105 protein-coding genes and 3 pseudogenes (1 of these 108 only partly in view) are annotated in these 113475 nt (G+C 74.2%); 49 read left to right on the top strand and 59 right to left on the bottom strand.

Annotated elements, in window-relative coordinates:
- Positions 1–3435, top strand: the 3' portion of a protein-coding gene (locus tag ACF068_RS28780) for a DUF5682 family protein (protein ID WP_392277213.1). It extends 498 nt beyond the left edge of the window; only the last 3435 of its 3933 coding nucleotides appear in the window; its start codon lies beyond the left edge, outside the window; it ends in the stop codon at positions 3433–3435.
- Positions 3432–5444, top strand: a complete 2013-nt coding sequence (locus tag ACF068_RS28775; RefSeq protein WP_392277212.1) for a hypothetical protein — start codon at positions 3432–3434, stop codon at positions 5442–5444. Before ACF068_RS28780 ends, ACF068_RS28775 begins: the two co-directional genes overlap by 4 nt.
- Positions 5445–5540: 96 nt before the next feature.
- Here ACF068_RS28775 and ACF068_RS28770 read toward each other — a convergent pair whose 3' ends face one another.
- The 6 genes and pseudogenes from ACF068_RS28770 to ACF068_RS28745 form a co-directional block, all read right to left on the bottom strand.
- Complete coding sequence (locus ACF068_RS28770; RefSeq protein ID WP_392277222.1) at positions 5541–6011, bottom strand: hypothetical protein; 471 nt, start codon at positions 6009–6011, stop codon at positions 5541–5543.
- A 123-nt stretch (positions 6012–6134) separates the two neighbouring features.
- A pseudogene (locus tag ACF068_RS28765) lies at positions 6135–6445 on the bottom strand (dienelactone hydrolase family protein); the annotation flags it as partial.
- A gap of 92 nt (positions 6446–6537) precedes the next feature.
- Positions 6538–6744 (bottom strand): hypothetical protein, encoded by a 207-nt coding sequence (locus ACF068_RS28760; protein WP_392277211.1) that lies wholly within the window; start codon positions 6742–6744, stop codon positions 6538–6540.
- A 277-nt stretch (positions 6745–7021) separates the two neighbouring features.
- Positions 7022–8440: a D-glucuronyl C5-epimerase family protein gene (locus ACF068_RS28755; RefSeq protein ID WP_392277210.1), complete on the bottom strand. Its 1419-nt coding sequence runs from the start codon at positions 8438–8440 to the stop codon at positions 7022–7024.
- Positions 8441–8728: 288 nt separating this feature from the next.
- Positions 8729–9583 carry a DMT family transporter gene (locus ACF068_RS28750; protein ID WP_392277209.1) on the bottom strand — a complete coding sequence of 285 codons (855 nt, stop codon included), beginning with the start codon at positions 9581–9583 and terminating at the stop codon, positions 8729–8731.
- 74 nt (positions 9584–9657) lie between these two features.
- Positions 9658–10356, bottom strand: coding sequence for a class I SAM-dependent methyltransferase (locus tag ACF068_RS28745; protein ID WP_392277208.1), 699 nt, complete (start codon positions 10354–10356; stop codon positions 9658–9660).
- 217 nt (positions 10357–10573) lie between these two features.
- Between ACF068_RS28745 and ACF068_RS28740 the strand changes: the two genes are divergently transcribed.
- The gene (locus ACF068_RS28740; protein ID WP_392277207.1) at positions 10574–11584 is read left to right on the top strand and encodes a ketopantoate reductase family protein; all 1011 of its coding nucleotides are present in this window, start codon (positions 10574–10576) and stop codon (positions 11582–11584) included.
- A gap of 485 nt (positions 11585–12069) precedes the next feature.
- A complete protein-coding gene (locus ACF068_RS28735) occupies positions 12070–13650 on the top strand; it encodes a M4 family metallopeptidase (RefSeq protein ID WP_392277221.1) in 1581 nt (526 codons plus the stop codon).
- Positions 13651–13788: 138 nt separating this feature from the next.
- Here ACF068_RS28735 and ACF068_RS28730 read toward each other — a convergent pair whose 3' ends face one another.
- Positions 13789–14679: an SDR family oxidoreductase gene (locus ACF068_RS28730; protein WP_392277206.1), complete on the bottom strand. Its 891-nt coding sequence runs from the start codon at positions 14677–14679 to the stop codon at positions 13789–13791.
- A 225-nt stretch (positions 14680–14904) separates the two neighbouring features.
- On the opposite strand from ACF068_RS28730, the gene ACF068_RS28725 reads away from it, so the two are divergent.
- Positions 14905–15954, top strand: coding sequence for an aldo/keto reductase (locus tag ACF068_RS28725; protein WP_392277205.1), 1050 nt, complete (start codon positions 14905–14907; stop codon positions 15952–15954).
- Positions 15955–15969: 15 nt separating this feature from the next.
- Here the strand turns inward: ACF068_RS28725 and ACF068_RS28720 are convergent, their stop codons facing one another.
- The 3 genes and pseudogenes from ACF068_RS28720 to ACF068_RS28710 all read right to left on the bottom strand — a co-directional run.
- On the bottom strand, positions 15970–16887 hold the full coding sequence (locus ACF068_RS28720; protein ID WP_392277204.1) for a hypothetical protein: 918 nt from the start codon (positions 16885–16887) through the stop codon (positions 15970–15972).
- A gap of 163 nt (positions 16888–17050) precedes the next feature.
- Positions 17051–17959, bottom strand: coding sequence for a ketopantoate reductase family protein (locus ACF068_RS28715; RefSeq protein ID WP_392277220.1), 909 nt, complete (start codon positions 17957–17959; stop codon positions 17051–17053).
- Positions 17960–18229: 270 nt separating this feature from the next.
- Positions 18230–18511: pseudogene (locus ACF068_RS28710) on the bottom strand (DUF6817 domain-containing protein); the annotation flags it as partial.
- A 448-nt stretch (positions 18512–18959) separates the two neighbouring features.
- Between ACF068_RS28710 and ACF068_RS28705 the strand changes: the two are divergent.
- The gene (locus ACF068_RS28705; RefSeq protein WP_392277203.1) at positions 18960–19193 is read left to right on the top strand and encodes a hypothetical protein; all 234 of its coding nucleotides are present in this window, start codon (positions 18960–18962) and stop codon (positions 19191–19193) included.
- Between the two features lie 94 nt (positions 19194–19287).
- Here the strand turns inward: ACF068_RS28705 and ACF068_RS28700 are convergent.
- From ACF068_RS28700 to ACF068_RS28690, 3 genes and pseudogenes are all read right to left on the bottom strand, one after another.
- Positions 19288–19584 (bottom strand): annotated as a pseudogene (locus tag ACF068_RS28700) (VOC family protein); the annotation flags it as partial.
- A 248-nt stretch (positions 19585–19832) separates the two neighbouring features.
- A complete protein-coding gene (locus ACF068_RS28695; RefSeq protein ID WP_392277202.1) occupies positions 19833–20471 on the bottom strand; it encodes a hypothetical protein in 639 nt (212 codons plus the stop codon).
- Between the two features lie 113 nt (positions 20472–20584).
- A complete protein-coding gene (locus ACF068_RS28690; RefSeq protein WP_392277201.1) occupies positions 20585–22648 on the bottom strand; it encodes an RICIN domain-containing protein in 2064 nt (687 codons plus the stop codon).
- A 454-nt stretch (positions 22649–23102) separates the two neighbouring features.
- Between ACF068_RS28690 and ACF068_RS28685 the strand changes: the two genes are divergently transcribed.
- The 4 genes from ACF068_RS28685 (at position 23103) to ACF068_RS28670 (ending at position 26788) form a co-directional block, all read left to right on the top strand.
- On the top strand, positions 23103–24059 hold the full coding sequence (locus ACF068_RS28685; RefSeq protein WP_392277200.1) for a zinc-binding alcohol dehydrogenase family protein: 957 nt from the start codon (positions 23103–23105) through the stop codon (positions 24057–24059).
- A 207-nt stretch (positions 24060–24266) separates the two neighbouring features.
- A complete protein-coding gene (locus tag ACF068_RS28680; RefSeq protein WP_392277199.1) occupies positions 24267–25070 on the top strand; it encodes an alpha/beta fold hydrolase in 804 nt (267 codons plus the stop codon).
- Complete coding sequence (locus tag ACF068_RS28675) at positions 25070–26323, top strand: PP2C family protein-serine/threonine phosphatase (RefSeq protein WP_392277198.1); 1254 nt, start codon at positions 25070–25072, stop codon at positions 26321–26323. The genes ACF068_RS28680 and ACF068_RS28675 overlap by 1 nt, the downstream gene beginning before the upstream one ends.
- 120 nt (positions 26324–26443) lie before the next feature.
- A complete protein-coding gene (locus ACF068_RS28670; RefSeq protein ID WP_392277197.1) occupies positions 26444–26788 on the top strand; it encodes an STAS domain-containing protein in 345 nt (114 codons plus the stop codon).
- Here ACF068_RS28670 and ACF068_RS28665 read toward each other — a convergent pair.
- Positions 26785–28887, bottom strand: coding sequence for an MMPL family transporter (locus ACF068_RS28665; RefSeq protein ID WP_392277196.1), 2103 nt, complete (start codon positions 28885–28887; stop codon positions 26785–26787). The two genes, ACF068_RS28670 and ACF068_RS28665, sit on opposite strands and share 4 nt — an antisense overlap.
- A gap of 143 nt (positions 28888–29030) precedes the next feature.
- Between ACF068_RS28665 and ACF068_RS28660 the strand changes: the two genes are divergently transcribed.
- Both ACF068_RS28660 and ACF068_RS28655 read left to right on the top strand, forming a co-directional pair.
- Positions 29031–29471: a MarR family winged helix-turn-helix transcriptional regulator gene (locus ACF068_RS28660; protein WP_392277219.1), complete on the top strand. Its 441-nt coding sequence runs from the start codon at positions 29031–29033 to the stop codon at positions 29469–29471.
- A 78-nt stretch (positions 29472–29549) separates the two neighbouring features.
- Entirely contained in the window at positions 29550–29810 is a 261-nt protein-coding gene (locus tag ACF068_RS28655) for a hypothetical protein (RefSeq protein WP_392277195.1), read from the top strand.
- Positions 29811–29855: 45 nt separating this feature from the next.
- Here the strand turns inward: ACF068_RS28655 and ACF068_RS28650 are convergent, their stop codons facing one another.
- From ACF068_RS28650 to ACF068_RS28640, 3 genes are all read right to left on the bottom strand, one after another.
- A complete protein-coding gene (locus ACF068_RS28650; RefSeq protein WP_392277194.1) occupies positions 29856–30734 on the bottom strand; it encodes a helix-turn-helix domain-containing protein in 879 nt (292 codons plus the stop codon).
- Positions 30735–31214: 480 nt separating this feature from the next.
- Positions 31215–32531: a PP2C family protein-serine/threonine phosphatase gene (locus ACF068_RS28645; RefSeq protein ID WP_392277193.1), complete on the bottom strand. Its 1317-nt coding sequence runs from the start codon at positions 32529–32531 to the stop codon at positions 31215–31217.
- 169 nt (positions 32532–32700) lie between these two features.
- Entirely contained in the window at positions 32701–33327 is a 627-nt protein-coding gene (locus tag ACF068_RS28640; RefSeq protein ID WP_392277192.1) for a TetR/AcrR family transcriptional regulator, read from the bottom strand.
- Positions 33328–33392: 65 nt separating this feature from the next.
- On the opposite strand from ACF068_RS28640, the gene ACF068_RS28635 reads away from it, so the two are divergent.
- Positions 33393–33815, top strand: a complete 423-nt coding sequence (locus ACF068_RS28635) for a hypothetical protein (RefSeq protein ID WP_392277191.1) — start codon at positions 33393–33395, stop codon at positions 33813–33815.
- Positions 33816–33934: 119 nt separating this feature from the next.
- Here the strand turns inward: ACF068_RS28635 and ACF068_RS28630 are convergent, their stop codons facing one another.
- Positions 33935–34357 carry a VOC family protein gene (locus ACF068_RS28630; protein ID WP_392277190.1) on the bottom strand — a complete coding sequence of 141 codons (423 nt, stop codon included), beginning with the start codon at positions 34355–34357 and terminating at the stop codon, positions 33935–33937.
- Between the two features lie 57 nt (positions 34358–34414).
- The gene (locus tag ACF068_RS28625) at positions 34415–35485 is read right to left on the bottom strand and encodes an alpha/beta hydrolase family protein (RefSeq protein WP_392277189.1); all 1071 of its coding nucleotides are present in this window, start codon (positions 35483–35485) and stop codon (positions 34415–34417) included.
- Between the two features lie 79 nt (positions 35486–35564).
- On the opposite strand from ACF068_RS28625, the gene ACF068_RS28620 reads away from it, so the two are divergent.
- Entirely contained in the window at positions 35565–36521 is a 957-nt protein-coding gene (locus tag ACF068_RS28620; protein ID WP_392277188.1) for an ArsR family transcriptional regulator, read from the top strand.
- Positions 36522–36655: 134 nt separating this feature from the next.
- On the opposite strand, the gene ACF068_RS28615 is transcribed toward ACF068_RS28620, so the two are convergent.
- On the bottom strand, positions 36656–37906 hold the full coding sequence (locus ACF068_RS28615; protein WP_392277187.1) for an epoxide hydrolase family protein: 1251 nt from the start codon (positions 37904–37906) through the stop codon (positions 36656–36658).
- A gap of 62 nt (positions 37907–37968) precedes the next feature.
- Here ACF068_RS28615 and ACF068_RS28610 point away from each other — a divergent pair, with 62 nt between their 5' ends.
- The 4 genes from ACF068_RS28610 (at position 37969) to ACF068_RS28595 (ending at position 41923) form a co-directional block, all read left to right on the top strand.
- A complete protein-coding gene (locus tag ACF068_RS28610; RefSeq protein WP_392277186.1) occupies positions 37969–38952 on the top strand; it encodes a helix-turn-helix transcriptional regulator in 984 nt (327 codons plus the stop codon).
- A gap of 207 nt (positions 38953–39159) precedes the next feature.
- A complete protein-coding gene (locus ACF068_RS28605) occupies positions 39160–39474 on the top strand; it encodes a hypothetical protein (protein ID WP_392277185.1) in 315 nt (104 codons plus the stop codon).
- Between the two features lie 171 nt (positions 39475–39645).
- The gene (gene sigJ, locus ACF068_RS28600; protein ID WP_392277184.1) at positions 39646–40590 is read left to right on the top strand and encodes an RNA polymerase sigma factor SigJ; all 945 of its coding nucleotides are present in this window, start codon (positions 39646–39648) and stop codon (positions 40588–40590) included.
- A 133-nt stretch (positions 40591–40723) separates the two neighbouring features.
- On the top strand, positions 40724–41923 hold the full coding sequence (locus ACF068_RS28595) for an NAD(P)/FAD-dependent oxidoreductase (RefSeq protein ID WP_392277183.1): 1200 nt from the start codon (positions 40724–40726) through the stop codon (positions 41921–41923).
- A 156-nt stretch (positions 41924–42079) separates the two neighbouring features.
- Here ACF068_RS28595 and ACF068_RS28590 read toward each other — a convergent pair whose 3' ends face one another.
- Positions 42080–42976 (bottom strand): hypothetical protein, encoded by an 897-nt coding sequence (locus ACF068_RS28590; protein WP_392277182.1) that lies wholly within the window; start codon positions 42974–42976, stop codon positions 42080–42082.
- Positions 42977–43106: 130 nt separating this feature from the next.
- Between ACF068_RS28590 and ACF068_RS28585 the strand changes: the two genes are divergently transcribed.
- A complete protein-coding gene (locus ACF068_RS28585) occupies positions 43107–44093 on the top strand; it encodes an aldo/keto reductase (RefSeq protein WP_392277181.1) in 987 nt (328 codons plus the stop codon).
- A gap of 28 nt (positions 44094–44121) precedes the next feature.
- Here ACF068_RS28585 and ACF068_RS28580 read toward each other — a convergent pair whose 3' ends face one another.
- Entirely contained in the window at positions 44122–44487 is a 366-nt protein-coding gene (locus ACF068_RS28580; RefSeq protein WP_392277180.1) for an STAS domain-containing protein, read from the bottom strand.
- 210 nt (positions 44488–44697) lie between these two features.
- Between ACF068_RS28580 and ACF068_RS28575 the strand changes: the two genes are divergently transcribed.
- Positions 44698–45138 (top strand): ATP-binding protein, encoded by a 441-nt coding sequence (locus ACF068_RS28575; RefSeq protein ID WP_392277179.1) that lies wholly within the window; start codon positions 44698–44700, stop codon positions 45136–45138.
- A gap of 296 nt (positions 45139–45434) precedes the next feature.
- On the top strand, positions 45435–45851 hold the full coding sequence (locus ACF068_RS28570) for a CBS domain-containing protein (protein ID WP_392277178.1): 417 nt from the start codon (positions 45435–45437) through the stop codon (positions 45849–45851).
- A 74-nt stretch (positions 45852–45925) separates the two neighbouring features.
- On the opposite strand, the gene ACF068_RS28565 is transcribed toward ACF068_RS28570, so the two are convergent.
- The 4 genes from ACF068_RS28565 to ACF068_RS28550 form a co-directional block, all read right to left on the bottom strand.
- Positions 45926–46102, bottom strand: coding sequence for a hypothetical protein (locus ACF068_RS28565; protein ID WP_392277177.1), 177 nt, complete (start codon positions 46100–46102; stop codon positions 45926–45928).
- Between the two features lie 215 nt (positions 46103–46317).
- Complete coding sequence (locus tag ACF068_RS28560) at positions 46318–46512, bottom strand: hypothetical protein (protein WP_392277176.1); 195 nt, start codon at positions 46510–46512, stop codon at positions 46318–46320.
- Between the two features lie 96 nt (positions 46513–46608).
- Entirely contained in the window at positions 46609–47118 is a 510-nt protein-coding gene (locus tag ACF068_RS28555) for a DinB family protein (RefSeq protein ID WP_392277175.1), read from the bottom strand.
- 208 nt (positions 47119–47326) lie between these two features.
- Positions 47327–48043 carry a TetR/AcrR family transcriptional regulator gene (locus ACF068_RS28550; protein WP_392277174.1) on the bottom strand — a complete coding sequence of 239 codons (717 nt, stop codon included), beginning with the start codon at positions 48041–48043 and terminating at the stop codon, positions 47327–47329.
- A gap of 107 nt (positions 48044–48150) precedes the next feature.
- Between ACF068_RS28550 and ACF068_RS28545 the strand changes: the two genes are divergently transcribed.
- The gene (locus tag ACF068_RS28545; RefSeq protein WP_392277173.1) at positions 48151–49341 is read left to right on the top strand and encodes an FAD-dependent monooxygenase; all 1191 of its coding nucleotides are present in this window, start codon (positions 48151–48153) and stop codon (positions 49339–49341) included.
- A gap of 31 nt (positions 49342–49372) precedes the next feature.
- The gene (locus ACF068_RS28540; RefSeq protein ID WP_392277172.1) at positions 49373–49558 is read left to right on the top strand and encodes a DUF1737 domain-containing protein; all 186 of its coding nucleotides are present in this window, start codon (positions 49373–49375) and stop codon (positions 49556–49558) included.
- Positions 49559–49715: 157 nt separating this feature from the next.
- On the opposite strand, the gene ACF068_RS28535 is transcribed toward ACF068_RS28540, so the two are convergent.
- Complete coding sequence (locus tag ACF068_RS28535; protein ID WP_392277171.1) at positions 49716–50210, bottom strand: hypothetical protein; 495 nt, start codon at positions 50208–50210, stop codon at positions 49716–49718.
- A gap of 384 nt (positions 50211–50594) precedes the next feature.
- On the opposite strand from ACF068_RS28535, the gene ACF068_RS28530 reads away from it, so the two are divergent.
- Positions 50595–51458, top strand: coding sequence for an alpha/beta fold hydrolase (locus ACF068_RS28530; protein WP_392277170.1), 864 nt, complete (start codon positions 50595–50597; stop codon positions 51456–51458).
- Between the two features lie 235 nt (positions 51459–51693).
- Here ACF068_RS28530 and ACF068_RS28525 read toward each other — a convergent pair whose 3' ends face one another.
- Complete coding sequence (locus ACF068_RS28525; protein WP_392277169.1) at positions 51694–52113, bottom strand: arsenate reductase ArsC; 420 nt, start codon at positions 52111–52113, stop codon at positions 51694–51696.
- Positions 52114–52338: 225 nt separating this feature from the next.
- On the opposite strand from ACF068_RS28525, the gene ACF068_RS28520 reads away from it, so the two are divergent.
- Genes ACF068_RS28520 through ACF068_RS28510 form a run of 3 tightly spaced genes read left to right on the top strand, consistent with a single transcriptional unit; the run spans position 52339 to position 54540 of the window.
- Positions 52339–52653 (top strand): ArsR/SmtB family transcription factor, encoded by a 315-nt coding sequence (locus tag ACF068_RS28520; protein ID WP_392277168.1) that lies wholly within the window; start codon positions 52339–52341, stop codon positions 52651–52653.
- A 37-nt stretch (positions 52654–52690) separates the two neighbouring features.
- Positions 52691–53485: an aquaporin gene (locus ACF068_RS28515; protein WP_392277167.1), complete on the top strand. Its 795-nt coding sequence runs from the start codon at positions 52691–52693 to the stop codon at positions 53483–53485.
- Positions 53482–54540: an ArsO family NAD(P)H-dependent flavin-containing monooxygenase gene (locus ACF068_RS28510; RefSeq protein ID WP_392277166.1), complete on the top strand. Its 1059-nt coding sequence runs from the start codon at positions 53482–53484 to the stop codon at positions 54538–54540. The genes ACF068_RS28515 and ACF068_RS28510 overlap by 4 nt, the downstream gene beginning before the upstream one ends.
- Before the next feature lie 81 nt (positions 54541–54621).
- Here ACF068_RS28510 and ACF068_RS28505 read toward each other — a convergent pair whose 3' ends face one another.
- Together ACF068_RS28505 and ACF068_RS28500 are read right to left on the bottom strand one after the other, a co-directional pair.
- Positions 54622–55116, bottom strand: a complete 495-nt coding sequence (locus ACF068_RS28505; RefSeq protein ID WP_392277165.1) for a GNAT family N-acetyltransferase — start codon at positions 55114–55116, stop codon at positions 54622–54624.
- Positions 55113–55478: an ArsR/SmtB family transcription factor gene (locus ACF068_RS28500; RefSeq protein WP_392277164.1), complete on the bottom strand. Its 366-nt coding sequence runs from the start codon at positions 55476–55478 to the stop codon at positions 55113–55115. The genes ACF068_RS28505 and ACF068_RS28500 overlap by 4 nt, the downstream gene beginning before the upstream one ends.
- Before the next feature lie 46 nt (positions 55479–55524).
- On the opposite strand from ACF068_RS28500, the gene ACF068_RS28495 reads away from it, so the two are divergent.
- The 4 genes from ACF068_RS28495 (at position 55525) to ACF068_RS28480 (ending at position 59266) form a co-directional block, all read left to right on the top strand.
- Positions 55525–55737 (top strand): hypothetical protein, encoded by a 213-nt coding sequence (locus ACF068_RS28495; RefSeq protein ID WP_392277163.1) that lies wholly within the window; start codon positions 55525–55527, stop codon positions 55735–55737.
- 183 nt (positions 55738–55920) lie between these two features.
- Positions 55921–57288 (top strand): NAD(P)-binding domain-containing protein, encoded by a 1368-nt coding sequence (locus ACF068_RS28490; protein ID WP_392277162.1) that lies wholly within the window; start codon positions 55921–55923, stop codon positions 57286–57288.
- 5 nt (positions 57289–57293) lie between these two features.
- On the top strand, positions 57294–58544 hold the full coding sequence (locus ACF068_RS28485) for an MFS transporter (RefSeq protein WP_392277161.1): 1251 nt from the start codon (positions 57294–57296) through the stop codon (positions 58542–58544).
- A gap of 518 nt (positions 58545–59062) precedes the next feature.
- On the top strand, positions 59063–59266 hold the full coding sequence (locus ACF068_RS28480; RefSeq protein WP_392277160.1) for a cold-shock protein: 204 nt from the start codon (positions 59063–59065) through the stop codon (positions 59264–59266).
- 632 nt (positions 59267–59898) lie between these two features.
- Here ACF068_RS28480 and ACF068_RS28475 read toward each other — a convergent pair.
- Complete coding sequence (locus ACF068_RS28475; RefSeq protein ID WP_392277159.1) at positions 59899–60774, bottom strand: PhzF family phenazine biosynthesis isomerase; 876 nt, start codon at positions 60772–60774, stop codon at positions 59899–59901.
- A gap of 95 nt (positions 60775–60869) precedes the next feature.
- Here ACF068_RS28475 and ACF068_RS28470 point away from each other — a divergent pair, with 95 nt between their 5' ends.
- Positions 60870–61178, top strand: coding sequence for a hypothetical protein (locus ACF068_RS28470; protein WP_392277158.1), 309 nt, complete (start codon positions 60870–60872; stop codon positions 61176–61178).
- A 359-nt stretch (positions 61179–61537) separates the two neighbouring features.
- On the opposite strand, the gene ACF068_RS28465 is transcribed toward ACF068_RS28470, so the two are convergent.
- Positions 61538–61990: a PRC-barrel domain-containing protein gene (locus tag ACF068_RS28465; RefSeq protein WP_392277157.1), complete on the bottom strand. Its 453-nt coding sequence runs from the start codon at positions 61988–61990 to the stop codon at positions 61538–61540.
- Positions 61991–62239: 249 nt separating this feature from the next.
- On the opposite strand from ACF068_RS28465, the gene ACF068_RS28460 reads away from it, so the two are divergent.
- From ACF068_RS28460 to ACF068_RS28440, 5 genes are all read left to right on the top strand, one after another.
- Positions 62240–63019 (top strand): phosphatase PAP2 family protein, encoded by a 780-nt coding sequence (locus tag ACF068_RS28460; protein WP_392277156.1) that lies wholly within the window; start codon positions 62240–62242, stop codon positions 63017–63019.
- A gap of 208 nt (positions 63020–63227) precedes the next feature.
- A complete protein-coding gene (locus ACF068_RS28455) occupies positions 63228–66806 on the top strand; it encodes a DUF4132 domain-containing protein (RefSeq protein WP_392277155.1) in 3579 nt (1192 codons plus the stop codon).
- Positions 66807–67269: 463 nt separating this feature from the next.
- A complete protein-coding gene (locus ACF068_RS28450) occupies positions 67270–67986 on the top strand; it encodes a S1 family peptidase (RefSeq protein ID WP_392277154.1) in 717 nt (238 codons plus the stop codon).
- A gap of 155 nt (positions 67987–68141) precedes the next feature.
- A complete protein-coding gene (locus ACF068_RS28445; protein WP_392277153.1) occupies positions 68142–68702 on the top strand; it encodes a GNAT family N-acetyltransferase in 561 nt (186 codons plus the stop codon).
- Positions 68703–68796: 94 nt separating this feature from the next.
- Positions 68797–69369, top strand: a complete 573-nt coding sequence (locus ACF068_RS28440; protein ID WP_392277152.1) for a GNAT family N-acetyltransferase — start codon at positions 68797–68799, stop codon at positions 69367–69369.
- Positions 69370–69440: 71 nt separating this feature from the next.
- On the opposite strand, the gene ACF068_RS28435 is transcribed toward ACF068_RS28440, so the two are convergent.
- The 9 genes from ACF068_RS28435 to ACF068_RS28395 all read right to left on the bottom strand — a co-directional run bounded on the left by ACF068_RS28435 (position 69441) and on the right by ACF068_RS28395 (position 81572).
- Positions 69441–70226, bottom strand: coding sequence for an inositol monophosphatase family protein (locus ACF068_RS28435; protein ID WP_392277218.1), 786 nt, complete (start codon positions 70224–70226; stop codon positions 69441–69443).
- A 137-nt stretch (positions 70227–70363) separates the two neighbouring features.
- Positions 70364–74758 carry an SAV_2336 N-terminal domain-related protein gene (locus tag ACF068_RS28430; RefSeq protein WP_392277151.1) on the bottom strand — a complete coding sequence of 1465 codons (4395 nt, stop codon included), beginning with the start codon at positions 74756–74758 and terminating at the stop codon, positions 70364–70366.
- 6 nt (positions 74759–74764) lie between these two features.
- A complete protein-coding gene (locus ACF068_RS28425) occupies positions 74765–75865 on the bottom strand; it encodes an AAA family ATPase (RefSeq protein ID WP_392277150.1) in 1101 nt (366 codons plus the stop codon).
- On the bottom strand, positions 75865–77931 hold the full coding sequence (locus tag ACF068_RS28420) for a hypothetical protein (protein ID WP_392277149.1): 2067 nt from the start codon (positions 77929–77931) through the stop codon (positions 75865–75867). Before ACF068_RS28420 ends, ACF068_RS28425 begins: the two co-directional genes overlap by 1 nt.
- 19 nt (positions 77932–77950) lie before the next feature.
- Positions 77951–78382 (bottom strand): CU044_2847 family protein, encoded by a 432-nt coding sequence (locus tag ACF068_RS28415; RefSeq protein ID WP_392277148.1) that lies wholly within the window; start codon positions 78380–78382, stop codon positions 77951–77953.
- Positions 78383–78569: 187 nt separating this feature from the next.
- Positions 78570–79730, bottom strand: coding sequence for an oxygenase MpaB family protein (locus ACF068_RS28410; protein WP_392277147.1), 1161 nt, complete (start codon positions 79728–79730; stop codon positions 78570–78572).
- Positions 79731–79821: 91 nt separating this feature from the next.
- A complete protein-coding gene (locus ACF068_RS28405; protein ID WP_392277146.1) occupies positions 79822–80877 on the bottom strand; it encodes a polyprenyl synthetase family protein in 1056 nt (351 codons plus the stop codon).
- Positions 80867–81148 carry a polyprenyl synthetase gene (locus ACF068_RS28400; protein ID WP_392277145.1) on the bottom strand — a complete coding sequence of 94 codons (282 nt, stop codon included), beginning with the start codon at positions 81146–81148 and terminating at the stop codon, positions 80867–80869. The genes ACF068_RS28405 and ACF068_RS28400 overlap by 11 nt, the downstream gene beginning before the upstream one ends.
- Positions 81149–81314: 166 nt before the next feature.
- Entirely contained in the window at positions 81315–81572 is a 258-nt protein-coding gene (locus ACF068_RS28395) for a hypothetical protein (protein ID WP_392277144.1), read from the bottom strand.
- Positions 81573–81817: 245 nt separating this feature from the next.
- Between ACF068_RS28395 and ACF068_RS28390 the strand changes: the two genes are divergently transcribed.
- Together ACF068_RS28390 and ACF068_RS28385 are read left to right on the top strand one after the other, a co-directional pair.
- Positions 81818–82225 carry a hypothetical protein gene (locus ACF068_RS28390; RefSeq protein WP_392277143.1) on the top strand — a complete coding sequence of 136 codons (408 nt, stop codon included), beginning with the start codon at positions 81818–81820 and terminating at the stop codon, positions 82223–82225.
- A 20-nt stretch (positions 82226–82245) separates the two neighbouring features.
- The gene (locus ACF068_RS28385) at positions 82246–83079 is read left to right on the top strand and encodes a class II glutamine amidotransferase (RefSeq protein WP_392277142.1); all 834 of its coding nucleotides are present in this window, start codon (positions 82246–82248) and stop codon (positions 83077–83079) included.
- A 172-nt stretch (positions 83080–83251) separates the two neighbouring features.
- Here the strand turns inward: ACF068_RS28385 and ACF068_RS28380 are convergent, their stop codons facing one another.
- The 6 genes from ACF068_RS28380 to ACF068_RS28355 form a co-directional block, all read right to left on the bottom strand.
- Entirely contained in the window at positions 83252–84613 is a 1362-nt protein-coding gene (locus ACF068_RS28380) for a diacylglycerol/lipid kinase family protein (protein ID WP_392277217.1), read from the bottom strand.
- Positions 84613–85026 carry a hypothetical protein gene (locus ACF068_RS28375; protein ID WP_392277141.1) on the bottom strand — a complete coding sequence of 138 codons (414 nt, stop codon included), beginning with the start codon at positions 85024–85026 and terminating at the stop codon, positions 84613–84615. Before ACF068_RS28375 ends, ACF068_RS28380 begins: the two co-directional genes overlap by 1 nt.
- 64 nt (positions 85027–85090) lie before the next feature.
- On the bottom strand, positions 85091–85570 hold the full coding sequence (locus ACF068_RS28370; RefSeq protein ID WP_392277140.1) for an SHOCT domain-containing protein: 480 nt from the start codon (positions 85568–85570) through the stop codon (positions 85091–85093).
- A 128-nt stretch (positions 85571–85698) separates the two neighbouring features.
- A complete protein-coding gene (locus ACF068_RS28365; RefSeq protein ID WP_392277139.1) occupies positions 85699–86559 on the bottom strand; it encodes a ribonuclease BN in 861 nt (286 codons plus the stop codon).
- Between the two features lie 16 nt (positions 86560–86575).
- The gene (locus ACF068_RS28360; RefSeq protein WP_392277138.1) at positions 86576–87943 is read right to left on the bottom strand and encodes a hypothetical protein; all 1368 of its coding nucleotides are present in this window, start codon (positions 87941–87943) and stop codon (positions 86576–86578) included.
- Positions 87944–87973: 30 nt separating this feature from the next.
- On the bottom strand, positions 87974–88639 hold the full coding sequence (locus ACF068_RS28355; RefSeq protein WP_392277137.1) for an HdeD family acid-resistance protein: 666 nt from the start codon (positions 88637–88639) through the stop codon (positions 87974–87976).
- Between the two features lie 192 nt (positions 88640–88831).
- Here ACF068_RS28355 and ACF068_RS28350 point away from each other — a divergent pair, with 192 nt between their 5' ends.
- Positions 88832–89395 carry a potassium channel family protein gene (locus ACF068_RS28350; RefSeq protein ID WP_392277136.1) on the top strand — a complete coding sequence of 188 codons (564 nt, stop codon included), beginning with the start codon at positions 88832–88834 and terminating at the stop codon, positions 89393–89395.
- Between the two features lie 44 nt (positions 89396–89439).
- Positions 89440–90858 (top strand): DUF2252 domain-containing protein, encoded by a 1419-nt coding sequence (locus ACF068_RS28345; protein ID WP_392277135.1) that lies wholly within the window; start codon positions 89440–89442, stop codon positions 90856–90858.
- Between the two features lie 25 nt (positions 90859–90883).
- On the opposite strand, the gene ACF068_RS28340 is transcribed toward ACF068_RS28345, so the two are convergent.
- From ACF068_RS28340 to ACF068_RS28325, 4 genes are all read right to left on the bottom strand, one after another.
- Positions 90884–91081, bottom strand: a complete 198-nt coding sequence (locus ACF068_RS28340) for a hypothetical protein (protein ID WP_392277134.1) — start codon at positions 91079–91081, stop codon at positions 90884–90886.
- Between the two features lie 150 nt (positions 91082–91231).
- The gene (locus ACF068_RS28335) at positions 91232–91753 is read right to left on the bottom strand and encodes a hypothetical protein (protein WP_392277133.1); all 522 of its coding nucleotides are present in this window, start codon (positions 91751–91753) and stop codon (positions 91232–91234) included.
- Between the two features lie 18 nt (positions 91754–91771).
- Entirely contained in the window at positions 91772–93457 is a 1686-nt protein-coding gene (locus ACF068_RS28330) for an MFS transporter (protein ID WP_392277132.1), read from the bottom strand.
- A 299-nt stretch (positions 93458–93756) separates the two neighbouring features.
- Positions 93757–96426 carry a LuxR C-terminal-related transcriptional regulator gene (locus tag ACF068_RS28325; RefSeq protein ID WP_392277131.1) on the bottom strand — a complete coding sequence of 890 codons (2670 nt, stop codon included), beginning with the start codon at positions 96424–96426 and terminating at the stop codon, positions 93757–93759.
- A 197-nt stretch (positions 96427–96623) separates the two neighbouring features.
- On the opposite strand from ACF068_RS28325, the gene ACF068_RS28320 reads away from it, so the two are divergent.
- The gene (locus tag ACF068_RS28320; protein ID WP_392277130.1) at positions 96624–97595 is read left to right on the top strand and encodes an immunity 49 family protein; all 972 of its coding nucleotides are present in this window, start codon (positions 96624–96626) and stop codon (positions 97593–97595) included.
- Positions 97596–97794: 199 nt separating this feature from the next.
- Here ACF068_RS28320 and ACF068_RS28315 read toward each other — a convergent pair whose 3' ends face one another.
- Positions 97795–97968 (bottom strand): hypothetical protein, encoded by a 174-nt coding sequence (locus tag ACF068_RS28315; protein WP_392277129.1) that lies wholly within the window; start codon positions 97966–97968, stop codon positions 97795–97797.
- 365 nt (positions 97969–98333) lie between these two features.
- Between ACF068_RS28315 and ACF068_RS28310 the strand changes: the two genes are divergently transcribed.
- From ACF068_RS28310 to ACF068_RS28300, 3 genes are all read left to right on the top strand, one after another.
- The gene (locus ACF068_RS28310; protein ID WP_392277128.1) at positions 98334–98882 is read left to right on the top strand and encodes a DUF1062 domain-containing protein; all 549 of its coding nucleotides are present in this window, start codon (positions 98334–98336) and stop codon (positions 98880–98882) included.
- Positions 98883–98954: 72 nt separating this feature from the next.
- Positions 98955–99548: a TetR/AcrR family transcriptional regulator gene (locus tag ACF068_RS28305; RefSeq protein ID WP_392277127.1), complete on the top strand. Its 594-nt coding sequence runs from the start codon at positions 98955–98957 to the stop codon at positions 99546–99548.
- On the top strand, positions 99545–100381 hold the full coding sequence (locus tag ACF068_RS28300; protein ID WP_392277126.1) for an alpha/beta fold hydrolase: 837 nt from the start codon (positions 99545–99547) through the stop codon (positions 100379–100381). Before ACF068_RS28305 ends, ACF068_RS28300 begins: the two co-directional genes overlap by 4 nt.
- An 81-nt stretch (positions 100382–100462) precedes the next feature.
- On the opposite strand, the gene ACF068_RS28295 is transcribed toward ACF068_RS28300, so the two are convergent.
- Positions 100463–101299, bottom strand: a complete 837-nt coding sequence (locus tag ACF068_RS28295; RefSeq protein ID WP_392277125.1) for a YhjD/YihY/BrkB family envelope integrity protein — start codon at positions 101297–101299, stop codon at positions 100463–100465.
- 135 nt (positions 101300–101434) lie between these two features.
- On the bottom strand, positions 101435–102190 hold the full coding sequence (locus ACF068_RS28290) for a hypothetical protein (protein WP_392277124.1): 756 nt from the start codon (positions 102188–102190) through the stop codon (positions 101435–101437).
- A 335-nt stretch (positions 102191–102525) separates the two neighbouring features.
- On the opposite strand from ACF068_RS28290, the gene ACF068_RS28285 reads away from it, so the two are divergent.
- Positions 102526–103173 carry a hypothetical protein gene (locus ACF068_RS28285; protein WP_392277123.1) on the top strand — a complete coding sequence of 216 codons (648 nt, stop codon included), beginning with the start codon at positions 102526–102528 and terminating at the stop codon, positions 103171–103173.
- Between the two features lie 332 nt (positions 103174–103505).
- On the top strand, positions 103506–104789 hold the full coding sequence (locus tag ACF068_RS28280; protein WP_392277122.1) for a M48 family metallopeptidase: 1284 nt from the start codon (positions 103506–103508) through the stop codon (positions 104787–104789).
- A 51-nt stretch (positions 104790–104840) separates the two neighbouring features.
- Here ACF068_RS28280 and ACF068_RS28275 read toward each other — a convergent pair whose 3' ends face one another.
- The 3 genes from ACF068_RS28275 to ACF068_RS28265 all read right to left on the bottom strand — a co-directional run bounded on the left by ACF068_RS28275 (position 104841) and on the right by ACF068_RS28265 (position 107253).
- Complete coding sequence (locus ACF068_RS28275) at positions 104841–105569, bottom strand: hypothetical protein (RefSeq protein ID WP_392277121.1); 729 nt, start codon at positions 105567–105569, stop codon at positions 104841–104843.
- 163 nt (positions 105570–105732) lie between these two features.
- The gene (gene thpR, locus ACF068_RS28270; RefSeq protein WP_392277120.1) at positions 105733–106359 is read right to left on the bottom strand and encodes an RNA 2',3'-cyclic phosphodiesterase; all 627 of its coding nucleotides are present in this window, start codon (positions 106357–106359) and stop codon (positions 105733–105735) included.
- Positions 106360–106638: 279 nt separating this feature from the next.
- A complete protein-coding gene (locus ACF068_RS28265) occupies positions 106639–107253 on the bottom strand; it encodes a dihydrofolate reductase family protein (RefSeq protein WP_392277119.1) in 615 nt (204 codons plus the stop codon).
- 577 nt (positions 107254–107830) lie between these two features.
- On the opposite strand from ACF068_RS28265, the gene ACF068_RS28260 reads away from it, so the two are divergent.
- Both ACF068_RS28260 and ACF068_RS28255 read left to right on the top strand, forming a co-directional pair.
- Entirely contained in the window at positions 107831–109570 is a 1740-nt protein-coding gene (locus ACF068_RS28260; RefSeq protein ID WP_392277118.1) for an NlpC/P60 family protein, read from the top strand.
- A gap of 101 nt (positions 109571–109671) precedes the next feature.
- Positions 109672–111786: a pectinesterase family protein gene (locus ACF068_RS28255; protein ID WP_392277117.1), complete on the top strand. Its 2115-nt coding sequence runs from the start codon at positions 109672–109674 to the stop codon at positions 111784–111786.
- A gap of 82 nt (positions 111787–111868) precedes the next feature.
- Here ACF068_RS28255 and ACF068_RS28250 read toward each other — a convergent pair whose 3' ends face one another.
- Positions 111869–112591 (bottom strand): VOC family protein, encoded by a 723-nt coding sequence (locus ACF068_RS28250; protein WP_392277116.1) that lies wholly within the window; start codon positions 112589–112591, stop codon positions 111869–111871.
- A 90-nt stretch (positions 112592–112681) separates the two neighbouring features.
- Positions 112682–113104 (bottom strand): MOSC domain-containing protein, encoded by a 423-nt coding sequence (locus ACF068_RS28245; protein WP_392277115.1) that lies wholly within the window; start codon positions 113102–113104, stop codon positions 112682–112684.
- Positions 113105–113475 lie beyond the last annotated feature (371 nt).

Raw genomic sequence — 113475 nt, 5'->3', positions numbered from 1 at the left:
GGCCGCGACGGTGACGACCTGTGGGACCGCGCCGTCGAGGTGCTGGCCCCGGGCTGCTCGCCCGAGGCGGTCCGCCGGGCCGCCCTCGGCGTCGGCTGGGCGCTCCGCCAGGACGCGGCCGCCCAGGGTGGGGTACCGGCCACCGACCTCGCCCGTGAGGCGCACATGCGCCGGGTCGTCGCCGAGGCCGCGGCCGGGGGCGGCACGGTCGCCGCCGTCATCGGCGCCTTCCACGCCCCCGCGCTGTCCGGCACCCCGGTGCCCGTGCCGGCGGATACGGACGCCCCGTCCCCGCCGAGCCGGGTCACCGACCCGGGCGACGGCCCGGTCACGGCCCCTGGCGGCGGCTCCCCTGTCGCCGACCGGGAGACCGCCCGGCTCACCGCCCCCGCCCCGGGAGACGCACCGGTCACCGACCCGGGCAGTGGCCCGATCGCCGCCCGGCCCGCCGACGCGCCCGCCGTCCTCGGCGGCGACCCGGCGACCGCCTCGCGCTCCGACGGCTCGGTCACCGACCCGGACGACGGCCCGACTCCGCCGGCCGCCCCCGTCACCGCCCCACGCACCGGCTCCCTCACCGCCCCGCCCGGCGCCCCCGCCGCCGGCCTCCCCGCCACCCCGCCGTCGGGCGACGGTGCGGTCACCTCGCTGGTTCCGTACTCGTACGACCTGCTCGACTCCCGCTCCGGCTACCCCGCCGGCATCCGGGACCCGTTGTGGCAGCAGGCCGTCCTGCGGGCCGGGGGTGATCCCGGCCGGCTGCACGCCGCGGTCGCGCGTGCCGTCACCGACGTGTGCCGTGAGCTGCGCGCCGCCGGGCACACCGCCGGAACCGGCGAGGCCGCCGAGACCCTGCGCCTCGCCTGCGACCTCGCCCGGCTGCGCGGGCTGCCCGCGCCCGGCCGGGGCGAGCTCCTCGAGGCCGTCACCACCGTGCTCGGTCACGGCGAACCGCTGGGCCGGGGCCGGGCCCTGGCCGCCGCGCTGGAGACGGTGCTCGTCGGCACCGGGCGCGGGGTGCTCTCCCCGCGCACCCCCCGGTCCGGCCTCGGCCCGAGCGTCGAGGCCGAGCTGGCGCGGCTGCGCCTGCCGTGCCCCGAGAACCCCGACCCCCGGGAGGTCCGCCTCGACCCCCTGCGCTCCGCACTCGACGGCCGCCGCGAAATCCTGCTCCAGCGTCTCGCCACGTGCGGTGCGGGCTACGGCACACCCCTCACGGTGGCGGCGACCGGCGACGGCACCGCGCTGGGCACCCGGTGGCGGCTGTCCTGGACGCCCGCCGTGCCGGCCCGTCTCGACCTGGCCGGCGTACGGGGGGTGACGGCGGCCATGGCCGCGGCCGGCACCCTGCGGGAGACCGCCCGCCGCGAGGCCGCCGGGGGCGGGGCGACCTGCGCCCAGATCCTCACCGGGCTGACCGCGGCGGCCCGCTGCGACCTGCCCGAACTGGTCGACGACCGGCTCGTCGAGGCCGCCGCCGTCCTGCCCGCCCTGGCGACCCTGCCCGAACTCCTCGAAGCCGTCGACCTGCTGGAGGCGCTGCACCGCGGGCACCTGCCCGGCACGCGGCCCGAGAGCCGGGCCACCGCGTCGGCACTCGCCGCCGAACTGCTCGAATCCGCCGTCGGCGCACTGCCGGGCCTCGCCGGAAGCGACGACGACGCCGACGCGGCCGCCCTGGTGGCGCTGGCGGACCGGGCGGCGGGCCGCTTCCTCGGCCTCCGCCTGGACGAGGCGCTGCGCGAGCTGGCCGCCACCGGCTCGCCGCTGATGCAGGCGGCGGCGCTGGCGGTACGGGTACTGCTCGACCTCGACCGGGCCGCCGAACTGGGCCGGCGTGCCGCGGGATGGCTCGACACCGCCACCGACGCGGACGGCAGGCGCCGGCTCATCCGGCGGCTGCGCGGGCTCCTGTCCGCCGCCGGACCGCTGATCGAGTCGTCCTCCGCCGCCCTGGACCCCCTGCTGGACCGGGTGGACGGCCTGCCCGACGGGGAGTTCCTGGACCGGCTGCCGGCGCTGCGCGGGGGGTTCGACTCGCTCGGCCCGGCCGCGCGCGACCGTCTGCTGCACACGGTCACCGCCCGCCTCGGTGACCGCGTCGACCTGTCGCTGGACGCCCCGCCGGCCCTCCTCGCCCTGTGGGCGGCCGCCGACGCGGCGGGGGCGACCGCCGTGGCCGCACTGCCGGCCGGCCTGCGCCCGACGGCCCCGGCGGGGACCGACGCGGCCGGGGAAGCGGACTCCGTACGACGCACCGATCAGGACGGTGGCACCGCGCCGGCGGAGAAGGACTCCGCACCCGCCGCCGCCGTGCGGCGGATCACCCCGGCCGACCGCTGGCGGCTGCTGCTCGGGCGGCAGCACGACCGGCTGCCGGCCGACGCCCGCCGCTACGCGCGCGCCCTCGACGAGCTGTACGGCGCGGGGCGCGGCGAGGGCGCGGACGAGATCGGCACCGGCGGTGGTGGTGGTGGGCTGGAGGCTTCCTTCCCCACGGCCCGCGAATGGTCCGAGGAACTGGAGGCGCTGTTCGGTGCCGACGTCCGCGAGGAGGTGTTCGCCGAGGCGGCGGACGCCGGCCGCACCGATGTGCTCACCCAACTGGACCCTGCCTCCGTGCGCCCGTCCGTGGAACTGCTGACCTCGGTGCTCTCCCTCGCCGGCGGCCTGCCCGAAAGCCGACTCCAGCGTCTGCGCCCGCTGGTGAAGCGGCTGGTCGAGGAGCTGTCGCGGGAGCTGGCGACCCGGTTGCGCCCGGCGCTCTCCGGACTGAGCACGCCCCGCCCGACCCGCCGCCCCGGCGGGCGGCTGGACCTGCCGCGTACCGTACGGGCCAACCTGGCCCACACCCGGCTGCGGGAGGACGGCACCCCGGTCGTCGTCCCCGAACGGCCCGTGTTCAGCACCCGGGTGAGCCGTGCGGCCGACTGGCGGCTGGTCCTCGTGGTCGACGTCTCCGGTTCGATGGAGGCCTCGGTCGTGTGGTCCGCGCTGACGGCCGCCGTGCTGGGCGGTGTGCCGACCCTGTCCACCCACTTCCTCGCCTTCTCCACCGAGGTGGTGGACCTCACCGACCGGGTCGACGACCCGCTCTCGCTGCTGCTCGACGTACGCGTCGGCGGCGGCACCCACATCGCGGCCGCCCTGGCGCACGCCCGCACGCTCATCACGGTGCCCAGCCGCACCCTGGTCGTCGTGGTCAGCGACTTCGAGGAAGGTGCCCCGCTCGGCGGGCTGCTCGCCGAGGTGCGCGCGCTGGCCGGCTCCGGCGCCCACCTGCTCGGGTGTGCCGCCCTCGACGACACGGGCACCCCGCGCTATTCGGTCCCCGTGGCCAAGCAGCTCGTCGCGGCCGGGATGCCGGTGGCCGCCCTCAGTCCCCTCGCCCTCGCCCGCTGGGTGGGCGACCGCCTCCGTGGAGAAGCCCGTTGAGCACCGACCGCACCTTCGACCCCGCCACCGGGCCGTTCCCGCCCGTGGCTCCCGAGGTCCTCGCGGAAGCCGTCGAGGGGCTCACCGGCCGGCTCCGCAAGAAGCTCGACGCGGCCGTCGAGAGCTGCGGCGAGCTGGCCCGGCCGGGCGCGGACGGCACCCTCACGGTCCGCTTCGGCGAGGACGCCGAGGTCACGGTGAACCCCGGCCCGCCGGGTGTCGTGACGCGCGCCGAACAGGTCGTGTGCACCTGCCTGCTGGCGCCCCGCTGCCTGCACCGCGCCGCGGTGCTCGGCGCCGCCCCGCTCGCCGGCCCCGAGGACCTGCCGCCCGCCGAACCGCACGGGGAGGACGGCCCCGACCAGGACCAGGACCAGGACCAGAGGCCGGACCAGGACCCCGCCCAGGGCGCCGACGCGACGCCCCGCCCCGGACCCGGCACGGGCCCCGGCACCGAAGCCGCCGCCGTGAACGACGACCCGGATCCCGGTCCGGCGCGGGGCACGGCATCCGGCGCGGCGGCCGTCCCCGGCCCGCCCCCGACCGCCGCGACCGTCCCCGCCGCGCCCCCGACCGCCGCGCAGTTGCGGGCGGCGAGCGCCCTGTGGCAGGCGGCCGCCGGAGCGCTCGCCGGCGGGGTGCCGGCCGCCGGAGCGGTGGTCCAGGCCGAGTTGCTGCGGGCCGCGCACGGTGCGCGGCTCGCCGGGCTTCCCCGCGCGGAGGCCGCCGCCCTCCGGGTGGTGCGGGGTCTGCGCAACACCCGGGACCGCCGCGCCGCCCTGCGGCTGTCCGCCCTCACGGAGTCCTTCCGCGAACTGCTCCACGTCACCGGGTCGGTCGCGGCCGGCACCGGCGGCCCGGCCCTCACCGGAACCACCCGGCGCGCCTACCGCGAGGGCGGCAGCCTCCGCACGTACGGCCTGTGCCGGGAGCCCGTGCTCTCCGCCACCGGGTACGGGGGCGTGGTGACCCACCTGATCACCCCGGACGGCACCCCGCTCCAGGTGTCCGACGTCCGGCCGGGCGGCCTGGCCCGGGCGCGCGGCGCCGGTTCCGCCTCGGTCGCGCTCGGCGGCGCCACGCTCGACCACGCCGGACTGGCCCGCGGTGGCCTGCTGGTGGTGGGCGCCACCGTCTCACCGGACGGCCGGCTGGGCAGCGGGCGGGGGGTCAAGGCCACCCCGCTGCGGGGCGTTCCGTGGACGGAGGAGCCCGCGGCGGCCCTCTTCGCCCACCCCGCGGCCCAGGTCGTCGCGGCCCGGACGGCGGACCCCGACGGCGCCCCCGAGGCGCTGCTCGGCTGCGACGTCGCCGTGGTGGCCGCCGTGGGCGACCACCTGCTGGTCCGAGAACTGGCCGAGGACGGTGCGGTACGGTCCGGCGCCCCGCTGCTGCGGCTGCTCCCCGGCCACCCGCACCCCGAGCTGGCCCACACGGAGAACCTGCGCCGGCTCCGTACGTGCCCCGGGCTGCGGTTGCGGGTGCTGGGCCGCCCGGACCTGTCCCGCGCGGCGACGCTGCGCGCGCTGGCGGTGGGCCCGGTGCCCGGCGCGGAGTACACGCTGCGCCTGCCGGAGGAGTGGCTCGGCCGGGCGGACCTCGGCTACGACCGGCTCCAGGGCGTCCACCTGCCGACCGGGGACCGCCGGCCGGCCGACGACCCGGCGGGACCCGCCGGCCCGGTCCCCGATCCGCTCGCCGACTCACCCCTGTGGCGGATGCGCGGGCTGCTGGAGACGGGACTGTCGGGCGGCCGGCGGGCGGTCGCCGAAGCGGCCCGCGACGGTGCGGTGGCCGGCAGCCTGGTGCCGCTGCGCCGCGCCGGGCTGACCGCCGCCGCCGAACGGGCCGGCGCGCTGGTCGCCGAGGCGGGCCGGCGGCCCCGTGACGCCTTCGGCCGCCTCACCGACCCGGGCACCGACGCCTACGCCCGTGCCTGGCTGGCCGTGGCCACCCACCTGGCGGCGGCGGAGCGTTCCCTGGTCGCCGCGTCCTGGTCGAGGCACTAGGTCGTGTCCGCGACGTCTCGCCCGGCGCAGCGCGTGCCCCAGGCCCCGCCGGCCGGCCTCCCGGGGAGGCCGGGGGCCGGTCGCGCGGCGCACCGGTCAGCTTCGGGACCGGCGGGCCGCCTCCCAGGCCTCCTCCTGCCAGTACAGCGCGAGGAACAGTGCCAGGAGGAGGTCGCCCGTCAGCGACTCGGCGCCGCCGCCCAGCCGTACGCGGATGGGGCGGCTGCCGAACCGGTCGTAGAGGACCTCGAGCGGGCCGACGCCGCACACCCGGCTGCCGAGCCGGTTGTACCGCAGCTCGTGCGGTCCGATGCGCAGCAGGCGCGCGCCGAACCTGCTGTGCTCGCAGGTCCACCCTCCGACCGTGAGCGGCTGGTTGCTCCACCTGCGGTAGGTGATCTCGGCGTCCCCCACGGCTCGCAGCCGGGAACCGAGCGAGTCGTACTCGAGGGTCCACGCGCCCAGGCCGCGGGGCCGGCTGTCCAGCCACGCCCGCCGGCCGTACGTGATGTCCACGTCGCCGATCCGGCGCCACAGCCCTCTGTGATAGGTGAGTTCGATGTCCATCCGACGACCCGCCTCGTCCGTGGGCTCATGTCCAGGTTCGCACGTCCGCCGCGCTCCCGCAGCCGGTCCGCACCACCCCGCCCGGGGGGTGCGCGGGCCGTCGTACGGGCCGGGGGCGTGGCCGGCCGCCCGGCCGAGGCCCCGCATCCGGTCGGGGCCGGCGAGCAGCGGGGTGACGTACGCCGGCATCTCCTGGGTCGGTGAACCAGCGCCTCCCGTTGGTGCCGAACGCCGGTACGGCGTAGCCCGGTTCGGCGAGGGCGTCGGCCCGGCGGCGCTGGAAGTCGTTCAGGCCGGGCCCCCTCGGGCCCGATCAGGACCGCCGGCCGGCGGTCCGCGCCGTCGGGGAGCGAGAGGTGCCCGACCATCGTCAGGCCGTCGGCCGGGTAGGTGACCGTGCGAGTGGTGACCGTGCGAGTGGTGACCGTGGTCATGCCGACGGACCGTTGTCGCCGCCGCACCCGCGCGGGCCGTTCTTCACCCTCGGCGGAACGGCTCGGTCACGCGTGAGCGGGGTGGGTGCGGGTCAGTGCCACGCGGAGTCGGGCGAGCGGGTTCCCGCCCGCCCGGGCGGACGCTCCTGGGCCGCCCAGCGCTCCGCGACCTCGCGCAAGGCCGGGTACCTCGCCAGGAGGTCCTCGTCGGTCAGGGGCCTTTCGGACACCGGCACCACGGTGCGGACGGCGCACCGGTCGGCGGGTGAGGGGGACCGGAAGCCGTACTCGTCGCTCATCAGCACCTCCACGTCGGGGCACACGCGCCTGGCCTCCCGTGGGGAGCCGGGAGGCGGCGCGGCCCCACCCATGGCTGCACCCCGGGCGGGGCCGTCGCACTGCCGTCCGGCGGGACGCCGGGCGGTCGCGCGACCCACAGCATGGCATCGGTTTCGGCCACGCAACAGGGTCACGACCGAAAAACGCTCAGGTGCTCGGCAAGGTCGCATCACGCGCCCCGGCCGACGGCCCTCCGCCTGTTCCGGCCGATCGCGCGCCCCGCCCGTTCCGGCCGTCTCAGCCGACGGCGGGCCGGGTGTCCGACGTGACGGACGCGGCCGGTACCCAGTGGCCGGTGCGGCCGCCGGCGGCGATCCGGAACATGGCCCGGCCGTTGACCACGGACCGCCGGTCGGCCTGCACCTGTACCGGCTCGGAGGAAGCGACCGTCTCGGTGGCCGCCACGGTGCCGTCGGCGGTGATCCGGTACGTCTCCACCGGTACGTCGCCGCCGGGGAAGGTCAGCGCGCGCGTGGGCCGGTACGGAGTGGGCAGCAGCTCGCCGAGCAGGTAGCTCTTCGGCCAGAACTCGCCGACCCACCAGCCGGCGTAGGATCCGGCGCCGATCAGGTAGTGGACGCCGCGCCCCCGGATCCGGCGCCGCATGGCGGCCGGCGCCCGGGTGTCGCGGGAGAACATGACCGTGCGCCGCTTGAGCTGGACGTCGTCCCCGCCCGACGTCCAGGCGCCGCCGGGCGCCGTGTCGAACCGCAGGAGCGTGTGCGTGCCCGCCCGGAACGCGATCGTGCCGCGCACACCGGGCGCCGGGAAGTCGTCCACGAGCCGGTCGACGTGCTCGGCGAAGTCGGGGCTGCCGGTCTGCCGGTGCAGCTGCTGGAACAGGTGGATGTGGTGCTGGTGGTAGGTGGGCGCGGGGATGCGGTGGGTCTGGCAGTAGTACGAGTACCAGCGCTTGTTCCGCAGCAGCGGGAAGTACCGGGCGATGGTCGTCGCGCACGCGTCGTACAGGTCGGCCGCGGGGCCGCTGCCTGTGGCGACGTGGTAGTCGTACAGCCCGAACATCGCGAAGATCATCCCGTTGTACGTGTAGTCCCCGGCGTCCGGCTGCGCGCCCGGGTACTCCTGGATCCACGCGTAGCCCGCGTTGTCGACGTTCACGGCCCACGGGACGCCGTCGTCGAGGACCTGGAGCGAGGGGAACGTGCGGTCCGCGGCCTGGCGGTACCGGTCCCGGTCGGCGGCGCCGAGGGTGTCCAGTTGGGCGAGCTGCACGAACAGGCTGAGCACCTCGCCCTGGGCCATGCCGGAGTACCAGGGGGCCCGGTAGTCGACCCCGGAGTGGACCTGGTGCGTGAAGTCGAAGCCGTAGGGGAACCACCAGGCGCCGCGCGCCTCCTTGCGCCGGGCGATGAGCCGGTCGGCCTGCGCCCGGGCCCGGGTGAGGAACAGGGCCTTGCGGGCGGGGTCGGGCTCGGTGCGGTGGCTTGCGACGCAGCCGAGTCCGAACTGCGCCTGACCGACGGGATGGTCGTGGCCGACGCTGCCGCCACCCGGGAAGTACCGGTACACACCGGCCGCGTCCAGCCGGTAGGGGCCGGTCGACGGTGAGACGTTGGCCCACTTGACCGGGCGGTCCCGCCAGGGACGCAAGCCGTCGGGCAGATCGGTGACGAGCCGGTAGCCGGCCTGTTTCATGGAGTCTCCGGACAGAGGAAGGCCCCGCCCATGGGGTTCATCGGGGCCGTCGTCGGCCATCGGGGCTGTGGGGGGAGCGGCCGCGGCCGGGTGTGGCAGAGCGGGAGCCGGAGCCGTGAGGGGAGGTGAGGGGAGGGGAGGGGAGGGGAGTACGGAGGCTCGCTCGGGGGGAGGGCCTCGCGCGGAATCGAGCGTATCCGCCCCCGTCGTACAGGTGTGGGACCTCCACGGTGGGCCCGGGCATCCGGGTGAAGCCGCGCACCCCCACCGCCCGCCCGGGCGGGGCGCTCAGGCGGCGGTGGCGCCGGCGCGGGCCAGGGCGAACACCCCGGCGACGATGAGCGCGACCGCGGCCAGTTCCGGCACGAGCCACCAGCCCGTGCGTACGTGTTCCTCGTACAGCAGCACGCCCAGGGTCAGGCTGACGGTCGCGTCCCCGAGGGTGAGCGCGGGCTGGGACGCCACGAGCGGCCCGCCTTGCAGGGCGTGTTCGAGGAGCAGGAGCGCGCAGATTCCGCAGAGCGCGAAGGCGTAGGTGTGCCAGGTGCTGAAGAACGCGCCCACGCCCTCGTCGTCGAGGATGTGCATCGAGGTCTTCATCAGCGTGGCCGTCAGGGCGTAGCACACCGCGGTGGCCGCCCCGAGGCAGGCGGCGCGCGCCACCCCCGGCGGCCTCCGCAGGGCGGCGGCCGTGAGGACCAGTACCACCACGGCGCAGACCGCCAGCGTGGGGATCCACCGGTCGAGCGGCACCCGTGTGCGGTTGCCGCTCGGCGAGGCCGCCAGCAGGGCGACCACCAGGCCCACGACCACGGCGGCCACGGCGCCCCACAGTCGGGGCGGGAGCCGCTGACGGTCCGCCAGGGAGCCGATGAGCAGGGCGAGCGGCAGTTCCATGATGAACAGCGGCTGCACCAGAGTCAGCGGACCGGTCGCCAGGGCGGCCGCCTGGCCGACGCCGGCGACGATGACGGCCAGGATGCCGGCCAGCCAGACGGGGCGTCGCAGCAGGTCGAGCAGCATCCGCGGGCGGAGGCCCTGTGCCTGGGGGACGGTCAGGGTGGCGCGCCGCTGGAGGACGGTGGCGACGGCGTTGGCGGCCGCCGCGCACAGCGCGAAGAGGGTGGGGAGGAGGACGCCCATCCACCGATCCTCGTCGGACGCGGGGCCCGCCGGCGGTCACGACACGGCCGGGCCCCGGCCGCGTCGCCGGAGGGTTACCCGGGACGCCGGGCGTGGACGTAGAGATGGGGTTCGGGTTCCGCGCCGGGACCGTGCGGCCGGTAGAGCGCGGTGTGGTGGTGGACGACCTCCAGCCCGGCCTCCCGCAGCACCCGCAGCTGGTCCTCGGTGGCGAGGCTGCTGACGGTGACCGGATGGCCCATCCACACGATGTCCAGGCCCCTGATGTCCCCGGGCACGGTGGCCATGGCGAACGCACCGCCCGGAACCACCCAGGACGCCATCCGCGCCAGGGACCGTTCCACCTCGGGCTGGTCCATCACCAGCAGGGGGAAGAACGCGCACACCGCGTCGTACCCGCCCTCCGGCGGCCGGTAGGCGCGCACGTCCGCCTGCTCGAAGGAGGCGGCCGGGACCCGCTCCCGGGCCAGCCGGACCATCTCCGCCGACACGTCGATCCCGGTGACCGCGAACCCCGCCCCGGCCAGGGTTTCGGCGACGGGCCGGCCGGTGCCGCTGCCCACGTCCAGGACGCGCGCGCCGGGCGGCAGGCAGCCGGCGAGCCAGTCCAGGGCGGCCAGTTGGCCCGGTACGCCGGCGAAGACCTCCTCGTAACGGGCGCCCACCGCGTCGAACACGTCGGCGGCGGACACCCTCGCGGACCGTGGCGCCTGGCCCTCCCCCACACGGTCGCCCTCGCCCTCGACCCGTCCCTGGCTTCGGCTCTCGCCCACCCGTCCTCCTCCGTGTCGCCCGGGTCCGGACCGGAACCGGACCGGGAACCGGACCCGGGGCCCGGGACCCGACGGTATCCGCGGTCCCCGCCACCGGCCAGGGTCCCCGCCGACCGCGCCGTGCGGCGGGGCGGTGCCAGGGCCCGGCGCGGGGCCGGGCGCGGGACCGGGGGAGTCGCGGCAGGACGTCGGCGGGCGGTGTGCGAGGCTCACCCCCATGCGGTACATCATCATCGGTGCGGGCGCGGTCGGCGCCACGGTCGGCGGCCGGCTCGTCCAGGCCGGCAAGGACGTCGTCCTGGTGGCGCGGGGCGCACAGGCGGAGGCCCTGCGGGCGGACGGGCTGCGGCTCACCACCGCGGACGGCACCCGTGTGCACCGGCCGCCGGTCGCGACCGGCCCCGCCGACCTGGGGGCTCTGCGGCGCGACGACGTACTCCTGCTCGCGGTGAAGACCCAGCACGCCCTCGACGCGCTCGACACGTGGGGCGAGGCTGAAGTGGCGGGCGGTGGCACGGCGGCCCAGCGGCTGCCGGTGTTCTGTCTCCAGAACGGCGTGGAGAGCGAACGGCTCGCGCTGCGGCGGTTCGCCCGGGTGTACGGGGTGTGCGTCTGGCTCCCGTCGACGTTCCTGCGGCCGGGCGCCGTGTCCGCCCTGTGCGCGCCCCTGACCGGCATCCTGCACGTCGGGCTCGCGGCCGGCGGCAGCGATCCGCTGGCGGGGCGGGTGGCGGACGACCTCGTCGCCGCCGGCTTCGGGGCGCCGGTCGTCGACGACGTGATGCGGTGGAAGTACGCCAAGCTGCTCGACAACCTGGGCAACGCGATCCAGGCCACCACCGGCCCGGAACCGGACCCGGCCAAAACGGCGCTGCTGCGGCGGGCCGTCGAGGAGGCCGAGGCGGCCTTCGCGGCGGCGGGCATCGCGTACGCCTCCCGGGAGGAGCAGTCCCGGGCGCGCGACGGCAGGGTGGACCAGCCGCCGGGTGTCCGGGGCGGCTCGTCCTGGCAGAGCCTGGCCCGCGGCACCGGCTCCATCGAGGCGGACTACCTGAACGGCGAGATCTCGCTGCTCGGCCGGCTGCACGGCGTACCGACCCCGGTGAACGACGTGCTGCGCCACGCCGCCAACATCTTCGCCCGCAAGGGTCTCCCGCCGGGCGCCATGTCCGTGCGGGACCTCACCGCCCTCGCCGACGAGGCGGCGGGCCGCGCCGCCACCAGCTGACCGCGTCACCGCCTCCCTCGACCGCGCCGCCACCACCTGACTCCGCCGCAGCCTCCCTCGACCGCGTGGTCCCCTCCTGACCGCGCCGTCTCCCCATCGGCCGCCCCGGACCGCTGCCGCCGTACGCGCCCGGCCCCGTGGCGGAGTTGGGGGAGTTGGGGAGTGAGAAGAGCACGCCTCGCCCGAGGACGGCCGGATCAGCCGTCACCATCGCAGAGGGCCGCAACCCGGACACCTGTGAGCGGTTGGGCGCAAACACGGGGAACACACCAACTCCTGTCCGCATAGCGAACGTTGGTCTGCGCCCTTAGGACAAGAGCTGGTCAAATACTTGATCAATATCTGTCAACCGATGGTCATCTCCTGGCACTCTCGCAGCCATCCCCACCACCCCCACGGACCGAGAGAAGGAGACCATCGTGTCCCCGTACTCCCGCACCTCCCGCGTTTCCATACGCGCCGCCGCCCTCGCCGCCTCCGCCGCCATGGTCGTCATCGGTGTCCAGGCGGGCACCGCCACCGCCTCCGTGGACCGCGAAGGGGGCGCCCCGGCCCCGGGCGCCGCCGCCCCGCTCAGCGCCTCCCAGCGGGTGGCCGCCCTCCAGCAGGCCCAGGCCGGCGCTCCCACCACCGCCCGGACCATCGGCCTGGACACCGCGGTCGAGAAGCTCGTCGTCCGCGACGTCGTCAAGGACGCCGACGGCACGGTGCACACCCGCTACGAGCGCACCTACGCCGGCCTGCCCGTGCTCGGCGGTGACCTCGTCGTCCACACCGCCAAGGACGGCAGGAACAAGGGCGTCACCAAGGCGACCGGCGCCCGTATCGCCGTCGCGAGCACCGACGCGGCCGTCACTCCGGCCGGCGCCCGCAAGGGCGCGCTGACCGCCGCCGCCGAGGACGCCCCGGCGGCGAAGGCCACCACCGACGCGCCCCGCAAGGTGGTGTGGGCTGCCACCGGCAAGCCCACCCTCGCCTACGAGACCGTCGTCCACGGGCTCCAGCACGACGGCACCCCGAGCGAACTGCACGTCATCACCGACGCCACCACGGGCAAGCGGCTGCACACCTACGAGGCGATCGAGACCGGTACGGGCACCAGCCAGTACAGCGGCACCGTCCCGCTCGGCACCACGCCCGGCACCTCCGGCTACACCCTCACCGACGGTGCCCGCGGCGGCCACAAGACGTACGACCTGAACGGCGGCACTACGGGCACCGGCACCCTGTTCACCGACGCCGACGACGTCTGGGGCAACGGCCTGGCCTCCAACCGCCAGACCGCCGCCGCCGACGCCCACTACGGCGCTGCCCTCACCTGGGACTTCTACAAGAACGAGCTGGGGCGCAACGGCATCGCCGGCGACGGCAAGGCCGCCTACTCCCGCGTCCACTACGGCAACGCGTACGTCAACGCCTTCTGGTCCGACCAGTGCTTCTGCATGACGTACGGGGACGGCGCCGGCAACAGCCGGCCGCTCACCTCCATCGACGTGGCCGGCCACGAGATGACCCACGGCCTGACCTCCCGCACCGCCGGCCTCCGCTACAGCGGCGAATCGGGCGGTCTCAACGAGGCGACCAGCGACATCATCGGCACCTCCGTCGAGTTCTTCGCCAACAACGCCAACGACACCGGCGACTACCTCATCGGCGAGAAGATCGACATCCGGGGCGACGGCACCCCGCTGCGCTACATGGACAAGCCGAGCAAGGACGGCAGCTCCGCCGACAACTGGTCGAAGTCCGTGGGCCGGCTCGACGTGCACCACTCGTCGGGTGTCGCCAACCACTTCTTCTACCTCCTGTCGGAGGGCAGCGGCGCCAAGACGATCAACGGCGTGAGCTACAACTCGCCCACCTACGACGGGGGCTCGGTCACCGGCATCGGCCGCGCCAAGGCCTACCACGTCTGGTACAAGGCCCTGACGACCTACATGACGTCCACCACGGGTTACGCCGGCGCCCGCACGGCCACGCTCCAGGCGGCGACGGACCTGTACGGCGCGAACAGCGCCGAGTACCAGGCCGTCAACCGCGCCTGGGCGGCCGTCAACGTGAAGTAACGGTTCACCGCCGGTTCGCCGACGGTCCACCGGGGTACGGCGGCACGGTCCCCGCGCCGCCGTACCCGTGGAGGACCACCTCGGTGTGACCCCGGTCGGCGGCGCACCGGCCCTGGCGCTCGCCGCGCGCCCGGGACGTCAGCGTCCGGGAGGGCGGGACGCCGAGGCGTCGGCCTCGCCGCCCGCGCCGAGGAGACCGGTGGCCTCGAACGGGTGCTCCCTGGCCAGCCGGGGCAGCTCCCGGCGCGACAGCGCCGTCACCACCGGCGGCATCGCGGCCCGCACGAGCTGCGTCGCGCGCAGCCAGGACGGTACGTAGACCGAGGGACGCCGCCGTTCGACCGCGCGGACCAGCCGCTCGGCGACGTAGGGCGCCGGGTACACCTTCCTGGCCGGGGGCGGCATGTGGCCGCGCAGCTCCCGCAGCACCGCGTGGGCGTCGACGTCCCGGATCATGTCCGTGTCCGTCCAGTTGATGTACGCGATGCCGACGGCCACACGGCGGTGGGCGACCTCGGCGCGCAGCGAGTGGCAGAACGACTCCACGCCCGCCTTGGAGGCGCAGTACGCGCTCATCATCGGCGAGGCACCGATGGAGGCCAGCGACGCGACCTGGAGGAAGTAGCCCCGGGTCTCGAACAGCGCCGGCAGGTGCACGCGCGCGGTGATGGCGCTGCCCACCAGGTTCACCTCGACGACCCGCCGCCAGACGGCGGGGTCCGAGCGGTGGAAGGGCCCTCCCTCCGCCAGTCCGGCGTTCGCCACGACCACGGACGGCGGTCCCAGCCGCTCCGTCACCTCCGCGGCGACCTCGGCCATCCGGGTGTCGTCCGTGATGTCGACCTCCCAGCACACCGACTCGGTCGGGAGGCGTTCGCGTACCGCCGCCAGGGTCCCTTCCTCACGCCCGAGCAGGGCCACCCGCGCCCCGCGCTCGGCCAGGCGCACCGCGATCGCCTCGCCCAGACCCCGGGCCGCCCCCGTCACGACCGCCGTACGGCCGTACAACGGGCTCTCCTGCGTTCCCATACGACGACTCCCGCTCCTCCATGTGATCCACCGGCCCACCGCCCACCGGCCCACCGGCTCCCAGCCTGACGGCCGGTCCCGGCGACCGCACCCGCAGCGCCGGGCGCCGTGTCCCCCGCGAGGCGGGGCTTGCCATGGAGCGGACTCCAACTCGTAGGGTCGCCGGCAGCCCCGAGGGACAGCCCCCGAGGGACAGCCACGAGGGACGATTCCAGGGAGAGTCGCATGCGCCACCGCGTACTGGGCGGGACCGGCATCACGGTCAGCCCCTACTGCCTCGGCACCATGATGTTCGGAGCCGTCGGCAACACCGACCACGACGAGTGCGTCCGGATCGTCCACGCCGCGCTGGACGCGGGCATCAACTTCGTCGACACCGCCGACATGTACTCGGCGGGGGAGTCCGAGACCATCGTCGGCAAGGCGCTCAAGGGCCGGCGCGACGACGTGGTGCTCGCCACCAAGGTGCACTTCCCCATGGGGGACGGGCCCGGCCGGGGCGGCAACTCACGGCGCTGGATCGTCCGGGAGGTGGAGGAGAGCCTGCGCCGGCTGGGAACGGACTGGATAGACCTGTACCAGGTGCACCGGCCGGACCACACCACCGACGTGGAGGAGACGCTCTCCGCCCTGACCGATCTGGTGCGCCAGGGGAAGATCAGGGCGTTCGGCTGCTCCACCTTCCCCGCGGACCAGATCGTCGAGGCGTACCACGTGGCCGACCGCCGCGGTCTCCAGCGGTTCCGCACCGAGCAGCCGCCCTACTCGCTGCTGGCGAGGGGCGTCGAGCGGCACGTACTGCCCGTGGCGCAGCGGCTGGGCATGGGCGTGCTCACGTGGAGCCCGCTGGCCTCGGGCTTCCTGACGGGCCGTTACCGCAAGGGCCGGGCCGTCGATATGAGCAGCGGACGCCCCACCCTGCACCCGGACCGCTTCGATCCGGCGGCACCACGCACCGCGGCCAAACTGGACGCCGTCGAGCGGCTCGTCGCCGTGGCCGAGGACCTGGGCTGCTCCCTGCCGCACCTGGCCGTCGCCTTCCCGCTCGCCCACCCCGCCGTCACCTCGGTGATCATCGGCCCGCGCACGATGGGGCAACTGCGCGACACCCTCGACGGAGCGTCCGTACGGCTGGACGACGCCGCCCTCGACAGGATCGACGCCATCGTCCCGCCCGGGACCGACGTCTACCCTCCGGACGGTGTCTGGGCCCCGCCGTCGCTCACCACGCCGGCGCTGCGGCGGCGCCCGGCCGGATCCAGGTCCGCCGTCTGAACCCGCCCCCGGGCGTCACGCGCGGCGGTCGGGCAGGCCGATCGGGTTGGGGAAGCGCAGCGCCGTCGCGCAGGCTTCCGAGAGCGGGGTGAGCGCGGCCAGGAGCCCCGTGGCCTCGTGCGGGGGCAGGGCGTGCCACGGACGGGCCGCCGCGCGGTCGGTCGCCGCCTCCACGGACGCGTGGGCGCGGCGGCCCGCGGCCGTGGCCCGCCCCGTGGCGGCGTCCAGCAGCCCGCGACCGGCCAGCCGCGCGGCCGCGGCCTCCCACTCCCCGTCCGTCCAGCCCCGGTACGGTTGCAGCTCGGCGCGCGGCAGGTCGGTTCCGGCCCGCAGCACCAGCGCCTCGCAACCGTCCAGGTCCGCCGCGACGAGCGCGGCCACATGGCCGTCACCCCGGTGCTCGCGCAGGACGGTCGCCGCGTGCCACAGCAGGGCGAGCGGGTCGTCCGGGCGGCGCAGTGCCGCGTTCACCGCGGCGAGCGGGCGGCCGGCGCAGTCCAGGCCGGTCACGTACCGGGCCAGCGAGGCGGCCGCGTGCTCCGCCTCCCGCTCCCGGCCCGCGAGCAGCCGGGTGAGCGCCGCCCGGGCACCTTCGGCCCGTATGTGCAGCGCCTTCTCCGGGGTGACGGTGTCCCAGACGGACGGCAGGGCCCGGGCCACCATGCCGGGCGCGAACGAGAAGAAGGCGGCGGTGACCGGCGCCGGCCCCACCGCGCCCAGCGGAGCCGCCCGGCCGGCGAAGTAGCCGCGCCAGAAGCCACGAAGCCCCGCCTCCTCGAACGCCGCGCGGCACTCCGGCGCGAAGTACGTGACCGCGTGCACCGGTTCGGCCAGCGTCCACAGCAGACGGGCGGTGCGCTCGGCCGGGGAGGCGGGGGCGGTGTCCGTGGCGAGGTCCGGGGAGGCGGGGGCGGTGTCCGTGGCGGGGTCCATGCCCCGCATTCTGTGCCGGGCGCCCGGCACCGCACCAGCGGTTCCCGGACAAGGTGCCCCGGGCCGCCGCCGGAACACGGTGCGGTGTGCCTGCTGATGAACGGACTCCTCACCAGCGTCCTTGACCAGTGATCCCCGGACCCCGGGCGGTGGGTACAGAAGGTCACGGATGGGGTGCCTTCGTGAGCTCGTCCACCAGCCGTGCCGTGACCGGCACGGCGACCGCGTGCCGCGCTGCTGCGCGCAGCAACGCCCCGCCGATCGCATCCAGTTCCAGCGGCCGGCCGGCCTCGGCGTCTCGCTGCATCGAAGACTTGCTGTCCGGCGGAAACGCGTCGTACCTCGTGAGGGTTTGGGCCGGGTCGACCGGTGCGCCGCTGGCAGAGCTGACGGCTGCGGCCTCCTCGACGAGAGCCACCAGTTCCTTGCGGTGCCGCGTCCGTACACCGCCGATGGTGAGTCCGTAGCGGGTGGTGAGCAGCGCGAAGGGGGCGAGGAAGGCGAACTTGCCCCAGAGAGTGGCACTCTCGTCCTCACTCACGCGGACGTGCACGCCGGCGGCTGTGAGCATCGTCGCCAGCGGAGCAAGGCGTGCCGCCGGTCCGGCGAGGTCGATCTCGGTGAACGGGCTGCCGTGCTCGATGCTCCCCGGAGCGACGCGGGTCGATTCGACGCGGATGGCGCCGGGGACGACCGGCTGTGCGCCGTAGCGCCGACGCAGCGCGGCCGTGTGCTCGATGCCGTTGAGCAATGGCAGCACAAGGCCATCCTGGACGAAACCGAGCGGTACCCGAACCAGTGCCTCTTCGAGGGCGGTCTGCTTGACGGTGACCAGGCACAGATCGACCGGCTCGCGCAGCTCGGTGTCCACCTCAACCTGGGCGTCGAAGTCACCGAACTGAGCGCTGCGCACGTGGAGGCCGTCCCGCCGCAGCGCATATGCCGTTGCCTCTCCCGCCAAGCAGATCACCCGGTGTCCGGCGCGGGACAGCAGCGCGGCCAGCAGGCCGCCGACGCCTCCCGGTCCGAGGACGGCCACGGTCCACGCGCGGGCTGAGACTTCCGTAACCAGCGGGGAGGGTGTGAGCACGGCGCGGCAATCCTTCCATGCGGATGCGGTCAGCAGTGGTCCGAAGCGCGTGAACAGGGTGAGGAGACCGGGCCCCCACTTCAGGCGGAAGTCAGGGTCGACATGGGCGATGTCCAGTTCGTTGGCTGCGGTCAGTTCGGCAAGGTCCCGCCTCAGCTCAAGGCTGGGGGTGAAGACGCGGCCGGTGAACCGGTCCCGGATCGGGGCATCGGTCTGGGCCAGGTTCGGGTAGGAGGCGTCCCGGTCGCAGCCGGCATAGGCGTAGACGAGCTCTTCGGCCTCGGTTCCGATCACCGCGGCCAGTTCACTTCGGCGGTCCGGTGGCAGCAACGCCGTGGGAAAGCCGTCGGTTCCGTAGAACGCGTGGCACAGGCCGGCCAGTTGCAGAGCGGGACGAGCGCCCCACGCGGCGAGTCGTTCCTGTACGCGTGTCAGGTGGGCGAGGAGGGTGCCGCCCGGGTGATCGAGATCTGCGGCACCGAGCTCGCGAAGGAGCGCGATGGCGTGGGCGAAGGCCGGGGGTGATGTGGACAAGGGAGGTGGTCCTCTCTGTGTGGGCGGGTCGGCACCCGCCTCCCCCCGCCTTCAGGTGCGATTCGTCGCGAAGGCGCGGAGGCGGGTTGCCGCCCTGGGCCGACCCCTTACTGATCATCGAGCGCCCCAACACCCCAGTCAATCCTAGGGTTTGCTTCTCCGGTCCTAAGTCTTGCCTTGGGTGTCCGCGGGATGGACGCCTACGTATGGTTGCCGAACGTCGCGCCTACCGGTCCCCACCCCTCCCCGAGGGCCGCTGCCCCCGGCTCCTGGCTGGGGCGGGGCCTCCGGCAGCGGAGGGCCGACCCGGCCGGTCCTGCCCCCCCTGTCGCCGCGGTCGCGCCATGCCGGGACCACGGCGCTCAGCATCAGTACGGCGCTGAGGGCGAACGCCAGGGGGTAGCCGGTCCGGTCCGCGAGCAGCGCGAAACCCACCGCGCCGAGGCCCATGCCCGCGTCGCGCCTGGCCGCCGGCTTCCACGCGATCGCGCATCTCAGCCCCCTGGCCGACGAGCAGGCCGTTGTCACCGCCGCGCGGGCCCGGTCCGTCGGCCTCTACGGCATGAGCCTGTACCGCTCGACGCACGCCACGACCCCCGCACAACTGGTGCTGGGCTTCGGCAACGTCGCCGATCGCGCCATCGCCTCCGGCATCACTGCGGTCCGCCACCTGCTTTCCTGACCGGCGCGGGCTCCGTGCGCCGCCCGACGAAGCGTCTCGACGACGCGCTTCGACCGGGTCAACGTGCGAGGGCGCGCCCCGGGTGCCCGGGTCCTCAACTGCCTTGGGCCGGCTCGCTCTCTTTGCCTTCGACCAGGCAGAAGGGATGACCAGCCGGATCTGTGAAGACCCTCCACCTCTCCTCACCCGGCTGGTGATCCGGCTTGCCGGCACCCAGCTCCAGCAGCCGGGCCTCGGCCTCGTCCAGGTCCTCGACCTCGAAGTCGAGGTGGAACTGCTGGGGAACGGCTTGGTCCGGCCAGCGCGGAGCCCGGTAGTCGTCGACCCGTTGAAAGCCGATGAAGAGTCCGTCCTCACCACTGAGACCGGCAAAACCGGCGTCTTTGCGGGGGCACGGTCGCCGTGAGCGGGCTCCGGACCCGGCTGGAAGAGTGGCGGGGCCAGTCGAGAGGACGGCAAGCGAATCCGTTCTGTGCCGTGCGTGAACCGGCTGGCAAGCCGCAGGTGGCCGGGCTGCCGCCGTCTCCGCCTTCGGACATCTGCGACCTGGCCCTGGCGACAAGTTTCATCGTCCCAGCTCGGAAGGCACTTTCGCCTTCCCGGCCAGCAACCGGCCGCACGCCGACCGAAACGGCGAGGCTACGTCCTGCCGCGCCGGCGCGCGTTGCGTACGGCGAGGAAGGCGGCCGCGCCGCCGGTCAGCAGGACGCCCGCCGCGGCGACCGGGACGAGGGGAGTCCCGCCCGGCACGCCGGAGTCCGCCGCCGACGTGGCCGCCGCCTCCGCGGTCGCCCTCGTGGTGGTGGGCGTCGTCCCGCCCGCGCTTTCGGCGGGTGCGGTCGGACCGGCGGCCCCCGCGGCTCCGCGCGCGGGCGCGGCGGGCGCGGGCGACGCCGGTGCGGCGGCGGGCACGGTGAGGTCCGCCGTGTCGCGGCCGAGGCCCGGGTGGCCCGCCTCCACCACCACGGTCCAGCGGCCGGGAGGCAACGCCTCGGCGGTGGTGAAACGCCCGTCGTCCACGGGGTCGGGTATCAGGAGCCACGGCCCGGCGGTGCGGCTGCCGTCGGCGCTGACGGCGTTGACGGTGGCGGCCACCCGCTCGTCCAGGGGGTCCGCGTCGTTCTCCCAGGTGACCCGGGCGGTCACGTGTCCCTGCCGGTGTCCGGCGATGTCGACCGCCAGGGTGCCGCCGTGGGCCCGGGCGGCACCGGTGGCGGCGGCGGTGGCGAGGACCGTCAGCACGGTCACCGCCAGGGCCCGGGCGGCAGCGGTGGTCACGGCCGCCGGTCGGTGCGCTTGCACAGTCGTCCTCCGAGGGGAGCGGGGCCGGCGGGCGGTCGGTTGCCGCCCGCCGGCCGTCGTTCAGGCCGGCCGGAGCCGGCGGGTGGGGGTCACGCGGCCTTCTCGACCGTCCAGACCTGCGCCGGTCCGGACACCGCGTGCTGGAGCTCGATCAGCCACGAGCCGTAGTACGGGCGGTTGCTGACGCCCAGCACGAAGCCGCTCGTCCCGGCGGTGATCGTCACACCGCCGCCGCCGGGGGCGATCCTCCACCGCTGCGCGGCGACGTCGCCGCACGGCTGCTGGGACACCCACATGCCGGGGCCGGCCGTACCGCCGGTCTGGAGGCACTTCCCCGTCGCGGCCGAGCGCAGACGGCTGAAACCGCTGCCCGCGTCGTCGACGTACCACTGCTGCTGGGCGTAGCCGTTGCGCTGCGATCCGACGAGGACGGTGCCGTCGGCGGTCCTGCCGCCCCACACCTCCGCGGCCGTACCGGTGGGGCCGTTGGTGAGCAGGTAGCGCGTGTTCGGCGCGGTACCGCCGCCGTTGCCCGCCGTGCGGAAGGACGTGGCCCTGCCGGGACCGCTGTCACGCCCGGATTTGTCCCGTACGGAGACGGCGAGGGTGTGGTCGGTGCCGGGCCGCAGGTTGTAGACGCGGGCGCTGGTGGTCTGCACCCACCCGATGGGCTTGCCGTCCAGGAAGATCTGGTACCAGGTGGCGCCGGTGACGGCCGGCCAGGTGGCCACCGCGGAGTCCGGCGCGATCTGTCCGACCGTGACCACGGGTGCCGTGGACGGCCCGGTCGTCGGCCCGCCCGTCGGTGTGGGGGTGGGCGTCGGTGCCGGATCGGGCCGGTCGGTGCCCCGGTTGCGCATCAGGAACTGGCTGTCGGCGATGTTCCAGTGCGTGGCCAGGTAGCTGCCGGGCCGGGGACTGGTGTGGAAGTAGTCGTCGTGGTTGCAGTCCAGCCGGTTCTCGTAGGCGCCGTCCTGGCAGACGGAACGCATCCGCGGGTAGTACGGGCTGTCCGAGTAGCACATCACGTCCCACTCGTCCGTGCAGTGCGCGCCGCGGCTGGTGTTGGGCGCGCTGTTGTTCACCGCGCCGAGGTTGTGGCCCAGTTCGTGGGCGGCGGTGTGACCGCCCCAGCAGCCCGTGTCCGTACGGCCGTAGGAGGGGCCGAAGTTGCTGAGGTTGTTCTGGGCGGGCCGCTCGTCACCCGCGAAGGTGCCGATGCCGCAGTACACCTGGGTGTCGGCGAAGACCATGTACTTGCGGTCCCGGCGGTCCAGGCCCCGGGCGGCCAGCGCCCGGTTCATGGCGCTGAACTCGCCCAGCGCGGAGGCGGGGAGCTCGATGTTCAGCACCGTCGGCACGCAGTCGGAACCGGTGACGTAACGGATGTGCCGCACTCCGCCGGTGTCCTTGGCGCTCTCGGAGAAGATCAGGTCGGCGTCGGCCGCCCACTTGCGGAACGACGCCAGGTACGTGGCGTACCGGTCCGTTCCGGGGGCGTGGGCGTAGACGACCTGCACCCGGTTGCCGGTCGTGCCGTCACCGTCGCACTGCACGGTCTGGCCGGCGGGGCCGTCGGCGGGCGCCTTGCGGGCGCCGGAGCCGGCCGCCGCGGGGGGTCCGCCCGCCTTGGGAGCGGTGGCGTCGAGCGCGGGGGTGGCGGTCCGGGGCAGTGCGGGACCGGCCGGCTCGTCGCCGGACGCGCCGCGCCCGGGCTCCGCGGGGTCCGCGGCGGGGGTGGTCGTCCGGACGGCGGGGGGCGTGTCCTTCTTGATGTCGACGCCCTTCGGCGGGGCGTCCGGGCCGTGCGTGCAGTGGCCGGTCGTGGTGCGGTAGACGCCGGCGCACGGATCCCCCTCGGGCGCGGGCGTCAGGCCTTCGTAGACCAGGCCGCGGTCGGGCTCGCTCTTCGGCTTCTTGGGGAGGGGCTCCGGTTCGTCGTCCCGGGTGGGTGCGGCGGCCGGTTCGGGGGCCGCGGCCGGGGTGCCGGCGGGCTGGGCCAGCGGCAGGGGGCGGTCGTCCGTCCCCCCGGCCGGCCGGGTGGTCTCGTACGCCACGCCTCCCATGACCGCCATGGCCGCGACGGCGGCCGTGACGAGTATGAGCCGTGGCCTCCTGCGGCGCTGCGGCTCGAGTCTTCGACGTCCTGACACGGGGCACCTCTTCCTTGATCGGGGAACGGTGCGCGGAAGCCTGCCAGAACGCCGGGGGAGGAAATTTCAGACATAGAGGGGCCGAAAGAATATGTGCGTTCCGTTACCTGATGGTTCGAATTGACGATGACTCAAAATCCGCTTCCAACAGGTCAGTTGGGTGCTCACGAGTGAATTGGTCCAGCCCATTCGGAAGTCCTCGTTATCCGATTGAGATAAGAGCGAGCGCTATTCGACGGCCTGTCAACGGAATCCCTCACTCCAAAGAAATCCCGCCCTTACGCATGGTGTGGCGGGTGAAACGGATACTTGGGGAATCCATAAGCCATCCGGAGCGGCGAGCGTGGCGCAGCTCACATACTGAGCAGTTGGTAATCTTCCCTGCCTGGTGGGACCGTGACGCCGTGGGCTCCACAGGAGCCCGCAGGACAGGCCAGGGAAGTGAGGAGCGACCGTGCGTGCGATACACGTCACCGAATTCGGCGGACCGGAAGTGCTGCGACCCGTGGAGGTGCCCGAGCCCCGGCCGGAGCCCGGCCGCCTGCTGATCGACGTCTCGGCGGCCGGCATCAACTACGCCGACACGCACGCGGTCGAGGACTCCTACCTGTCCCGTTCCGTCCTGCCGATGATCCCGGGCGGCGAGGTCGCCGGGCGTACCGAGGACGGGCGCCGGGTCGTCGCCCTCGCGGACAACTACGGCGGCTACGCCGAGAAGGCGTCCGTGCGCGAGGACCTGGCCATCGACATCCCCGAATCGGTGAGCGACGGCCAGGCCCTGGCCCTGATCGTGCAGGGCCTCACCGCCTGGCACCTGCTGCGCACCGCGGGGCGCGTCGCCCCGGGCGAGTCGGTCGTCGTGCACGCCGCCGCCGGCGGCACCGGCTCGCTCGCCGTCCAGCTCGCGAAGGAGTTCGGCGCCGGACGGGTCATCGCCACCGCCTCCACCCCGGAGAAGCGTGACCTCGCCCTGTCGCTCGGCGCGGACGTCGCCGTCGACTCCGGGGCGGAGGGACTCAAGGACCGGCTGACGGAGGCCAACGGGGGCAGGAAGGTCGACGTCGTCCTCGAGATGACCGGCGGCCCGGTCTTCGACGCCTCCCTCGCCGCGCTCGCGCCCTTCGGCCGGCTCGTGACGTACGGCATGGCCGGCCGCCAGGCACCCGAACCCGTCCACGCCGCGCACCTGATGGGCCGCTCGCGTGCGGTCGTCGGCTTCTGGCTGATGCACGCCGTCGGCCGCCCCGGCATGTACCGGGAGCCGATGGCCGAGCTGCTGGCCATGGTCGGTGACGGCCGCCTGGTGCCGCGGGTCGGCGGCGTCTACCCGCTGGCCGAGGCGGCCCGCGCCCACGAGGACCTCCGCGCCCGCCGTACCGTCGGCAAGCTGATCCTCGACACCTCCCGCTGAGCGTCCCCGGGCAGCCCCGCCGCGCGCGGCGGGGCGGGCACCCCGGCCGGGTGAGACCTTCGACACGCGTCCCGGTGGGATTGCCCACCGCGCGCCGGGGCACTCCCCCCTGATCCCCGCACGGATGACCCGAGCGGGGCGACAGGGGCCGCGCACGCGTCGAAACCGCACGTCGGGCAGGGCGCGGCGGGATGGGAGGATGCCCGCATGGACATACGCGGCAGAAACAACGTGACCGTGACCGGGCGCGAGAACGCTCCGGTGCTCATGCTGGCGCACGGCTTCGGCTGCGACCAGAACATGTGGCGCCTGGTGGTGCCGGAACTCGCGAAGGACCACCGGGTGGTGCTGTTCGACTACGTGGGTTCCGGGCGCTCCGACCTGTCGGCGTGGAGCGAGGACCGCTACGCCTCCCTCGACGGTTACGCCCGTGACGTCGTGGAGATCTGCGAGGAACTGGACCTCCGCGACGTGGTGTTCGTCGGGCACTCGGTCAGCGCCATGGTCGGCGTCCTCGCGGCCGCCGCCGCGCCCGGGCGCATCGGCTCCCTGGTGATGGTCGGCCCCTCGCCCTGCTACATCGACGACGCCGGCTACCGCGGCGGCTTCAGCGCCGCCGACATCGACGAGCTCCTGGAGTCGCTGGAGGCCAACTACCTGGGCTGGTCCGCGGCCATGGCACCGGTCATCATGGGCAATCCCGACCGCCCGGAACTCGGCGAGGAGCTGACGAACAGCTTCTGCGCCACCGACCCCGACATCGCCCGCGTCTTCGCCCGCACCACCTTCCTCTCCGACAGCCGCGGGGACCTGCGCGGCGTGACGGTGCCCACGCTGGTGCTGGAGTGCTCCCAGGACGCGATCGCGCCCCGCGAGGTGGGCGCCTACGTGCACGCCGCGATCGCCGGCAGCACGCTCGTCACCCTCGACGCGACCGGCCACTGCCCTCAGCTCAGCGCGCCCGAGGCCACCGCCGGGGCGATCCTCGCCTTCGTACGGACACTGAGGTGATGTGCCGGACGGCGCAGGGCCCCGAACAGCCGGAGAACCACGAGGCCGACGACGCGGCCTTCTCGGCCCTGCTGGAGGACAGCGCCGAGGAGCTGTACGAGTCGGCGCCCTGCGGCTACCTCTCCACCCTCATGGACGGCACCATCGCCAAGATCAACAGCACCCTGCTGGGCTGGCTGGGCCGGACCCGGGAAGAAGTGGTGGGCCGCGTCCGGTTCGCCGACCTCCTCACCGTCGGCGGCAAGATCTACTACGACACCCACTTCGGCCCGCTGCTGCGGATGCAGGGCCGTGTCAACGAGATCGCCCTGGAGCTCAAGTCCGCCGACGGCGGCCGGCACCCCGTACTGGTCACCTCCACCGTCAAGACCAGCGGCGACGGCGACCCCCTGCTGATCCGCACCACCGTCTTCGACGCCCGTGAACGACGCGCCTACGAGACGGAACTCCTCCGTGGCCGCAAGGCCGCCGAAGAGGCCCGCAGGCAGGCCGAGGCCGACCGCGAACAGCTCCGGGAAGCCCTCGCCGTGCTCCAGCAGAGCCTGCTGCCCGCCGCCCTCCCCGAGGTGCCGGGCGTACGCGCCGCCTGCTACTACCACACGGCATCGCCGGTCCGGCTCGGCGGAGACTTCTACGACCTGTTCCCCCTGGACGGCGACCGCTGGGCCTTCTTCCTCGGCGACGTCTGCGGCAAGGGCCCCCAGGCGGCCGCCGTCACCTCACTGACCCGCTACACCCTCCGTGCCGCCGCGCTGCACGACCCCGACCCGGTCGCCGTCCTCGCCACCCTCAACACGGTGCTGCACGAGCGCTACGCCGCCGGCGACCCCCGCTACTGCACCGCGGTATTCGGCACCGTGGAACCCCACGGTGACTCCGCCACGGTGCACCTCGCCTCCGGCGGCCACCCCCCGGCCCTCGCGCTGCGAGCCGACGGCCGGGCGGAATACCTCCCCACGCCCGGCGGGCTCCTGGTGGGCATCCTCCCCACGCCCCGGTTCACCCCCGCGACAACGGTGCTCGGACCGGGGGACACGCTCCTGCTCTACACCGACGGGCTGACCGAGGCCCGGGTCGGCGAGGAGCGCGCCCTCTACGGCGACGAGGCGCTGCTCGGCTTCGTCTCCGGCCTGGCACCGGCCAGAGCCCCCGAGGTGATCACCGCCCTCACCGGTCTGCTGGAGGGCTTCGGGGACGGCCTCGACGACGACACCGCCCTGCTCGCCCTCGGCGTGCCGGCCCGCGATCGATGAGTCACCGCCCGATGTCCCCCGACCCGGTGAGTCCCCGCCCCCCCCGTGTCCCGTCCCCCCGCGGCCCGAACCGATGTCCCCCGACCGCGTGAGCCCCCGTCCCGTGAGCCCGGAACCCGTATGACTCCGCTGACAGTAACCGCACGGGACACCGACGCCGGTCCCGTACTCGAGGTCGCGGGCGAGCTGGACTACGACACCGCGCCCCGCCTGCGCGAGGCCGTGGAGAGCCTGTCCCTCGAACCGGGCCGACGACTGGTCCTCGACCTGGGCCGCATGGACTTCTGCGACTCCAGCGGCATCACCGCCCTCATCGTCGCCCACCACCACGCGAACGCCGCCGGAGCGCGGCTCTCCCTGGTCGCCGTACCCGCCCGCACTCTGCGCACCCTGCGCATCGCCGGCCTCGACCAGGTCTTCACCATCAGCCCCGGCCCCGGCCAGGACCGGAAAGACACAACCTAGGTCCGGAAGGTGCGGTCGGGCCACCACACGGTCGGGCCGATGTGGCGCACCAGAGCCGGGACGAGGAGCGAACGGACGACGAGGGTGTCGAGCAGCACGCCGAAGGCGACGATGAAGGCGATCTGGGCCAGGAACGACAGCGGGATGACGACGAGGGCGGCGAAGGTGGCGGCCAGGACGACGCCGGCGGACGTGATGACGCCTCCGGTGGCGGTGAGGCCCCTGAGCACACCGGCGCGCGTGCCGTGGCGGCGGGCCTCCTCCCGTACCCGGGTCATCAGGAAGATGTTGTAGTCGACGCCCAGGGCCACGAGGAAGACGAAGCCGTACAGCGGTACGGAGGCGTCGGTGCCCGTGAAGCCGAGGGCATGGGTGAAGACGAGGGCCGAGACACCCAGGGTGGCCAGGTAGTTCAGGGCGACGGTGGCCACCAGGAGCACCGGCAGCAACAGGCACCTCAGCAAGCCGACGAGGATCAGCAGGATGATGCCGAGGACGACGGGAACGATGAGGGCGCGGTCGCGGGCGGCGGTCCGCTGGGTGTCGTACTGCTCGGCGGTGTAGCCGCCCACCAGCGCGTTCGCCCCGTCGACCCGGTGGACGGCCGCGCGCAGCCGGGGAACGGTGTCCTTCGCCGCCTCGCTGTCGGCGGCGGCGCTCAGCGTGACGTCGACGCGGACGCGCCCCTCGACCACCGCGGGCGTACCCCCGCCGGGCCGGCCGCCCTCGGAGACCGGGAGCGCCGAGGCGACGCCCGGGGTGGCGCGGGCGGCCTCGGTGACCTGCCGGACGTACCGGGCGTCGGCGACGACGACGGCCGGATTGCCGGACCCGCCCGGGAAGTGCTCCCCCAGAGCCTGCTGACCGGCCACCGAGGGGGCGTCGTTGACGAACGTCTCGTTCAGCGGCACACCCTGTGCCTTGAGCAGGGGCGAGAACGCCGCGCAGGCGACCAGCGCCAGAAGGGTGGCGGCCCAGACACGGCGCGGCCGGGCGTCGACCAGCGCGGCGATCCTGTCCCACAGGCCCCGCTTCCCCGGCTCCCCGCCGGACGGGTCCCCGGCGGCCCGGTCCCCGGCGGCCCGCGGGCGGGCGGGCCAGTAGGCGCCCCGGCCCAGGAGCACCAGCACGGCCGGCAGGAAGGTGAGGGCCGACACGACCGCGCAGACGACGCCGATGGCGCCGACGGGGCCGAGGGCCTGGTTGTTGGCCAGATCGCTGAGCAGCAGGGCCAGCAGGCCGAGGGCGACCGTGGCCGCGCTGGCGGTGATGGCGCCCAGCGAGCGGCGCCAGGCGGCGCGCATCGCGGTGAACCGCTCCCGGCCGGCCGCCAGTTCCTCGCGGAAGCGGGCCGTCAGCAGCAGCGCGTAGTCGGTGGCCGCGCCGATGACGAGGATGAACAGGATGCCCTGGACCTGCCCGTCGACCCGTACGACGTCATGGTCGGCCAGGACGTACACCACGGCCGAGGCGAGTGCCAGGGCGAACACGGCGCTGACGATCACGATCAGCGGCAGCAGCACGCTGCGGTAGACCACCAGCAGGATCAGCAGCACCATCGCCAGGGCCACGCCCAGCAGCAGCCCGTCGATCCCCGCGAAGGCCTCCGAGAGGTCGGCCTGGGTCGCCGCCGGTCCCGTCACGTACAGCCGGGTCCCCTCGACGCCCCCGGCGGCCCGGCGCACGGCGTCGACCGTCCGGTCCGCGTCCTCCCCGAGATCCGCCCTGAGCGGCACGACGCCCTGCACGGCCCTGCCGTCCTCGGACGGGAGCGCCGGCCCCGTCCGCCCGGTCGCCCCCTCCACGGCCGCGGCCTCCTTCAGAGCCGCCTGCGCCCCGGCGCGCTGCGCGGCGGTGACCTTTCCCTCCCCGGCGACCCAGACGAGGATCACGGGCACCGTTCTGTCCTTCTCGAACGACCGCCGGAGCTCGCCCACCCGGGTCGACTCCGCACCCTCCGGCAGGAAGGCGGCCCGGTCGTTGGTGGACACCTCCCCGAGCTTGCCGGCGTACGGGCCCAGCGCCGCGCCGGCCACGAGCCATACGAGAACGGCCAGAACGGGGGCGAGCCATCGCCAACGACCCGGTCGAGCTGCCATGAGAAGTCCTCCACCACAGGGATCCGCCGGTCCTGGGCCCGGCTACCCGTCTCGAGGCCCAAGAATCTCAATGATTGAGATTTCTGTAGGGTAAGGCTGTGGAGCCCACCGACCTGCAGACCTTCGCCGTCCTCCTGCGCCGGATGACGTCCGAGTTCGACCGGATCGCCCACGACTTCGCCCAGACCTACGGGCTGCACCCCACCGACGTCCAGGCGCTGATCCTCATCCTGGACGGAGCCGCCCCCGACCCGCTCGACGGCACCTCCGCACGGCCGCCCGTCACCCCCGGGGTGCTCCGCGAACACCTGCGGCTGACCTCCGGCGCCGTCACCGCCTGCCTCGACCGCCTGGAGAAGGCGGGCCACATCCGCCGGGTGCGCGAGGCCACCGACCGCCGCGTGGTCCACCTGCGCTACGAACCGCGCGGCCGGGAGGTGGCCCGCGCGTTCTTCGCCCCCCTGGCCCGGGCCACCGACGCCGCGCGCGGCAGGTTCAGCGACGAGGAGCTGCACACGGTGGTGCGCTTCCTCGCCGCCATGAACAGCGAACTCACCCGCGTCCGGGAGAGCGGCCCGCTCTAGCCCCGTTGTCAGACCCCCCTCGTACCGTCGAGGACGTGGGCGCGGAACGGCCGGGCCCCGGGAGGACAGGAGCGGGCCATGGGCGAGATCAGTGTGGAGAGGCAGCACCTGGACCGGCTGCTCGCCGACAGTGCCGGCGCCTCGTACGGCGCCCCCTACCAGCGGGCCTTCGCCGAGCTCGCCGACACCCACCGGGGCAGGCCCCCCGCCGACATCGTGCCCCTGCTGCGCCGCGCCGCCGACCGGGCGCTGCTGGAGTTCAGCCACGCCGACCTGCTCGAACAGGCCGAGGCGATCAGCACCGGCGAGCGGTACGTCCTGCGCGTCACGGTCACCTGAACCGGCCCCGCGGGCCGAACACGCGGCCCGGAACCGGCGACTCGGTCAGCCCGCCTCCCGCTCCACCGGCAGCCACAGCTCGGCTTCGGCCGACGCCCCGTCCGGGGAGGGGCGGACGCGCAGGATCTCCGGGCCGGGGCGACCGCGGTACGGGTTGGAGGGGAACCACTCCCCGAACACGTCCCGCCACAGCTCCTGGATGGCCCGGGGTGCCGGACCGGAGGTGGTGAACACCGCCCACGTGCCGGCCGGCACGGGCAGGGCCGTGGTGCCCCGGGGGCCGGGCGCGGAGGGGAGCGCCGAGGTGATCACCCCGTGGTAGTAGTCGAGCCCGGTGCCCTCGGCGCGGCTGGGGTCGAGGTCGTCGCAGACCGCCACGACGCCGCGCGGCTCCTGGTCGGACAGTTCCTCCAGCCGCTTGAGGGTCCCCGGGTCGATCCCCCGGACGAAGTCGATGATCGCCTGGTTGGGCCCGGCGTGCACCAGGGGCACCCGGGCCCTCGGGCCGACGACGGTGAAGGCCGGCCGGTCCACCACCCGGTAGCGCATGCTGCTGTTCCCCTCGACGGTGAGCCGGAACGACAGCCGGGGCTGGGAGACGAGCGCGGCACCGGTGCGCCGGGCCTCACCCGGGCCCACACCGTGCATGGCGCGGAACGCCCGCGCGAACGCCTCGCCCGACCCGTACCCGTACCGCACCGCGATGTCCAGCAGCGGCTCGCGCCCCGCGAGCACCTCGGCGCCCGCGACGGTGAGCCGCCGGCGCCGGACGTACTCCGACAGCGGCATGCCCGCGAGCGCGGAGAACATCCGGCGCAGGTGGTACTCCGACGTGGCGGCGACACGCGCCACCGCAGCCACGTCGAGCACCTGGTCCAGGCGGTCCTCGATGTGCCCCATGGCCTGGTTGAGCCGCTCCAGCACTCCCGGCCCTCCTTCCTCGGTGCCACCACGCCGGGCGGCACGTGTCCCATCGGACCCGGCATCCCGCGCCCGGTCGGGTCGGCTGCCGGTCCGCGGCGGGGCCCTCCCTCCGGGCCCGCACGACGATCCTGCCGGTGTCCCCGCCGCGCGGTGTGGCCGGGGGACGCAACGGAACGGAGGGCGGGGGCGGAAGGCGGGATGCGAGGCACGGCGGCGGAGCGGTACGGAGCGCCCCCGGCGGTCCCGGCCGGCTCTGAGGAGGGCGTGCCGCAACCGCCCAGGACACCGGTTGCGGCACTTCCCGCACCACGGGCACGGAGGAGTGGGCCGGCCCGCTGACACCGCGCCTGCCCGGCCCCTCCCGCGGCACACTGCGCCGACCGGGTGACGGCGCGGCAGGCGACGGCGTACGACGCCGGGCGTGCCGTTGCGGCATGAGCGTCCGGGCACGCGGATCCGGGCGGACGGCCGCACGAAGGGTCAGTCCGCTCGCGGGCGGAGCGGGTCCGGTGGCAGCCTGGCCGCCAGCAGGGCGACGTCGTCGGCGTGGTCGGCGGCCAGGCCGGCGAGCAGTTCGTCGCAGAAGGTGTGCACCGGCTGGCGGGCGAGCGCGGCGGCGTGCTGGCGCAGACGGGTCATGCCGTGGGTGAGGTCCTCGCCCCGGCGCTCGGTGAGGCCGTCCGTGTACAACAGGACGGTGGACCGGGCGGGCAGCCGCGCGGTGGCGTGCGGGCGCTCCACCCGGGGATCGACCCCCAGGAGCAGCCCCTGACCGTCCTTCAGGAAGCGGGTGTCGCCCTCGTAGGTGATCAGCAGCGGCGGCGGGTGCCCGGCGCTGGAGTACGAGAGCGTCCACCTCCCTTCGTCGTCCTGGTCCAGCAGCGAGTACAGGCAGGTGGCGGTCGAGTGCGGGTAGAGGCTGTGGTGCGCCATGTCCAGGCGCCGCAGGATGTGCCCGGGTGGCTCCTGACGGTCGCAGCCGATGCCGCGCAGCATGTTCCGTAGCTGGCTCATGGTGATCGCGGCCCGCAGGTCGTGGCCGGTGACATCCCCGATGATCATCGTGGTGCTGCCGTTGGGCAGGGGGAAGCTGTCGTACCAGTCACCGCCCACCTCGGCGGTCGTGGCGGCCGGCGCGTAACGGGCGGCAAGCTGGAGGGGGCCGGTCTTCGGCAGGGTCGGCAGCAGTGACCGCTGGAGCCGTTCGGCGATGTGCTGGGTCTCGCGGTACAGGCGGGCGTTGTCGACCCCGAGCGCCACGCGGTGGGTGAGGTCCTCGACGGTGGCGAGGTCCTCCAGGGTCAGCGGGGCGCGCTCGGCGGTACGGCCGATGGTCAGCGCGCCCAGCACCTGTCGGCGGGCGCGCACGGGGGCGACGACGGCGGTGTGCGCCCCCAACTGGTCGAACGGTTCGAGTTGCAGGGCGGGCGGCGTGTCGGCCGGCGTACCGGGGACGGGAAGGTCGTCGGCGGTCAGCAGCAGGGGACCCGCGCCGGCGAGGACACGGGCCAGCGGCCCCACGGGGGCCTCGGGGACCTCGGGCAGCGGCCCCGCCAGGCCCCCGACCGGCAGCATCTCCGGGTCGCGGTGGACCACGCTCACCCGGTGCGCCCGGCCGTCGTCCTCGAGCAGGTCGACGGCGCACCAGTCGGCCAGTTGCGGCACGACGATGCGGCACACCCGCTGCACTCCCTCGTAAGGGTCCAGAGTGCTGGTCATGGCGGTGGTGGTCTCCGCCAGCAGGGTGAGCCGGTCCAGTGCCTGCTGCACCACCTCGTCGACCTCGAAGCGATCCATGCCCCCATCCCTTCCCGGCACGGCCGGGCCCGCCTCGTTCCCGCGGGCAGATCCACCCCCCGGGTGGCGCCCGGACCGCCCGCCGACATCCTGCGGTTCGACCGCTGGGGCACCCGGGTCCGGCACAAGGCCCCAGGGGGCGGCTCGACTGCGAACCGACGCCGCCGCATCACCCAGGGACGTCGGCATCCTGATCGATGAGGGTCGCGCCGGACGCCAGGGCGCGGGCGGTGTCGGCGAAGTACTGCTCGTCGGCGTCCGGGGCGAGGCCGAGGATGACGCCCTGCGTGAGACCGACGAACAGGGCCCTGAGCGCGGTGACCAGACGTTGCGCCTGATGCGACGTCACCGCCTTCCCGTTGTGCGATCGACCGGTGAACAAGGCGATCAGGTGGCTCTCCTGCGTCCGGACGGACGCGGCGAGCCGGGCACCGAGTGCGGAATCGTGCAGGGCCATGTCCAGCAGGGTGATCTGCAACGACAGGGCGGAGGTCGCGGCCGAGGCGTCACAACTGCGCCGGTAGTACCGGGCGAGGGCGTCAACCGCTTCCAGGAGATCCATCCCGGGGGGAAGCGCCTGCTCGATCTCCTCGTAGTGCGGCCGCAGGTAGTCGGTGACCAGGGCGGCCACCAGGCCGCCCTTGCTGCCGAACAGTGAGTAGACGGCGCCGGTCGTGAGGCCGGCCTCCTCGGCGATCTCGTCAAGCCTGGCGCGGTGCCCATCCCGTGAGACGACGTGAAGGGCGGCATCCAGCAGGGCGCGGCGGTTGCGTTCCTTGGTCTCGGCTCTCGTCATTCTCATAATTCCATTATTCTAGTAATGAAGTTACGGGAGTTGGACCGGCGCAGGGAGGAACGCTCATGACTGAGGCCCAGGCCGTGACATCGTCAGCGACGCGTGGCTTGATGGGGGTCACCGCCGACGGTGTCTGCAAGGTGGTGCTCGGTGCCGCCTACGTGATGGGCGCTTCCTGGCTCGGCGATCTGCTGGGGGTGTCCACCTGGTTGATGGTCGTCTCCGGTGTCGCCCTGCTGATCGGCGGCGGGATCGAGATCACGTCAGTGCGCAGCCGCCCGATCCGCACCCACGTGCGGCTCATGGTCGCCTACGACGGTGGTTGGGTGCTGACGGCGCTCGTCGGCTTACTGATGGCATGGCGGGAGGGCGGTACTGGGGGCGAAGTGTGGATCGGGTACCAGGCAGCCGCCCCCCTGGTGTTCGCCGCGCTGCTGCTGGCCGCCGCCCCCGTGCCGCCGGCCTCGGACAACCACGCGAAGGACTGACCGCCGCGTCACCGCTGAGGTGGCCACGAGGTCTCCGGTGTCCGGTTCTTCCTGGTCGATGAACCCTTACCGGAGACCTCCACTCCTTCCCGATCAGGCCACGCGGCCGCTCAGCTCACTCACACCGTGCCTTGCTCACGCTGAGGCCAGATGAGGCCCTGATCGGTCCAGATGACACCCTTGTTGCGGCAGAGGCAGAAGGGGTGGCCGATGGGGTCGGCGTAGACGCGGAAGCCGTAGCCGTCGGGCTCGGTGCAGTCCCGCCGCAGGGTCGCGCCGAGAGCCAGGACGCGGCGCTGTTCGGCCTCGAGGTCGTCGACCTCGAAGTCGAGGTGGAACTGCTTGGGATGCTCGGGGTCGGGCCACTGCGGGGCGCGGTAGTCCTCCACCTGGATGAAAGCCAGTTCGATCTCGCCGAACCGGATGCCGGCCCAGTTCTCGTTACTGCCCTCCTTGACCGGGAGCCCCGTCACCTCGGAGTAGAAGCCTGCCAGCTTCATCGTGTCCGGGCAATCGATGATGAAGTCGGTTAGTCGAAGCATCTCGCGATCTTGCCACAAGATCGGATGAGCCGGACTTCGACGCAGGCCCTGGTTCCGTTACCGCAGGTGGTGGGCGAAGAAGGCCCCCACCCGGCTCCGTACATGAGCGAGTGTCACCGCCGGGTCGCCGGTGCCGATGAGCGCGGCTCGGGCTGCCGCTGTCACAAGACCGGCGGACCGGAGCCGTGCGACGAGGGAGCCGTAGTCGGTGAACGCCCAGTGGTTCGCGTGGGGGAGCAGCACGCGGCGGCCGGGGAGGCCCGTCCACGAGGCCTCGATACGGGCGGCGCCCTCGAAACCGTCGGTGCGGAACAGCAGCAGCGGCCGATCGATGCCGACCGGCGGGTACAGGTCGAGATAGCCCTCCAGGTTCGCCACCGCGCCGACCCGGCGGTCGCCACGGGCCGCGTACACCGCCGCCGTGCCGCCTGCGGAGTGCCCGTACAACCCGACCCGGCGGGAGTCCATGAACGGTGCGAGCGGCAGGTCGCCGAGCCGGTCCAGGACCAGGCGGAGGTCCGCGGTCCGGGTGTCCACCATCGTGCGGAAGGTCGCCGGGTCCGGCGGTCCGGTCAGCACGGTCGTCCGCATCCCGGTGGGCAGCTCCACCTGAGAAGCGTCACCGGGGTGGTCCACGAGGACGACCACGCGGCCGTGGCTCGCCAGGTCCTCGGCGAGGGTCGTGCCGAGCGTGCGGGAGTCACCGCCGCCGGGGGAGTACACCAGTACCGGTCGACGTCCGGGCAGCGGCGGCGCGCCCACGTACCCGTGGGTGAGGACCGCGCCCCAGTCCACCACTCCCGGCTCCGGCAGTCCCGGACGGACGCGCGGCGCGTACGCGGCGAACACCCCGGCCTCGTCCGGGGTGAGCTGCGGGGCCCGGGTGAAGCCGCGTACCGATCGGGCCGGGTACAGGACGGTCAGCATCAACTCCCGCACGCCGCCCATCCAAGGGTCGGTACGGGCCGGGTCCGTGAGATGGACCGTCCGCATGCCCACGGGGTGCGGGCCGGCGGGCGCGGGCAGGCGGAGGACCGAGCCGTCACCGGAGGCGGACGCAGCCGTGGGCAGCAGGACGGCGGCACTCCCGCATAGGGTGCCTTTCACAAGAGTGCGTCGAGAAATCATACGAACATCCTTGGGGCGGGAGCCGTCACGAGGCGAAGGTTCAGGCCCTGGCCAAAAGGCTGGACGAGGAGCTGTGAGGGTGCTGCAAATCCACTTCACCGCCGAGGACTTCGCCCGGATCCGCTTCGCACCCCGCCCGGCGCCGCTCCAGGAGCTCCACGCCGCTCTGACGACAGCCGTGGCCCAGCACGGCGGGCCGCTGTTCGCGCCGTGGCGCGGCCGCGTCCTGCGCTCCCTCCCGGCCTCGTCCGACCCGCTCGCCGACCTGGTTCCGGCGGGCCGCCCGCCCTCCTTCCTCGACGTCCTCGGCGACACCATGGCCAACAGCTTCGAACGGATCCGCGCCACCGGCCCCGGTCTGGTCCGCTCCGAGCTGGAGCGGGTCTACGGGACGATGCCCGCGCCTCGCTGGATCCGCGGCCTGCACGCGGGTGACGAGACGGCCTGGCGCACCCTGCGTCACGCTCAGCGTGCCGCGTACGAGACGGTCCTCGCCCCGGTCTGGTCCGTCGTACAGGACCTGCACCGTGCGGAGTTCACCCGTTACGCACTGACGGTCGCCGAGCACGGTGTGGCCGCCACGCTGACCGGCCTGGCCCCGGGCAGCCGGCTCCACGAGGGTGTGTGGGAATGGCCCGGCGCGGCGCCGGACCGCGACGTCCGCCTCGACGGGCGCGGCGTGGTTCTGCTGCCCACCTTCCACCACCCGGCGGGCCCGCTTCTTCAGGACACCCCGGGCCATCCCGCGGTCCTGACGTACCCGGCCGGTCCCGGGCTCCCGCTCATCGCGGGGCGCCCGGCCGTCCCCGCCGGGAGCCCGGCCGCCGTCCTGGGCCGCACCCGGCTGGAGGCCCTGCGCCTCCTCGCCGAGCCTCACACCACGACGTCCCTGGCCCGCGCCCTCCACGTCAGCACCGCGACGGCCTCGTCCCACGCGGCGGCGCTCAGATCGGCCGGCATGGTGACGACGACCCGCACGGGCCGCTCGGTCACTCACCGGCGCACCGCCCTCGGCGCGTTGGTCGCGGGCGCCTGACCGCCGGGGTCCGCCACGGGACGGAGCCGGCCCCGCCACGCCGGTGAAGTGCCTGACCGCGCTCGCGGAGGAGGTGCCTCGACCTACCGCGCTGCGACAGAGGATGAGCGTACGCGGCCCATGGGCATCCCCGCCTACCGCGATGGGGGCGTGGCGAAGAACGCGCGTACGTCGTCGATGAGCGAGTCCGGGGCTTCCATCGCCAGGAAGTGGCCCCCGCGGTCGAGTTCGGTCCACCGGACGATGTTGTGGTCCCGTTCGGCCCAGCGGCGGATGGTCACGTCCTGGGTGGAGAGCAGCACGGCGGTCGGCACTGTTCCGCGCTGACCGGCGGCCCAGCCGTCCTGTCCGTCGCCCCACCCGGAGTCGTGCGCGGTGTCTGCGGTGTCCGAACCGGTGCCCGGGTCGCCGGCCGCCCAATCACCCTCACCCCACGTGTTCGCGGCAATCTCCTCGTAGTAGATCTGGGCGGCCGAGGCGGCGGTGCCGGTCAGCCAGTACAGGGAGACCTCGGTCAGGACGCGGTCCCGGTCGACGCTGTCCTCGGGCAGCCCGTCCTCCGGATCGGTGAGCTCCTTGAACTTCTCCACCACCCAGGCCAGTTGACCGACCGGCGAGTCCGTGAGGGCGTAGGCCACCGTCTGCGGACGCTTGGAGTTGCACTGCAGATATCCGTCGTTGAAGTCCTGCATGGCCTGCCAGCGACGCTGTTCGGCCTCGGTGAGGCCGTCCGTCTCGCCCTCTTCCCCGACCGGGAACGTGATCATGGCGCTGACGTGGATCCCTATGACGTGCTCCGGGTCCTGCTCGCCCATCCGAGGGGCCACCCACGATCCGGTGTCGTAACCGTGAACGCCGTAACGCGTGTAGCCCAGACGGGACATCAACCGGGTGAGGACCGCTGCCATGCGGGCCGAGTCCATTCCCGGCCCCGCCAGCGGCGTGGAGAAGCCGAACCCCGGCAGTGAGGGAATGACCAGGTCGAAGGCGTCCGCGGGATCGCCGCCATGGGCCCGCGGATCGGACAGCGGGCCGATGACGTCGAGGAAGTCCGCCACCGACCCGGGCCAGCCGTGCAGCAGCATCAGTGGCGTGGCGCCCGGCTCGGGAGACCGTACATGCAGGAAGTGGACGTTCTGCCCGTCGATGGTGGTCAGGTACTGGGGGAACGCGTTGAGCGCTGCCTCGTGTGCCCGCCAGTCGTAAGCGGTCCGCCAGTACTCGGCCAGACCCTGGAGATAGGTCAGCGGGACGCCGCGGCTCCAGCCGACACCGGGCAGCTCGTCCGGCCAGCGGGTGGCGGCAAGGCGGGACCGGAGATCGTCGAGCTGGTCCTGCGGGACATCGATACGGAACGGTCGGAGATCAGGGGTCGTGTCGGTCATGGCGGTGACGCTACGGAATCCTTAGGTCACTTCCGTTCCTAAGGCTGCGGCACTCTGGGGCCATGATCGAAACCTCCGGGCGGCTGCTGAAACTGCTGTCCCTGCTGCAGTCCCCTCGCGAGTGGTCCGGGACCGAGCTCGCCCAGCGCCTCGGCGTCAGCCGGCGCACACTGCGCCGTGACGTCCAGCGTCTGCGCGACCTCGGCTACCCGGTCCACGCGACCCAGGGCACAGCCGGCTACCGGCTGGGCGCCGGGGCCAAGCTGCCACCGCTGTTGCTCGACGACCAGGAAGCCGTGGCCGTCGTCGTGTGTCTGCGTACCGGGGCCGACAGCTCGGTCGCGGGAATCGAGGAGCACGCCCTGCGTGCCCTGACGAAGCTGGAGCATGTGCTGCCCTCCCGGCTGCGGCACCGGGTCGGCACCCTGCATGCCGCCACGGTCCGGGCCGGCACGGCCCCCGCCCCCGGGGTCTCCGCGGACACCCTCATGGTGATCGCCGAGGCATGCCGCCGGCATGAGCGGTTGCGTTTCGACTACACCAGCCCGCATGCCGGACCCAGCATCCGCTCGGTCGAGCCCCACAGCCTGGTGATCTTCGACCGTCACTGGTACCTGGTCGCCTGGGACACCGACCGCGAGGACTGGCGCACCTTCCGCGTCGACCGGCTCGTCCCCCGCACTCCGCTCGGCCCGCGGTTCACCCCTCGCGAACTCCCCGGCAACGACGTGGCCGCCTACCTAACCCGCCGTCTGTCCGCGCAGGCATGGCCCTGCCAGGCGACTGTCATGCTGCACGAATCCGCCACCGAGGTCGCCGACCGCGTCTGGCCCGGCATGGGGGTCATCGAGCCGGTCGACGCCCGCAGTTGCTTGTTGCACCTGGAGGCCGACACCGCCCGCGACCTCGCCTGGATGATCACCTCGGTGGATACCGGCTTCACCCTTGTCGACGCCCCGGCCGAACTCGCCGAAGCCCTTCGCGCGCAGGCCACCCGCTGCCTCGATGCCGTACGACGGTCGACGGGCCCGAGGACGGGTTCCTGACCACCGGTCACAGGGCGGCCCGGGGCGAGGAGCGGTCAGGGTGGCGGAGTGTGCCCGTGCGACCACCGGCTCCGCGGTGCGGGAGCCCCGCGGACGTACGACCCGGGGCGCCGAAGGAGACCACGGAACGGCGGCCGAAGCCCCCTGCGGGCATGGCGGACCGTCCGGATCCCGCCGGCCGCCGCGGGCGCTGGCACAGTGGGAACGGTGACGCACGAACAGCCACCGCCCCGCACGCCCGACGGGCACCACGTCATCATCGGCGGACGCCGCTGGCGGGCCACCGACCCGGCGATCCCGGAGGACGCCGCCGCGCGGCTGCGCGCCCATCTGATGGCCGCCCGGCGTGCGGTCGGCGCGGCCAGGCGGGCCGGCGACCCGCGGGCGGAGGGCGCCGCCCGCAGCCGGGTGCACACCGCGAAGGTCGCGCTCGGGGAGCGCGGCGCACCGTGGTGGGAGCAGAGCGAGGCGGAGCGGCGCGCACGCTGGCGCGAGGGCCTGGCCGCGCTGGACGAGGACTGAACCCGCCCGGCCGGCACGATCCCCACCGGGACCGAGCCGCCCGGCCACGTCCCGGCGCGCCCCGGCGGCACGGACGCGCCCCACCGGAACCGTGGTGCCCCACCACGACCGCGCCCGGCCGGGACCCCGGCGGCCCGACCGTGTCCGGCCGCGCCCGGCTAGGATCCGGGCATGCCGCTGACCATGAAGGACGTGAACCGGTTCGAGGCCGCGAGGCCGCGTCTGGACGCCATCGCCTACCGCCTCCTCGGCTCGGCGAGCGAGGCCGAGGACGCCGTACAGGAAACGTTCCTGCGCTGGCAGGCCGCCGACGTCGGGCGCATCGAGGTGCCCGAGGCCTGGATGACCAAGGTCCTCACCAACCTGTGCCTGAACCAGCTCACTTCGGCCCGCGCGCGGCGCGAGAGCTACGTGGGCCAGTGGCTCCCCGAACCGCTGCTCGACGGCGACCCGATGCTCGGGCCGGCCGAGACCGCCGAACAGCGCGAGTCGGTCTCGTACGCGGTGCTCACCCTGATGGAACGGCTGTCGCCCAGCGAGCGGGCGGTGTATGTGCTGAGGGAGGCCTTCGACTACCCGCACCGGGAGATCGCCGCCATCCTCGACATCACCGAGACCTCCAGTCAGCAGCTGTACCACCGCGCCAAGAAGCACATCACCGACGGCAAGGCCCGCGCCGAGATCGACGAGGCCGCGGCCCGGCGGATCGTCGAGGAGTTCCTGACGGCCGCCACCACCGGCAGGACCGAACCGCTCGTGCGGCTGCTCACCGCCGACGTCATCGCGGTCGGGGACGGCGGCGGAAAGGTCCCGGCCCGCACCAAGGCGTTCGAAGGCGCGTCCGCCGTCGCGAAGTTCATGCGGGGGCTGTTCAAGCCCAGCAAGGCCAAGCGCGTCCTGGTCGGGGGGTCGCCCGCGATCCACCTCGCGCGCGCCAACGGCGCCCCCGCCGTCGTGGTGGTCCTCGACGGCCGGGTCATCGGCGTCCTGTGCCCGCAGGTCACCGCCGAGGGCATCGTCGCCTTCCGCAGCCAGGTCAACCCCGACAAGCTCGAACGCGCGACCGAGGTGTGGGCGTCCGCCGAACACGGAGAACCCCTTTTCCACGCCTTCTGACCGCCGCCCCGGACGCCGGCCGGCGGGTGTGAGGTGCTTCACATCGCGTTCCTGTCAGGAATCGGCGGGCTGCCCGGTTCAAGGGGCGACACCGCGCAAGACAAGGGGCGGACCCGCAGACAGGAGCAGGAACATGCAGCACCGCATCATCGTCCTCGGCGCCGGCTACACCGGAGCGACCGCCGCCGGCCGGCTCGCCAAGCGGCTCCACCGCGACGACGTCACCATCACCCTCGTCAACCCCGAGCCCGACTTCGTCGAGCGCGTCCGGCTGCACCAGCTCGCGGCCGGCCAGGACCTCACGCCCCGGCCGTTCGACGAGATGTTCGCGGGCACCGGCGTCCGGCTGCGGCTCGGGACGGTCACCGGGATCGACGTCGACCGCAAGGCCGTCTCCGTCGCCGGCGCGGACGGCGGTGCCGAGGAACTGGCGTACGACACCCTGGTCTACGCCCTCGGCAGCGGCTGGAACGACCAGGGCGTTCCCGGAGTCGTCGAGCACGCCCACGAGGTCGCGAGCCGGCCCGGGGCGCTCCGGCTGCGCGAGCGCCTGGCGGGGCTGGAGGCCGGACGGCCCGTGGTCGTCGTGGGCGGCGGACTCACCGGCCTGGAGGCCGCGACCGAGATCGCCGAGACCCGCCCCGACCTCGCCGTCTCCCTCGTCGCCCGCGGCGGACTCGGTGACTGGCTCTCGGACAAGGGCCGCGGGTACCTGCGCAAGGTCTTCGGCACGCTCGGCATCACCGTGCACGAGCACACGGACGTCACCGCCGTGGAGGCCGACCGGATCACCACCGCCGACGGCACGGCCGTCCCGGCCGACGTCACCGTGTGGACCACCGGCTTCGCCGTCCACCCCCTCGCGGGCGCCACCACCCTGGAGGCCGGCCCCACGGGCCAGATCGTGGTGGACAGGACCATGCGCTCGGTCTCGCACCCGGACGTGTACGCCGTCGGCGACGCCGCCCTCGTCATCGGCCCCGGCGACAAGCCCCTGCGCATGTCCTGCGCCTCGGGCGTCCCCACCGCCTGGCAGGCCGCCGACGCCATCGCGGCCCGCCTGACCGGCGGCAAGGTCCCGAGCATCCCGGTGCGCTACTTCAACCAGTGCATCTCGCTGGGCCGGCGGGAAGGGCTCATCCAGTACGTCACCGCCGACGACCGCGCCGTGAGCGCCGCCCTGACCGGGCGGTTCGCCGCCACGTACAAGGAGCTGGTCTGCAAGGGCGCGGCCTGGGGCGTCGCCCATCCGACGATGGGCCTGCCGAGCCGTCGCCGACGGGTGGTACGGGACGGTGCCCGGACGGGCGCGGCGGTGCGGGTCTCGGCTTGACGCACGCGGAGGCGCGGGTCCCGTCGGCCGGGGCGCCCGCGCCACACGAGCCCAGGGCCGGGCCGGCCCAGGGCCGGGCCGTCCGCGGACTCCACGGGGGCGGACTCCACGGAGATGGACTCCACCGGCGCGGACACGGGCAGTGGAGTGTGGCCGTCAGTCCCGGGCGGCGTCGAACACCGGCGTGGCGGCCGCCTCGTACGGCAGGGCGGCCACCGCGTCGGCGTGGCCTCGCTCCAGGGCCGCGCGCTGCCGCTCGTCCGGGTGGCGGGCGGCCTGGGCGGCCCACCGTTCCTCGTACGCCACGGCCAACTCCGCGTCCTCCCGCCGCCACTCCGCGTCGTCCGGCAGCCGCGCCAGTTCCACGCCCTCCGGCTCCGCACCCTCCGCCAGTGCCGCGGCGGCCCGGTCGTGGCCGTCGAGGACCACCCAGCCGTCGAGGAACGACACCCACCACAGCAGGACGGGTGCGAGGGTGCCCTCGCGGACGTGCTTGCGGTACGCCTTCACACGAGGTGCGTCGGGAGCGGACAGCGGCCGCAACGGCAGGACGCCGTGCCAGCCGCCCCCGCAGAACAGTTCGAGCGTGGCGTGCGGCCAGTCCCGGACCAGGTCCGAGGTCCAGACGCCCGGCGGGAAGACGCCGCGGCGAGTCAGCCCCCAGCGCCCGTCGGTGAGCGGCCCGTACGCCGATTCCTCCAGCCACCGCGCGTACCGGTGCGTCCAGTCGGTACGGGACCGCGACTCCTCGGCGCGCAGCGGCGGCAGCGGTGAACGATGACCGGGCAGCCGGCGCAGCCGCAGATGGCGGCAGCACCCTTCCCCCTCCAGCCGGCCGTCGAACAACGCACGCGCCCCTTGACGGAGCGTCAGCCGGTCCGCGGACGGGCGCTCGAAGCGCAACGGCGGCGGTACGGGCCCGCCTCCCGGCACGGCGAGGACGAGCCCGTTCCCCGCCGACGGCTCCCTGGTCGCCCTGGTCGCCCTGGTCGCCCAGGTGGCCGTCGTCGCCCTGGTCGCGCTGGTCGTCCTCGTCCTGGTCGTCCGCGTCATACGGCCAGTGTGCACCCGCCCGCGGTCGCCACCCCGGTCCGGGTGCCGGACCGGCGGCGTTGACATGGAGTGCGCTTCAACACCTAGCGTCCTGAGCACCGTTCAGGACACCGACACAGGAGGCAGCAGCATGACCGACGTCCCCACCCGGCGCCTCGGCGCTCTGGAGGTCTCCGCCCAGGGCCTGGGGTGCATGGGCATGAGCCACGGCTACGGCGCCACGGACGACGAGCAGTCGATCGCGACCCTGCGCCGCGCCCTCGAACTCGGGGTGACCCTGCTCGACACCGCCGACTTCTACGGCGCCGGCCACAACGAGGAACTGATCGGCCGGGCCGTCGCCGGACGCCGCGACGACGTGGTGCTCGCCACCAAGTTCGGCTTCGCCAACCGCCTCGGCGAGCCCACCCGCATCCGGGGCGACGCCGCCTATGTACGGCAGGCGTGCGAGGCGTCCCTGCGCCGGCTCGGGGTCGACCACATCGACCTCTACTACCAGCACCGGGTCGACCCACGGGTACCGATCGAGGAGACCGTCGGAGCCATGGCCGAGCTGGTACGGGAGGGTAAGGTCCGCCACCTCGGGCTGTCCGAGGCCGGCCCGGGCACAATCCGGCGGGCGCACGCGGTGCACCCTATCGCCGCGCTCCAGAGCGAATGGTCGCTGTGGACCCGCGATCTGGAGGCGGAGACCGTCCCGACCTGCCGCGAACTGGGCATCGGGCTGGTTCCGTTCTCCCCGCTCGGCCGAGGCTTCCTGACCGGCCGGTACACCTCGGTCGCGGGACTGGACGAGACCGACGTACGACGCACCCAGCCGCGCTTCGCCGACGGCAACATCGAACGGAACGCCGCCGTCATCGCCAGGCTGGACGGGCTCGCCGCCGCCAAGGGGGTCAGCGCCGGCCGGCTCGCCCTGGCCTGGTTGCAGCACCAGGGGGACGACGTCGTGCCGATCCCCGGTACGCGACGGCAGCGCTACCTGGAGGAGAACCTGGCGGCACTGACCGTCGAGCTCACCCCCGAGGACATCGCCGCCATCGAGGCCGCCGTCCCGCCGGGCCGGATCGCGGGCCCCCGTTACGACGCGGCCGGCCTCGCCTTCGTCGACGCCTGACCCCCAGGCGCCTGGCCTGGCCGGCTGGTCAGGCGTCCAGGGCGTGGCGCGTACTCGGGTAGCAGGGGATGACGGTGTTGATGCCGACCAGCTCCATGACACGGAGCACCGGACCCTGCGGGCCGACGAGGCGCAGCCAGCCCTCGGCCTTCGTGGCGGCCCGGTGGGCGGCGATCAGGACGTTGATGCCGCTCGAATCCATGAACGACACGTCACTGAGGTCGATGACCGTCCGGGGCCTCGCCGCGGGCTCGAACCGGATCAGCTCATGGGTGAGGGTGTCACGGACGGTGTGGTCGATCTCGCCGTGCACGGCCACGACCCGGACACCGTCGATATCACCGGCGTCGATCGACAGCCGACCGGGCTGGGCTGCTTCGGGGGTGTGTGTCACAGATTCCTCAACCGTGTTCGCTGGTCCGGACTCGGGTCATGACGTGCACCGATAGCCTGCCACGACGAGGTAAGGCATGCACCCACTGCGGGTGCCTACCCCGGAACGTGGTGGCGTATGTATGGGGGCCGCCTTCGCGGGTAGGAGCGCGGCGTGAATGGGGGAACGGTTGTGGACCCAGTGGAGTCAGCCGCGGACGGTGAAGGCGTGATGCCCGATATCCTCCGGGACGTCGTCGCGTTGGAAGGGGACGGCTCGTGCATCGCTGAGGCACGCCACCGTGCGGTGGCCTTCCTCACCCGCGTGCAGGCCGAGCACGGGCTGCCGGTGTCGGCCCGTGCCATGGACCTGACCCAGTTGGTCGTCAGCGAGCTGGTCACCAATGCCCGCAAGTACGCGCCAGGCCCGGTGCTGATGGAGCTGCGGATCGCGGGGGACCTGGTGGAGGTCGTCGTCTGGGACAGCGATCCGGTCCTGCCGGTGGCCCGCGCCGCCGACCCGGGCCGGGTCGGGCAGCACGGCCTGGAGATCGTCATGGCCATCGCTCAGGGCTTCGAGGTCCAGCGCGATCCGGTCGGCAAGCGCATCACCGCCCGGATCGCCCTGCCCGACGACCCCGGGGGCGCCCTCTCCGGACGCGGCCCCCAGTAACCGGCCCGGCGGACGGCCGATGTCCGCCCCTTCCGGGTGACCGGCCGCCCCCGCCCGGACCGGCCGGCCGGCCGGTGTCCGCCCCTCCCGGGCGCGTGACCGTACCGGTCCGTGCCGGTGGACGGCCGGTGTCCGCCACCTACCCCGGCGCGCTCCCGCCGGCGAGTGGATGACCGGTCGATGGTGTTACAAGCGATGCGCAGAGGGCACCTGTCTTGCGCCCGGGTCGCGTCGACCGGCCCGCCGGGCAACACCGGTAACACGACGGACCACCACTGCACCAGGGAGGATGCCGGATGACCACCGCTCGCGAAATCATGACCGAAGGCGCCGAATGCGTCGGCGCCGAGGAGACGGTGCTGGACGCCGCGAAGAAGATGGTCCGGCTCGGGGTCGGCGCCCTGCCGATCTGCGGCACGGACGACAAGCTCAAGGGCATGCTGACCGACCGGGACATCGTGGTGAAGGTCCTCGGCGTGGGCAAGGACCCCGGCACCGTCAAGGCGGGCGAGCTCGCCCAGGGCGAGGCGGTGACCATCGGGGCCGACGACGACGCCGAGGAGATCCTGCGGACGATGACCGAACACAAGGTCCGCCGCCTGCCCGTGATCGACGGCCACCGCCTGGTCGGCATCGTCGCCCAGGCCGACGTCGCCCGGGCCCTGCCCGACCCCAAGGTCGGCGACCTCCTCCAGGCCCTGTCCTCCGACTGAGCCGCGCGCCCGGTACGGGGCGGCGAGGGCGTTGCCCGCCGCCCCGGAGCCGGGGCCGCCCGCTCGGACGGCGACTACTCCGGCTGAGTGACCGTCGGCGCCCAGCGCGCGGTGTCGCCGGAAGCGTCGACGCCCACGGTGAACGACCCGGGACGTACGACACCGGGGTCCATGGTCACGGACCGGACGCCCACGGCCCCCTCCGGACAGTCCACGGCGAAGTCCGCCACCTCCGTCTCGGCGGACCGCATCACCACTCCGTGCCGTACGCCGTACGCCGTTCCCGGCACGCCGTACGGCCCCGCCGCTCGGGGAGCGACGGGGCCGGGTGGTGCTCGGCGACGGTCGGGGGATGGGTCGGCCGAGCTCGGGTCGAGGTTCTGGTTCCCCGGAACGCGTGAGGCATGCGGCGGCGCGGCATCGATGGCCGGAAAGCTCCGGCCTCCTCCCTCGGCCCGGACGGCCGTCATGGGCGGCCCGGCACTGGTGCGGCCGGCCCCACCGCCACCCCGCCGGTCTCCCGGCCGCCGGAGGGGGGCGGCTCCGCGGCCCTGTCGCGGAACCCGCCGGAGGACAGCGGGCCGGCGCAGTGCGAGCAGGGCCGGCCGTCGGCGTCGAGCCGGTAGGCGCCGTCCAGTACCACGTGGCTGAGAGGACTCATGCCTGCCGCAACACGACGACGGGGCCCCGGGCGATGCCACGGCCCCGTCCCGACGCACGATCGCCACCTTGCCGATACCGCCGGTATGACCGCCGCTCAGCCGCCGTGCGACGGACCCCCGAGCACCTGCTCGCGGAGGATGTCGGCATGACCGCAGTGCTGGGCGAGCTCACGCAGCGTGTGGAGGTACACCCACCGCAGCGGCAGCGGACCCCGCCGGTTGCCCCGCACAAGGTCGTCCAGCGTCAGCCCCTCCGTCCTCCGCCGCGATGCCTCGCACGCCTCCCGGTAGGCCCGCTGGATCGAGGCGATCGTGTCACTCTCGTCGAGGTCGAAGGACTCGTCGGGTGTCTCGGGGATGCCGATCTCGGCGCGGGACCGGCAGGTGACGGCCTCGTCGAACCACACCTTCTCGACGACCGTGGCGTGCTTGACCAGCCCCAACAGCGTGGTCTTCGACGCCACCAGCGACCGGCGCGCCTGTTCCTCGGTCAGCCCGTCCAGGCTGTCGTGCAGCGCGAGCCGGTGCTCATCGAGGAACGCCTCGAACTGATCGCGGAGAGCCGCGTGGAAGACGGCGGGTTCCGCCGACGGATGCACAACCATGCCGCCACGATAAGCCGCCCACCCCCCACCCCGGCACCCGGCACCGGAATGCCCGCCTCCCACGGGGACCGGCCAAGTGACATTCGGCCACGGGTCGTTGCGGCCACCGTGAGCGGAGCGCCGGCGTGTCCGGCCGGGCCGGGGGCCCTCGATCGTACGAGCCCGGGAGGCTTCGGGGCGGGGGTGCTCGCGGCCGCGGGCAGCGGTGTCAGTCCGACCTCTCGGTGATGAGGAGGCCCAGGCCGTCCAGGATGCGGTGCAGGCCGAACTCCAGCGCCTGGTCCTGGCCGCCGGATCGGGCGGCCGAGGCGAGGGCGGCGGTCAGAGCGGGGTAGCGCTCGCCGTGGGTGCGCATCAGTTGCCCGAGTGTGGCGGCGAATCGGGCTTCGGGGCTGCCCGCCGGGCCCGTGGCGCGGGCCTGTAGCGCGATGCCGCGCACATGCCCGGCGAGCAGGACGACGGCGTCCATGCGCTCGGCGCCGGTGAGGCCGGTGCCGTCCAGGGCGGCGAGGGCCTGCTCCATCCAGCCCAGCTCCCGTGGGCCCATGACCCTGGGGCCCACGGTGGCGTCGAGCAGCCAGGGGTGGCGGTGGAAGACGGTGGCCAGGTGACGGGCCCAGTCACCCAGGCGGTCCCGCCACTCCTGACGCGGTCCCTTGCCTGGCGGGGGCTCGTCGATCGCCGTCTCCACCATGACCGCGACCAGCTCGGCCTTGCCGGGCATGTAGCGGTAGAGGGCCATCTTGGTGACGCCGAGCAGCCCGGCCACCCGCTGCATGGACACCGCGGCCAGCCCTTCGGCGTCGGCGACCTCGATGCCGGCCCGCGCGATGCGGTCCAGGTCGAGAGCCGGCCGGGGGCCGCGTGAGGGCTTGGTGGGCGGGCCCCAGAGCAGTCGTACGGCCTCGCTCCGCTCGTCGCTCACCTGTCGCCGCTCCTCTGTCCGGTCTTGCGCGCTCCAAAAACTGCGTCTACCGTACACATCCATCATCAGTGTCCGACGGACACAGTTTTACGGGGGAGTGGTTCCTGATGGCGAAGAGCGTGCTCATCTCCGGTGCCGGGGTGGCCGGCCCGGCGCTCGCGTACTGGCTCGGTCGCTTCGGCTTCGAGCCCACGGTGGTCGAACTGGCGCCGGTCCTGCGCGACGGCGGCCAGGCCGTCGACTTCCGCGGAGAGACCCACCTGACCGTGCTGGCGCGCATGGGACTGCTCGCCGAGCTGCGCCGCATCGAGACCGGCGGCAGCCCGATGACGTTCGTCGACGAACGCGGGCGCGAACTGCTGCGCCTGCCGGCCGAGTTCGCCGGGGGAGACGTGGAGGTGCTCCGCGGCGACCTGGCCCGTCTGCTCCACCGGCACAGCCTCCCGTACGCCGAGTACGTGTTCGGCGACTCGGTCACCGGACTCACCGAGACCGGCGGGGGAGTGGAGGTCACGTTCCGGCACGGCGCGCCGCGCGCGTTCGACCTCGTGATCGGCGCGGACGGACTGCACTCCACCGTGCGCCGGCTCGCGTTCGGCCCGGAGGAAGGGTTCGTCCGCCACCTCGGCCACTACGCCGCCACCTGGCGGCTGCCCAACCACCTCGGCGCCGCCCCGGGTTCGGTCGGGTACAACGCCCCCGGCCGGCTCGCCGCCGTCGGGGGCGACCACCGGGACCCGGCGAAGGCCGGCGCCTTCTTCGTCTTCGCCGCGCCTCGGCTCACCTACGACCGCCAGGACGTGGCGCAGCAGAAGGCCCTGGTCGCCGATGCCTTCACCGGCCTCGGCTGGGAGGTGCCCCGGCTGCTCGACTCCCTCCGGGACGCCCCGGACCTGTACTTCGACTCGATCAGCCGGGTGGACGTGCCGACCTGGTCCACCGGACGGATCGGCCTCGTCGGAGACGCCGCCTGCGGTGCCACCATCGGAGGCATGGGCACCGGGACCGGAGTGGTGGCCGCCTATGTGCTGGCCGGTGAACTGGCCCTGTCCCGCGGCGACCACCGTACGGCCTTCGCCCGCTACGAGAACCGGCTCCGCCGCCACGCCCGGCGCTGCCAGAAGGGCGGCGACCGCACCGGCGCGTTCCTCGCCCCAGCGACCACGCGCGGTCTCCGCATCCGCAACGGCCTGCTGCGCCGGCGCTTCGTCATGGACCGGATGCTCAAAGAGGGTCAGAAGGTCAGCACCATCGCCCTGCCCGACTACGAGACCGAGCTCGGCCGGGTCGGCGCGTGACGGGACGAGCGCGTGTGCGATCCTGCCCGCCATGACCACACCCCCGGACGGACTCCCCCTCTACCGCGTGCTGACGGGCCCCGACGACGCCGACTTCTGCCGGCGCGTGAGCGAAGCGCTCGGTCTCGGCTACGAGTTGCACGGAAGCCCCGCCGTCACCTTCAACGGTGAGAGCGTCATCGTCGCGCAGGCCGTGATCTGGCCGGCCCGTCCCTAGGGATACCCGGAGGAGCCGCCGGTGCTGCCCTCGGGCCGCTGCTCCGCCGTGTCGCGTACGGCGGGCGGCCCGGCACCCCGAGGAGGGTGCCGGGCCGCCGCTTTCATGCGGTCGCTCGCGAGCCCGGGCGCCTACGGCCGGAGCCGCATGGCCGCCGCTAGCGGTAGTAGTAGGCCTTGGCCTCGACGGTGTGCGCCCGGCCCTTCAGGTAGATGCGCATGTAGTACGCGGTGCCGTTCGCCGCGGCGGTCTTGACGGTCATCCAGTTGCCGGAGCAGTACCCCCAGCCCCCCTTCTTGACGACCTTCTTGTCGCGGGTGCGGACGATGTCGATCTTGTACTTGGTGCCGTCGCCGCCGTTCCAGCAGCGCGCGTTCACCCCGAGCGTGCTGCTGCGCGGAACGAAGTCGGGCGTGGCCCAGTACTTGGTGGGCGCGTGGCTCTTCGGTCCCCAGATCAGGTGCCAGCTCGCCTTGGCCGCGGCGGCGTTGGCGGCGTTGGCGGCGTTGGCCGGGGCGGCCGCGGCGACGGCCCGCTCGGCGAGGACCGGCTGGTGCGCCGGTTCCGCCTGGGCGGCGGGTGCCGCCAGCGCGAGGCCGGAGCCCAGGGCCACCGTGGCCGTCGCGAGAGCGAGGCTCTTGCGTGCGTGCATGGTGTCTTCTTCCTTCCTGGACCACTGGCCGGGCCCCCCGTTGGGTACCCCGTGTCGACCCGTGGTCCGTGTGGCGCCGCGGTGGTCGGCCGGGCGCCGTGGTGCTGGTCAAGAAACTACGGACGCCCGGCCCCGGCGGCATCCGGCACCGGGTTGACCTCGTGCGCAACCCCGGGCCGTAGGCGGTCGGTTCCTGCAACTTCCGCGGTACCGCCGTGGTTGACCGCCCGCCCTCCGCGCGGCCGGTGGCGGCCTGGCCCCCGGCCCTCCGCCCGCTTCCCGGGGCGGCGGTACGCATGACCGTCGCCGACCGGGGAACAGGGAGAACCGGCTCCGCCGGCCGGCCGGAGCCGGTGCGCGGGGACGAGCCCGAGGGAGGCCGCGGTGTTCGAGGGCTTCGAGGAGACGAGGATCGACGTCGGAGAGGCGTCCGTCTTCGTCCGCTTCGGCGGGGAGGGGCCACCGGTGGTGCTCCTGCACGGCCATCCCCGTACGTCGGCGACGTGGCACCGGGTCGCGCCCCGCCTCGTCGCGGCCGGGCACACCGTCGTCTGCCCGGACCTGCGGGGTTACGGCCGCTCCCGAGGACCACGATTCACGGCCGACCACGCCGGATACTCCAAGCGCGCGGTCGCCGGGGACGTGGTGGCCGTGATGCGCCACCTCGGACACGAACGGTTCGCCGTCGCCGGGCACGACCGGGGCGGCAGCGTGGCGCTGCGCCTCACGCTCGACCACCCCGAGGCCGTCCCGCGGGCGGCCTTCGTGGACTGCCTGCCGCTGACGGAGCATCTGTCGCGGATCACCGTCGAGTTCGCCACCCAGTGGTGGCACTGGTTCTTCTTCGCCCAGCCGGACGTTCCCGAACGCGTCATCACCGCCGACCCGGACGGCTGGTACCACGGCGACCCCGACGTCATGGGGCCGGAGAACCACGACGAATGGCGCCGGGCCGTCCGCGACCCGGACGTGGTGCGGGCGATGCTGGAGGACTACCGTGCCGGCCTCACCGTCGACCGCCGCCACGAGGAGGCCGACCGCGAAGCCGGCCGGCGCATCACCTGTCCGACGCTGGTCCTCTGGTCGCTCCGGGACGACCTGGAGCAGTTGTACGGCGACCCCGTCACCATCTGGCGCCGCTGGGCTCCCGACGTACGCGGACACGGCATCGATTCCGGCCACCACGTCGCCGAAGAGGCACCCGAGGCCCTCGCCTCCGCCCTCGTCGACTTCCTCCAGGGCCGGTAGGCGCCGGCCCCCCCGCCGCAAGGAGCATCACGCCCTGCCGCCGCGGCCGCGCGCTGTCGGGACTCGGCAATGCCACCTTCGGTAACACGTGCCTCAATCGCCATGTCGGCAGCGCGGCCGGCGGGGGCACCGCCGGCACTGCGGGAGCGTTGGCCGCCACCGTCGGCCGCCCCCGGGTGCGGCCTTCGGCGTGCCAGGGGCACGCGACCGGCCGGCGAAAGGTACGTCAGGTGCCTCAGGCCTTCGGCTTGGCGTCGATCTCGGCGATCAGGCCCTCGACAAGGTTCTCGATCTCGTCGCGGATGGGGCGGACGGCTTCGACGCCCTGGCCGGCCGGGTCCTCGAGCTGCCAGTCGAGGTAGGTCTTGCCGGGGAAGTAGGGGCAGGCGTCGCCGCAGCCCATGGTGATGATGTAGTCCGACGCCTGGGCGGCCTCGGGGGTGAGGACCTTCGGCTTCTGGTCGGAGATGTCGATGCCCAGCTCGGCCATGGCGGCGACTGCGGAGGGGTTGATCTGCTCGCCGGGCATCGAGCCGGCGGAGCGGACCTCGACGCGGTCGCCGGCGAGGTGGCGCAGGAACCCGGCCGCCATCTGGGAGCGGCCCGCGTTGTGGATGCAGACGAACAGGACGGAGGCGGCAGGAGCGGAGGACATCTGTTCTTCCTTGAGGTGAGGCGACTGCGGTGGGGATGCGTGGGGCTGCTGGGGAGCGAGCTGCGGCCGCCACCTCGTCTGCGGGGCGGGCGCCCGCGGAGGAGACGGTGACGCGCTCGCCCGCTCCTTGGGCGAGGAGGGCGTGGGCATGGCGATCCCGTTCAAGGAACCGCACAGGTCAGTGCAGGCTGGTGTCAGCCTCGACTGATGTGACAGTATCAGCCCATGATGACGTCAGTCGACACTGATCTGATGCGGGTTCTGGCCGACCCCCTCAGGCTCCGGATCGTGACCCTGCTCGCCCGCGAGACGCTCTGCACCACCCACCTGGTGGAGGAGACGGGCGCGAAGCAGACGAACCTCTCCAACCACATGAGGGTGCTGCGGGAAGCGGGGGTCGTGGAGACGGAGCCATGCGGCCGGTACATCTACTACCGCCTGTGCCCGGAGGTCGTCGAAGCCCTCGCCGGTCAGTTCGCCGACCTCGCTCGGACCGCGCGGGCCACCGCGGAAGCGAACCTCAAGCGGGCCTGCCCCTAACCCGCATCCTGCCTCACCTGCCCGAGGAGAACCTGCCTTGACCGCCACCGTGCCCGCCGACACCGCCCCCGCCGCGGAGTCCGCCATATCCGCCGACGCTCCGCGCCCGGCGCCCGGCGCCACCCCGCCCAGAGCCCCGCTGGTCGCCCGCGCGGCCGCCGAGCTGGTCGGTACGGCCGCTCTCGTCGCGGTGGTGGTCGGCTCCGGCATCCAGGCCGCCGACCTCACCGACGACGTGGCGTTGCAGCTGCTGGCCAACTCCACCGCCACGGTCTTCGGGCTCGGCGTCCTCATCACGCTCCTCGGGCCGGTCTCCGGAGCGCACTTCAACCCGGCCGTCACCCTGGCCGAGTGGTGGACCGCCCGCCGTGGCGGCGCCGGCGTCACCGTCCGCGAGCTGGCCCTGTACGTGCCGTCGCAGATCGTCGGTGCGATCGCGGGCGCGATCGTGGCGGACGCGATGTTCGGTGAGCCGCTGGTCAAGTGGTCGACCCAGGACCGCTCCGCCGGGAACCTCCTCCTCGGCGAGGTCGTGGCGACGGCCGGGCTGATCCTGCTGATCTTCGGCCTGGCCCGCACCGACAGGCTCCGCTTCGCGCCCGTCGCCGTCGCCTCGTACATCGGCGCCGCCTACTGGTTCACCTCCTCCACCTCCTTCGCCAACCCGGCCGTCACCATCGGCCGCGCCTTCACCGACACCTTCGCGGGCATCGCCCCGGCCTCTGTGCCCGGCTTCATCGCCATGCAGCTCATCGGCGTCGCAGCGGGCCTGGCCCTGGTGGCGGTCATCTTCATGCGCGGCAAGACGGACAACGGAACGCCCTCGACATGACGCAGCGCACGGACGTGGTGGTGATCGGCGGCGGCCAGTCCGGGCTCGCCGCCGGTTACCACTTGCGCCGCCTGGGCATCGAGCAGGTCATCCTCGACGCCCGGACGGCGCCCGGCGGGGCGTGGCAGCACACCTGGGACTCCCTGCGCCTCTTCTCCCCGGCCCAGTATTCGTCCCTGCCCGGGCGGCTCATGCCGTCCCAACCGGGCGAGCTCTATCCGGACGCCGCCCACGTCGTCGACTACCTGGCCGACTACGAGAAGCGCTACGAACTGCCGGTCCAGCGGGGCGTGTCGGTCGACGCCGTCCACCGCGACGGCCCCTTTCTGCGGGTGGAGACCGATCGTGGCCCTTGGCGGGCCCGGGCGGTCATCAGCGCCACCGGTACCTGGACCCGTCCCTTCCTGCCCGCCGTGGCCGGCCGACGCGAGTACACCGGTCGCCAGCTGCACACCGTGCAGTACCGCAGTCCCGCCGAGTTCGCCGGGCAGCGGGTGATCGTGGTCGGCGGCGGCAACTCGGGCGCCCAGATCGCGGCCGACCTCGCGGGGACGGCGGAGTCGACCTGGGTCACCCAGCGCCCGCCCCGCTACCTCGCGGACGACATCGACGGCCGGGCGCTCTTCGACGCCGCGACGGCCCGCCGCCAGGCGCTGGACGCCGGCCGCACCGACACGGGCGGCGTGGCCTCCCTCGGCGACATCGTCGCCGTGCCTCCGGTCCGCGCGGCCCGGGACGCCGGTCTCCTGCACGCGAAGCCGATGTTCAGTCGCCTCACCGAAACCGGGGTGCAATGGGCCGACGGCACTACCGCGGACGCGGACGCGGTCATCTGGTGCACCGGCTTCCGCCCCGCCCTCGCCCCCTTCACCTCCATGCGCCTGCGCGGCACGCGCGGCCACATCGCCACCGCCGGAACCCGGTCCGTCGACGAACCGCGCCTGCACTTGCTCGGCTACGGCGACTGGACCGGCCCCGCCTCCGCCACCCTCATCGGTGTCGGCCGTCCCGCCCGCGACGCCGCCCGCGAGATCGCCTCGCTGCTCACGCCATGAGGGCCGTACTCAGTGGCGGCGCGTACATGATCACGGCCATGCCCGCGAGGCAGACCATGAATCCGAGCCGCTGGGGCCTCGTCAGTCGATGGCGGGGCTGCGGCGTTCCAGGAGTACGACATCTCGCCACACGCCGTGGTGGCGGCCGATGCGCTCGCGGGTGCCGATGACCCGGAAGCCGGCCCGCTGATGGAGGGCGAGGCTCGCGCGGTTCTCGGGGAAGATGCCGGACTGGATGGTCCAGATTCCCGCGGCCTCCGTCGAGCCGATCAGTGCCGTGAGGAGTTGCATGGCGACCCCTTGCCCACGGGCGGCGGGGTGGACGTAGACGGAGTGCTCGACCACGCCCGCATACGCACACCGGTCCGAGACCGCGCTCGCCGCGACCCAGCCCAGTACCTTGCCGTCGTCGTCGACGGCGGCGAAGCGGTGCTCGGGCAGCTTGCCCGCCTCGAACACCTGCCAGGTGGGGGCGCTGGTCTCGAAGGTGGCATTGCCCTCGTCGATCCCGGCCTGGTAGATCCCCAGGACCTGATCCGCGTGTGCTTCGGCCAGCGGCGCGATGGTGATGCTCATACGGCGGCCGCGCGGGTCAGGATCTGTCCCATGGCGGCGAGCACCGCGGGCTCGACCCGGTAGTAGACCCAGGTGCCGCGCCGCTCGGAGGACAGCAGCCCCGCCTCGCGCAGCTTCTTCAGGTGGTGGGAGACGGTGGGCTGGGAGACGCCGACGTCGGAGATGTCGCACACGCACGCCTCTCCGCCCTCGTGGGAGGCGACGGCGGAGAAGAGCCGCAGGCGCACCGGGTCGCCGAGGGCCTTGAACATGAGGGCGGTCCGCTCGGCTTCCTCGGCCGTCAACGGGCGCTCCGTCAGGGGTGGGCAGCACGGTGCGACGGTCTCGGACTCCAGCAGAGGCAGAACCTTCACGTTCGACATAGGTCTATGTTGACACATGTCGAAGCAGGGGGTCGAGGGTGCGGCGATGTCAGCGATACCGCAGGTGCGCCGCCGGCTGTCGGGCCGCCCGTTCCGCGTCCCGGCCCACGCCGCGCAGCGAATTCGAGGACAGGCTGCCCTGCCACTCCAGCCCGACGAAGTGCAGGCCGGGGTGGCGCTGGGTTCGCCCGCCGCGGTGGAGCGGCCGACGCTAGCGACCGTCGTCGAGGACGGGTCGGCCGGGCGCTCACCACCATGACGCGTTGCCCGGCGAACGGTGCGGGATCCCGGGCCCGACCGGCCCGCTCCGATGACCGCGACGTCGACGTGCTCCACAACAACCCCTCTATTTGATGAATGTCTATGTTGACGCACATCGAAGCAGGTGCCATGCTGGCACCACAAGCCATCGACGGATGTCGAAACAAAAGAGGAGCCCGCCGTGAACGCGTCTGCCACCACCGCCGACCTGCCCACCGTGGTCATCGGCGCCGGACCCGTCGGCCTGGCCGCCGCCGCCCACCTCACCGCCCGCGGCCTGACCCCGCTGGTCCTCGAAGCCGGCCCCCGCGCGGGCACCGCCACCCGGGACTGGGCCCACGTCCGCCTCTTCTCCACCTGGTCCGAAGTGGTCGACCCGGCGGCCGAGAAACTCCTCGCCCCCACCGGCTGGACCGCGCCCGACGGCGCGACCTACCCCTCCGGCGGCGACTGGGCCGAGCTCTACCTCCAGCCCCTCGCCGATGTCCTCGGCGACAACGTCCGCTACGGCGCCACCGTCACCGGCGTTTCCCGCGCCGGCCGCGACCGCGTCGTCGACGCCGACCGCGAGACCCAGCCCTTCACCGTCCGCGTCGTCAATGCCGACGGCAGCGAAGAGCGGATCCTGGCCCGCGCCGTCATCGATGCCTCCGGCACCTGGTCCACCCCCGGCCCGATCGGCGGCGACGGCCTCCCGGCCCTCGGTGAGCAGGCTGCCTCCGACCGGATCTCCTACCGCATCCCCGACCTCGAGGACCCGGCCGTCCGCGCCCGGTACGCCGGAAAGCGCACCGCCGTCATCGGCTCCGGCGCCTCCGCCTTCACCGCCCTCGCCTACCTCGCCGACCTCGCCAAGGCCGAAGACGGCATCGGCACGCACGCCACCTGGATCCTGCGCCGCGGCATCTCCGGCTCCACCTTCGGCGGCGGCAGCGCCGACCAGCTCCCCGCCCGCGGCGCCCTCGGCCTCGCCGCCAAGGCCGCGGTCGACGAGGGGTACGCCGACGCCGTCACCGGCTTCCGCACCGACGCCGTCGAACGCGACACCGACGGCCGTCTCGTCCTGGTCGCCGAGGACGGCCGACGCCTGGACCCGCTCGACGAGGTCATCGTCCTCACCGGCCTGCGCCCCGACCTCTCGTTCGTCAACGAGCTGCGACTGGGTCTGGACGAGCGCCTCCAGGCCCCCGTCGAGCTCGCTCCGCTGATCGACCCCAACCAGCACTCCTGCGGCACCGTCTACCCCCACGGAGTGAACGAGCTCTCCCACCCGGAGAAGGACGTCTACCTCGTCGGAATGAAGTCCTACGGCCGCGCCCCGACCTTTCTCGCCATGACCGGCTACGAGCAGGTCCGCTCGATCGCCGCCCACCTCGCCGGCGACCAGGAAGCCGCCGAGCGCGTCGAGCTCATCCTGCCCGAGACCGGAGTGTGCGGCGGCGCCGGACTCTTCGACCAGCCCCAGGCCGCCGAGGAAAGCGGCGGCGGCTGCTGCGCGGCCCCCGCCACCCTGACCATCGCTGGCGCGCCCGCTTCCGGCGGCTGCTGACCGAAGTGACCGAACCTCACGGCAGCGGGGCTGCGACCGGCGCAGGGGACCGGTCGCGGCCCCGCGCCGTCCTGCCCGCCCTCTGCCTCACCCAGATCACCGGCTGGGGCATCCTCTACTACGCCTTCCCCGTCCTGAACCCGTCCATCACCGCCGACACCGGCTGGGGCACCGGCACGACCACCGTCGCATTCTCCGCCGCCCTCGTCGTCTCCGCCCTCGCCGGAATCCACGTCGGCCGCATCCTGGACCGCCGTGGACCCCGCATCGCCATGACGATCGGATCCGTCCTTGGCACCCTGAGCCTGCTGCTCGTGGCCGCCGCCCCCAACCCGGCGGTCTTCCTCGCCGGATGGCTGCTCGCCGGCACAGCGATGGCCGCCACCTTCTACCAGCCCGCCTTCGCAGCCCTCACCCGCTGGTGGGCACCCGACCACATCCGCGCCCTGACCATCGTCACCCTCGCGGGCGGTCTCGCCTCCACCGTCTTCGCACCCCTGACCGCGGCCCTCGCCGCCCACCTGTCCTGGCGCGCCACCTATGTCGTGCTCGCGGGCATCCTCGCCGTCCTGACCGTTCCGACTCACGCCCTGGCCCTGAAGGCACCCTGGCCTCCAGCCCCTCCGAGCCCGCCGCACGTCACAGGGGGCAGTGGAGCAGTCGCGCGCAGCAGGGCGTTCTGGATGCTGGCCGCTGCGTTCACCCTGTCCTCGTTCGCGATGTACGCGGTCGTCATCGGCCTCGTACCCCTCCTGCTCGAACGCGGGTACACCACCACCCAGGCCGCATGGGCCCTCGGTCTCGGCGGCGCGGGCCAAACCCTCGGCCGCACCCTCTACGCGGCCCTCTCCCGGCGCTTCGGCGTGACCACCCGCACCGTCACCCTCATCGGACTCGGCGGACTGACCACCGCCGCCCTCGCCACCGCGGCCGGCCCCTACCCCCTTCTCGCCACCGTGTCCGTCATCGCCGGGGTGGTCCGAGGCAACCTCACCCTCTTGCAGGCCACCTCCGTCACCGACCGCTGGGGAACCACCCACTACGGCCGGCTCTCCGCACTCCTCGGCGCACCCGCACACGCCGCGGCAGCCCTCGCCCCCTTCGCCGGCGCCCTCCTGGCCGGACCCCTCGGCGGCCACTCCTCCGTGTTCGCACTGCTCGCCGTCCTCTCGGCCGCAGCCGCCGTCACCGCCCTCGGAGCACGCACGCTCCCTCAGTCGGGCCATGCGAGGAACCCTCCGACGATGGTGCCGTAGGCGAGATGTGCTGCGAGCGTGACGGTGGGTGTGCCACGGCCGTAGTTGAGCATGAGGGTCGGGCCGCCTCCCCGATCGCGCAGGCGGCGCTGATCAGGGCGAGGTGGGTGAGGCCCTGGGGAAGGTTGCCGAGGAAGATGCCGGTGGCCCGCAGGTCATGGCGACGTCGGCGCTGTTTTCGGCGTACCCGGTCCGGCTCGAGGCGGCGGCCGAGACGGGTCTCGTATCCGCCCGGCCCTCGGCGCGGCTGCCATGGCGGGGCCACGGGTGCCCCCTCCAGCCGGACCCGCCGCGTATTCGGCCAACTCGTTTAAACTGCGGGCATACGACCTGGGCCGTGGGGAGTTGCTCTCTGGTGATGCGCCTTCTCGCGGTGTAACGTCGCTGGCAGATGTCGTGGTTCGCAGTACCTGCCCACGCGACGGCGTGGGCTTTTTGCTGTGCAGTGCCTGAGGACCAGGGCGATCACCTCCGGGTCCGTGCGGTACGGGCCCGACCTCGACTGGGAAGGCACCGACATGGCCAGCGGAACCGTGAAGTGGTTCAACTCCGAAAAGGGCTTCGGTTTCATTCAGCAGGACGGCGGCGGACCGGACGTCTTCGCGCATTACTCCAACATCAACGCCAATGGCTACCGTGAGCTCACCGAAGGCCAGGCCGTCACCTTCGACGTGACCCAAGGTCAGAAGGGGCCGCAGGCGGAGAACATCACCCCCGCCTGACCCTCGACGCAAGGTGGACTCCCGGCCCTCGGAGCTTTTGCGCTCCGAAGGCCGGGAATCCTCCCGGATCGGTCCGTCGGTCCGGCTCGCGGCCCGACCGTGATGGGTCCATCGGCGCAGGCATGGCACACGTGTCGGCATCAGCGAAGGGCGCGTCGGTTGCTGTCCCCTCCGTCACGCGCATCCGCCAGCCAGGCGTCGAGGACTAGGTTGAGCCTGTCCATCTGCTGGCCGCTCCAGGGTCGTGTGTGGTCCTGACTTCCCTCGACCTCGCGGTAGTACAACCTTCCGTCCGGAACGAGGTACATGGCCTGGCCCTCGCGTCGTGAACCCTTGGCCAGGGAGTCGATGTACCCAGCGGCCGCCGTCCGCCGGCGGTATGCGCGCCGGCTCCCGGCCCCCTGAGCACGCCCGTCAGCGGCGATAAAGCCCTGTTCGACTTCGTCCTCCAGGCCATGGCCGCACAGATCATCGCCAAGACCCTGCCTGCACCGCTGCCTGCCCAGGCAGCCGGAAAGGCTGCCTAACTCAGGGGCCCGCCATCGCGCACGGTCTGCTGCCCGGCACCCTGACCGACCGTGGCAACGCCAAGCCGCTCGTACGCATCTACGCCGCCCTGACAGGGCGGGTGGTCAGCCGATGCGGGCGCCCGCGCCGGCGACGCGGACGCGGGGGTCGCCCGGGCGCAGGGTCACCGTGAGTTCGCCGGGGCGGCCCAGGTCTTCGCCCTGGTGCAGGGTGAGCACGGCGTCCTCGGGGACGAGGCCGAGCTCGCGGGCGTACGCGCCGAACGCGGCTGCCGCCGCTCCGGTCGCCGGGTCCTCGACGACACCGCCGACGGGGAAGGGGGCACGTACATGGAAGACGGTGGCCGATTCCCGCCACACCAGTTGCACGGTCGTGAGGTCCAGACGGTGCATCAGGGCCTCCAGGCGGGCGAAGTCGTACGCGAGGTCCGCGAGGCGGGCACGGGTCGCCGCAGCCAGGACCAGGTGGCGGGCGCCCGCGAACGCGATGCGGGGCGGGAAGGCCGGGTCGAGGTCGGCAGCCGGCCAGTCGAGCGCGGCCAGTGCCTCCGCGAGGTCGGCGCCGGAGATCTCCTCGACGGACGGCTCGACGCTGGTGAGCGTGGCCGTTACCGTGCCGCCCTCATCGGTCACCTCCACCGGCACCGTGCCGGCGCGCGTCGCGAACACCAGCTCCCCCGGGCCGATCCGTTCGGCCAGCGCGACGGCGGTCGCGACCGTGGCGTGCCCACAGAACGCCACCTCGGCCTTGGGGCTGAAGTACCGGATGGTGTACGCCCGCCCCTCCTGCCCGCCCAGGCCCTCGGGGGGCGCGGTCAGGAACGCGGACTCCGAATACCCGAGATCGGCGGCGATGGCCAGCATCTCGCCGTCGTCCAGGGCGCCGGCGTCCAGGACGACACCTGCCGGGTTGCCGCCGTCGGGGGAGCTGGAGAAGGCCGTGTAGCGCAGGACCGCGGGCCGCGGCGTATCGATCGTCATGCCCGTGGCAACGCGCGGCGCGACGGCGGCTATTCCGGGGTGCGGACCGTCCGGCCGGGGTACGGCCGAGCACGCCCGCGACCCGGTGCCGCTTCGTGTACGACCAGGTCACCACCACCATCAGCACCGGGACGGCCAACAACGGGGCGAAGGTCGCGCCCCAGACCGCCTGGGCCGTACCGCCCGACAGGTACGACCGGCTCTCCACGGTGAACGCGACCACCAGTTGCCACAGCGCCCCCAGGACCAGGACGGCCGAGGCGGTCCGGGCGAGCGCGGCGAGGGTCCGGGGCCGCAGCGGCCGCCACCGGGCGCTGACCAGCAGCAGCGGGAACAGGGCGGCCGACTCGGCGAGGACCGACAGACCGACGACGTACAGGACCCCCCACCCGGGGATGCCGTAGACGTCGCGCAGCACCTGCTCGCTGTAACCCACGGGGACACCGGCCGCCATGGCGACGCGCCACAGACCGGAGGGGACCGCGCACCACGCGATCGCGTGCGCGGCGCGCCGCGCCCACAACGGCGCGGGTGCCACGGTGGCGGGGAGGGAGGTCGTCTTCGTCGTCATGAGGCCATGCTGGCCGCGGCTCCGGCCGACGTGCGTCGTCCGCCGCGACGGACCGTCTCCGTCCCGTGGCGGAGCGGGCATCGTCCCGCAGGAGGGCGCGAACACGGGTGCGGAGCGCCGCCCACGCGCGGGAGCCGGGGCCCGGCCGGCCCCGGCTCCTCGAAGAACGCACGTCGGTGGCGACGGCCCGTCTCAGGCCCCGTCGTCCCCCAGGACGCGCAGTCGTGTCCGCGCCTCCTCCTGGCCCTCCGTGCCGGCCCGGATGCCGGCGGCCCGGTCCATCTCCGACCACCCGCTGCCCCGTTCCGCGTTCACCCGCTCACGGACGTCCCGGACGCCGTAACAGGCGAAGAGCCTGCTCTCGTCCGCCACCGACAGCACCTCCCGCCCCGGTACGTCCACCCGCGCGGCGGCCGCCACGACAGCCGCCGGGAACGGGACCTCGACGTGGTCACCCGCGAGGACGGCGTCACGCAGGGGGACGAAGACCTCGCCGGGGCCCGACGAGTCACCGCGTACGAGCGCCCATTCGGCCCGGCCCGTGGTGTCGTCCAGCAGGACGCGGACCACATCCCCGATCTTGTCGCCGTCCGCCGAGTGGACCGGCCGCCGCGTGAGGCTCGTGAGCTGCTCCTGGGGAATCACCGTTGCTCCATAACTGCCCTGTCGCGACCTGTCCCCGCCCTTCTTGCCCACCCCCGCACCCGCAAACACCACGAGGCGCGCCCCCTCACCCGTCCGCACGGGCGCGCGTACGCCCGTTCGCGCCGATCGGCCGCGGGCATCCTCACAGGGGGTGCGGGTAACAAGAGCCGAATGACGAGACCACCCAGCGCAGCCGCGGCCGGCCCCCGGCCCCGATGGCTCCTGCTCCTGCCCGTACAGGCAGGACTGATGACGCTCCTGGGGTTCCTGCTGACCGGCCCGTCGGCGACCGAGGGGCCGCTGAACGGGGAAGGGGGCGTCAACCGCGCGCTGGCCGCGCACCGCACCGCCGCCCTGACGACGGTCTCCAAGTGGCTGTCCGCGGTGGCCGGCACCGAAGGCGTGGTCGCGCTCACGGTCGTCTCCATGACCGCCCTGGTCGTGCTTCCGCGTACCGCACGGTGGCCCGAGGCGCTGTTCGTGGGCGGGGCGGTGGTGGTCCAGTCCGGGATCTTCCTCCTGATCACCCTGTGGGTGGAACGCCCCCGCCCCGATGTGCCCCACCTGGAACCCTCGCCGCCCACCTCCAGTTTCCCCTCGGGACATGTCGGCGCCGCCACGGCACTGTTCGGGGCGCTGGCCGTACTGGCTCTCACCCGCCTCCGTGGCCCCTGGCGTCACGCGCCTGCCCTCGTCCTCGCCGCCGTACCGGTCGCGGTGGCGGCATCGCGGCTGTACGCCGGCATGCACTACCCCACGGATGTCCTCGCGGGCCTGCTCAACGGGGCCGGCGCCCTCCTCGTCATGGCGCGCACCGTCCTTCCGGACCGCCCGCCCTCCCGCCACGTCGACGGGGCCGTGCCCCGCGGCAGCGGTGCCCTCGCCCACCGGCCCCGTACGGCCCGGGCCATGGCCGACGATGGCCGGTGCGAGGCAGGGGGATTCGGTGGATCCCGTGCGCCCGTAGGGGAGCGCCGGGCGGACATCGGGAAGGAAGACGATCGCCGCACTCCGTCCGGAGGCGGTTGATCGCGGACCGTCCTGACGCGCGGCTGGCGTACCGGGCGGGCCGGCAGGCCCCTGCCGGCCGGTCCGTGCCGCGGCCTCCCGCCCGGCCCCCGGGGGCGTTGTCAGTAGGCCGTCCTAGAGTGATCACATCGGTGCCGCTCCGCTGCGGGCGCCGGTGCGCGGCGGTGGGCGTTGCCGCTGGGGGGCTCGACGAACGGGGGACGCGGCGATGGAATGGACGGCGGTCGACGGCACGGAGGGCGACTCCGGGTGGGCGGAGTACGAGGTGGCACTGGACGCGTACGCGGAGCCCCGCCCCGCGCTGGTCTGCCGGAACGCCGCGGGGCGGGTGCTGAAGAACGTCCCGGCGCAGGTACGCCGGAGCGCGGAGGCGGAACTGCTGCTGGCGCTGGCCGACTGGCTCGCCGACCACGCGGCGCGGGCGGAGACCGAGGTGGAGCGGTGGATGACGCGTGCGCTGCCGCTCCCCGCGCGGTTGCTGCACGCCGTGTGGCCCGACCCGTACTGGCAGCGCGTGCTGCGCCACCTGGTGGTCGCGCCGTACCTGCCGGACGGTTCGGCGGACGTCGCCCGGGCCGGGCTGCTCGTCGAGGCCGGGCCCGGGGCCGGGGACGGGTTGCGCGTGGTCTCCCCCGACGGGGAGCTGCGCCTCGACGAGCACCTGGTGACGGTTCCTCATCCGGTGCTGCTGGACCCGCGGGGGCGGGGACTGCTGGACCGCTGGCGCTCCCTGCTCGACGCGTACGGGGGCGAGCAGGGCATCGAGCAATTGCACCGCACGGTGTGGTGGCGGCCCCGTGCCGCGCCCACCACACCGCACGCGTGGCGGGGCGTCGACGCCTTCGACGGGGCCGAGTTCGACAGCGGGGCGCGCTTCGAGCGCGCCCTGGCCCGGTTCGGCGGGCGCATCCGGGGAGAGACCGCGTACGTCGACGTGTACGCGGGCCGGACCCGCCATGCGATGCGCATCGACCTGCGCTGGCAGGGCCCCATGAGCGGCACGAGCATGAACGACGTGTACTGGGGGGAGCGCGGCGCCGGCCGGCAAGGCGCCGGCGCCTACGACCACATCCCCCTCGTCGCCTGGTCGGAGGGCATGCGGACGGCCGCCCACCTGTACGACGCCCGGGACGGCGGCTACCGCCAGGAGGAGCGGCCCGACGCGTCCACCGCGTACCGGGCGTTCCTGGCCCGGTGCGCGGAGAACGCCGGCCCGGCCGGCGGAGCCGCTGACGTCACCACGAGCACGGCCACGGGCGGCTGGGAGGATCAGGAACTGCTCGACGCGGGAGGCGTGGCCCCTGGCGCCCCGCCGGACGCCGCTGACGGGGAGGACGCGCTCGCCGTGTGCCGCTACGCGTGGGCAGCCCTGGACGAGGGGGCGTTCGTCGTGCGCCTGGTGCCCCGGCGCGCGGCCGACGCCGAGGACACGGTCGCCCGGGCGCTGGGCCTCGTACCGGTACCGGAGGGGAACGTACGGGAGGGGAACGCGGCGCGCGAGACCGTCGGCCGGGTCCGTTCGGTACCGCCGGGCTTCCTCGCCCGGGTGTGCCGGGCCGAACCGGCCGACGCCCGGAAGGCGATCGGACTGCTGAAGCAGCTCCGCGCGTGCGCCGCCACGGCCGCCGCCAAGCCCGGCCGCGCGGCCAAGGCACTGGAGGCCGCCCTCGCGCCGCTGGAGAAGCAGGCGCCGCGGCTGGTGACCGCCGCGCTGGAGGAGGGCGCCCGGATCATCGCCGACGCGGGCAGCCCCGCCATGGCCCAGCCGCTCTTCGCACGCGCCCGCGAGGTGGAGAACACCAGCGGGGCGGCCGTCGACGAGGACGCCCTGATCGAGTCGCTGGTGGAGTGCGCGGCCGTGGGCGCCGTCTCCCGGCGCGCCCTGGCCGACCACCGCGACGCCCTCGTCGCGCGGTTGCCCGCCGAGCGGGCGGCCCACCACCACCGCGCGCTCGTACGGGCCTGGCACCGGGCAGGGCTGCCGTCCCGGCCGGAGTTCGCGCGCGACCTCCTGGACCTCGGCGGGGGCACGGCCCCCGTGGACGAGGAGCACCGGGTGCTGCTGTGCGGCCTGCTGGCCCACGGCGGCATGGACGACGCCACGACGGACGTCTGGGACGGCTGGGCCCCGGTGCTGTCGGCGCTGCTCTCCGAGGGCCGGGTCGCTCCGGACGCCCTCCTCACCCTGACCGCCGCGCCCACCGGCGGCGGTCGGACGGCGCTCGCCGCGGCGGCGGCCGGCTGGGTGCGCCTGCTGCGCCGAACCGGTGCGGCCGCACTGCTCACCGGAGCGGGCGACGCGGACACGCCGGGCGGTACGCGGCCGGGCGCGGGCGCCACCGTGGACGTGACCGGCGTACACGCCTGGCTGAGCCGCTTCGCCACGCGCTACCGGGGCCTGAAGCCGCCGGTCGAAGGGCTCGCCGAACTGCTCGCGGACATCGCCGCGCGCCTGCGCGCCGAGGACGCCGCACCCTACCGGGCGCTGCCCGCGCTGCGGATGCCGGACACCCAGGCCTCGGCGCGCGACCGGTGCGTCGACCTCGGCCTGCTCGACGCGCTGCTGGCGGCCGGGATCCCGGTGGCGGACGACGCCACGGAGCCTCTCGGCTTCCTCGGCTGGCTCGGCAGGGCGAAGGGTGACGACCTGCCGCACGTCACGCGGGACGGCCGCTTCGCGCCCCGGCTCCTGGCCGCCCTCTCCGACCCGGCGGCCACCCTGTCCGTCGGCGCCCGCCCGCCGCACCCTCTGACGCGGGACCCGGGACGTGCCAGGACGCTCACCGCGCGACCGGCACTGCGGGCCTTCACCGCCGGTTTCCTCCGCGAGCACGGCCGCCTCTCCGCCGAGGGCGGTGTGCTGCCCCTGCACGCCGCCCTGTGCGACATGGAGCCGTTCGCCGCCCCGGCGGTCCGCCGGTACGTCGCCGACGAGGTGGAACGGTTGCTCGCCGTCGACCCGGCCGTCGCGCTGGCCCGCACCCTGCGTGCCGGACTCCCCGACGAGTTCGGCTTCCCCGACGGTGACGGTGACGGCGCGCAGTGGCGGAAGGGCGACTGGACGGAAGTACGGGACGGCGGGGACGCCCTGCTCCTGGTGGGACCCGGCCGGGCGGTCGCGGTGGACCACGCCGGGGTGCGGGCCCGCTGGGAGGACGAGGCGTACGACCACCGCAAGCCATGGCACACCGGCCTGCGCTGGGAGGACGGCACCTTCGTGACCGCCCCGTTCGACGGCGTCCGGCGGGTCCACGCCCAGGTGTCGCCGGCCCACGAGGAGACGGTGCTGTTCCCCGGCGACGACCGGCCCCGCACCGTGCACCGCACGGCCACGGCCGGCAAGGGACCGGAGTACGGCGAGCTGCGCGGCCCCGACGGCGATGTCCTCGCGGCATGGGCGCTGACGGGCGACGGCGTGTCCGGTCCCCGCAAGGGCCGGTGGACCGCCGGCTCGGCGTTCGTGCCGCCGCCCGGTTGGTGGCGGCTGCTGCGCCCGCGCGACGAGGCGGGCTCGGCCCGGCTGCGTACCGCCGACACCGCCACGGCGGAGGACCTGCTCGGCGCGGTGGGGGAGCGGACACGCGCCTCGATGGCGGAACTGATCGGTGCGCGTTCCTGGGCCAGGGGCGTGCATGACACCACCGAACGCGTCTGGGCCGAGCTCGGTGGAGTGGTGCGCCGCGGGCTGCCCGAGGTGACCGACGAGCGCCTGCTGGACGGCCTCGCCGGAGTGCTCTGGTCGGCCGTCGAATGCCAGGAACTGCGCAACCGCGTCCGCAACGCCTGACGGGGGAGAGCAGCGGATCCGACGGAGGACCACCGGCGAGGATTTCCGGTGTCCGATGACGGCCACCGGAGAATTTCGCTCGCACATGCTGGGAAACGCATATCTACACGGACAGTCAGAGCTTTCAACAAGCCGCGCTCAACAGCCTGTTGGCGACGCCCCCGCTCCTGATCCGGTAGCGGGGGCCGATGCGCCGAAGGGAAGCGATTGGCTCTCTTCTCCCCTCATCGTTCGGCGCGGAGCTGCGCAAACGCCTGTGAATCGAGCCCGGGAAAGCCCAGTTGGCAAACTTTCGCAACTCCACCCCTTGCGATGGCTGCTGCGTGTCTGTCAGATTCACCACTGCCGAAAATGGCATGCACTCGTCAGGCTTACCCCGGCTTGGACGAGTGCCCGCGCCGCATACCTATGCGGTCTCATGGTCCTCACCGAGGACGTTCACCCCCACACGATGGAGACGAACGTGCGAATAGCCAGACTGGCCCCCGCCCTCGCGATCGCCGCCCTGTCGGTCTTAGGGATCGCGCCCACCGCGTCGGCACAGGCCACGCCCGTCCCCGGCACCGACGTCCAGCCGATCATCGGCGGAGGGTACGCCACCAACGCCCCCTGGGCGGCCCGGCTCTTCTCCAACGGGCGGCAGACCTGTAGCGCGTCGATCATCGCCCCCACCTGGATCCTCACCGCGAAGCACTGCGTCAGCGGCGGCGGACTGTCGTTCCGCATCGGCAGCCTCGACCAGACCACCGGCGGCACCGTGGCCAACGGGATCAGCGTCCAGAGCCACCCCTCCTCGGACCTGTCGCTGGTCAGGATCGACCGTTCCGTCGGCGGCACCTACGCACGCCTCGGCCAGCCCGGCTCCGTATCGGTGAACCAGACCGTGCAGGTGTACGGCTGGGGCGCGACCTCCCAGTGCGGCTCGGAGGCCAACTGCCAGTCCAGGTACCTGAAGGTCGCCGACGTCATCGTCACCGGCGGCTGCCGGGACGCCTACAACGGCTCGGCCATCTGTGCCCGCCGCGGCAACGGCATCACGGCCGGCGGCGACTCGGGCGGCCCCATGGTGGCCAACGGCGCACAGGTGGGCGTCGCCTCCACGAGCGACCGCCAGACCACCACCGCCTACACCAACGTGACGGCGTACCGCTCCTGGATCCAGAGCATCGCCGGGGTGTGACACCCCACCGCCGGCCCCACCCCGGGCCCTGACCACGGCCCCCACCGCGCCCGCGGTGGGGGCCTCGCCCCTCCTCGCCCCCGCCGCGCACGGCTCACCGACCCCGCAGCCCCGGCCCCGTACCGCCGGCGCCGGGCCGCCCGTAGAGTGACGCGATGAGCGACGAGCCCGTGCTGCTGCGCCCCGTGGCCGAAGACGATCTGCCGCTGCTGCAACGCTTCCTGACGGACCCCGAGGCCACCGGGCCGTACCAGTGGCTGGGCTGGTCCGACCCGGGGCACTGGCGCCGGCGCTGGGCGGAGGACGGACTGCTCGGCGAGAACGGCGGCCACCTGATGGTGGTGAGCGGCACCGACCGGTGCGGCTTCGTGGCCTGGCGCAGGGCCGTCACCACGCGGAACTCCTCCTGCTGGAACATGGGAGCCCAACTGCTGCCGGAATCCCGGGGCCGCGGCATCGGCACCCGGGCCCAGCGCCTGCTGACGCGGTACCTCTTCGCCCACACGCCGGTCGTCAGGATAGAGGCGGACACCGAGACGGGGAACCTCGCCGAACAGCGCGCGCTGGAGAAGTCCGGCTTCACCCGCGAGGGCGTGCTCCGGAGCGTGTTGTTCCGGGACGGCGAGTGGCGGGACGTGGTGCGCTACAGCGTCCTCCGCGAGGACATCACCAGCACCCGGGAAGGGCCCGGCGCGGTCGGCGAGGCCCCGGCCTGACCACGACCATCCGCCCCCCTGCCGGCGACCCCGCCCGCGGCCCGACCGCCGAAAAGCCGTTGGTCCGCCGGGCGGGTGGGCCTAGGCTGCGCGTATGACCGGCCCACTCCGCCTCGAGAAGATCACCGCCGCCAATTTCGAGACGGCGATCGCCCTGAAAGTACGCCCGGACCAGGAGCACCTCGTGGCCCCGGTGGTCAGGTCCCTCGCCGAGGCGTACGTGCATCCGGACGTCGCCTGGCCCCGGCTCATCCTCGACGGGGACCGGCCCGTCGGATTCCTCATGGCCTTCTTCGACATCGACTTCGCCGACGACAGTACCGGTACCGGCACCGACTTGCGCTCGGGCCTGTGGCGGCTGAACATCGCGGCCGGAGAACAAGGCCGCGGCTACGGCCGCTTCGCGGTCCGGGCGGTGGCCGCCGAGATACGCCGCCGCGGCGGCACCCGCCTCACCGTCACGTGGCATCCCGGCGACGACGGTCCCGAAGCGTTCTACCTCGGGCTCGGCTTCCGGCCGACGGGCGAGATGAGCGGGAACCAACGCGTCGGCGAACTCGCTCTCGACGAAATCCGTTCCGACCGGCCCCCGACCACCGCCGCCACGGCCACCGTCGCCGCCACCGCCGCCACGGCCACGGCCACGGCCGGCGACGGTGCCGCGTGACTCACGAGCACGGAACCGAGCGCATGACCGCGTGAGGGAACGGCCCGCGCCATGGCCGGTGCGACGAGGCCTCACCCCCGCGTGGAGCGGGCGGGCCGGAGCGTCTTCCGGATCGTCGACATCAGCGACTCGTGCGTGTCCCCGTCGGCGGCGACGACCAGTCCCCGGCCCCCCTCGCCGACCGGAGCACCATCGATCCCGGTGACCACGCAGCCGGCGGCCCGGCACAGCGCGATGCCCGCGGCGAAGTGCACGCTCCCGGACAGGTCACCGCCGTCGGTGACGTACGCGGCCCGTTTGCCGGCGGCCACCCAGGCCAGCGCCAGCGTGGTGGACACGACCCGGGGCCGGAACCGTTCGACGAACTCGGGGTGCGCCAGCAGGTGCACGGCCCGGAACTCCGGCGCCCCGGGGAACGGCGGGTCCAGATTGACGTCCACGAGCCGGGTGGCCGGCGTCGGCACCAGCCGGGCGTCGGCGTCGGCGCCCTCGCACCGGACCCACGCGGCACTGCCGTCGGTGTGGAAGACCTCACCGCTGAACGGGTCGGCCACCGCCGCGGCGCCGCCGCGCAGGGCCACGTTGACGGCCACCAGCATGTTCCCGACGGCGTAGTTCAGCGTGCCGCACAGAGGGTCCACCAGCCACTGGCGGGTCGCCGCCGCGGCGCCCCGCCGCCCGCCCTCCTCTCCCAGGACGGTGTCGTCCGGGCGGGCGGCGCGGAGGACACCGACGATCGCCTCCTCGGCGGCGACGTCGGCCGCCGTCGCGAAGTCCCCGGCGCCCTTGTCGATACGGGCGAGCCGCCGGCCGTACAGGCCGCGGACGACGTCCGCGCCGGCCCGTGCCGCGGCCATCGCGACGGCGGCGTCGGTGTCGCCGGCGCCGGTGACGGTGGTGGTGGTGACGGTGCCGTCGGCGTCGTCGGGAGCCGTCCCCTTCGTAGTGATCATGCCGTGCAGCGTATCGGCGGTCGTCGGCGCGCGGGGCGGCGTCAGCCCACGGGCCGGAGTTCGATGAACACGGCGGTGTCGTCCATGGTGACCGCCACGAACCGCCCGGCGGCGGTCAGCGAACGGGCGGGCCGCGGCAGGACGACGGTCGTACGGTGACCGCCCGACAGGTCCCGGACGACCACGGAGCCGGGTTCCTCCGCGGTCACCGCGTACGGACGGCCGTCGATCACGGTCGTCGCGACGGCCGTGACGGCGCCGTCACCGCGGAACACCTCGCGGTGCGCGCCGGTCGCCGCGTTCCACCCGTACACGACCTGCGTGCCGTGCCCGTGCAGGACGTGCGGCTGCCCGTGCAGGACCACACCCGCCATGGCCGGCACCGGCCCCGCGCAGACGCGCCGGACGGTACCGGCGAAATCCCACACGTCGAGGGACCCGGCGGAAGCCAGCACGGCCACGGGACGGCCGGACGCGACGGTGCACACCAGCGAGGAGGAGCGCCACGGCAGGGGCGGCACCAGGGGGCGCCCGGCACTGTGGGCGAGGTCGATCACGGTGACCGCCCCTTCGGTGGCGATCACCGCGCAGGGGCGGCCGTCGACCACCGTGCAGGCCACCGCACGCACCGCAGCCCGGGGCGACTCGTACGCCTTGTACATCGACCGCAGCGCGCCCGTGGCCAGGTCGCAGACGCGGACCGTACCGTCGTCCCCGCCGGTCACCGTGTGCGGGCGGCCGTCGATCGCCACGCAGTCCAGGGCGCGCACCGGCCCCACGTGCCCCGTCAGCACATGGTCGCGCGTCCCGCCCGGCAACTGCCGCACCAGCACCGCCCCGTCGTCACCACCGACGAACAGGGTCGGCACCGGAGTGAGCGACGACGAGAAGACGTCCACCACCGACACGCCCACCACACCCGCCGACAGCGGACGCCACGGCAACGGCCGCGCGAAGGAACCGGTCAAGCGGCGGAAGTGGCGCCGGCTCGCGGCCTCGACGGCGAGGACCCCCCGGCGCTCCACGGGCCCCAGCGGGCCGAGGACGGGCGCCACCGCCCGGTAGACCTCGGCCACCTGCCGGCCGTGCTGCGTCGCGACCGGGTCCAGGGCGCGCAACAGGCGGCCCGGGTCCGCCTGCACCACGAACTCGCTGTCCTCCAGCAGGGTGTCGATGCTCCCGGCCGCCGCGGCATGAGTGGCCAGGTGCGTCCGTACGAAGCCGGGCGCCGCCCGCCAGTCCCGTCGGCCGTCCGCGCGCGAGCGGGGCACGAGGTCCAGCAGCGCCTCGGTGATCAGACCGTGCACGGAGGCCGGGTCGTCCCCGGCACGCAGGTAGTGGTCCACGGCACGGCACAGGCGGTACGTACCCGGTACGAACAGGTCGGCGGCCGCCCGCAGCACCCAGCCGCTGTCCCGGCGGCGCCCCGCACCGTCCGCGAGGGCGTCCGCCAGAACCGCCCACAGGTCCGGCGGAGGCGGGGAGCCCCCGTCCCCGGCGTACGCGAGCGGCAGCAGCCATCGCTCCACCTCCGGCCGGTCGTCGCCGAAGCGCCGCAGCCTGGCGTCCACCGCGGCCTCCGCCTCCGGGAGCCAGGCAGCCTCGGCCGAGCCGGCGGAGAGCCGGCCCTCCCTGACCGCGCCCGCCAGCGCGCGGGCGACGGCCACCGAGCCGCCCGCCCAGCCGGCGACGTGCGCGCCGAGCGCGGCGGCGGACGGGACGCCGTCCAGCAGGGCCCGCACGAAGTCCGCGGGCGCCGCCCGGTACGCCTCCTCGTCCAGGTCGAGGACCTCCACGTGCGGGCCGAGCAGCGGCAGCGCTTCCGGGCGCGTCGCCACGACGAGCCGGACATGGGGGAGCGCGGCCAGCGGCTGGACCAGGTCGTGCACCGACCGCGGGTCCCCGATGGCGTCGAGGTCGTCGATGAGCAGGGCGACCGGCTCGGCCCGGGTGGCCAGGCCGTGCAGCGACCGCGGGAAGACACTCGCCGCCGTCAGGGGGTACGCGGAGGGGACCAGCCGTGCCAGCCGGCGCAGGATCCGGCTCTTCCCCGAGCCGGCGGACCCTGTCACCACCCGCATCCGTCCGTCGTGCGGGCCGCCCCGCAGCCAGGACACCAGCGTGGCGAGCGCGGGGACCTGCAGCGGGTTGGGGAACAGCCGGGGCGCGCCGGGACCGGCGGGCGTGTGGAGCCGGCTCGTTCCCGGCCCCTCGCCGCCCTCCTCGACCAGGTCCCGGTAGGTGTCCACGACCTGGTTCAGCGTCCGTGCCGTGTCCAGGAACGCCTGCCCCTCGTCGGCCGTCGCCACCGCGAGCACCCGCGCCACGGCCTCCACGAGGGCGCTCCCCCTGGCGCCGTCCGGGCGCGAAGCCGCCTCCAGGACCGACAGCCGGCGCGAGAGGCTCCGGGAGGCGAGGTCCTCCGGGGACGTGATCCCGCCCGGCGGGCTCGGGCTCACGTCCAGCAGGAGCAGCACGTGTCCCACCTCCGTGGCCGCCAGCAGTTCGTGGAGCGCCAGGGGCCCCACCGCCGGACCGTCCCCGTGGGCCAGCAGCCGGTAGCCGTCCGGCGTCACGTCCGTGTGGCCCGCGTACACGACCACCGCGTCCGCCCGGCCGAGCCGGGCCCCGCCCGCCCAGTCGCCGACGGCCCGCAGCACCTCCTCGGCCCGGGTGGCCCCGGCCAGTTCGGGCAGGACGTGCTGGTAGCCGGCGTCCGTGAACACCGCGGCCATCCGGCCGACGTTGCGCACGCTGTGCACATGGTGCCCGTCCACCGCTCCGTGCGGATGCTCCGCGCCCAGCGTGATCAGGAACAACCGCCCCTCGGGCGTCCCGGGCAGCCCGGCCGCCCGAGGCCGTCCCTGCCGGCGCCGCACCAGGTCGCGCACCTCCGCCCAGTGGCGGGCGCCCGACGGCAGGGCGAGCGGGCCCGCCGGGGCGGGGACCGCGGCGGTGAAACGGGGGCCCGTCCCGGGGGCCCGCCCGTCGGCGTACGCCGAGACCGCCGCCACCACCTCGTCGGCCTCGTCGCGCCGGAGGGTACCCAACAGCCGCTCCCGGACGCCAGGGACGAACTCGTACGCGGCGTCCAGGCCGTCCCCGCCGCCGGGCACCCGGCGCAGCAGACCGCTGAACACGATCTCCGCGAGGTCGGACACCGGACTGTCCGGCAGCATCGTCGACTGCACCATCCGCATCACCGGCAGGTTCAGCGGCGCCGCCGCCAGACAGGCCGCCAGCCGGAAGACCCGCGGCTGCGCCGACGCCCGGAATTCCTCGAAACCCACCGCGCGCGGCGCCCCCGGGTCCGTCGGCTCCACCGCCCCGTCGGCGGGCAGCAGCACCGCCGCGCCGTCGAAGCAGCCGCCCCCCGCCACGGCCGCGGCCCACGGCCCCAGCCACTCGGGCGTCGCGGCGAGCACCGGCACGGCGACGTCCCCGGGCTCCGGCGCCCGGGCCCCCAGGCCGTACGGGACGTACCTCAGCCGGGCGCCGGGCACGCCCCTGCCCGTGCCGTGGAAGCGGACCGGCACCGGGGGCAGCGCCGTACGCGCCCAGAGGTGGTCGGGCAGCGGCTGGACGACCGCCGTCGGGCCCGCCGAGGCCCACTCCCGCAGCGCCGCGCGCAGTGCCCCGGACCGCCACTGGGGCGCCACACCGTCCGTCAGCACCAGCGTGACGGTCCGTCCGGTCGGGTCCACGGCCGTGCCCGGGGCGCGCGGCGAGGAGGCGGCGGACGACAGGGTCGGTGCCAGACCGGGCCGCCCATCGGCGCCCGGCCGGAGGCAGTACGTCCGTACGTCACGGAACGCGCCCGTCCGCCGCAGCAGGCCGTTCAGCGCGCGGCCCAGCGGAATCCAGAACGCGGCGCCGTCCCCGTACGTGTCCACGACCAGTGTCACGTCGAACCAGCGGTCCGCGGCCGGGGCCATGACCGGCAGCCAGTGCCGCCGCTCGGCCGCCCGCTCCGCCGTGGCGTCCTCGTCGAGGACAGTGCGGACCCGCGAGGGGGAACGCCGCTTCAACGGGCGCAGGGCGCGGGCCAGTTCCCGGGCGCCCGGAAGCGTGGCCGGGCCGGCGAGCCGTACCGGTACGGCGGACACCGTGGCGTCCGGCGCCTCCTCCCGCTCCCGCGCCCGCGGCAGGTACAGCCGCGTCCCCGGGCCCGCCGCTCCGGGGCCCTCCGTCCCGGGGGCGGTGTCCCCGGCGGGCGGTTCCGGGCGCGGCCGCGCGGGGTCCCGGTCCGGGTCCGCCACCGGTTCCGGGGATCCGCCCGGGGGCCCGGCGGGACCGGTCCCGTCACCGCCGCTCCCCGGCTCCGCCGGAGCGGGCAGGGCGCGCGCCAGCCAGACCAGTTCGGCGACCTCGCGGGGGAGCGGCGGATCGCCGGCCTCGCCGAGGGCGCCGAGCAGGGCGGAGAGGCGCTCGATCACCGCGCGTCACGCCCCGGCCGGCGGCACGGGCGGGGCCGGCGCGGTCCCCTCACCGGGCCCGGTCCGCCGGTCACCGCCCGGGGCCGGCCCACCGGTCGCCTCGGCCGGCACCGTCACGTTGAGGTGCTGGAACACCAGCCCGGCCAGCCGGTCGAGGTCCGGGGCGTCCTCGCCGCGCGTACGGCTCATCAGGTAGACCGCGTTGAGGAGCTGGTCGGTGGCCAGCTCCCCGGTCGCCGCATGCGCCAGGAACCGCTCCACGACCCCGTCCGCGTCCTCCACCGCCGTGGCCAGATGGGCGCGCACGATGGCGCGCAGCCGCTGCTCGTCGTCCACGGCCGGCAGATGCAGCCGTACGCACCGCCGCAGGAACGCGGGCGGGAACTCCCGCTCCCCGTTGCTGGTGAGGATGACGAACGGGAACGTCAGGCAGCGCACCGTGCCACCGCGCACGGTCACCGGCTCGCCGTCGTCGGCCGGCCGCACCCGTACGGTCGGCTGCTTGTCGGCCACCCGCGACAGTTCGGGGATCTCGAACATGCCCTCCTCGAACACGTCGAGGAGGTCGTTGGGCAGGTCGATGTCGCTCTTGTCGATCTCGTCGATCAGCAGGACGCGCGGCAGGGCGTACGGCGCCAGCGCCGTGCCCAGCGGTCCCAGCCGGACGAACCTGCCGAGATCCGTCGGCGGCGCCGGGTCGCCCGACTCGCGGGCCACGCCCGCCTCCTCCAGCCGGCCGAGCGAGTCGTACCGGTACAGCCCGTCCCGCAGCCCGGTCTTGCTGTTCACGGGCCACCGCAGCACCGGGCCCAGCCGCAGCTCGCGCGCCACCGCGTGCGCGAGCGTCGACTTGCCGGTGCCCGGATCGCCCGTCACCAGCAGCGGCCGGCGCAGGTACAGGGCGGTGTTGACCGCGTCGATCGTGCGCCCGTCCGCCCGGTAGGCGTCCGCGTGCGGCAGCCGGCGCCCGCCGTCCGCCTCCGCGTCACGGTCGAACGGCGTGGGTGCGACGTCCCGGCCGAAGTCCCGCCACGGCGGCGGAGCGGGCAACCGCTCGATGCCGTCGTGCGGCCGGCTCACGCCTTGGTAGATCCGCCACTCGCTCATCATGCAGGTCCTGTCGGTCCTTCCTCGGCCTCGGCCGTCGCCAAGGGGGGTGGTCGGGGGATCCGTCGCCGCGGGTCGTCCCACAACAGCACGATCCGTCCGCCGATGTGGTCCTCCTCCGCACCCGCCGACGCGACCGCCTCGTTGCGCAGCGAGCACACCTTCTCCGGCAGCTCGTCCCGTACCGTCCCGGCCAGCGCCGTCCGCACCTGGGCGAGGAACCGGTCGCCGGGGCACTCGTGCCGTCCCGGCACCCCGCACCGGCCGCCGTCCCGGCGCGTACAGGCCGCCGCCCCGCGACGCCACGTCATCATCGGGACGCCGGAGGCGACGGCGACCCGGTAGGCGTCGGACACCGGCGCCGATCGCGGCGAGCCGGCCAGCGCGAGCGCGGCCAGCGACGGGTCGGTGTCGAAGGACGCGCCCAGGGCCGCCTGGTCCTGGCCGTCCCGGCCGCACACGCACACCAGCGCCTCGCCGATGGGCTTGCCCGCCAGGTGTTCCCACCGGCGCTCCCAGGCGGCGTGCAGCGCCGGCGCCTCGTGCCGCTCCAGCGGACGGACCACCACGTGCTGCTTGCGGCCCAGCGCGAACCACGGGTACCGCGGCCACAGCAACCAGTCCGGGAAGCCCTCGTCCAGCGCCTCCTCGGGCAGAATCAGCTCGATCAGGCCCGGGTTCGTGACACCGCCCATGGCGTCGATCTGCTCGGGCAGCAGCTCCGCCAGGCGCTCCAGCGCCGCCCGCAGCGGCAGCGCCTCCGACTCCGCCGTCATCGGCACGACGTCACCGGGGGAGCGGTAGCGCCACACCCCCACGTGGTACAGCCGCCGGTCCCGCAGCGCGTGCCGCACCCGCCCGATGAGCGAGTGGCGCTCCCCGCCGCCGGGGCCGCCGGCCAGCCGCCGCTGCGCCTCGTCGCCGAGGCCGAGCCGGCCGGCGACGATCAGCACCCGGTCCCGCAGCCGCTGCACGGCGTCCTGGGCCCCGCAGCCCCGCCCCGCCAGATCCGCGGCGAAGGCCAGCTCGTAGGGCAGCCCCCCGTCGACCGGGGGCATCTGGGCGGCCAGGTCCGTGAAGACGTCCCGGTGGTCCAGCAGCGGGTAGTCCTCCGGCGGAGCCGCCCCGTCCGCCGCGGCCGCCAGGAACGCGGCGCGGTGTCCGCCCGCCGCCGGGAGGGCGGGCAAGGAGGCCATCAGGGCCAGCAGGTGACGGTGCTCGTCACCGGTCAGACCGCCGCCACCGGCCGGCCCACCGCCGTGCGCGGAACCGTACGCCGGGTGAGCCGGGTACCCCGGGTAGGAGGGAACCGGATACGCGGGGTACGGCGGCGGCGGATACGGGGCGTGCGCCGGGTGCGCGGTGCGGGGGTCGTACGCGCGGACGCCGTCCGCGGCCATCGGCCAGCGGCCGTCCACGCCGTGGAACCGGTCGTGTCCCCGCACCACCGCGCGGTACACCTCCGGGTCCAGCAGCCGCAGCGCGCCCACCGGTGTGGCGAGCCCGCCCATGTCGGTGCCCCTGAGCCGGGTGGCCTTGACGACCCCGCACACCCCGCCCGACGCGTGACTGAGCACCGCCCCGCCGGACAGGCCCTCGTTCACCTCGGCCCCGGCCAGCTCGATCATCCGGCCGCCGTGCAGGAACGTGCTCCCGCCCCGGCGCAGTTCGGCCGTGCGCGCCGCGGGCACACCGGGTTCGTAGGTGTCCGAGAAGCCCGCCGCGCTCAGTGCCGTACCCGCCGGGGGAAGCAGCCCGTCCAGCCAGACGCACGGGTGGCCCGCCGGCACACCGGGCACCTCCACCACCGCCAGGTCCGGGTACGGCCACAGGCCCCGCCCGGGCCGGGGCGGCGGCGCGGACGCGGCGCGCACGATGCCCTCGTACCGGGCGCCCCGCCACTCCACGGGCACCCGCGTGCCGGGCAGCGCGCCCGCGACGTGCGCGCAGGAGACCACGTACCCGGGCGCGACGAAGAAGCCCGCGCCCCTGGTGGTGCCGTCGACGCGGACGCGGCAGCCCTCCAGGAGCTCCAGGAGCAGCGACAGGGGAGTGGGCCGGTGCATGCGGGCTCGGTCCGGTCCCTCAGCCCTGCCGCTCCGGCGACGGCGAGGGCGGCGCCGGCGGCTGGGGCGGGACGGCGGGGGGTGCCGCCGGAACCGCCGGAACCGGCGGGGCGGGCGGGGCGGGCGGGGCGGGTACGGCGGGGACCGCGGCCGCCCCGCCCCACTTCAGCGTCACCTTGAACGCCGCCTTGCCGCTTCCGCCGACGAGCGCCGCCACGACGCCGTCCCCGCCCGCCGCGAGCTCCAGCCCGAACTCGATGCTCACCTCGTCCGGCCGGGCCGGCGCCAGGGCGGCGCGGGCGTTGTCCGCGACCGCCCGCAGCGACTGCTGGAACCCCTCCAGGCGCTCCACCAGCCGTTCGCCGATGCCCGAGTCGCTCGGCCCGGTCTCCTCGACGGCCGCCCAGACGATCTGACCGTCCGGCATCTCCAACCGCACCAGCCGTGACATGAGCCCCCCTCGGTCCGCCACCCGCTACGCGCTCCATGCTAGGAGCCGATCCCGCCCGCCGTGGAGTGATCAGGAGGACTGGGGGGAATCGAGCGCGTCGGCGGGGCGTCAGGGAGGCGTGGGGGCGGGGGAGTCCACCGACGGGCCGTCATGGGAGCGTGGGGGCGGGGGAGTCCACCGACGGGCGTCAGGGAAGCGTGGGAGGCGGGGGAGTCCACCGGCGGCTGCGCGGAACGCCGTCGTCGACGCCGTAGTCCTTCTTCAGGGAGTCGGGGATGGCGTAGTGCATGACCCGCCCGCGGGTGAGGGAGGACAGTTCGAGGACCGTGGTCAGGTGGCCCAGGCGGTCCAGCGCCCAGGCGCCGAGCGGTGACCGGTCCTCGATGGTCTCCAGGACGCCCAGGAGGTGGGGCACGGCCCTGACGGCGGTGTCCCACCGTGTGCGCGGCACCTGGAGCCAGTCGGCGCAGGTGTCACCAATGAGGTGGCGGACGAGAGCGGAGACGATCGGGTCGAAGAAGGTGCCGGGCACCACTTCCTCGTACAGGTCGATCAGTTGCCGCGTCAGCAGCGCGCCCTCGTCGGACGGCCCCATGTGCCGGACCATGTACAGGTCGAGGAACCTCCGGGCCTCGTCGAGGTCCTTGGGCACGGCGGCCTGGTCGACGCCGAGCATGGCACCGACGACGCGCCACGCGTAGTAGTACGCGTCCGCGCCTTCGGCCGACATGTGGATGCCCAGGCGGTCCAGGCTGTCCAGGACGAGCAGGGAGAAGAACATCTGCCCGCCGATCATGTCCTCCTGGCAGATCGGCGTTCCGAGGGCCGCGGTGTCCCAGAGGCCGTCGCGCTTCAGGTGGTGGCGGATGGAGGCGTGCAGGAGGCGGACCTTCTGGGCCGCCGGAACGAAGCGGCCGCCCGACTCGAACGCGTCGGGCTGCATCAGATACACGGTGAACTGGCCGGTCTCAGCCATGCGTTTGGAGGGGTACTTCAGTCCGTGGGTGGTCGCCAGGAGCTTCGCCACGTGGGGCACGACGTAACAGGCCGGCATGGACGCGAAGGACAGGGCGGTGGAGATGTGCACGTTGTTGTCGATGAAGAACAGCCGGGCCTTCTCCATCTCGGACCAGTCCACCCAGTCCGGCGGCACGCGGGTGGCCTCCAGGTACGCGCGCGCGACGTCGGGCAGCCCGTCCGGGAGGGGAGCGCCGGCCGTCGAGACGTAGCGCATCAGGGTGTTGAAGGTGCCCACCTCCCCGCGGGCGAAGAGGGTGGCGACGGTCGCGTCGGCGAGTTCGTCACCGGCCGACCGCAGGGCGTCCATCGATGCCTCGGTGTACGTCATGGCAGGGGGTCCTCGTCTTCGAAGGGCCGTCCGGGCGGCGGCGGCCGGCGGTGAGTGGGGCGGGGGAACGGCGGGCGGCGGGCGGCGGGGGTCAGAAGGGCCGGACCGCCGCCGAGTGCGCCAGCGCGGTCAGCGCGGCCTCGGCGCGCGCCGGCAGGGCGAGCCGGTGCAGGGCGTCGAGCGCCTCCTGGACACGTTCGCCGATCATGGCCTCGATGCGGTCGGGCGCCCGCAGCCTGCGCATCACCTCGCGCACCGCGTCCAGCCCTTCCCGCCCCGGATCCCCCCGGCCCAGCCGGGCGGTGAGCAGTTCCCGGTCGTCCGGACCGGCGAGGCGCCACGCTTCCGCCAGCAGCGCGGTGGGCCTGTGCCCGCGTACGTCGTCGGTGTCGGCCTTGCCGGTGCGTCGCGGGTCCCCGAACAGGCCGAGCAGGTCGTCCCGGAGCTGGAACGCCTCGCCCAGCGGCAGCCCGTACGCGCGGTAGCCGTCGCGCAGCCGACCGCCCGCCCCGGCCAGGGCGCCGCCGATCAGCAGGGGCTGTTCGACGGTGTACTTGGCGGTCTTGTAACGGATCACCTTCAGCGACGTCCCGAGGTCCGGGCCGTCCCCGGTGCGGAGGATCTCCAGGCACTCACCCGCGATCAGCTCGCGCGCCATGACCGTCCACCACGGGCGCGCCCGGGCCAGGTAGGCGGCGGGCAGACCACTGGTGGTGAACAGATGTCCCGCCAGGGCCATCAGCAGGTCTCCCACCAGCATCGCCAACGACCTCCCGGCGGCGCCGGCGCCCCGGCGGCCGCGTAGCGCGTCGCGCAGCGCGACGTGGGCGGTGGGCCGCCCGCGCCGCAGCGGACTGTCGTCGATGAGGTCGTCGTGCACGACCGCGGCGGCGTGCACGAGTTCCATGGACGCGGCCGCCCGCACGAGGGCGTCGGCGTCCGGCTGGCCGGCCGCGAGCCACCCCCAGTAGCAGAAGGCGGCCCGCAGCCTCTTGCCGTCGGCCACCGCCGCCTCCAGTTGCCCGGCCACCACGTCCAGGGCCGGGTCGACGTCCGCGAAACGGCCGGCCTCCTCGGCGACGAACCGGTGCAGCACCTCGTCGACGCGGGCCTTGAACGCGTCCGGGTCCCACCGGTCAGACGTCACGGGCGGCCGCGTCCCTCCGCGCGACGGCGTACCGGGCGAGGACCTCCAGGTGCGGCGGTGGCACGGCGGCGTACCGGTCCAGGACCAGACGGCCCCGCGCCACCAGGTCGCGCTCGGCCTCCCCGGCCAGCTCCGCCGCGTCCGAGCGGCGCAGCAGCCCCCGTACCGTTCCCAGGCCCTCGGCCAGGGTGCTCACCGCCAGATCGGCGAGCCCCGCCGCCAGCAGTACGGCCCGGCGCTCCGGGCCACTCCGTCCCGCGTGCTGCGTCACGATTCCTCCCCGTGTCCCACTTCCCGCGCCCCCGCCGCACCGGCCGGGTGCCCGCCGGCACCCCGGCCCCCCGAGCATGGCGTCACTCCTGGCGTCGCAGCGGGAGAACCCACGATCGAGTGATCACTTCGCGCGGCCGTACGGTCCGAGCGGCACGGCGCCGCCGTCAGCGGAGGAGGGCCAGGACGACCGCCGACCCGACGGTCACCGTGGACGTCAGCCAGGCGATCACGACCGCCCGCCCCCCGGAGGCCGGGTCGCTGCCGAGCAGCCCCTCCGCCCCGGGGCGGCCGGCGAACGGGCGCGCCCCCGCGTCGCCGCGCGGGCCGCCGGAAGAGGCCAGATCCATGCAGTACGAGCAGGGCGATCCGTCGGTCCCCGACCAGGAGGCGCCGTCCCCCACCGCGTCATGAGAGGTCCACATACCGACTCCAACAGCGCGACCGGGCCCCGGGCAATGCGGCGGCGCCCCCTCGACACCCAATCGCGACCTCGCCCATTCCCCGGGCATACCCACGTGCGCGCCGGCCGGTCGCGCACCTCACCCGGGCCGGGTGAGGCGGCCCGCCACCCGCAGGCGGCAGTCTCGGAATGGCCTGGGCGTCCCGTACCGACACGGGAGAGCGCACGGGCGACCGCCCCTGAGCGACAAGCGACAGGAGACAGGACATGACGACCACCCACGTCAAGAGCAAGCACAGCCGGGCCGTGGCCGGCGGCCTGGTGACGTTCGCCGCCGTACTGCTGATCGTCGCGGGCCTCCTCGACATCTTCCGCGGCATCATGGGCATCGCCGAGGACGACGTCTTCGTGGCCACGCCCGACTACATCTTCCAGTTCGACACCACGAGCTGGGGCTGGATCCACCTGCTCTTCGGAGGGCTGGCCGTACTGGTGGCCTTCGGACTCTTCAAGCCCACTCTCTGGGCACGGATGATCGGTGTGGTGCTGGCGTCCCTGCTGCTCATCGCCAACTTCCTGTCCATCCCCTACTACCCGCTGTGGTCGATCGTCGCCATCGCCATGTACGCCTTCATCATCTGGGCCCTGTGCGTCGTCCGTACCGAGAAGCGCTGACACGAGAGGGATGACGACCGATGTGCCGGTGGCTGGCGTACTCCGGAAGTCCCCTCCTGCTCGACACCATCCTGTACGAGCCCGCGCACTCGCTGATCGACCAGAGCCTGCACTCCCGCCTGGGCGTCGAGACGACCAACGGGGACGGCTTCGGCATCGGCTGGTACGCACCCGACGCCGACGACCGCACCCCCGCCGTCGTCCGCGACGTGGGGCCGGCGTGGAACAACCGCAATCTGCGGGAGATCTCCAGCCACGTCCGCTCGCCGCTCTTCTTCGCCCACATCCGGGCCTCGACGGGGACGGCGGTCCAGCAGACCAACTGCCACCCCTTCCGGCACGGCCACTGGATGTGGATGCACAACGGTGCCATCACCGGCTTCCCCGCGATGCGCCGGGAGCTGTGCATGGCCGTGGAACCCGCGCTGTTCACCGGCATGGAGGGGTCCACCGACTCGGAAGTGATGTTCTACCTGGCGCTCACCTTCGGCCTGCGGGACGACCCGCCGCTCGCGGTGGCCCGCATGGCCGGGTTCGTCGAGCGCACCGGTCGGGAACTCGGGGTCGCCGCACCGCTCCAGATGACCATCGCCACGACCGACGGCACCAGCGTCTGGGCGTTCCGCTACGCCAGCGAGGGCGACGCCCGGTCGCTGTACTACAGCAGCAGCGTCGCGTCGCTCCAGGCCCTCCACCCCGACATGGCGTTCCTCCGGGGCCTGTCCCCCGAGACGCGCCTGGTCGTGTCCGAGCCGCTGGGCGACCTCCCCGGAGCCTGGCACGAGGTTCCCGAACGCAGTTACGGCGTCGTCCGGGCGGGCGCCGACGAGCTGCGCCCGTTCGCGCCGGTGTAGCCGGAGCGCCGCTCCCGGGCCCCTGACCGGCCCGGCACGCGGGGGTCACGGCCCCCCGTGCCGGGCCGTGGTCCCGGGCCGAAGTCCGCGCCCGTGCCCGCGCCCGTGCCTGAGTCCACGCCTGCGCCCGTCCCCGAGTCCCCGAGTCCCCGCCCGCGCCCGTGCCGCGTCGTCAGGATCCGGCCCGTGCCGGGCGGCCCAGCGCCACCCGTGCGACGCGCGGCCAGTCGGCGGCCACCCGTTCCAGCGGGCGCCGCGGACGGCCGCGGGGAACGCGTACCCGCAGGGCCCCCGGGGCCGTCCGGCACACCACCGGGGTCGGCAGCAGCACATGCTCCCCGTCGATACCGGCCGGGACGGTGCCCGTGTCCGCCTCGACGACCACGCTCTCGGCGGTCAGCCGCAGCAGGCCCGCCGAACGGCTGCCGCGGACCATGCGCGCGGCCTGGGCCGTGTTGCCGACCCGCACGCCCAGGACGCCGAGCAGCCCGGAGTCCAGCCGCGCCCGGCGCCCGGGGTGGGCGGAATCCACCGCTCGCAGATACGGGTTGTTGCTGATGAGCAGCGCCTGGAGATCCTCCGCGCGGACGTCCCCGGCCCGCATCCGCAGGCGGGGCGCGTCGGGACCGGTGAGGAGCCAGGGGAGGCTGCGCAAGGTCGTGTGCACCTTCTCGCCGCGGTAGGCGGGGTCGCCGACGACGGCCGCGTACGTACCGAAGGAGGCGTTGTTGACGAACACCCGGCCGGCGGCGAACCCGAGGTCGACCCGGAGTTCGACGCCGTCGGTGAGGGCGTCGAGGGCCGCCGCCGGGTCGTCGCGGTCGAGACCGAGGTCGAGGGCGAAGTGGTTGCGGGTGCCGGCGGGGACCACCAGGAAGGGCAGGTCGTGCCGCGCCGCGACCTCGGCCACCAGCGCCTGGGTGCCGTCGCCGCCCGCCACGGCCAGCAGATCCGCCCCCTCGGCCACGGCCCGGCCGGCCAGTTCGGCGACGTCCTCGTGCTCCGGGCCGAGCAGCACGACACGGGCGCCGGCCTCCCGCGCCCGCGCCGCCAGGTGGAAGCGCTCCACCTTCCCGCCCCCGGAGCGCGGGTTCATGACGATCCAGGGGTGTCGCGGGGCCTCGGCGTCCACCGGATCCCGCGCGGAGGGGGTGTGCCCCGGCGCGGTGACGTGCTGGGCCGCCCGCACGGCCAGTACCCACAGGACGAGCGAGCCGAGGGCCGGCCCGAGCATGCCGGCCGCGGCGAAGACGGCCAGGACGGCGACCGGCGCGGCGACGCTCAGGAAGACCCCCGCCCACCGGACGGGGCCGGTGTGGGCGAGGGCCCACCAGACGCCCACGGCGGCGAGGGCCAGCCCGGCGAGACCGGCCACCAGCCACAGCACACTGCGCAGCCCGGCCGCCACGAGCGCCACGGCCGCGCTCGCCAGCAGCGCGAGCAGCGCCGCGCGGGCCCACCCCGCACGGCCGTCACCGGCGGCCGCCGTGAGGCGGCCACCGGGTCCGTTCGCCCCAGCGGTGTGCCGGCCGATCACATGTCGTCCGGTCGCACCACGCACAGGGCCCAGATGATGAAGGCCGAGGCGGCGATCATCACGATGGACCAGACCGGGTAGTACGGCAGGGAGAGGAAGTTGGCGATGATGACCAGTCCGCCGATGGCGACGCCCGCGACGCGGGCCCACATCGACGCCGCGAAGAGTCCGAGGCTGACGATGATGGCGACGGCGCCGAGCGTGAGGTGGATCCAGCCCCAGCTCGTGAGGTCGAACTCGAAGACGTAGTTGCTCGTCGTGACGAAGACGTCGTCCTCGGCGATCGCCATGATCCCGCGGCACACCCCCAGGACACCCGAAATCATGAGCATGACCGCCGCGAAGAGCGTCAGGCCACCGGCCCACGGGTGCCGCTCCGCCCTCGTCTGCGAAAACATCGTGTGCGTCATCCTGCTGGCTCCATTCGTCTCACGCGCTTCGTATCGGTAGCGGCTCGGTAGGACTCGGTACGGGTCAGGGCGCGGGCGCGGACGGGCCACCACCCGCTCGCGAGGAGCCCGCGCCGCTCAGGACCAGCTCCTTGGCCCTGCGGAACTCCTCGTCCGTGATGTCACCGCGCGAGCGGATGTCGGACAGCCTGGCGAGCTGGTCGACGCTGGTGGGACCGGCGGCTTGGGCGGGGCCCGCCTTGGCGGCGGTCTCGCGGACGTAGCTGTCGAACGCCTCCTGCTGCGCACGCGCCTGGGCGATCTCCCGGCGGCCCATGTTCTTGCCCCGGGCGATCAGATAGACGAAGACGCCCAGGAACGGCAGGACGAGCACCGTGACCAGCCAGCCGGTCTTGGCCCAGCCGCTCATGTCGTCGTCCCGGAAGATGTCGGTGACGATCCGGAAGAGCAGCACGAACCATGCGATCCACAGGAAGAACACGAGCATGGTCCAGAAGATGCTCAGCAGCGGAAAGTCGTACGCGAGGTACACAGGCCCACTCATCGCCACCTCCGTCGTCCCGGGCAAGCGCCCGGCAGCCGATCTGTGCCGTTACCAGGCTGGCCGCGGGGGAGGCCGATGGCTTCACCCGGTGCGGGTGAATCGGCCGCCGCGGCGGCCCGCCCTTCCGTTCACTCGCCGGCCTTGGCCCGGCGTGCGGCGAACGCCGTCCGGTACCAGCCGGACGCCGCCACCGCCTCGCCGAGGGCCAGACCCGAGACGGCCACCAGGAACACGGCGATCAGCCAGGACAGGAAGGTGAAGACGGGCCCGAGAAGACCGAAGTCGTCGAGACTGCGCTCCATGGCCGCCGGCACCAGCAGCCGGGCGGCCCAGCTCAGCACCACCGTGCCCGCCCCGGCCAGCACCGCCCCCGGTGCGAGTGCCCACCAGCCGACCCTGCCGCCCAGGAACAGGTGCTGGGTCCACCACCACAGCAGTGCCGCGGACAGCACCGAGAGCACCGCTCCGGTCACGCCGCCCCGGCCGAAACCGTCGCGCAGAGGCGCCTGGACCAACAACGCGCCCAGCCAGACGACCAGCCACAGCAGCCAGCGCCAGACCACGTCCCGCAGCGGCGCCCTGGGCAGGTGCCAGCACCGCTCGCACACCGCTTGCAGCGCACGGCTGAACGCCGTCGCCGACACCAGCGTCACCACCAGGCCGACCGCACCCACGGAGTTCCGCGTCGGCCCGTCCGCGGCGAGGGCGCGGCGCATCTCCTGGAGGGTGTCGCCGCGGACACCGAGCACCGCGCGCAACGAATCGCCCATCAGGTCCCGCACCCCCTCCGGCGCGAAGGCCGCCACCGTCATCAGCAGCGGCAGCACCGTGCAGAAGGCCTGCGCGGCGAGCCGCACCGCGCCTTCCACGATGTTGAGGACCGGCAGCCGGGTGAGGAGCCGGGCGGCGGGACCCGACCGCAGCCCCGCCCACAGCCGCTTCGCCCGGCCCCGGGCGGAGGACGAAGCTCCGGCGGGCCTCCTGGCCACGGGCGGGCCTCCTCTGTCACGGGCTCACAGGGCCGTGCGCCTCCGCATCCGCGGCGGGTGACGCCGGAGCGGGGCCCGCGGCGGCGAGGACGGCGAGGACGGCGAGGACGACCAGGACGAGGGCCACCACCAGAGCCACCGAGCCGACCGTGGGACCGTTCCAGAGCAGGAGTGCCAAGGCGCCCGCCCCGATCGTGACCCCGGTGGTCCAGGACTGGTGCGTCGCCAGCCACCGTCCCGTCCCGCCCGTGCGCAATCCGGCACGGTTCAGGCCCCGCCCCGTGCCCCCGGCGCCCCGCCGGGCCGCCGTCCGTACGGCCCGGGCCACCCGCCCGGGTCCGTACAGGAAGGCGGCCAGCGCCGTGATCACGGAGATGACGAGGAGGGTGCGGGTGCTCTCGCGCAGGAAGCGGACGAAGGTGTCGAAGATGGCGGCGGCGGCATCGGCCGGCAACTCGGCAGGCGGCACCGCGTCGAGGTACACCCGCCGCAGGACGGCCAGCGCGACCAGCAGCAGCGCCATCATCACGCCGACGCCGACCGCCGTGACCAGCAGCATCAGCCGGTGACCCGGGGCGACCCAGACGGCGAGAACGGCGAGGACGAAGGTCAGGACGGGCAGCCAGACACCGAGCACGTCCAGCAGCCGCATCGTGTCCTGCGCCTGGCTCAGGTGCTCGGTCTCGAACAGGGTGACCGTGCGGTCGGTGTCCGGTATGGCGGCGGCCTTCTCGAAGCCCGCGTCGACCAGACGCTGCTGCACCCGGTCGACGACCTCCCCGACGTCCAGCACCACCGTGTCGCCCGTGGCCCGCACGACCCCCGTCCGCTCACCGGTGAGCACGTTCATCACCGCGGCGTGCGCCTGGCGGTTCGCGGACTCCCACACCCGCTGGAACGTGTCACTGGTGACCACACCGTTGACGGTGCGGTGCACGACGTCCTCGACCGCGCCCCGCAGCGGGCCCGTGAGGGCCTCGGCCCCGTCCACCACGCGCGGCGGCGCCCCCGCGTCCGCCAGGGCCTTCGCCAGTGCGTCGGTCACCGCCTTCACGTCCACGTTGCCGGTCACGCGGTTCGTCAGCCGGTCGGTCACGACCTTCTGCACCGCCGGGTCCGACGACAGGGGCGACACGGTCTGCACGTACCGGTCCGTGTCCGAGACCGTGTCCTGCACCCAGGCGGCGACGACGGCCAGCGGGGCGAGCAGGAGGGTCAGCACCAGGAGGACGCAGGCGCCGATCCGCCGGACCCGGCGGTGCCGGACACCCGCCGCCCGGCGCAGCCGCTCGTAGTCGGAGCGCTCGGCGGCGGTCAGGCCATGACCGGCCCCCCCGGTCCCACCGGAGGCGGAGGCGGAGGCGGAGGACGAGCCGGAATCCATGGTCTTCTCCTCGGTCGTACGGGCCGGGGGTCAGCCCGGGCCGGCGGCGCCGGACCCCGGGCCGGTGGTGCGCGGCCCGTCGGACGCCGCTCGCGCGGCGAAGGCGACGGCCGCCTCGACGAGGCCGAGCAGCACGAGCCACAGACCGAGCAGACGCGTCAGCGCCAGCGCCGACTCCATCGGCAGGGCGAGCACCACGATGCCGGCGACCAGGCCGAGCAGTCCGGCGCCCAGGACGGCCCCGCGGTGCGGCAGGTTCCGGGCGGCGACGGCCGTGTAGAGGGTGAGGATGCCGGACGCGAGCCAGACGATCCCGGTGATCAGCGACAGGGCGGCGATGGTCTGCAGCGGATGCCGCAGGCACAGCACCCCGCCCAGCACGTACAGGACCGACAGGAGCAGCCCGGTGAGCCGTTCGCCGGCCTCCTCGCGGGCGAAGACCCCGACGAACCGGAGGGCACCGGCCACGATCAGGTGCAGGCCGATGAGAACCGCCAGGACGTGCAGCGTCTCGTCCGGCCAGACCAGAATCAGCACCCCCGGCACGAGGGAGGCGAGCGCCGCCGCCAGGATCCACGTCCAGGAGCGTTCGAGCTTCACCGACAACTCCACCGGAGCGCCCGGCGGCCCACCGGCCGGGCGCGGGGACGACCGGTCCGGTCCGCTGCCCGGCGCCGGTTCACGCGGCACGGTCATGGCTCCTCCTCGCGGCGTCGGGCCGGTGGTACGGGCCGCCCAGGGGATGCGGAGGCCCCACCGGGCCAGTGTCGTGCCCGCCGCCGGGCACGCGGGTCACCCGAGGCGGGTGATCCGGCCGCGCCGCCGGGGCGGTGAGGTGGAGACCGGGAGGGGTGCGCCGACGCCCCGCGGACGACGGAGGGACGCCACATGAACGAGCCGGCGGCATCCCCGGCCCAGCCGGGCGGCGAGTCACCCCGCCGCCGGCGGCGGGCCGCGCTGGTGGCCGGGGCCCGCGCCGTGGGCGTCACGGTGGGGCTGGTGACCGCGTACTACCTGCTGCCCCTGGAAGGGCGCAGGACGGGGGCCACCACCGCCTGGCTCACCCTCGGGCTGCTGGCGGTCGTCGTGGTGCTGGTGTGGGAGGCGCGGGCCATCGTGCGCTCGCCGCATCCCCGGCTGAGGGCCGTCGAGGCGCTGGGCGGCACGGTGGCGCTGTACCTGGTGCTCTTCGCGGGTACTTACTACCTGATGGAGCGCTCGTCCCCGGGCTCCTTCAGCGAGCCGCTGACCAGGACGGACTCCCTGTACTTCACGCTGACCACCTTCTCCACCGTGGGCTTCGGCGACATCACGGCGCGCTCGCAGACGGGCCGCGTGCTGACCATGGTGCAGATGGCCGGCGGGCTGCTGCTGGTGGGCGTCGTGGCGCGGATCCTGGCGGGCGCGGTGCAGGCGGGGCTGCGACGGCAGGGCCGTGAACCGCCGCAGTAGGAGGCTCCACGGCACGCGGACATCCGTCCAGGAGGTGTGAAGCCATGGCCGTACCGAGCACCACAACCCCGACCGCTCTCCCGACGACGTCCTCAGTGGCCGAGAGGGCCGCCCAGGGCCGGGGCGCCCGCCGGCACGCCTCCCGCTCATGCCACGGCTGGTTCGAGGCGGGCGCCGGCCGGTTCGACCCGGTGGCGGTGGTCGAGCGGCAGTCGGCCACGCGCCTGCCCGAGCTGGTGCCCCTCCGCTACGGCCGGATGCTGGAGTCCCCGTTCCGCTTCTACCGGGGTGCGGCGGCGATCATGGCGGCCGACCTCGGCCCCCTGCCCAGCACCGGTCTGACCGTGCAGCTCTGCGGCGACGCCCACCTCCTCAACTTCCGGTTGCTGGCCTCGCCCGAGCGCCACCTGGTCTTCGACATCAACGACTTCGACGAGACCCTGCCCGGGCCGTTCGAGTGGGACGTCAAACGGCTGGCGGCCAGCTTCGCCATCGCCGGCCGGGCCAACGGTTTCTCGGTCGGGGAGCAGAACGCCGTGGTGGCGGCGTGCGTACAGGCGTACCGCAGGCGGATCCGCGAGTTCGCCGCCATGCGCACCCTGGACGTCTGGTACGCGCAGGACGACGCCGACCGCATCCGCCGGCTCGCCGCCTCGATGGGCAAGGAGGCCACACGCCGCACCGCCACCGCCGCGGCGCGGGCCCGCAAGCGCACCGACCTCCAGGCCTTCGCGCAACTCACCCGGGTCACGGCCGAGGGCCGGCGGATCGCTCCCGATCCCCCGCTGATCGTCCCGCTGCGCGACCTGGCCGGCGAGCCCTCCGACGACGAGCGGCGGCAGCTCGCCACCCTCCTGGACAGCTACGGGCGGACCCTGTCGTCCGAGCGCCGCCACCTGCTGCACCGCTACCGGCTGGTCGACGTGGCCCGCAAGGTGGTGGGCGTCGGCAGCGTCGGGACCCGCTGCTGGATCCTGCTCCTGCTCGGCCGGGACGACGACGACCCCCTGCTCCTCCAGGCCAAGGAGGCCCAGCGGTCCGTACTCGCCGATCACACGGGCGGCGAGGACTTCGACAACCAGGGCCGCCGGGTCGTGGCGGGACAGCGGCTGATCCAGACGACCAGCGACATCTTCCTCGGCTGGACGCACGTCGTCGGCCTCGACGGACGCGGCCGGGACTTCTACGTGCGCCAGCTTCGGGACTGGAAGGGCATCGCCCGGCCGGAGACCATGAACCCCCAGCTGCTCGGCCGGTTCGCCCAGCTCTGCGGGGCCTGCCTCGCCCGGGCCCACGCCCGCTCCGGCGACCCCGTCGCCATCGGCGCCTACCTGGGCGGGAGCGGCCGCTTCGACCGCGCCCTCACCGGGTTCGCCCAGGCGTACGCCGACCTCAACGAACGGGACCACGAGGCGCTGGGCGCCGCGGCCCGTGCGGGCAGGATCACCGTCGAGACCCTCTGACCCCCGGGCGGCACCGCACCGCCGCTCATTCCGGCAGCGGCCGCATCTCGATGACACGCAGTCCCAGCGACCGGCAGCGGGCCAGCAGTCCGTACAGGTGCGCCTCGTCGACGACGTGCCCGAACAGCACGGTCTGGCCGGACATCACCACGTGCTCCAGCTCCGGAAAAGCTGTCGTCAGCGGCTCCGACATGTGTCCTTCGACGCGGATCTCGTAGCGCATGAGCTGCTCTCCCGCGGGCGAACCGGAACAGACGGATTTCGCGTTCCCCCCGATCGTCCCGTCGGTTGGCGGCCCCGGCTTCACCCCGCAGAGGTGACTGTGCGTCCGGGGCGGCGGCCCGGTGGGTCGATGGGGCAGTGCGTCAGTGCGTCAGTGCGTCAGGACGATCTTCAGCGTGATGATCAGCAGGCCGAGCACGAGGTTCGCCGAGGCCGTGAGGGCCACCAGGCGCCGGTGGGCACCCGCGCGGCGAGCCGCGGCCACCGACCACCCCACCTGCCCGGCCACGGCCACCGTCAGCGCGAACCACAGGGAACCCTGCACGTCGAGCCCCAGCAAGGGGCTCGCGGCCACGGCGACGGCCGGGGGGACGGCGGCCTTGACGATCGGCCACTCGTCACGGCACGCCTCCCACACGATCCGGCGGTCCGGCCGGTGCTGGGCCAGACGCGCGCCGAAGAGCTGGGCGTGGACATGGGCGATCCAGAAGACGAGGCCGGTGAGCAGGAGCAGCAGCACCACTTCCAGGCGGGGGAACGAGCCCAGGGTCCCGGCCCCGACGACCACGGACGCGGCGAGCATCGACCCGTAGACCCCGCCGGTGTAGTCGGCGTGCGCCCGTCGTACGGCGCGCCGAGCCGCCCGGTCCGAGGTCCTCTCCGTACGGGACAACCCGGTCTCCTTCCGGCCTCAGCGCGCCGCACCGGACGCGTCGTCCCCGGCACCGCCCTCCGCGTCCCCTTCCGGGTCGCCCTCGGCACCACCACCCGTGTCGCCCCCGGTGTCGCCGGGCGACCGGGCGGCGCCCGTCCCGCGCGCGGGCAGGTGGCGCGTGACGAGGAAGCCGGCGAGGGTGATCCCCCCGGTCGCGAGAACGGCCGCCTTGAGGCCGTCGAGCTGCGCCGACGCGTACGAGTCCACCAGCGCCTCCGTCTCGGCCGGCGGCAGCCCGGCCCGCTCGGCCGCCGAGCGGACCTCGTCGGTGGGGACGAAGCTGATCCCCGCTTCGAGGGCGATACCGGTCTGCTGCCGGGCCTCCTCCGACAGCCTCGGATCGTCCTCCACGTGCGAGGTGAAGGCATGGGCCAGCGCGCCGATCAGCAGCGATCCGATGAGGGCCGTCCCCAGCGCGGACCCCAGGTTCTGCGCCGTGAACTGGAGCCCGCCCACCTCGCTGCGCCGCTGCGCGCCGACGCTCGACTGCACCACGTTGCCCAGTTGTGAGGCGAGCAGGCCCATCCCCACGCCCAGCAGCGCCATCGCCCCGGCGAACTGGGCGTCGTCGATGACCGGGTCGATCGTGGCCAGCAGCCACACGATGGCCGCCGCCAGGGTCAGCAGTGCCAGCCGTACCATCCGGCGGGGTCCCGCCGCCCGTCCGAGCCGGGCGCCGAGCAGGGACGCGGCCAGCATGGTGGCCGAGACCGGCAGCAGCCGCAGCCCCGTCTCGAACGCGTCGAAGCCCTGTACCACCTGCAAGTACAGCGGGATGGTGAAGAACAGCCCGAGGAGGATGAGGTTCTGGCTCAGCAGTGCCATGAGCCCGGACCGCAGCGGCGGTACGTGCAGCAGGGACAGGTGCACCAGCGGATCGGCGCCCCGGGCGTCACGACGCCGCTGCCACCACGCGAAGACGGCCAGCACGGCCGCTCCCGCCCCGATGACGAACAGGGTCGGGGCGAAGCCCAGGACGGTGAAGGGCGGGTTGCGCGGGCGCAGCCAGCCCCAGCTACTGCTCTGGAGCACCCCGAAGACGCCCAGCGCGAGACCGGCCGCCGAGAGCGCGGCTCCGGCCCAGTCCAGCCTCGGTGGCGGCTCACGGCGCGGGGCTTCCTTGATCAGCCGCTGGCAGCACAGCACCGCCACGACGACCACGACCTCACCGGCGAAGATCAGCCGCCAGGTGAGGTAGGTCGTCACCCAGCCGCCCAGCAGCGGACCGACCGCGATCCCCGCCCCGGCGAGTCCCCCGATGACCCCGTAGGCGACCGCCCGGTCCCGTCCGCCGTACGTCTCGGCGACGAGGGCCGCCATGGCGGGCAGCACCATCGCGGCGCCGAGGCCCTCGATGACCGACCAGCCCACGGTGAGGACGCCGAGGGTCGGGGCGATGGAGGTGAGCGCCGACCCCACGCCGTAGACGACGAGGCCGGTGAAGAACAGGCGCCGCCGCCCGAAGACGTCCCCGAACTTCCCCCCGATGATCATGAAGGCCGCCATGACCAGGGCGTACAGCGTGATGACGGCCTGGACGGCCGTCACCTCGGTGTCGAAGTCCTCGACGAGCTGACTGATGGAGACGTTCATGACGGCCGTGTCCAGCACCATCAGGAACTGGGCCGTACCGAGGACGATCAAAGCCCGCCAGCGTTTCACGGTGTCCACCTCTCGGGGGCGGCCGGGGCCCGTCGGGGGAGGGAGCCGGACGACGGCAGGCGTGCGGCCGGCCGCCCTCCCCATCCCAGCCGATCCACGCGCCCGGCACCTCACCCCCTACGGGCGAGCCCCGGCGAGGGCGAGCCGCCCCGCCCCCGGCCACCGGCCGGACCGGTGACCGCCGCCCGGGACCGCCCCGCGCCCGGGCGGCCGCGGGGCGGCGGGCCGCACCGGCGACGGCCGGAGCGCCCCGTGCCCGTCCCCGCCCCGCGCACCCCGTGCCCGTCCCCGCCCGCACCTCACAGCAGCCGGTGCTCGCGGGCCCGGCGTACCGCGTCATTGCGCCGGTTGACGGCGAGCTTCCGGTAGACGCTCTTGAGGTGCGTCTTGACGGTGTTCACCGACACGTGCAGGTCGGCGGCGATGTCCTCCGTCGACATCATCTCGGCCAGCCGGCGCAGCACGTCCTGCTCACGTCCGCTCAGCTCCTCCAGGACCGGCGGCGGGGCATGGTCCCCCGCCCGGGACCGGCCGCCGTTCGGTGCGGGCCCGGGCCTGAGCCAGCCTTCGGTCAGCTCCCGCAACAGCACCGACGCCAGCAGCGGCCGGATCCATGGACCCGCCTCCAGGAACGGACGCCGCAGCCCCTCGCGGCGGGCCTCGCGCAGCGCCTGGGCCAGCACCCGGTGGGCCGTCGCCCGGTCGCCGTCCCGGTCCGCCGCCTGGGCCCGCACCAGCATGGCCGGGACGGCCAGCCCGGGGCCCGCGCGGCCGGCCGGCGGGAGGACGTCGAGCAGGTCGTCCACCGCCACGGACTCACCGAGGGCGAGCCGGGTCCGCGCGAGCTCCACCGCGCAGGCCGGCTGATCGTCCGGCGCCGCACGCAGCAGCCGGGCGGCCTCCTCCGGCCGGCCCTCCGCCAGGTGCGCGGCCGAGGCGACGAGCGCGGTGCCCCCCTCCGCCCAGGGCGAGGCGACATCGGCCGGTACCTCCTGTGCCGCCGCCTCGAGCGCGGCGCGCGGGTCGCCGCCGGCCAGGAGCAGCCGCCCCGTGGTGATCGCCCGGCCCGCCTCCGTCACCGGGTCCCGCGGCCCGCCCCTGGAGCCGCTCATCGCGTCGAGGAGGAGCCGCGCCCGGCCCAGCTCGTTGCGGTCGACGGCCACGGCCGCCAGCACCAGCCGCCCGATGTCGGACCCGGCGGCCCCCGACGGGGCGAGCCGCTCCGGGGCGGTCACGGCCGCCAGCGCCTTGCGTTCCGCCTTGCCGAGCCAGCCGTCGAGGTAGTCGATCAGCGCCAGGCTGCCCATCGAGTCCTCCCGCGGCAGTGCCGTCGCGGCCCCGCCCGGCACGCCGGCCGCCCGGGACAGCGCGGCCCGCGCGTCCCCGAAGCGCCCGGCCCACAGCCACGCCAGCCCCACATGGGTCAGCAGCAGGGCCGTCAGCTCCGGATGCTTGTCCAGCAGGTGGGCCGGGACCTCGTGCCTGAGCTTCCGGGCCGCCTCCGCGGCCGCCTCCGCCCTCCCCGGCGAACCGGTGGCCCGCGCGGCCAGCGCCTCCAGCAGGGCACAGCTCAGCCGGGCCGCCGACTCGTCGGAGGGCGCCGCGCCCAAGCCCTCCTCCGCGTGGCGCAAGTGGTCCAGCCCCCGGTCGACGTCCGGCCCCGACAGCTCCCGGGCCGCCCGTACGAGCTCGGTGGCGGGGCTCGTGGCCCCGGCGTCCATGCGGGAGAAGAGCGCGGCCAGGTCCCCGGAGCGCAGACCGGTGAAGAGCCGGCCGATGGCGAGGTCGTCCACCAGGGCCCCGGCGGTGAATTCCCAGTCGCCCGCGGCAGCACCGTGCCCCAGCGTCTCCTCCAGGGCGCCGGCCTCCCGCAGCCATCGCGCGGCCCGCCGGTGGAGCTCCGGTTCGAGGCCGGGGGAGCGCAACCGCAGGTGGGCGCGCAGAATCTCGCCGAACAGGGGGTGCAGGCGATACCAGCCCTGCCCCAGGTGCTCGACGAAGGCGTTCTCCCGGTGCAGCTCCACCAGGAGGGCCTCGCCGTCGTCGCGTCCCGTCAGCGCGTTCGCCAGCTCGGTGCGGAAGCGATCCAGGACACTGACCCTCAGCAGAAGGTCCTGCTTCTCGGGGCTCTGCCGCTTGAGCACCTCTGCCAGCAGGTAGTCCGCCACGGTGGAGTGGCCGGCCTCGAACTCCCGCAGGTAGGCCTCCGGATCCGGGCTCTCGGCCGCGGCCAGGGCGCACAGGCGCAGACTGGCGGCCCACCCCCGGGTGCGCTCCACCAGGGCGCGCGCCGCGTCCGGTGGCAGCCGCACACCGTGCAGCTCCAGCAGCGCGGCCGCCTCCTCGGGCGTGAAAGCGAGTTCGGCGCCCCTGATCTCGGTGATCTCGCCGGCCGCCCGGTACCGGTGCAGGGGCAGGAGCGGCTCGGTGCGCGTCACCAGGACCAGGCGCATGCCCCGCCCCGCGTGGTGCAGCACGAACTCCAGTTGCCGGGCGAACTCCGGGTCGGTGACGTGGTCGAACTCGTCGAGCACCACGACGACGGGCGGGTCGAGCGTGCTCAGCCGGGCGGCGAGCCGCACGAGCAGGCCGGGCTCCACCCGGTGCGCGTCCGTCGGCGAGCCGATGTCCGCCGGCAGCGGCACACCGGCGAGGTCCAGCGCGTGGAGGAGGTACGCCCACAGCACCCCGGGGCCCTGTTCCGCGCCGTCGGTGGTGAACCAGGCGACGGGTTCGTCCCGTCCCGCGGCCCATTGCGCGACCAGCAGGGTCTTTCCCGCACCGGCGGCCCCGTTGACCATGGTCAGGGGGGTGCCGGCCGCCTGGTCGAGGTGCCGGACCAGCCGCGCGCGCGGCAGGAACGTCGTCGGGAGCGTCGGGACGGCGAACCGGGTGAGCAGGAACGGCTCACCCTGGGGATCGGCGTACGGCGAGGCCGGGCCCTCACCGCTCTCCCCGGGCACGGCCATGGCGGTCACCACCACCGTTCGTCTGGCTCCGGCAACGCTCCTGCTCCCACCATCCCAGTGATCGCGTACGTGTGCACGTCACACCCTTCGGCCCCGGCCCCGCCGGAAGCCCCGGGGCCGGGGGCAACAGCTTCCGGTCCCCGCCCCGCTGGTACCGTTCGGCCTTCGTAGCAACGATCATGGGAGGAGCGGCTGAGGTGCGGGAAGTGACGCCCCACACGGTCGGCGGGGAGCGCATGGCCCGGGCGCTCGAGGACATCGGCCGACGGGCCTACGGCCACTGGCACGGAATGCAGTACGGCGGCTTCTCCATGGACCTGCTGGAGGCCATGCGGGACGACCTCCTGGACCACGCCGCCGCCCGGCTCGCGGAGGACCCGCCGGGGGACCCCGCCCCGGACGACGACGGGCGGACGGCCACGGTGCTGCGGACCGCGGCGGAGTGCTCCCTGGGGCTGCTGAGCATCGGCTGTTTCCCCGACGGCGATCAGGAGATCCTCCTCCCGCTGGTCGGCGAGCGGCTCAGCAGCGAGGACAAGACGTTCGCCGACGTCGTCGACGAGGCACCCACGGCGAGGACCTGGCTGGACGCGTTCGCCCTGTGCGTGGTCAGCGGGCTGGTGTGGGACTGGCGGCGCGTCATCGGCGGGCTGCTGCGGGAGGACTACGCGCCCGCGATCCGTGACGGCGTGCCGTACTCGCCCTTCGCCTCCGCCTCGCGGCCGTCCGACCTCGCCGAGATGGACGCGCTGTGCGCCTATCTGACCCCGTCGGCCGGGCACCTGCCCCGGGACTGGCCCACCGTGACCCTGTGCAAGCCCGACCCGGCCGAGCGCGCGGCCGCGGCCGCCGGTCTGGAGGCGGCCGGCCCGCTGACGCCGGACCAGCGCCTGCTGCGGGTACTCCTCGACGACGACCGGGCGGCCTTCGAACAGGCCCTCGCCGCCCGGCTCGTCGAGCACCGGGACGGCGTGGGCGCCGATCCCGCCCCCAGGACCCTGCTGCCGCTGGGCACCCTCGCCGTGGCCGCCCTCGCGGTGCAGGCGCACGGCTGGGAACCGGCCCTCCGGTCCGGCTACCTCCCCCGGCTCCTGCTCGGTTCCCCCGACGCACCCGCCCGCGCGGCGGCGGCCGGCGGGAACGACCTGGGCGGCTGGGCCGCGCGGTAGTCCGCTCCTCCGCCCCGCGCACCCATGACCCCGCCCGTGCCGCGCGGGCGCGTCCTCAGCGGAGCTGTTCGGCCAGGCCCACGACGACGCCCTCGGGGCCGCGTACGTAACAGAGCCGGTACACGTCCTCGTACCGCTCCACGCCCCCGATACCCCCCATGGATCGGAGGACGGCTCCCAGCCACCCCCCGACGGTGGTTCAGCGGCGCCGGCCGGTGCGCAAGGAGCTGCCGATGCCCGCGACGTGCAGGGCGAGCAGCATCAGCCCCAGCAGCATGACATTGCCCGAGGAGAACACGTCGTTGGTGGTGATGTCGGTGGTGTTGATCAGGAAGGCGATGAAGAACAGAACGGCGGCGACTATGCCCAGCATGTGACGACTCCCTTGACCTGAGGTGTGCGCACGCTTCCCGTGCAACGGTCCATGTGCCCCCACCTCCCGCCCGCAGACCTGCCGGGACCCGGCCGGTGTCATCCGTACGCCGAGGGCGTCGGAGTGCCCCGCGGCGGCCTTCGGGGCAGGGGAGACGCAACCCGCCCGCCCGGCCGCCGAACGCCGAAAACCCGTGGAGCGGCGCCGCCGTTCACCGCTACCGTGCTGCCGCCACCCGGTCGCCGAGCCAAGGACACACCGTTGTACACCCTGTGAGACCTCCCGAGCGCTGAACCGTCGCGCGCCGCGCCTCTGCGCCGCGCCCCTTTTTGCTGCGGATTTCTCACTGGAACCGGTGTATTCCTGTGCTCACCACCTGGGTGGTCATGCCCACCTGCCTGCCGCTCGTCCTCCGCCGTTGCCGCACCTGCGCCTCCGAGCGCTTCCGGGCGAACGGCAAGTTCCGGGTCAACGCCCACCACAAGCTCCTCGACGCCTGGCTCCTCGTGCTCTGCACCACCTGCGGGGAGACCGCCAAGCTCGCGGTCCTGGAGCGGATGAACGTGCGTTCCGTACGCCCCGGTCTGCTGGACCGGCTGCACCGCAACGATCCCGTCCTGGCGGCCGAACTGCTCCAGGATCCGGTCGTACGGCGCCGCAACCGCATCGCCCTCGACTGGCACGGCGCCTGGCGCCTCGACACCGGCGGACCGGCTCGACCGGACCGTGAGGTGATCGACGTCGCGGTCCGCTTCGCGGCGCCGGTCCCCGTGCGGCCGGCGCGCCTGATCGCGGAAGGCCTCGGTCTGTCCCGGGCCGAGGTCGGGAGGCTGGTCACGGAGGGGAAGCTCGTCTCGGCCGTACGGCTGGACGGCAGGCTCTCCGGCGACTTCACCTTCACGCTCAAGCGCTGAGCCCGCCGCTGTCGTTGCCGTTCCTAGGAGTCCTAGGATATACCTAGGGCCCCTAGGAACATGGGAGGGCGCATGGCACGGGCAGGGCTGACGGCGGATCGAGTGACCCTCGCCGCCGCCGAGTTGGCGGACGAGATCGGGCTCGACCAGGTGACCATGTCGCAGGTCGCGCGGCGGCTCGGCGTGAAGGACGCGAGCCTCTACACGCACGTACGTGGCCTGGAAGACCTGCGCGGACGGATCGCGCTGCTGGCGGCGGACGAGAAGACCATCCGTATCGCGGAGGCGACCTCAGGCCGGGCGGGCAAGGACGCACTGGTCGCGTACGCCGACGCGTGGCGGCGGTACGCCCACGAGCACCCGGGCCGCTACACGGCCACCCAGGCCCCGGTCCGGATCGATCCCGGCCTCGCCGCGACGGCGCCCGGACCACGGCGCGCCGTCGAACTGACCTACGGCATGCTGCGCGGCTACGGACTGACCGAGCCCGACCTCACCGACGCGGTCCGGCTGCTGCGCAGCACGTTCCACGGTTTCGTCGCCCTGGAGGCGGCGGGCGGTTTCGCCCACGCGCGCTCGCCCGAGGACTCCTGGGTCCGCGCCCTCGACGCCCTCCACACGCTCCTGGAGCACTGGCCACCGTCCCGAGAAGGAGACCCCTCATGACCGCCCCGACCACCGGCAGCCTGCGCGTGAACGGTGCGACACTCCACTACGAAGTACGCGGCCGGGGCCCCGTCCTGCTGCTGGTCCCCGGCGGGTCCGGCGGCGCGGCCTCCTTCGATCCCCTCGCGGACGAGCTGGCCGCCGAGTACACCGTCGCGACCTACGACCCGCGCGGCATGTCCCGCAGCACGCTGGACGACCCCGAGGCCGAGCAGCGGGTGGCCGAGCACGCCGACGACGCGCTCCGGCTGCTCGACCTGCTGTCACCCGGCGAGCCGGCCCGGGTGTTCGGCGCCAGCTCCGGCGCGATCGCCGCGCTGCACCTGCTCACCGCCCACCCCGAACGCGTCGAACGCCTGGTGGCCCACGAGCCGCCGGCGGTGGAGGTGCTGCCGGACGCGGCCGCACACCGCGCACTCGTCGCCCGCGTCCAGGAGACCTTCCGGACCCAGGGGCTCATGCCGGCGATGGCCGTGTTCGCCGCGGGCCTGAAGAAGGACGGTGACCGCACCGCGCCGGAGGCGGAGGTCCGACTTCCGCCGCAGGCGGCCGCACGGGCCGAGCGGACGATGGCGAACCTGCCGTACTTCGTCGGCCGCATCGTGCCGGCCTTCATGTCCTACGCCCCGGACACCGAACGCCTGGCGGCACTGTCGGACCGGCTCGTCCTGGCCTGCGGCCGGGACTCACGCGGCGAGCTGCCCTACCGCCCGGCCGCCTTCCTGGCCGAGCGCCTGGGCCTGGAACTCCGCCACTTCCCCGGCGGGCACACCGGGTCGACCACGCATCCCGCCGAGTTCGGCGAGGCACTGCGGAAGGCCCTGCGCGCCTAGGGAGGGTCCGCGCGCTTCCAGGCGTCCGGCGCGGCGGGTCCCCGGCCATGGCCCCGGTCATGGCCCGGGCCATGGTCCCGGCTATGGCCCGGACTTCGGGGCGGGCGCGCGATCGGTGAGCATGCGGCCGACCACCGCGCCCAGATGGATGACCACCCCCACCGCCACCAGCCAGGAGATGATGATCATGACGACGCCGACGGGGCCGTACCGCTGTTCGTTCGCCACGATGGACGCCGAGAAGTACCGCGCCGAGAACACGCCCAGGCCCGTCCAGCACACACTGGTGACCAGCGCGGCGGGCAGGAGGGCACGCCACCGCACCGCGCCGGACAGAAGCACCCAGACGGTGCCCCACCAGAAGGCGACCGCCCACACCCACCCCGCCAGGCTCCTCAGCGGCAGCCCTCCCACCACCCGGCCCAGCGCGCTCTGGACCGCGGTGAAGGCCAGGAGGAACACGAGCCAGACCACCTGGATCGTGACGTCGTGCCAGCCCCGCCGGGAGACGTCGAACAGCGTCTGGTACCAGCTCTGAAGGGTGCCTGCCACGGCCATGGCCCCCAGGGCCATGAGGAAGCCGCTCACCACCGTCACGGTGTCCGACCCGGGCCCGGGCACGAACAGCGACGCCACCGCCTCCGCCGCTTCCTGGTTCAGCCCCAGCCACCGAACGACGACCGTCGTGGTGTCGCGCCCCGTCGCCTCGGTGAGCACGATGAGCATCGGGAAGAAGCACAACAGGGCGAGCGCGGCGAGCTGGAGCGCGTGGTTGAAGAAGTCGGCCTCCGTGAGCCGGCCCCACAGGCTGCCCCACAGCCTGCCCGGCCCGCTCTCACCAAGGCGCCGGGCCTGCCGCGACGCCCACTGCCAAGGCCGCGGCGGGCCTTCCCGCTTCCGGCGCGCTTCGCCTCCCATGGAGGCATTGATACCGGCGCGTTCCCTCCTTGTCGCGCCGCCGTGCCGTGGGTCACCACCGGGTGAGCCCGCCCGTAAGGGCACGGCCGGCACGGCAGCGGGTCCGCCACCGGCCCGGCTCCCGCGCCAGGCGCTCTAACCGTCGGCGGGGGCGTGCGGGTTCACCCGGTAGGTCAGTTCGTAACGCGCCCCGGCGTCGTCGAAACGGGCCACCTGGAAGCCGGCGCCCGCGAGTGACGTGACCAGCCGCACCGATCCGATGACGTCCTCGACGCTCCCGTCCTCGTTGGGCCGGACGGCCACCTCGACCGTCGCCGGGCCGGGCAGGGGCCGTGTGACGTCCAGGGACCAGGTCTCGCCCTGCTCCATCTCCCGCCGGGCGACCTGTTCGCCGTTCCACCGCAGCGTCACGACGTCGAGCTCCGGCACGCCGGGGATGTTGTGGTTCGAGCGCGGTGACTCGCAGAAGATCCAGCTGAGGACCCCGTCGGCCGGGGCGGGGGCCGGACCGGGGTCGGGTACGTCGTCGATCCGCCGGACCTTGTAGGTCAGCTCGTACTGGGCCCCGGCCTCGTCGAAACGGACCTCGTGGAAGTCGGTGGCGGAGAGGCCCGTGCCCACGTCGGCCTCGCTCAGCCGCACCGACCCGATGACGTCCTCGACGCTCCCGTCCTCGTTGGGCCGGACCACCACCTCGACCGTCGCCGGGGCCGGCAGGGGCCGTGTGACGTCCAGGGTCCAGGTCTGTCCCGTTTCCATCTCCCGCTGCGCGACGACCTGGCCGTTCCACCGCAGGGTGACGACATCGAGTTCCGGTACCCCGGGGACGTTGTGGTTCGAACGGGGCGACTGGCAGAAGATCCAGCTGAGGATTCCCTCGTAGGACGGCATGGGCGTGCGCCTCCGGGCTCGACGGCGGGTCCCGAACACCGTCCGCCCTCGAGCCACGCCCCGCCACCGGGCCTCCGCCATCCGGAGCCGGTTCAAGAAGATCACCGGCGTCCGCGTCCCTCGCGGTTCCGGTACGCCGGCCGTGGCCGTGGCCGTGGCCGTTGGCGTGGGCGTGGGCGTGGGCGTGGGCGTGGGCGGGGCCGTATGGCCGTGGCCGTGAGCGCGGGCGCGGCCAGTAGGCTCTGGTCGCGGCGGAGGCCCGCGAGCCGCCGCCCAAGGCCTGCCGACGGCCGGCGAACCGCCGCACCAGGGGCCGTTCCGGGAGGGGAAACGCGATGATCGCTGTGGAGTACGGCTATGAGGTGCTGCCCGGAGTGGCGGGGGACACCCCGGGCGTCGAGGAGGTCCTGCGGCGGCGTGAACGCGGCATCCGGTGGGGCCTTTTCGCGCTGACCGCCGAAGTGCTGCTGTCGGTGGCGGTCCTCGCCCTGGCGGGCCCCGGATCCGCCCCCGGCTTGGTCACCGCCGCCTGCATGGTCCCCGTCATCGCGGTCACGGCCGGCCTGACGCTGCTGTGGCAGCGGGCGCGGCGCCGGGAGCGGCTGGTCATGTCCACCTACGGCTGGCAGGTCTGGCCCGTGCGGACACAGGACGTCCGGGTGGTCGCCGCCGAGGGGGAGCGGGCCCAGGGCCGCCGCTGGGGTACGGACGGCCGGGTGGTGCTGCTCCAGCCGGACGGCCAGAGCCACTGCTCGTTCCCCGTGCCCGCGGACGGCTGGGACGGCCCCCGGCCGAGCGGGCCCCGCCCGGCGGACCGGGTGTGGTTCGCCGGCGACACCCGGTTCGGCGGCATGGTCGCCGAACCGGGCGGGCTGCCCTTCCGCTACGTCGTCCGCTCCACGCCGGGCAAGCGCCGTGGCACCGGGCCGGAGGACGAACTGGCCCGCCGCGCCGGCCTGATGCCCCGGAGCCGGCGGCGGTAGGCATTCCCTGCGCTCCTCAGCCGGCTGTCGGGTACGAGAAGACACTGGGCCGGGCGAGCTGCTCCGCGGCCCGGCCGGCGCGGTGACCGGTCCCCCCGGCGTGGACAGCGGGGGACAACGGCACACGGACCTGCCGCGTTTCCGGCCGTACACGCACGGGCCGCGCCACCCGTGTCGCACGTCCCCCGACGAAGCGTCAACCTACCAGCCGGTAAAGGTCGGTGCGGCCGTGGGCCGCATCCGCTTTACGCGCCCGCCGGTTCGTGATCGGCTGCACACCCGTAGGACGTGGACGGCCTCTGGGGAGGGGCCGAGGAGGGGGGAGCGTGCCGATGAGCACGACCACACGGGAAGCGGCGGGACGGTGTCCCCGGTGCGGAGCCGCGGTCCACGGCGACGGACGGTTCGTCGTCTGGTGCGCCGCGTGCGACTGGAACGTCGACCCGGCGCCGCCGGACGAGGACCGGGGGAGGCCGGCGAGGGTACGGCGTGCCCTGGCCCGCCGCCATGGCGAGCACCTGCTCGCCGAGACGACCGACGGCGGAGCACCGGGCCCGAGGCGTGACCCGGCCGCGCTCGCCGCCTACGCGATCGCCCTGCTCGTGCACGGCGTCACGGTCGTGCTGGCGGTGGGCGGGACGTGGTTCCTCGTGACGGGGTGGGGTCGCCCCCTGATGGCGGTGGGCCTGTTCCTCCTGGCGCTGGCGTGGACGCTCCGGCCCAGGCCGCACCGCCCGCCCGAGGACGGCACGCCGATCCTGGCGCGGGCGGACGCCCCGGAGCTGTACGCGCTGATCGACGAGGTCGCCGGCGTCGTGGGAACCCGGGGCGCGGACCTGGTCGTGGTGGACGCCGGCGTCAACGCGAGTGTGACGACCTGCGGCGTGCGCGGCCGGCGACTGCTGACCCTGGGGCTGCCGCTCTGGGAGATCCTCACGCCCCAGCAGCGGATCGCCCTGCTGGGGCACGAGTTCGGCCACTACAGCAACGGGGACGCGCGGCACGGCCGGGTGCTCGCGACCGCGTACCGCTCCCTGACCACCTGGCGCTACTACTTCGCCCCCGCGCCGGACCCGTCCCTCCTCGACCTGCTCGTCAACCTGCTCTCCCTGCCGCCCCGCGCGGTGGTCCACGGTGTGCTCGCACTGCTGGACCAGCTGACCCTCCGGGCCACCCGGCGCGCGGAATACCTCGCCGACTCCGCGGCCGCGCGTGCCGGTTCCACCGAGGCCGCCGTCGGGCTGATGGACCGGCTCCTCGTAGCCGACTCGGCCATGACGACACTGCGGCGCGAGGGCAACGCGGCCCAGGTCGTCCGGCGCGGCACCGAGGCCGGGGACCGGGCCGACGGGTTGTGGGAACGCCTCGTCGCGGACACGGAGTCCATCCCGGAGGGTGAGTACGAGCGGCAGCGCCGCGTCGGCGCGCTGCGCGGACACAGCGTCGACTCGACCCACCCACCGACGCACCTGCGGCGCGCCCGTCTCCTTTCGGCGACGCCCGTCCCCGCGGCGGTGGCCATGACGGGCGGCCGGGCGCGCGCGATCGCCGCCGAGCTCGCCGCGACCCGCCGCACGGTGGCGCGGCACATCGTCCGGCACGGGTTCCCGGGCTGAGTCGCTCCGGAGCCGGCCCGCCCCCTCGACGCGGGGGAGGGCCGGCGGAGGTCACGCCGTCGGGCAGGTGCCCCCGCCCGCCCCGCGCGTCGCACCGGCCCAGGGCCATGGCCACGTTCCCGACCCCGGCTCCGGGCCCGGCTCCGGTTCCGGGCCCGACCCCGGCTCCGCGCCCGACCCCGGCTCCGGTTCAGGTCCTGGTTCCGGCTCCGGTTGCGGGGCCGGCTTGGGGCTGCCGCTGCCCGCGCGCGCCTCGTCCAGGAGGGCGCGGGCCTTGGCCTCGGCCTGGTCGTACCGCTCCGGGTAGGCCGACCGCTGCACGCCCTGGGCGACCTGGCCGGCGGTCCACTCGGGGTGGTCGTTGTCGGTCCTGACCGCCCGGGTGAAGAAGGAGTGGGAGGCGTGCGTCACGTCCATGCACTGTTCACGGGTGCCCCAGCCCTGGCTGGGGCGCTGCTGGAAGACCCCGACCGAGTCGAGGTGGCCGCAGGGCAGGTTGTTCATGTGCGACTCGACCCACCCGGCCTCGAACGCGGCGAGCATGACCTTGTCGTTGACGCCCAGTTCGACACCCACCCGGTGGACGATTGCGATGACGTCGGGGTCGTGGCCGGGAGGGACAGCGCAGGCCGCCGTGCTCGCCAGCTCGGTGGCGGGGACGTGGTCCCCGACGGGCGGCGGCTCCCTCGTCTCCGCCCGGGCGAGCTGCTGCCGGCCGCCCAGCGCCCACGCGGCCGCCGTCAGTCCCCCCGCTCGTACGAAACTGCGTCTGGACACCATGGGCGACACTCCTGTTCCGGCCGGTTCCGAGGGCTCCGGGCCACAGGGTCACACCTCGCCACCCGTCCTCGTGTCCGTGTGAGGACGTGTCGCCGGAGCCCGCCCGAACGCCACGGCGGGGACGGCCGGCGCCGTGGGCCGGAGGCAGGCCGGGGTCCGCCGGTCACTCCACGCCGGCGAAGGGCCAGGACTCGATGTCGCGGTAGCGGATCGGCGCGGGGCCGCGGCCGTAGTTGCTGCCGACGAGGTGCAGGCGTCCGGCCGGCCACGTACGGCCGGTGAAGGAGGACAGCGTCGCCGCGGCGCCGAGGATGCCGGACGTGTCGTCACGGCGGGCGCGGGCGAGCGTCAGGTGCGGGTTCAGCGGGCGGTCCATGAAGGCGATGCCCTGGTCCCGGACCAGGGTGCGCACCTCCGAGGCGAGCAGCCGCAGTCCGTCGAGGTCGCCGCCGATGCCGCTCCACAGCACCCGTTCGTCGAAGTGCCCGCTGCCCCGCAGGGACAGCTCCAGGGGGCGGCGCCGCGCGGCCAGGTCCGCGAGCGGCGGCCGCAGCAGCGACACGGTCGGTCCCGGCACCTCGCCCAGGAACGCCAGGGTGATGTGCCAGTCCTCGATGCGGTTCCACCGCATGCGCGGGTGGGCGTCCTGGGCGGGCCGCAACGCTCGCGCCAGCTCCTCCTTGGCGTCGTCGGGCGGGGCGAGGGCTATGAAGACACGGACGGTCGTGGTCGCGGCCTCGATCCGTTCCCGCTGCCGTTCCTGTTGTTGTTCCTGTTCCTGTTCCTGCATGAAGGACTTCGTACACCACCGGCCCCGGCGACCGCTGTCCGCCCCCGGCCGGCGTGGTCGCCGGGCCGCCGGCGGGGCACTCGTCGCGGTCGTCGCCACCCTCGGGATGGCCGTGCCGACCTCGGCGTCGACCGAATTTGTCGTTGTTGGCGCTGCCTACGTCGGAGCTGGACGAGGGGCCAGTCCCGGAGTTCCGCCGTCCGCACCAGGTGCCGGCGTCGATCGTTGCCCGCAGGAGGCCCCGCAAGGCTCACGGGCGGTGCCAGGGTGACGCGGACGTCATGGGACGTCGTAGGTCAGGTGCGTCGCGTTCGGTGTCCGGACGACGCCCCGCTGCACCAGTGTGCGCGGCATCCCGCCGGTGAACAGGGGCGTTCCGCCGCCCAGTACGACGGGCGCGAGGTGCAGCGTCAGCGTGTCGACCAGCCCGGCGTCGAGCGCGGAACCGATCGTGGCGCCGCCGCCCATGAGGACGACGTCGAGGTCGCGGCCACCGGCGGCCGAGGCGGCCTCGGCGCGCTCCCGCGCCGCCGCGACGGCGTCGGCCGGGCCGGTCGTGACGAACGTCCAGTCGAGGCCGGTCAGCCGCACCGACTCGGGCGGGGAGCTCGTCACGACGACGAACGCGGGCCTGCCGGCCTCGCCGGCGCCGTAGCCGATCTCGTCGTTCCAGCCGTTCACCCCGTCCACCTGGTCGAAAAGCCGGCGGCCGAGGACGACGGCGCCCGAGCGTGCGGTCCCCTCGCGCAGGATTCGGCACTCGTCGGGGTCGTCGGAGAAGGCCCAGGTGTGCAGGGCGCCACCGCCGGTGCCCAGGCCGTTCTCCGGGCCCGGGTCGGGACCGGTGACGAAGCCGTCCAGCGAGATCGAGATGTCGGCGATGATACGAGTCATAACAGGGCAGACCGTACCGGCCGCCCGAACTCATCGCGCCCGTCGGCACGCGTCCGTACGCCGATGACGCCCCACGCCGGTGCCGGCGGTAGCGCCGGCGGCACCCCGTGCCACTGACCGGCGTGGCACCAGCGGCGTCAGGCCGTGTGCTTGTGCATCACGTCGAGGTAGTGCCGGTCCGGGTGCGGTACGTCGGCGTCCCGTCGCGGCAGGCCGAACACCGCGCACACGTCCGCCGGCCGGGTCACGATGCTCGACTGGTCGCCGAAGGTGAGGTCGCTGTTGACCGCGTGGCGGCAGCCCGCGCCGTCCAGGGCGGCGATCAGCTCCTCACGGCCGCGAGAAGTCGACGAGTACGTCCATCAGGGTCACGCCGGTGACAGTGCCACCTTCTCGTGCCGGCGCGCACCCCGATATCGACCCCTGTACCGATCCCGCTGCCGCTGCCGCTGCCGCTGCCGACGGCACGCGGACCGGCGCCGCGAGCCAACCGGCACCGCACGCCCGGGACTTCGGTGGCACCGCGACGGCCGGGGGCGGCCGCCACCGGTCCGGCCGACCGGTGGATCATGTCCAGGTGAAGACGTCCCGCCGCAGTCTGCTGTCGGCCCTCGCCGCCGCCGCCACCGTTCCGGTCTCCGCCATGGCCTCCGCACCGGCGGCCCGGGCCGCCGGGGGAACACCCGCCGCTCCGCCTCCCCCCGCGCTGCCCCCAGCCGGCCTCGGGGCTCCGCCGTCGTCCGTGACCGTGGCGCCCCTGGACGCTTCCTGGTTCACCCACGTCACACTGGCGTCCCCGCTCACCGCCACCGTCCTGCCGGGCGCCCCGGCGCGCACCGAGGTCACCTCCGGAGGCCGCCGGATCGCGCTCCTCACCCACGGCGCCCGCACCGTGATCGTGCCCGGTCCGCGGCGCACGTTCCGGGAGGACAAGCAACCGTTCGCCGAGGACTTCGACCGGACGCTGCCCGACCCGGCCGCGAACCCCCTCACCCGCCCCCGCTGGGGCAACTCGCCCGGCGGCGGCACCTGGGACACTGAAGGCCCCGACGACGGCGACTTCTCCGTCACGCCCGGACGCGGGCTCATCAGGCTCACCACCGACAACGCGAGCCGCTACGCGACCCTCAAGGACGGCGGGATCACCGACGTCGACGTCACGGCGGTCGCGGGGTTCGACAAGGTGCCGACCGGGGACGCCTGCTCGTACGCCATCGTCTTCGGCCATACCGCACCCGGCGACCACCAGCGGGCCCGGCTCTCCTTCCTCACCACGGGCGCCGTCGAGCTGCGGATCGAGAAGGTGAGCGGCGGCACCGCCACTCCGCTCGCGCCGGCCGTCACCCTCGCCACCGGTGCCCCCGCCGGCACCGCCTGGGGCCTGCGGGTCCGGCGGGAAGGGACGCTCGTCCGGGTCAAGGCGTGGCGCGCGTCCGCCGCGCAACCGGCCGACTGGACGGTCACCGTCACCGAGAGCCCTCTCGGCAAGGGGCGGATCGGCCTGCGCGCCCTGGCCAACAAGGGCTGCACCGGTCTGCCCGTCACGCTCACCGTCACGGGCTTCCAGGTCACCGCCGCCACATGGGCCGAACCGCCGAGCGTCACCCACGACGCCTGGGTGCGCGTCCTCCCGCAGCCCTTCGACGGCACGTGGACCCCGGCCCTGGAGCAGACCGTACGCGGCTGGACCGGCTCCCTCGCCCCGGACGTCCTGGCGTACGCGGCCATGTTCCTGCCGGGTGCGCCCGAGGTGCTCAGCGGTGCGGGGCCGGCCGCCGGCAGAAAGGTCCTCGGCAAGGCCACGTACAGCCGCGCCGACGCCCGCGGAGAGCGCGACACGGGAGCCGACTTCCACGAGTACATGGGCATCGACTGGGCCTTCCCCACCGGGCTCAAGGCGGCGGAGGCCCGCTACGAGGGGTCGCTCGACTGCTCCGGCTACACCCGCATGGTGTACGGCTACCACATGGGCGTGCCGCTGGCCGGGATGGACGACACCTCGCCCGCCCGGCTGCCGCGCACCTCGGCGCAGATGGCCGCCCGGGCCCCCGGCGTCCGCCTGGCGCGCACCACCGGGGCCACGCCGGAAGTCGTCGCGCTGCTCCAGCCGGGCGATCTGCTGTTCTGGGACGCCGACGGGGACGGCGAGGTGGACCACGTCGGCATCCACGTCGGTACCGACGCGCTGGGCCGGCCACGTTTCGTCTCCAGCCGCAAGACCGTCAACGGCCCCACCATGGCCGACGTCGCCGGAGCCTCGCTGCTCAGCGGGGGCGGCACGTACGACACCGGTCTCCGCGCGGTCCACCGCCTCTGACGGCCGGACGGATTCGCCGACGAGGCGTGCGGCGGCAACCCTTTCGTTCCCGGTGGCGACCATACGTCGATCCTCCCCTCTCCACGGAACGGAAGAAGCACATGAGTTCGACCCGCCGCACCACCCGTCACCGCAGGCCCCGAAGGGTCCTGGCCATCGGCGTGCCGCTGGCGCTGGCCGCCTCAGGGGTCCTGGCGTACGGGTCCGTGTTCGGACTGGGCGACGAGGAGAAGGCCGCCGCAGCGGGCGCTCCGGCCTGGGCGACCGCCGGCGCCGACGGGTTCGCCTCCGTCGACGCGCTCGGCCAGAACGGTACGTACGGCGGACGCGGCGGCAGGACCGTCACCGTCAGGACCCTCGCCGACCTCGAGCGGTACGCGACCGCCCCGGAGCCGTACGTCATCGTCGTCGCCGGCACGATCACCATGGCCCCCGTCGGCAAGGAGATCGCCGTCGCGTCCCACAAGACGATCATCGGCTCCGGCACCCTGGGGCACATCGTCGGCGGCGGGTTCTTCCTCGGCCGGGGCGTGCACAACGTGATCATCCGGAACCTGACGATCAGGGACTCCTACCAGGGCGTGTGGAACGACAAGGAGCACGACTTCGACGCCATCCAGATGGACGGCGCCCATCACGTCTGGATCGACCACAACGACCTGCGGCACACCGCCGACGGACTGATCGACGTCCGCAAGGACAGCACGTACGTGACGGTGTCCTGGAACCGGATGAGCAACGCCAACAAGGCCTTCGGCATCGGATGGACCCCGAACGTCGTCACCGACATCACGATCCACCACAACTGGATCCGCGAGACGGAGCAACGCAACCCGTCCACGGACAACGCCGCCCACGCCCACCTCTACAACAACCTCATGGAGGACGTGCCGGGCACCCGCATCACATCCTCCTACGGCAACTACGCGCGCGGGAAGACACGCATGCTGCTGGAGAACTCCGTCTTCCAGGGCATGAACAACCCCGCCATCAGGGACAGCGGCGCCGTCCTCGTGCAGCGCGGCAACGTCTTCACCGGCACGAGGGGACGCAACGAGAACGGCGGCGGTGCGGCCTTCGACCCGAAGGGGTTTTACGACTACCGCCCGGACGCCGCCGCCGACGTACCGGGGCGGGTGAAGTCCGGGGCCGGTCCGCGGAGTTCTCTCGGTACCCCGGCCGCGACCGGTGGTGCCGCCGTGACCGGTGGTGCCGCCGTGACCGGCGGTGCCGGTACGGCCACCGGTGCCGCGGCGGCCGCCGCCCCCACGACCCTCACCGTCGCCAAGGACGGCAGCGGCCGGTACAGGACGGTCCAGGCGGCCGTGAACGCCGTGCCCGCCGGCAACCGCTCCCGCGTGATCATCTCCGTGAAGCCGGGCACGTACCGCGAGACGGTGGACGTCCCGGCGAACAAGCCGCACGTCACCATCCAGGGCTCGGGCGCGAGCCGCAAGGACACCGTCATCGTGTACGGCAACGCGGCCGGCATGCGCAAGCCGGACGGTTCGGGTACGTACGGCACCCCGGGCAGCGCCACGGTCGCCGTCCGGTCGGACGACTCCCAGGTCCGCAACCTCACCGTCTCCAACGACTTCGACGAGGCGGCGCACCAGTCCCTGAAGGACCACCAGGCGGTCGCCCTGCTCACGACCGCGGACCGGATCGTGCTGGACGGCCTCATCGTCACCGGCGACCAGGACACCCTGGAACTGGAGACCCCGGCCAAGGACAAGCCCGGGCGTGTCTACGTCACCAACTCCTACGTGATCGGCAACGTCGACTTCATCTTCGGTCGCGCCACCGCCGTCATCGACCGGTCCGTCATCACCCTCAAGAAGCGGTGGAACGGCACCTCGGCCGGCTACATCACCGCCCCGAGCACCCCGGCGGGCCGCAACGGCATCCTCATCAACCGCTGCACGGTCGATGGTGATGTCGCCCCGTCCTCCTTCCACCTCGGCCGGAACTGGCACCCCGGCGGCGACAAGACGGCCGACCCCCAGGCCACCGTCCGCAACTCGAAGCTCAGCGCCGCGATCAAGCGCGCTCCCTGGACCGACATGGGCGGCTTCTCCTGGAAGGACGACCGCTTCGCCGAGTACCTGAACACCGGACCGGGCGCCGGTCCGAAGAGCACCGCCCGGCCCCACCTCACCGACGCCCGGGCCGCGTCCCATGAGGTCGCCGACTGGCTGGGCGACTGGACCCCCTGACCCGGTGACGGCTGCCGAGCAGCCACGGACGGCCGGGGGCGGCACACGGTGGCGTCCCCGGCCGACGCGTCGCTGAGCGCCGCTAAAGGTGCCTCCGTACGGAGAACTCGTTGCCGTCCGGGTCGAGCAGCAGCACCCGGTCGCCGCCCCCCTCACCGGCGCCGGTGCGCGTCGCGCCGAGCGAGACCAGGCGCTCGACCTCGCCCTCCCCGTCGGTGCCGGCGGGGACCACCAGCTCCAGGTACAGCCTGTTCGTTCCCGTCTTCGGCGCGACCGGGGGGCCACCCCACGTGATCTTCGTACCGCCGTCCGGCGACTGGATCGCGGTCTCCTGGTCCTGGTCCCAGACCAGCGGCCACTTCAGCGCCTCGCTCCAGAAGTACCCGACCTCCTGCGTGCCGTCGCACGCCAGCGCCCCGATGACGCCGGTGCCGGCGAGGAAGTCGTTGCCGGCCTCGATCACGCAGAACTCGTTGCCGTCCGGGTCGGCGAGCACCACGTGCTCGTCCTCGGGGAGCTGGCCGATGTCGATGTGCTGTGCGCCGAGTTCCAGCGCCCTGGCCACCGTCCGTCGCTGGTCCTCCGGGGACGTGCTGGTCAGGTCGAAGTGCGCGCGGTTCTGGCCGGTCTTCGGTTCCCGGCCGGGCAGGAAGCGCAGACGGAACCCGGCGGGCTCCGGGGGCAGGACGCAGACGTCGTCGTCCGGCCCCTCGACCGCCTTCCAGCCCAGTACCCCGGACCAGAAGCGCGCCAGGTCCGCCGGCCGGGTCGCGTTGTAGCAGATCGCGAACAGTTGACTCGTCATGTCCCGTGCTTCTCCGATCGACCGCGCTCGATGCGGCGCCCGCGGCCGCGGGCGCAGCCTAGGGGCGGCCATACGACGCCCGCACCCGAATTACGGCTCCAGTTCGAGGGTGTCGCCGAGTCGTACGCTTCCCGGCCGTGCGACCGTCGCCAGCGCGTCCAGCCGCATGTCGTGTGCCCGCGCGATGGCTCGCAGCACCAAGGGGGAGTGCGGTAGGTCCTGCTGGGCCTCGTTGGTCATCACGCACCGCTCGCTGGAGCGCTCGAACCGCAGGCGGAGGGTGTCGCCGATGCGGGCGGTACGGCCGAACCACTTGTCCTCCACGAAGGCGGGCGTGCCGGGCGGTGTACGCACCAGCAGGTTCGGCCGGAACCGGCGCTCGTCGACGGGCACACCGGGCACGGCGGCGCGGACCCAGTCCAGGGTGGCCGTGGTCAGGAGACTGAGCGGGAGCTGGTCGACGTGCGAGACCGTGTCCTCACGTGCCACGATCGTCCCGAGCACCGCGCCCATGTCCCTGCCTCCCGTGCAGCTCTCGTCCGTTGCCTTGCGCGGCGACCCGCGCTCCGGATCCGACGGGATCACGAGCGGCTGGCCGACGCCCACGCGGCCGGGTCTTCGCCGGCACGCGGGGCATCACCCTCCTCCCCGGCGCCGCGGTACTCGCGTAGCGCTCCCCGCCGGCCATGGGGGCTCGACGGACGGCTGAGCGCTGCCGGGCGGGCCGGTGGGGCGCGCCCGGGAGCGCTAGGTCGTGTCCGCAAAGTCTCGCCTGGCCCGCGGTGTCCCGCACGCGCGCTCGCGGCGTTGTCGTCGGTCGCCATGGTCCCCCGTAGCCCTTCGGGCACGGGAGGTGCCCCCACCGCCATGACTCCCTCCTCCGC

Source organism: Streptomyces sp. NPDC016309, assembly GCF_043077235.1.
GTDB lineage: Bacteria > Actinomycetota > Actinomycetes > Streptomycetales > Streptomycetaceae > Streptomyces.
This window is presented reverse-complemented; position numbering and strand designations above follow the sequence as displayed.

Excerpts from the sequence above, each read along its gene's own strand:
- ACF068_RS28770 (WP_392277222.1), bottom strand. The coding sequence starts at position 6,011 with ATGGACATCGAACTCACCTATCACAGAGGGCTGTGGCGCCGGATCGGC.
- ACF068_RS28760 (WP_392277211.1), bottom strand. The coding sequence starts at position 6,744 with ATGAGCGACGAGTACGGCTTCCGGTCCCCCTCACCCGCCGACCGGTGC.
- ACF068_RS28755 (WP_392277210.1), bottom strand. The coding sequence starts at position 8,440 with ATGAAACAGGCCGGCTACCGGCTCGTCACCGATCTGCCCGACGGCTTG.
- ACF068_RS28750 (WP_392277209.1), bottom strand. The coding sequence starts at position 9,583 with ATGGGCGTCCTCCTCCCCACCCTCTTCGCGCTGTGCGCGGCGGCCGCC.
- ACF068_RS28740 (WP_392277207.1), top strand. The coding sequence starts at position 10,574 with ATGCGGTACATCATCATCGGTGCGGGCGCGGTCGGCGCCACGGTCGGC.
- ACF068_RS28735 (WP_392277221.1), top strand. The coding sequence starts at position 12,070 with ATGGTCGTCATCGGTGTCCAGGCGGGCACCGCCACCGCCTCCGTGGAC.
- ACF068_RS28730 (WP_392277206.1), bottom strand. The coding sequence starts at position 14,679 with ATGGGAACGCAGGAGAGCCCGTTGTACGGCCGTACGGCGGTCGTGACG.
- ACF068_RS28725 (WP_392277205.1), top strand. The coding sequence starts at position 14,905 with ATGCGCCACCGCGTACTGGGCGGGACCGGCATCACGGTCAGCCCCTAC.
- ACF068_RS28720 (WP_392277204.1), bottom strand. The coding sequence starts at position 16,887 with ATGGACCCCGCCACGGACACCGCCCCCGCCTCCCCGGACCTCGCCACG.
- ACF068_RS28705 (WP_392277203.1), top strand. The coding sequence starts at position 18,960 with ATGCCCGCGTCGCGCCTGGCCGCCGGCTTCCACGCGATCGCGCATCTC.
- ACF068_RS28680 (WP_392277199.1), top strand. The coding sequence starts at position 24,267 with ATGGACATACGCGGCAGAAACAACGTGACCGTGACCGGGCGCGAGAAC.
- ACF068_RS28675 (WP_392277198.1), top strand. The coding sequence starts at position 25,070 with ATGTGCCGGACGGCGCAGGGCCCCGAACAGCCGGAGAACCACGAGGCC.
- ACF068_RS28670 (WP_392277197.1), top strand. The coding sequence starts at position 26,444 with ATGACTCCGCTGACAGTAACCGCACGGGACACCGACGCCGGTCCCGTA.
- ACF068_RS28665 (WP_392277196.1), bottom strand. The coding sequence starts at position 28,887 with ATGGCAGCTCGACCGGGTCGTTGGCGATGGCTCGCCCCCGTTCTGGCC.
- ACF068_RS28660 (WP_392277219.1), top strand. The coding sequence starts at position 29,031 with ATGACGTCCGAGTTCGACCGGATCGCCCACGACTTCGCCCAGACCTAC.
- ACF068_RS28655 (WP_392277195.1), top strand. The coding sequence starts at position 29,550 with ATGGGCGAGATCAGTGTGGAGAGGCAGCACCTGGACCGGCTGCTCGCC.
- ACF068_RS28645 (WP_392277193.1), bottom strand. The coding sequence starts at position 32,531 with ATGGATCGCTTCGAGGTCGACGAGGTGGTGCAGCAGGCACTGGACCGG.
- ACF068_RS28640 (WP_392277192.1), bottom strand. The coding sequence starts at position 33,327 with ATGACGAGAGCCGAGACCAAGGAACGCAACCGCCGCGCCCTGCTGGAT.
- ACF068_RS28635 (WP_392277191.1), top strand. The coding sequence starts at position 33,393 with ATGACTGAGGCCCAGGCCGTGACATCGTCAGCGACGCGTGGCTTGATG.
- ACF068_RS28630 (WP_392277190.1), bottom strand. The coding sequence starts at position 34,357 with ATGCTTCGACTAACCGACTTCATCATCGATTGCCCGGACACGATGAAG.
- ACF068_RS28625 (WP_392277189.1), bottom strand. The coding sequence starts at position 35,485 with ATGATTTCTCGACGCACTCTTGTGAAAGGCACCCTATGCGGGAGTGCC.
- ACF068_RS28615 (WP_392277187.1), bottom strand. The coding sequence starts at position 37,906 with ATGACCGACACGACCCCTGATCTCCGACCGTTCCGTATCGATGTCCCG.
- ACF068_RS28610 (WP_392277186.1), top strand. The coding sequence starts at position 37,969 with ATGATCGAAACCTCCGGGCGGCTGCTGAAACTGCTGTCCCTGCTGCAG.
- sigJ (WP_392277184.1), top strand. The coding sequence starts at position 39,646 with ATGCCGCTGACCATGAAGGACGTGAACCGGTTCGAGGCCGCGAGGCCG.
- ACF068_RS28595 (WP_392277183.1), top strand. The coding sequence starts at position 40,724 with ATGCAGCACCGCATCATCGTCCTCGGCGCCGGCTACACCGGAGCGACC.
- ACF068_RS28590 (WP_392277182.1), bottom strand. The coding sequence starts at position 42,976 with ATGACGCGGACGACCAGGACGAGGACGACCAGCGCGACCAGGGCGACG.
- ACF068_RS28585 (WP_392277181.1), top strand. The coding sequence starts at position 43,107 with ATGACCGACGTCCCCACCCGGCGCCTCGGCGCTCTGGAGGTCTCCGCC.
- ACF068_RS28575 (WP_392277179.1), top strand. The coding sequence starts at position 44,698 with ATGCCCGATATCCTCCGGGACGTCGTCGCGTTGGAAGGGGACGGCTCG.
- ACF068_RS28570 (WP_392277178.1), top strand. The coding sequence starts at position 45,435 with ATGACCACCGCTCGCGAAATCATGACCGAAGGCGCCGAATGCGTCGGC.
- ACF068_RS28565 (WP_392277177.1), bottom strand. The coding sequence starts at position 46,102 with ATGCGGTCCGCCGAGACGGAGGTGGCGGACTTCGCCGTGGACTGTCCG.
- ACF068_RS28560 (WP_392277176.1), bottom strand. The coding sequence starts at position 46,512 with ATGAGTCCTCTCAGCCACGTGGTACTGGACGGCGCCTACCGGCTCGAC.
- ACF068_RS28555 (WP_392277175.1), bottom strand. The coding sequence starts at position 47,118 with ATGGTTGTGCATCCGTCGGCGGAACCCGCCGTCTTCCACGCGGCTCTC.
- ACF068_RS28545 (WP_392277173.1), top strand. The coding sequence starts at position 48,151 with ATGGCGAAGAGCGTGCTCATCTCCGGTGCCGGGGTGGCCGGCCCGGCG.
- ACF068_RS28540 (WP_392277172.1), top strand. The coding sequence starts at position 49,373 with ATGACCACACCCCCGGACGGACTCCCCCTCTACCGCGTGCTGACGGGC.
- ACF068_RS28535 (WP_392277171.1), bottom strand. The coding sequence starts at position 50,210 with ATGCACGCACGCAAGAGCCTCGCTCTCGCGACGGCCACGGTGGCCCTG.
- ACF068_RS28525 (WP_392277169.1), bottom strand. The coding sequence starts at position 52,113 with ATGTCCTCCGCTCCTGCCGCCTCCGTCCTGTTCGTCTGCATCCACAAC.
- ACF068_RS28520 (WP_392277168.1), top strand. The coding sequence starts at position 52,339 with ATGATGACGTCAGTCGACACTGATCTGATGCGGGTTCTGGCCGACCCC.
- ACF068_RS28510 (WP_392277166.1), top strand. The coding sequence starts at position 53,482 with ATGACGCAGCGCACGGACGTGGTGGTGATCGGCGGCGGCCAGTCCGGG.
- ACF068_RS28505 (WP_392277165.1), bottom strand. The coding sequence starts at position 55,116 with ATGAGCATCACCATCGCGCCGCTGGCCGAAGCACACGCGGATCAGGTC.
- ACF068_RS28500 (WP_392277164.1), bottom strand. The coding sequence starts at position 55,478 with ATGTCGAACGTGAAGGTTCTGCCTCTGCTGGAGTCCGAGACCGTCGCA.
- ACF068_RS28495 (WP_392277163.1), top strand. The coding sequence starts at position 55,525 with ATGTCAGCGATACCGCAGGTGCGCCGCCGGCTGTCGGGCCGCCCGTTC.
- ACF068_RS28480 (WP_392277160.1), top strand. The coding sequence starts at position 59,063 with ATGGCCAGCGGAACCGTGAAGTGGTTCAACTCCGAAAAGGGCTTCGGT.
- ACF068_RS28475 (WP_392277159.1), bottom strand. The coding sequence starts at position 60,774 with ATGACGATCGATACGCCGCGGCCCGCGGTCCTGCGCTACACGGCCTTC.
- ACF068_RS28460 (WP_392277156.1), top strand. The coding sequence starts at position 62,240 with ATGACGCTCCTGGGGTTCCTGCTGACCGGCCCGTCGGCGACCGAGGGG.
- ACF068_RS28455 (WP_392277155.1), top strand. The coding sequence starts at position 63,228 with ATGGAATGGACGGCGGTCGACGGCACGGAGGGCGACTCCGGGTGGGCG.
- ACF068_RS28445 (WP_392277153.1), top strand. The coding sequence starts at position 68,142 with ATGAGCGACGAGCCCGTGCTGCTGCGCCCCGTGGCCGAAGACGATCTG.
- ACF068_RS28440 (WP_392277152.1), top strand. The coding sequence starts at position 68,797 with ATGACCGGCCCACTCCGCCTCGAGAAGATCACCGCCGCCAATTTCGAG.
- ACF068_RS28435 (WP_392277218.1), bottom strand. The coding sequence starts at position 70,226 with ATGGCCGCGGCACGGGCCGGCGCGGACGTCGTCCGCGGCCTGTACGGC.
- ACF068_RS28425 (WP_392277150.1), bottom strand. The coding sequence starts at position 75,865 with ATGAGCGAGTGGCGGATCTACCAAGGCGTGAGCCGGCCGCACGACGGC.
- ACF068_RS28420 (WP_392277149.1), bottom strand. The coding sequence starts at position 77,931 with ATGCACCGGCCCACTCCCCTGTCGCTGCTCCTGGAGCTCCTGGAGGGC.
- ACF068_RS28415 (WP_392277148.1), bottom strand. The coding sequence starts at position 78,382 with ATGTCACGGCTGGTGCGGTTGGAGATGCCGGACGGTCAGATCGTCTGG.
- ACF068_RS28410 (WP_392277147.1), bottom strand. The coding sequence starts at position 79,730 with ATGACGTACACCGAGGCATCGATGGACGCCCTGCGGTCGGCCGGTGAC.
- ACF068_RS28395 (WP_392277144.1), bottom strand. The coding sequence starts at position 81,572 with ATGTGGACCTCTCATGACGCGGTGGGGGACGGCGCCTCCTGGTCGGGG.
- ACF068_RS28390 (WP_392277143.1), top strand. The coding sequence starts at position 81,818 with ATGACGACCACCCACGTCAAGAGCAAGCACAGCCGGGCCGTGGCCGGC.
- ACF068_RS28385 (WP_392277142.1), top strand. The coding sequence starts at position 82,246 with ATGTGCCGGTGGCTGGCGTACTCCGGAAGTCCCCTCCTGCTCGACACC.
- ACF068_RS28375 (WP_392277141.1), bottom strand. The coding sequence starts at position 85,026 with ATGACGCACACGATGTTTTCGCAGACGAGGGCGGAGCGGCACCCGTGG.
- ACF068_RS28370 (WP_392277140.1), bottom strand. The coding sequence starts at position 85,570 with ATGAGTGGGCCTGTGTACCTCGCGTACGACTTTCCGCTGCTGAGCATC.
- ACF068_RS28360 (WP_392277138.1), bottom strand. The coding sequence starts at position 87,943 with ATGGATTCCGGCTCGTCCTCCGCCTCCGCCTCCGCCTCCGGTGGGACC.
- ACF068_RS28355 (WP_392277137.1), bottom strand. The coding sequence starts at position 88,639 with ATGACCGTGCCGCGTGAACCGGCGCCGGGCAGCGGACCGGACCGGTCG.
- ACF068_RS28350 (WP_392277136.1), top strand. The coding sequence starts at position 88,832 with ATGAACGAGCCGGCGGCATCCCCGGCCCAGCCGGGCGGCGAGTCACCC.
- ACF068_RS28345 (WP_392277135.1), top strand. The coding sequence starts at position 89,440 with ATGGCCGTACCGAGCACCACAACCCCGACCGCTCTCCCGACGACGTCC.
- ACF068_RS28340 (WP_392277134.1), bottom strand. The coding sequence starts at position 91,081 with ATGCGCTACGAGATCCGCGTCGAAGGACACATGTCGGAGCCGCTGACG.
- ACF068_RS28325 (WP_392277131.1), bottom strand. The coding sequence starts at position 96,426 with ATGGCCGTGCCCGGGGAGAGCGGTGAGGGCCCGGCCTCGCCGTACGCC.
- ACF068_RS28315 (WP_392277129.1), bottom strand. The coding sequence starts at position 97,968 with ATGCTGGGCATAGTCGCCGCCGTTCTGTTCTTCATCGCCTTCCTGATC.
- ACF068_RS28305 (WP_392277127.1), top strand. The coding sequence starts at position 98,955 with ATGGCACGGGCAGGGCTGACGGCGGATCGAGTGACCCTCGCCGCCGCC.
- ACF068_RS28300 (WP_392277126.1), top strand. The coding sequence starts at position 99,545 with ATGACCGCCCCGACCACCGGCAGCCTGCGCGTGAACGGTGCGACACTC.
- ACF068_RS28295 (WP_392277125.1), bottom strand. The coding sequence starts at position 101,299 with ATGGGAGGCGAAGCGCGCCGGAAGCGGGAAGGCCCGCCGCGGCCTTGG.
- ACF068_RS28290 (WP_392277124.1), bottom strand. The coding sequence starts at position 102,190 with ATGCCGTCCTACGAGGGAATCCTCAGCTGGATCTTCTGCCAGTCGCCC.
- ACF068_RS28285 (WP_392277123.1), top strand. The coding sequence starts at position 102,526 with ATGATCGCTGTGGAGTACGGCTATGAGGTGCTGCCCGGAGTGGCGGGG.
- ACF068_RS28280 (WP_392277122.1), top strand. The coding sequence starts at position 103,506 with ATGAGCACGACCACACGGGAAGCGGCGGGACGGTGTCCCCGGTGCGGA.
- ACF068_RS28275 (WP_392277121.1), bottom strand. The coding sequence starts at position 105,569 with ATGGTGTCCAGACGCAGTTTCGTACGAGCGGGGGGACTGACGGCGGCC.
- thpR (WP_392277120.1), bottom strand. The coding sequence starts at position 106,359 with ATGCAGGAACAGGAACAGGAACAACAACAGGAACGGCAGCGGGAACGG.
- ACF068_RS28265 (WP_392277119.1), bottom strand. The coding sequence starts at position 107,253 with ATGACTCGTATCATCGCCGACATCTCGATCTCGCTGGACGGCTTCGTC.
- ACF068_RS28255 (WP_392277117.1), top strand. The coding sequence starts at position 109,672 with ATGAGTTCGACCCGCCGCACCACCCGTCACCGCAGGCCCCGAAGGGTC.
- ACF068_RS28250 (WP_392277116.1), bottom strand. The coding sequence starts at position 112,591 with ATGACGAGTCAACTGTTCGCGATCTGCTACAACGCGACCCGGCCGGCG.
- ACF068_RS28245 (WP_392277115.1), bottom strand. The coding sequence starts at position 113,104 with ATGGGCGCGGTGCTCGGGACGATCGTGGCACGTGAGGACACGGTCTCG.